Genomic DNA, 111,561 nt, shown 5'->3' on the forward strand with positions numbered 1-111,561 from the left:
CCGCATGTCTTTCTGGAAGGGATGCTGATCGCCGCCTGGGCGGTCGAGGCCGAGACCTGCTTTATCTACATGCGCGACGAATATCCGGCGGTACTGGAGATTCTGGCAAAAGAGATTGCCGCGCTGGAACAGGCCGGGATCGTTGCCAAGGGTTACATCGACCTGCGCCGAGGCGCTGGCGCTTATATCTGCGGCGAAGAATCCGCGATGATCGAGTCGATCGAGGGCAAGAAGGGCCTGCCGCGTCACCGCCCGCCATTCGTGGCGCAGGTCGGGGTCTTTGACCGTCCGACACTGGTTCACAATGTCGAGACGCTTTATTGGGTGTCGAAGATCTGCCGCGAGGGGCCGCAGATCCTGAACTCGGTTGAAAAGAATGGCCGCAAAGGGCTGCGCAGCTATTCGGTCTCGGGCCGGGTGGCGAAGCCGGGTGTATACCTGCTGCCTGCAGGGTCGACCATTCTGGACGTGATTGATGCCGCCGGGGGCATGGCCGAGGGCCATGTGTTCAAGGCGTATCAGCCGGGCGGGCCGTCGTCGGGTCTGTTGCCTGCAAGCATTGACGACGTCCCGCTCGACTTTGACACGCTGCAGCCGCTTGGCACCTTTATCGGGTCTGCCGCCGTGGTGGTTCTGTCCGATCAGGACACCGCGCGGGATGCGGCGCTGAACATGCTGCGGTTCTTCGAGGATGAAAGCTGTGGCCAGTGCACGCCCTGCCGGGCGGGCTGTGAAAAGGCGGTCAAGCTGATGCAGGCCGACAAGTGGGATCAGGATCTGCTGGAGGACCTGTGTCAGGTGATGGCCGATGCCTCGATCTGCGGTCTGGGGCAGGCGGCCCCGAACCCGATCCGTCTGGTCATGAAACATTTTGCCGACGAAATCTGAGGGGAGACAGAGCCATGCTTGACGCAAGCCCAACCAAGACCGTCACCTTCAGCCTGAACGGCGATGACGTCACCGTGCCCGAGGGCACCACGATCTGGGAAGCGGCCAATGGCCGGGGCCTGGTGATTCCGCACCTGTGCCACAAGCCTGCACCGGGATATCGGCCCGATGGCAACTGCCGCGCCTGCATGGTCGAGGTGGAGGGCGAGCGCACGCTGGTCGCCTCGTGCATCCGGCCTGCGGCGGACGGTATGATTGTGAAGACCGACAGTGACCGCGCCGAGAAATCGCGTGCGATGGTGATGGAACTGTTGGTTGCCGACCAGCCCGAGCAGCCGCATGACGTATCCAGCCATTTTTGGGATATGGCCAGGCTGAACGAGGTCTCGGGCAGCCGCTTTCCTGCGAAAGAGGCCGAGAAAATCCCGCTGCTGGATGACAGCCACGTCGCGATGCGTGTCAATCTGGACGCCTGCATCAACTGCAACCTCTGCGTCCGCGCCTGCCGCGAAGTGCAGGTCAACGACGTGATTGGCATGGCCGGTCGCGGCCATACGGCGCAGGTGGTGTTCGACCAGAACGACCCGATGGGTGCTTCGACCTGTGTTGCTTGTGGCGAATGCGTTCAGGCCTGCCCGACCGGCGCGCTGATGCCCGCCACCGTGCTGGATGACCAGCAGCGCGGCGACAGCAAGGATTACGATTCCGAGACCGAAAGCGTCTGCCCGTTCTGCGGTGTGGGCTGCAAGGTGTCGCTGAAGGTCAAGGACGGCAAGGTCAAATATGTCGAGGGCATCAACGGTCCCGCAAACGAGGGCCGCCTGTGCGTCAAGGGTCGCTTTGGCTTTGACTACATCCACCACCCGCACCGTCTGACCAAGCCGCTGATCCGGCGCGAGGATGCGCCCGCCAAGGGGCTGAATGTCGATCCGGGCGACCTGTCGACCCATTTCCGCGAAGCGACGTGGGAAGAGGCGATGGATCTGGCCGCGACCAGGCTGATGGCCCTGCGCGCCGAAGACCCACGTTCGGTTGCCGGTTTCGGCTCGGCCAAATGCACCAACGAAGAGGCGTATCTGTTCCAGAAATTCATCCGTCAGGGTTTCCGCCACAACAACGTCGACCACTGCACCCGTCTGTGCCATGCGTCGTCTGTGGCGGCCCTGATCGAGAATGTGGGTTCGGGCGCGGTGACGGCGACCTTCAACGAGATCGAGAACGCCGATGTGGCGATTATCATCGGCTCGAACCCGATCGAGAACCACCCCGTCGCGGCGACCTATTTCAAGCAGTTCGCCAAGCGTGGCGGCAAGCTGATCGTGATGGACCCGCGCGGCGTCGGCATGCGCAAGTTTGCCACCGAGATGCTGCAGTTCCGCCCCGGTGCCGACGTCTCGATGCTGAACGCGATCATGAACGTGATCGTCGAGGAAGAGCTGTACGACAGCCAGTACATCCACCGCTGGACCGAGAACTGGGAGGCCGAGAAGGAACATCTGCGCGCCTTCACCCCCGAGAAGATGTCCGAGATTTGCGGCATCGAGCCCGATCAGCTGCGCCGCGTCGCGCGCATCTTTGCAGGCGCCAAGGCCGGTCTGATCTTTTGGGGCATGGGCGTCAGCCAGCATATCCACGGCACCGACAACTCGCGTTGCCTGATCAGCCTTGCGCTGATGACCGGCAACGTGGGCAAGCCGGGCGCCGGTCTGCACCCGCTGCGGGGCCAGAACAATGTACAGGGCGCATCCGATGCGGGCCTGATCCCGATGTTCCTGCCGGATTACCAGTCGGTGACCGATGACGGCATCCGCGCCAGGTTCAACAGCGTGTGGAACTCGGAGGACTTCTCGAACGAGAAGGGCCTGACCGTGACCGAGATCATCGATCACGCTTATGCGGGCAAGATCCGGGGCATGTACATTCAGGGTGAAAACCCCGCCATGTCCGACCCCGACGCGGGCCACGCGCGCGAGGCGCTGGCCAAGCTGGACCTGATGATCGTGCAGGATATCTTCCTGACCGAGACGGCGAACTATGCCGACATCATCCTGCCCGCCTCGGCGCTTTACGAAAAGAATGGCACGGTGTCGAACACCAACCGTCAGGTGCAGCGGGTGCGCCCCGCCGTACCGCCGCCGGGCGAGGCGCGCGAGGACTGGAAAATCACCGTCGAACTGGCGCAGCGCATCGGGTTGAACTGGGATTACACCGACGTGTCGCAGGTGTTCGACGAGATGAAGCTGACGATGAAGTCGCTCAACAACATCACTTGGGAGCGACTGAAGACCGAAACCATCACCTATCCGTCGCTCAGCGAGACCGATCCGGGTCAGGCGATCGTGTTCGGCGACGGCTTCCCGCGCCCCGAGGGCCGCGCCCGGTTCACACCCGCCAGTGTGATCCCGCCCGACGAGGCGCCGGACGCGGATTATCCGATGATCGCCACGACGGGGCGCCAGCTGGAACATTGGCACACCGGGTCGATGACCCGCCGGTCGCTGGTGCTGGACGCGGTCGAGCCCGAGGCCAACTGTTCGATGAACCCGCGTACGCTCAAGCTGATGGGGATCGAGCCGGGCGAGATGGTGCGCCTGACCACCCGGCGCGGATCCATCGAGATCATGGTGCGCGCCGACCGGGCCATTGCCGAGGACATGGTGTTCATCCCCTTCGCCTATGTCGAGGCGGCGGCGAACATCCTGACCAACCCGGCCATCGACCCCTATGGCAAGATCCCCGAGTTCAAGTTCTCGGCGATCCGGGTCGAAAAGATCGAGGCTATCGCGGCGGAATAACTCTCCTCCTCCTGCCGCGTGACGGGCGGTCCCTTCGGGGGCCGTCCTTTTTTGTTCGGCCATGTGCCGACTTTCAGGTTTGCGGTTTTCTGGTTCGTCAAACCAACGCGGTTTTCCCCCTTGGCGCTTTATGCGGGCATCGGTCAGGAGCGCGTCGGGAATCCAGCAACGAGTCAGATGCCCACAAAGCACGGCCGAAGCCATCCGCAAACACGTGCGGGGCGTTTGTTCTGAGGCAAAAACAGGAACTCGGCAGGACACCTGTGAGGTCGCCCAACCTTCACTTTGCCCAAAGATGAGGATGATAACGATGGCAATTGCATCCGGAACAAAAACTAAACCGTGACCTGGCAAATTGGCCCGGAACAGCCCCGGGGGTCAGCAACAATTACAGAGACTGCTGTCCCGCAAGACCGGCGCCACAACTGCGCAGATTCAGAACGCCTTTGGCTGGCAGCCACATTCTGCGCGCGCGGCGATTTCGATGATGTGCAGGATGTGACAAACCGTTGAGCGATCAGGATATGACAAAGGAACGGTCTACCAGATCCCTGAACGGGAAGAGTGTATCCCACCTTGTATCTCATCTGTCGGACGACTGAGATACACAGCCGGAGAAAGGGGAGGATTTCCCCTTGTTTTGCGGGTCTTTCAGAGAAAGTGGCTGGGGTGGTAGGATTCGAACCTACGGTACGCGGTACCAAAAACCGTTGCCTTACCACTTGGCTACACCCCAACGGTGAGCGGCTATCTACGACTCTTGTTGGCGGGGTTCAAGGCCCATTTCGCAAAAAATGTGAGCCTTGGCATTCATTTTTTCGGGTGCTCATTCCGCGGTTTTCAAAAGCACCGCACCGGTGCGTTTTCCGGCCTCGACCGCCTCATGCGCAAGCTGGCAATCGGCGAGGCCGTGGATGGATTGGACGGGGCAGCGAAGGGCATTTGCGTTCAGCGCGCCGGTCAGTTTCGCAATGGCCGCGGCGCGTAGGGCTGGCGGCAGAAGATAGATCAGCGTCATCTCAAGCGTGACCGCTTTGAACATCAGTGGATAGAACGGCAGGGTGGGCGACATCTGCGCCGCCGAGCCATAGGCGTTGATGCGGCCGTTCTCGGCAATGACCTCGGTGTCCGTCCGGAGGTTGAGGCCGAATTCGACCTCGACGATCCGGTCCACGGACCGGCCGCCATTGGCGGACAGAATCTGTTGCGGCAGATCGGGGTCCGAATAGTCGACGACGGCATCCGCCCCGGCGTCACGCACGCGGTCGAAACTGGCGGGCGCGGCGGTGGCGATCACCTTGGCGCCGCCCCATTTGGCAAGCTGCACCGCGAGATAGCCAACGGTGCCTGCGCCGCCCTGAACAAGAACGGTCTGCCCCGCCACGTCGCCGCCGGAAAACACCGTGTGACATGCGGTGAGGCCCGGAATGCCCAGAACCGCCCCGGTTTCCAGCGACACTGCATCGGGCAAGCGCACCGCCTGTTCCGTGGGCAGCGCGATCTGCTGGGCAGCGGTGCCGAAAGCGCGTTGCCACTGGCCGTTCCAGATCCACACGCGCTCGCCGATGCGGGCCTGCGGCATGCCGTCACCTACGGCGGAAATCACTCCTGCGCCATCACTGTGCGGAATTATGACGGGAAAGGGCGGCCTGGTGATGCCGGGCCGGGCCCCGGCGCGGGCCTTGACGTCGGACGGGTTCACGCCGGAATACTCCAGATCGACCAGCACCTCGCCGGGGGCGGGTTTGGGCGGCTCCAGTTCGGTGAGTGTCAGGACGTCCTTCGCCGGGCCAAAGCTGCTGTAGGTGATGGCTTTCATGTGGTCTCTCCGCAGGGGCTGAGACCGGCACGATAACGCGATATGCGGCGAAGGCCAGACCCCACGGCGCGGCGATTTCGGCCCTATTCGCGTATCTCGTCAGCCGCCACGCCCCAGAGGTTGGTTTTCGGCGTCCAGCCGCGATAGCCCCCGGCCGAGATCCGGCACCAGTCGATGGTGCAGGTGCCAAGTCGGGCGACGACGCCGGTCTCGAACCGGGCGTTGACCTGCGAAGCGGGATCGGGGCGGGAATGGATCGGAACCATGTCCTGTTCGATCAGCACCGTCCTTGCGCCTGACAACAGTGCGTAATGCACCCAGCCACCGGCGCCGTCACGGTCCTGCACGCGGCGCCAGTTGCCGAATTCGGCGGTGATCTGCAGCGGCATGTCGCGGCGTTTGAACACCCAGTCGATTCGGTGGGTCAGCGACGGGCCACGCCGGACGTTGCCCTCGTTGGCTTTCATCGACACGAAACGGGGCAGCGGCAGGTTGGTGACCTGACCGCGTTTTTCCTCGGCGCTCGCGGCGGAAATGCCGAACGCGATGAGAAGAGTCGAAAACAGCGCCAGATACTGGCGTTTCACCGATACCGAATGCCTCACTGCCTGCCTGCTCTTATGCCTGTTGATCCGGTTTTGAAAAAAGGCTGCGTCAATTCAGCTTGGGGTTCTTGTGCCCCGCCTGATCCTGCGCCACGATGCCATGGCGCGCGCAGGATTGCAAAGCAGTGGGAGGGCCGAAGTGCCAAGAGAACGTCTGAGTGTTGTCGTAACGCGACGGTTGCCCGAAGCCGTCGAAACCCGGCTGAGTGAACTCTTTGATGTGCGTCTGCGCGAAGATGACACGCCGATGACCCGAACCGAGCTTGTCGAGGCGGTGAAAACCGCCGATGTGCTGGTGCCGACCGTGACCGACACGATCGATGCAGGATTGCTGGGACAGGCGGGTGAACAGTTGCGGCTGATCGCGAATTACGGGGCCGGGGTGGATCATATCGACGTATCGACCGCGCGGCAGCGGGGAATACTGGTGTCGAACACGCCCGGTGTTCTGACCGACGATACCGCCGACATGACCATGGCGCTGATCCTCGCCGTCACGCGGCGCATTCCCGAAGGTCTGGCGGTGATGCAGAAAGGCGACTGGACAGGCTGGGCGCCGACCGCTTTGCTGGGTGGCCGCATCGGTGGCCGCCGCCTTGGCATTCTGGGCATGGGGCGGATCGGTCAGGCCGTTGCCCGACGCGCGCGGGCCTTTGGCATGCAGGTGCATTACCACAACCGCCGCCGCCTGCGCCCCGAGGTCGAGGAAGAGCTGGAGGCGACCTATTGGGACAGCCTTGATCAGATGGTGGCGCGGATGGACGTGATCTCGGTCAACTGCCCGTCGACGCCGTCCACCTTTCATCTGATGAACGCGCGCCGTCTTAAACTGATGAAACCGTCTGCCGTGATCGTAAACACCTCGCGCGGAGAGGTGATCGACGAAAATGCCCTGACCCGCCTGATCCGTGCGGATGAAATCGCCGGGGCGGGGCTGGACGTATATGAACACGGCACCAACGTGAACCCGCGCCTGCGGCAATTGCCCAACGTGGTGCTGTTGCCGCATATGGGATCGGCCACCATCGAGGGCCGGATCGAGATGGGCGAGAAGGTCATCATCAACATCAAGACCTTCGAGGACGGCCACCGTCCGCCCGATCAGGTCGTGCCGTCGATGCTTTGAACGACCCCGGCGCCCGGCCATTTGTGCCGGGCGTTTTGGTTTTGTTGTCAGGCCGGGCCGTTCTGCGGCGCGGGTCAAGGGTATTCGCACAGTCTGATTGTCAGGAGGAAAACATGCGCACACACCGTATTTCCAGTTATTTCATGGCCGCCATGCTGTCGGTTTCGCCCGCTTTGGCGCAGCAGACCGCTGATGCCGTGGCCCCGGAACTGGCAACCTCGGGTCAGGTCGAGACGCTGTCGCAGGCCGCAAAGGATGCTCTGGCGGCCAAGGACGCCGGTCAACCGGTCGAGGCAGCGAACTGGATGGTGGCGGCCGCCAATCCACTGGCGGTCGAAGCCGGGGCGCGGGTGCTGCGCGCGGGTGGCACGGCGGCCGATGCGATGGTGGCGGTGCAGGTCGTTCTGGGGCTGGTCGAGCCGCAATCCTCGGGGTTGGGCGGCGGGGCGTTCCTTGTCTGGTATGACGCTGCAAGCGGCGAGCTGACCACGCTGGATGCCCGCGAAACCGCGCCGCGCGCGGCGACGCCGACCTTGTTTCAGGACGAAAATGGTGAACCGCTGGGGTTCTTCGATGCGGTTGTCGGCGGTCTGTCCGTCGGCACCCCCGGCACGCCCGCGCTGCTGGAGGCGGCGCACCGCCGCTGGGGCGGCAAGCCGTGGCCGTCGCTGTTCGATGATGCGATCGGGCTGGCCGAGGGCGGTTTTGCCGTGTCGCCACGCCTCGCCGGTCTGGTTGCCGCCGATGCCGAGCGGCTGGCCCGGTTCCCGGCTACTGCCGACTATTTCCTGCCGGGTGGGCAACCCGTTGCCGAAGGCGGCACGTTGAAAAACCCTGCCTATGCCGAAACGCTCCGAACACTGGCCGCCGAGGGATCGGCGGGGTTTTACGGCGGTGACATCGCTGCGGGCATCGTCAGCGCCGTACGCTCTGCCCCCGGCAATCCCGGTGTCCTGTCCGGTGTCGATCTGGCGCTCTATCAGGTGATCGAGCGTGCGCCGGTCTGCGCTGCCTATCGCGCCTATGAGGTCTGTGGCATGGGGCCGCCTTCGTCGGGGGCGCTGACGGTGGGACAGATCCTGGGGATGCTTGACAGCTATGATCTGGCAGCGCTTGGTCCAACCAGCGCCGAAGCGTGGCGGCTGATCGGCGATGCCTCGCGCCTCGCCTTTGCGGATCGGGGCCGGTACATGGCCGACAGTGATTTCGTGCCGATGCCGACCAAGGGGCTGGTCGATTCCGCCTATCTGAGCGGGCGCGGCGCGCTGCTGGACACCGGCGCGGCCCTGTCCGACGTGGCCCCCGGTACTCCCGAATTCGATCACGCCCTGATCTGGGCCGATGATCAATCGATCGAATTTCCGTCCACCTCGCATATTTCGATCGTGGACGCGCAGGGCAATGTCCTGTCGATGACCACGACGATCGAAAACGGCTTTGGCTCGCGCCTGATGGCGAACGGGTTTCTGCTCAACAACGAACTGACCGATTTTTCGTTCCGCACCCATGCTGACGGTGTACCCATCGCCAACCGGCTGGAACCCGGAAAGCGGCCACGTTCATCGATGAGCCCGACCATCGTGATGAAGGACGGCAAGCCGGTGCTGGCCATCGGCTCTCCGGGCGGCAGCCGGATCATCGGCTATGTGGCCAAATCCATCATCGCGTGGGCGGATTGGGGCATGGATGTGCAACAGGCGTTGGCACTGCCGCATCTGGTCAACCGATTTGGCACCTATGACGTGGAACAGGACACCGCCGCGACCGAACTGACCGAACCGCTGACCGCGCTGGGCTATGAGGTCAACGCGCGCGATCTGACCTCTGGCCTGCACGCCATCGAGATCGGCGAGGTGCTGAAAGGCGGGGCGGACCCGCGTCGCGAAGGCATCGCGCTGGGCGAATGAACCGCTACCGGGTTGTGGGTATTGTCCGCGACGCGCACGTTTCGTAGCAATGCGGGGCGGTCACGCAGACCGCAAAGGGGAGAAACACCATGGTTCAGGCCACGGCGCTGCCACGCAACGAGACCGGCATAGAAACCGTCATCGGCATCCTGAAACAACGATTTGGCGACAGGTTGCAGACCGGTGCATCGATCCGCGAACAACACGGCCACACGACGACCTGGATCAACAACCAGTCCCCCGACGCGGTGGTGTTTCCCGAAACCACGTCGGAAGTTTCGGACATCGTCAAGACCTGCGCCCGACACAGGGTTCCGGTCATTGCCTTCGGCACCGGCACCTCGCTGGAAGGGCATGTAAACGCGCCCGCTGGCGGGATTTCGGTTGATCTGATGCGAATGAACAAGGTTCTTGCGGTTCATGCCGAGGATCTGGATTGCGTGGTTCAACCCGGCGTCACCCGCGAGGACCTGAACACCTACCTTCGCGATCAGGGCCTGTTCTTTCCAATCGATCCCGGCGCCAATGCCTCGCTGGGCGGCATGGCCGCGACGCGCGCCTCGGGCACCAACGCGGTGCGCTACGGGACGATGAAGGACAACATCCTGAGCCTTGAGGCGGTGATGCCCGATGGCCGGATCATCCGCACCGGCACCCGCGCCAGGAAATCCTCGGCAGGTTACGACCTGACCCGCCTGCTGATCGGCTCCGAGGGGACGCTTGGCCTGATCACCGAAATCACCCTGCGCCTGCAGGGCATCCCCGAGGCGATCAGTTCGGCCCGCTGTTCCTTTCCCTCGGTCGATGCCGCCTGCCGGGCGGTGATGATGACGATCCAATACGGCATCCCGGTGGCCCGGATCGAGCTTCTGGACGAGCTTTCGGTTGCCGCCGCCAATGCCTATTCCAGGCTGGACCTGCCGGAAACGCCGCTGCTGCTGCTGGAATTTCACGGCTCTGAGGCCGGGGTGGTCGAACAGGCGGAAACATTCGGGGCCATCGCCGAGGAATTCGGCGGCACCGATTTTGCCGCCACCACCTCGACCGAAGACCGCAACAAGCTCTGGCAGGCGCGCCACGACATGTACTGGGCGTGCCTGCAACTGCGTCCGGGGGCGCAGGGGATTTCCACCGATGTCTGCGTTCCGATCTCGCGGCTGGCCGAAGCGGTGACCATGGCACAGGCCAAGACGGCAGAACTTGGGCTGCTGGCCCCCGTCGTCGGCCATGTCGGTGACGGGAATTTCCATACGCTTGTGCTGTTGGACATGGCCAATCCCGACGAGGTTGCCAAGGCCGAAACCTTTGTCGGCTGGCTGAACGAACTGGCGATCTCGATGGACGGAACCTGCACGGGTGAGCATGGAATCGGGCAGGGCAAAAAGCCCTATCTCGAAAAGGAACTCGGCCCGGCCACGCTTTACATGAAAGCGGTCAAGGCGGCGCTTGATCCCGACAACATCATGAACCCGGGCAAGATTCTCTAACTTTGCAAAGCCGCGAGTTTCGCGCCCTTGCCGGCGCTGCAAGCCGTCAATCGTCGGCTTGTGAGTGGCCTAGGTCGGTTTTGCGCAATTTTAAGTCGGATGGACTTGGCGCTGTGCCCTGCCGTTCGGCATAAACCATCCCAAACAGACTCAATCCGGAGAGCGGGCAAATGAAAACCCAAGTCAAAGCACTGGTCGTCGGCGGTGGTGCCGTCGGGACCTCGATTGCCTATCACCTGGCCAAGGCGGGCTGGGACGACGTCATGCTGATCGAGCGGGACGAACTCACCTCGGGTTCGACATGGCACGCGGCGGGTCTGCTGCCGCTTTTCAACATGTCTTACGCGACCACCCACATTCACAAATACTCGGTCGATTTCTACAAGACGCTGGAAGAGGAAACCGGACTGAACGCCGGTTTCGCCGTCGTTGGCAACCTGCGCATGGCGCAGACGCAAGAGCGTATGGACGAATACATGCTCTATGCCTCGACCGCCGAAACCTGCGACGTGAAATACGAGTGGCTGACCCCGGACCAGATCAAGGAACGCTGGCCACTGATCGAAACGGGCGACCTGAAGGGCGCGATCTATCACACCGAGGATGGCTATATTAACCCCGCCGACGTGACCCAGGCGATGGCCAAGGGCGCCCGCCAGCGCGGTGTCGATATCGTGCGCAAGATGCAGGCCGATGCCTTTCACTGGAACGGCACCCATTGGGAGGTCACCTGCACCAAGATGGTCGAGCAGGGCGGCAACCTGGTGCCTTCGGACGAGCAGGTGGTGATCACCGCCGAGCATGTCGTGACTGCCAGCGGCAACCATGCGCAGCGCACCGCCAAGATGCTGGGCATCAAGATGCCCGCGATCCCGGTCGAACACACCTTTATCGTCATGGACAAGGACCCCGAGCTGGTCAAATGGCGCGAAGCGGGCAACCCGGAGCACCCGGTTGTGCGCGACGCCGACAACGAATCCTACGCCCGCGAAGAGCGCGGCGGCTGGATTTTGGGCATCTATGAACACGGCGCGCCCGCGCGGTTCGAACATGGCGTGCCCGACAGCTTCCGCGCCGATCTGTTCCCGCTGGATCTGGACCGGATTGCCGAACAGTACATGGCGATGGCCGAACGCGTGCCGTCCTGTGCCGAAAGCGGCCTCAAGGACGATTTCAACGGCCCGATCTGCTATACCCCCGACGGCAACCCGCTGGTCGGTCCGGCGCCTGGCCTGCGCAACATGTGGCTGGCCGAGGGTTTCAGCTTTGGCATCACCGCCGCGGGCGGCACCGGCTATTACCTGGCGCAGATGATGGTCGATGGCGAGGCCGAAATCGACATGGCGTCGCTCGACCCCAAGCGGTATTCGTCGAACTGGATGACCACCGAATTCGCGGCCCGCAAGAACGAAGAGTGCTATGAGCACGTCTATATCCTGCACCACCCGGACGAAGAGCGTCAGGCCTGCCGTCCGCTGCGTACCGCGCCCGCCTACGACCGCCAGAAGGCCCGCGGTGCACAGTTCGGCTGGGTCAACGGCTGGGAACGCCCCAACTATTATGGCCCGCTGGACGCACCGGAAAACTTCGACCACGACGCCCGCTCCTTCCGCCGTGGCGGCTGGTGGCAATATGCCGTCGAAGAAGCCAAGGCGATCCGCAACGGTGTTGGCCTGATCGACGCGACCGCGTTCACCAAGCATGTCGTCAAAGGCCCCGGTGCCACTCAGTTCCTGGATTGGTTCACCTGCAACAAGCTGCCCAAGGTCGGCCGCATCAACCTGACCTATGCCCTGACCTCGCACGGCACCACCCGCACCGAATACACCATCGTCCGCAACGGCGAGAACAATTACTATCTGGTCTCTGCCGGGGCCTGGTCCGAGTATGACGCGGACTTCCTGCGCAAGGCCGCCGAAGACAAGATGGAAGAGTTCGGCTATATCGAGATCCAAGACGTGACCACCCAGTGGGGTGTCTTCGCCATCGCCGGGCCGAAATCGCGTGATGTGCTGAAAGAGGTGATCGTCGACGCCGATCCGGCAACCGCGCTGTCGAACAAGCGATTCCCGTGGCTGTCGGCCAAGCAGATCGAACTGGGCATGTGCCCGGTGAACGCGATCCGCGTGGCCTATACCGGCGAGCTGGGCTGGGAGCTGCATCACCCGATCGAGATGCAGAACTACCTGTTCGACCTGCTGGAGAAGGCCGGCGAGAAGCACGGCATGAAGCTGGTGGGGGCACGCGCCCAGAACTGGTTGCGCCAGGAGAAATCCTATCGCGCCTTCGGCAACGAACTGGGCCGCGACGCGACCCCGCTGGAAGCCGACCTGCCGCGCTTTGTTGATCTGGAGAAGGACTTCAACGGCAAAGCCAAACTGGAAGAGACCGGCGTCCGCGTCAAATGCTGCACCCTGCTGATCGACGGCCCTGCCGATGCCGATCCCTGGGGCCGCGAGGCGCTTTATGCCGAAGACGGCACCCGTGTGGGCCGCCTGACCTCCGGCGGCTACTCGGTGGCGTTCGAGAAATCCATCGGCATGGGCTATGTGAAGCCCGACTACGCAGTGGAAGGCACCAGGCTGCAGGTCAAGATTCAGGACAAGTTATGGGATGCGGTCGTCACCTGCGACAGCCCCTATGATCCCAAGAACGAAGTCATCCGCAAGGACGGCTGATCAAACAAGGCCCCGGAGAGATCCGGGGCCTTTGCCTTTTTGGGCAACAGCCAACCGATGGCGACGCAACGGTTGCACTGACCGATTTCGATGAGCGGTCCCAGCCTAAATCTGGCAGATGCTGAAAAGCGAAGAATTGAACGCTCTCAAAGTCCCATCTGGTGAGCAAGGATCGCTAGAGCTCTTCGATCAGTGAAAAAAATGCGCCGTCCGGATCACTAAAGACGACTTTGCGGCGTTTTCCAGCCACGGTTTCGCTGTCACTTACCCGACGCGCCCCATTGTCTTCGGCAAGGTGGCAAGCATCTTCGGTTGACTTGACCCTGATGCTTGGAACCCATGTTGCCGTCGAACCGTCTGGTCGATGCCTTCGATGTTGCGTAGCGACCGGGGTGCCCGACGGTCCGACTATGGTGACATCTTCCTGTTCCCTCTTGGGACAGACTCGCCAGCCAAAGAGCTCGGCGTAGAACAGTTCCGGGAATTCTTTCTCTTCGGTGAAGTAGACCTCGGGGCCGAATTGTCGGCAAGGCACCGGGAAACCATGTCTGGATAGTGAAATCCCCAAAAGCGCTCCGAGTGGATCTCGAATGAGCGCATTACGCCCAACGCCGGGTACCTCGAATGGGGGCCGGACGTTCGTTCCTCCAAGCGTTTTGGCGCGCTCCACCGCCACGTCCACATCCGGGACTTCGGTGTAGGCAATCCAACCATTTGACTGCTTGGACGGGGTCTCGGCAAGTCCGGCGCCTGCTTCGTCATCGGAAAAGGCCAGGACAAAATCTTTCTCACCGCCACCCCAGGCAAAATCCGTTGCCCGCTCGATCTGGTACGTCCAATTGGTGATACGCTGGTAGAATGCCATCGAGCGCTTCCTGTCAGACGTGAAGAGATCATGCCATACGATTTGACCGACTTTCGACTGCGTCATCATCCTATCTCCTGACATCTTTGTGCTTCTTGACGCTTCGGACCATCTTACCGAAGGCCTTGTCGCGTGACCTGCGTTCGGCGAGGCTGGCAGAGTTAAACGCGTCTTCGGCCATGAGTTTGCGCCATCTTTCCAGCCGCGAAGCATCTAGGGCACCTTCTTCGATAGCCTCCAGAACGGCGCACCCCGGTTCGGTTCTGTGCTGACAATCCGTGAAACGGCAGTTTGCGGCCAACTCCTGGATATCGGAGAAAAGGTAACTGATCCCCTGAACCGCGTTGGTGAGCTGCAACTCCCGCATACCAGGGGTGTCCAGAATCAGACAGCTATTGGGCATCGGATGAAGCTCGCGCCTTGTCGTGGTGTGCCGACCTTTTGCGTCATCCTCGCGGATGGCCTTGGTTTCGATGGCTTGGCTGTCGAGCAGCGAATTGGTCAGCGTCGACTTCCCGACTCCGGACGAACCGAGGAAAGCCACCGTCTTGCCCGGCTTGCACCAGTCGGCGAGTTCCGCCCGGGGCGCGCTGCCACGAGCATCGAGTGCAACTATGTCGATCAGGTCCGACACAGCACGGGCCGCGTCGATGTAGCGTTGCGGGTCTGTAGCCAGGTCGGTCTTCGTGAGCACGATAACCGGCGTGATCCTTGCCTCGAACGCCAGTGCGACATAGCGTTCGAGCCGGGCAATGTTGAAGTCCTGATTGCAAGACGTGACGATGAAGGCCGTGTCGATGTTTGCAGCGATCAGTTGTTCCTGGCGGTCGGTGCCAGGTGCGCGTCGTTTGATGAGGCTTTGACGCCCGAGCACCTGACTGGATCTCGGGCGATCCGGGTCCAGCATCAGCCAGTCTCCGACAGTTACATCGTGTCTGGGCGGAAGCATTGTTTCAATGTTCTCGCCAATGACGTGTACCGCGTTGCGATGTATTTCGACCACCCGGACTGGTGGTGTCGCGGCCAATTCGTCGACGCTTATTTGCTGGGCGAAGAAGGGCTTCCAACCCAGTGCCTGAAGAGGGCTGAGTTTTGCCTTGATATCGGTGTCACTTTGGCGCGGTGAAAGGAAATGGGAATAATCCCGTATCATTGCGTGTCAACTTTCATGTCTTGGCCGCAAGTTGGGCTTGGGCGCTGATGGTTTGGAAAAAGATTGCAACCCAACAGTCGCCGTCAAAAACAGAGTGACGGCGTCATCTATCGAGGTTGGATTTGCACCGGGAGGCTCACTGCCTCCCTTCCTTACCGGGACATGAAATCTCCATTTCGGATGGCGGCTGTATAGGTTCAAATGATGCCAGACGCAACCGTATGCATGTGACAAAGACCGTTCCGTACATTCAAGAGAGCGGTTAATCGACCAGAGGAAAGGAATAAGCGTTTCGTTCGCTGACCCGCCACTGATTTGGTTTCGCAATTGCCAAGTCGTTCCGCGTGTGGTGCCGCCGTGTCGGGGTCGTATAGCTTGTGTTCTCAGACCCGGGTTGACCGTTTCTTATCAACGTCCGTTTGAACCAGGCACCCCAATGACCGATTCAGGTAGCAACCTCCAGTTGGTCGACGGCGCCGTATTTAACTAGATGGCGACCGAAACCACGCACCCTCAGTCCGTTGCGTAATGCTTTGACTTAATTCAACAGCTTCAGGCGGGCCAGCACGTCGTCCATGGCGTTCACATAAGGATGGCAGGTCAGCGAGACGACCTGCGTGAACTGTCCGCTGACATAGGTCCGGACAAAGTGGCCCTCCCAGGCGTCGCCCTTGCATCGCTTGATGTTCAGCTGATCGTGGCCCTTGTAGTTCACCGAGTACTTTCCAAGCGACACTTCGCTGAACGCGGTGCGATATTCGGCCTTGTTGGTGATGCTCGACACGCCCTTGAAGCTGCTTGCCGGAAACGGCTCTTCGATCAGGACATTCGCCCTGTCCGGCTCGCCCATATAGATCGACAGGCCGGTGGCCGGGTCATGAGTGTAGTCGACGATGAACGTCGCGCCGGGTGAATACTCCTCGGCCTGACCAACATGTGCGTCCGAGCGGTCACCGTGAGTGGGGACAAAGCGATTGGCCAGCACCTGGCAGATCATGCGCCCCCTGATCGGGTCTTGTTGTGCCAGCACTTGCGAAGACAGCAAGATCAGCAGAATGGCGGCTATGGTCTTCATGGCAGGTACACTCCCAATCAGGAGTGTACCACAAAACCGCCTTCAGATCATCCGAGGGCTTCCAAACCTCAATTTGCCTTGCTGCCCCTTCACCCCCCGAAATCGGCCGATGTGACCTGACCGTCACCATCCTTGTCGACCTTGGCAAACCAGCTTTCGGTGCCGTTCAGGAATTCTTCCTGGCTGACCGATCCGTCGCCATCGATGTCGTTGAATTCGCGGCGCAGGCCGTTCACCGGGCCTTTCAGCCCCTGTGGGGCGTCGTTGGCCGCCATGTCTGCTGCGCGGGTTTCGTCGAACAGGTCGTATTCCGAGGGGTCCAGCACCTGATTTTCGTCCGCGTCGAACATATAGAACACGTCCGCGCGCTTTTCGCGGGCTTCTTCCAATGACACGGCACTGTCCCCGTCGTTGTCCCAGTTCTCGATGAAATGTGCGCCCGGAACCGGCGTTTCGGCCAGTGCAAATCCAACCACCAGAATGAATGCAGGTCCTGCTAGCAATGCGGGTTTCATGGCGTGATCTTCCTTTTCGTTTTCATGCCCTGAATGTGAAACGGATCAGCGCCGGATATCCGGCGCTGTCAGAATGACGCAGGTCATCCGGTCAGTTCATCAAAACATTCCAGGGCCTTGGCCGCATACATCATCGACGGCCCGCCACCCATCTGGATCGACATGGCCAGAACGTCGGCGACCTCTTCCCGCGACGCGCCCGCATTGACCAATGCCTCGACATGCAACGAGATGCAGGGTTCGCACCGAACCGCCACCGAGATGCCAAGCGCTACGTATTCCTTGGTCTTGTAATCCAGAGTGCCGCCTTCCTTGACGGCCTTGCCCAAAGCCCCGAAGGCGCGCGCGGTGTCGGGGATAGCCCCGTTCAGGTTCCGCAGGCCGGACCGGGTTGCGGACAGTTTCTCTTGCCAGTTCATGCAGGGTGCCCCTTTGCAAACATATCATTGTTTGCATGTGTAGGGCGCTGACCGGGCCGTCTCCTTGATCTTGATCAGGTGCGGGGCCTTTCCGCGATCAGGGCGAGGTTGTTTGCGGGCATCTCCACCACTTCGACCATCTCAAGGCCCGAGGCCTGGATCAGGTCGATCATGTCGAAATCGTCCTTGTAGCCGATCTCGGGGTCCTGCGCGGTCAGGGCCGCGTGGAACCTGGCATCGCCCTCGCTGGTCAGCTCTCCGGCGCGCATGAACGGCCCGTACAGAACGAATCGCCCACCGGGGGCGAGGGCCGCTGCAACCTCGCGGATCAGCGCCGTGGTTTCGGGCTGGCTGATGAGGTGCAGCAGGTTGATCAGGATGATCAGGTTCTGCCCGCCGTGGCAGGAGCCCCACCCCTCGGCCGTCGCATTCAGGTTCCGCGCGGGCAGGACATTCGCCAGATCCGTAGCATAGGCGTCGATGCTGGCCCGGCGCTCGGCGTCGACCTCGGTCGGCTGCCATGTGATCTGCGGAAACCGCTCGGCAAAGGCGGCAACATGCTGTCCGGTGCCGCTGGCCAGTTCCAGCGCCTTGCCTTGGCTCGGCGCCACATGGGCCAGCAGGTCGCACAGCGCCTGCGCGTTGCGGCTGGCGGCCGGCGCCACGAGCCTTGCGCCGTCGCCCTGTTCGGCAACGTTGGCATTCGCGGGCAGCTTGCGCCGGGTCATGACCGCAACCTGTCCGGCCGCAGCGCGGCGACCACCTGTGACTCCAGTTCCGGCGCGTTGCCGACGGTCAGATCCGCCACCAGTCGCGACGCGGCAGGGGCGGACTGAAACCCGTACCCGCCCTGACCGGCGCACCAGACAAAGCTTGGCCGGGCCGGGTCGGGGCCCAGCACCAGCGATTTGTCGGGGGCAAAGCTGCGCAACCCGGCCCAGTTGGTTTCGACCCGCGTCACCGGTTCGGTGACCATTTCTTCGTACCGCGCCAGCCCCTCGGCCAGAACCATGTCGTCGGCATAGGCGTCATGCGGTTCAACCGGATCGGCATCGGCGGGCGAGACCAGCAGCTTTCCCGCGTCAGGCTTGGCATACCACGTCTCGCCAACCCCCATCAGCAGGGGCCAGCCGGTCACGTCATGCCCGCCCGGCGCGGGCAGGCGCGCCATCGAGCGGCGGCAGGGTGTGATGCCAATGGGATCGACCCCGGCCAAGCGGGCGATCTGATCCGCCCAGGCTCCGGCAGCATTCACGAGTGTGCGGGCCTCATACCGGCCGTTGGCGTCGACCCGCCAATGACCGTCTCTGACGATACCGGTCACCTGTTTCCGGGTCAGAACCGACCCGCCATTGGCGCGGATTTGCCGCGCGAAATCCTGCAGCATCCGGTCGGTGTCGATATCCTGCGCCCGGCCGCAATAGGCGGCAAATGCGACAGTATCGGGATTCAGGATGGGCACGCGCGCAAAGGCGTCGTCCAGCCCGATCGGCTCCAGCCCGAGATCCAGACAGTCGGCATCGAATTGCGTCCTCTGATCGTGCCCGCCAATCAGCATCAGACCGCGCGGGCTCAGGTAACCGCCGTTTGCCGTGGTGTGGTATTCCGTGCTGGCCATGCTCAGGGCGATCACCGGCGGCAGGCCATAATTCGGCTCGAACAGGGCCGCCGACCGGCCTGACGTGTGATAGCCCAGCGCGTCCTCGGCCTCCAGCACGGTGACCGAGCCATGCTCGGACAGCCGCGCACCCGCGCTCAGCCCGGCAATTCCGCCGCCGATCACCAGAAAATCGATCATGCCTGTTCCTCCGTGCGGTCGGTGGCGGGCGGCGGTGTTTGGCTCAGCGCCGTGATCCGCGTGTAAAGCTCGGGTGACATTTCATCCGAAATCGCCGCCAGCGAGGGCGCAAGCTGTTCCGCGCTGCGCGCCGAGATGATCGGCAGCAGGCCCGCCGGATTGGCCGCGACCCACGCTACCGCAAGGGTCGCCGGGTGGGTTCCCAGTTCTGCCGCCAGATCGGCCAGCGCCCGTGCGGTGTCGTACATCCAGCTTTGCCCATACCGCACGGCATACCCCTTGTCCTCGGTCAGTCGCCCCTGACCCGAATTGGCGTATTTGCCGGTCAACAACCCTCCGCCCAGTGGGGAATAGGGCGCAACCGCGATGCCCTGATCGGCGCAGGCGGGCAGGATCTCGACCTCGGCCTGGCGTTTGACCAGATTGTACATCGGCTGCAACAGGTCGATACGCAGGTCGAACCCGGCGGCGACCCTCGCGGCCTTCATCACCTGCCATGCGGCAAAGTTGGACAGGCCGATATAGCGGATCTGCCCTTTTCGTTTGAACTCGGCAAAACAGGCCAGTGTTTCGGCCAGATCGGTGCCGGGATCGAAGCGGTGCAGGTACAGCGCATCCACCATGTCGAGGTTCAGCCGCCTGCGGCAGGTGTCGAACTGCGCCCGGATATTGTCAGGCTTTGCACTGTCATAGCCCACCTTGGTCGCGATCATCAGCCTGTCGCGATCCTGAAGAATCATCTCACCCAGAAGCGTCTCGGCCTGACCGTCGGTATAGACAAAGGCAGTGTCGAAATGGGTGATGCCCGCGGCGCGGCTGGCCTCATACATCCTGCGGCTTTCGGCGGCGTCCGCACGCCCGCCAAACTGCATCGTGCCAAAGGCGAACCGGCTGATCGGAGTTCCGTCGGGGGTGGTCAGTCTGGTGGTCATGGCCGGACCATTGCATGCCGGTGCTGGGTGGGAAAGAGCTAAGATTTCTCGCGATAACTTGCCTTTGGTCCATGCGACGTCCCATAGTGCGTAAAAGAACATCTCAGGGGGAGAGGACGTGGACAGTCAAGCACTGCACCCGATCGCAACCGCACATATACCAGGTTACATGCCCGGTCCCGATGGCAGCGATCCGCTTTTCATCGGCGTCGCCGTCGTGACCATCGGACTGATCGTGTTCATCGGGGCGATGTATTTCACGCTGCACTCTCTGCCCGAGCGGATGGCGCATCACGGCAATCACACGCAATTCCAGGTCATCGGCATCCTCGCCCTGATCGCACTGTTCACGCATAACAACATCTTCTGGGTCGCGGCGCTGTTGATCGCGGCATTCCGGATGCCCGATTTCCTGACCCCGTTGCAGTCGATGGCGTCATCGCTCAGCGGCATCCTCAACCGGATACCGGGCGGGGCCGCGGCCGCGCCGGAACAGGCGGAGCCGCAGCCCGAGGCAGAGGAGGGTCAGCGCGATGTTTGAGCTTCTGATCTGTTCGCTTGTCACCATCCTGCCCGATTATCTCTATCGCCGCTATCGCCAGGGCAAGCGCTGGGGGCATGAGATCACCTTCTTCTCGATGTGGTACGAGTTGCGGCATGGCATAACGCTCTGTGCGGTTCTGACCATTTCCCTGATCACGCTGGTGTTTTTCTATCATCCGTCGGCCACCTCCGTGCAGTCTTTCTTTCGCACGGTGACGATCCTGCCCGAAACCGGCGGGCGTGTGTCCGAGGTGCATGTCGAGAACAACCAGTTCGTCGAGGCAGGCACGCTGCTGTTCCGGCTGGACGATGCCAGCCAGCAGGCAGCGGTTGAAACGGCCGGGCGCAAGGTCGAAGAGGTCGAGGCCTCCAAGGTAGTGGCGCAGGCCGATCTTGCCGCCGCCATGGGCTCGGTCGCGCGGGCCGAGGCATCGTTGCAGCAGGCCAATGACGATCTGGCACGCGAGCAGGAACTGCTGGATCGCGGATCGAGCGCTGCGCGGGAAAAAGAGGTCGAGCGTTTCACCAATCTGGTGGATATCCGCGAGGGTGAACTTTCTGCGGCCCGGGCGCAGCAACAGGCGGTCGAGGAAAACATTCGCGTGCTGATCCCGGCGCAGCTGGCCAGCGCAAATGCCGCGCTGGAACAGGCAGAGGCCGAGCTTGCCAAGACATCCGTCTATGCGGGCGTCTCGGGGACGATCGAACAGTTCACGCTGCAAGTGGGCGATTACATCAATCCGATCCTGCGCCCCGCCGGAATTCTGGTGCCCAGGGAATTCATCGACCGCCACCGCTATGTCGCCGGGTTCCCGCAGATCAGCGCCAGCGTGATCAAGCCGGGCATGTATGCGGAAATGGCCTGTCTGGCAAAACCCTTCACGGTCATTCCGATGGTCATTGTCGGGATTCAGGATGTGGTGCCGTCGGGCCAGCTGCGGCCAAGCGATCAACTGGTCGATCCGCAGGATTATCCGCGCCCGGGAACCGTGACCGTATTCATGGAGCCGATCTATGAGGGCCAGGCCGACGGCATACCCGCAGGTTCGACCTGCATGGCCAACGCCTATACCAACAACCACGACATCCTGCACCACGAGGATCTGAGCACCGGGCGCTGGGCATACCTGCATGTGGTCGACACGGTGGGTCTGGTCCACGCGATCCTGCTGCGTATCCAGGTGCTGCTTCTGCCCGTCAAGACGCTGGTGCTGAGCGGGCATTGAAAAAGGCCCGCCGGGTATCGGCGGGCCTTGGTTTTGCGGTCGCTTGGAACGTTACTGCGGAATGTCGCCTTCGATGCCTTCGACATAGAAGTTCATGCCGGCCAGCGTGCCGTCATCGGCGGTCTCGCCCTCGGCCAGCCAGTCGGAGCCGTCCTGCTTCTTCAGCGGGCCGGTGAACGGGTGGTAGGAGCCGTCGGCGATCGAGTCCTTCAGCGCCAGCGCCGAGGCCTTGACTTCGGCCGGAACCGCGTCCGTGATCTCACCGATGCCAACCATGCCTGCGCCGATGCCGTCCCAGGTGTTCACGGTTTCCCAGCTGCCGTCCATCACCGCCTTGGTGCGCGCGATATAGTAGGGCGCCCAGTTGTCGATGATCGAGGAGACACGCGGTTTGGGAGCGTATTCGCTCATGTCCGAGGCCTGGCCAAAGGTGATCACGTTGCCCGCGGCCTGCGCTGCGGCCTGCGGTGCGGTCGAATCGGTGTGCTGCAGGATCACGTCGGCGCCCTGTTCGATCAGCACCTTGGCGGCGTCGGCCTCTTTCGCCGGGTCGAACCAGGTATAGGCCCAGACGATCTTGAACTCGACATCCGGGTTCACCTTCTTGGCGTGGATATAGGCCGAGTTGATGCCCCGGATCACTTCGGGGATCGGGTAGGAGCCGATATAGCCGACGATGTTCGATTGCGTCATGTTGCCCGCAATATGGCCCTGCACCGCGCGGCCTTCATAGAAGCGGGCGGAATAGACCGACACGTTCGGCGCGGTCTTGTACCCGGTGGCGTGTTCGAATTTCACGTTCGGGAATTTCTTGGCCACGTTGATTGTCGGGTCCATGTAGCCGAACGAGGTGGTGAAGATCAGGTCGGCCCCTTCCAGTGCCATCTGGGTCATCACCCGCTCGGCGTCCGGGCCTTCGGGTACCGATTCGACAAATACCGTTTCGACCTTGTCGCCGAACTCGGCTTCGACGGCCTGGCGGCCCTTGTCGTGCTCATAGGTCCAGCCGCCGTCGCCCACCGGGCCGACATAGACGAAACCGACCTTGGTCTTGTCCTGCGCAACGGCGCCGGTCGCCAGACCGATCGCCACTGCGGCTGTTGCCAGAAGTGAAGTGATTTTCATGTGGTTACTCCCCAAGTTGGTTCAGTTGGCCACTCTTAATGAGTGGCGTGGAAGGACCGGCCAAGCGAGGCAGGCGCGCTGCTCTTGTCGGCCGAAAGGATCACAAGCACAAGGATCGTGATGAGATAGGGCGACATTGCCAGATACTCGACCGGGATGGCAACGCCCGCCGCCTGCAGGTTCAGCTGCACCACGGTCACGCCGCCAAACAGATAGGCCCCCAGCAGCACGCGCCACGGTTTCCAGCTGGCAAAGACCACCAGCGCCAGTGCGATCCAGCCGACGCCCGCCGTCATGCCCTCGGTCCACTGCGGCACGCGGATGAGGCTGATATAGGCCCCGCCAAGCCCTGCGCAGGCGCCGCCGAACATGATTGCCAGAATGCGGATCTTGATCACCTTGTAACCCAGCGCATGGGCGGCATCGTGGTTTTCGCCCACCGCGCGCAGGATCAGGCCGACGCGGGTGTATTTCAGCACGTACCAGACCGCCGCGATCAACGCGATGCCGAGATAGAGGATAAGGTCGTGGCTGAACAGAATCGGGCCCACGACCGGCAGATCGCTGAGGACGGGAATGTCCAGCCGCCCCATCTGCGGCGGTTTGATGCCGACATAGGATTGCCCCATCAGCGCGCTCAGGCCCAGACCGAACAGGGTCAGCGCCAGACCGCTGGCCACCTGGTTGGCCAGCGCGATCTGGGTCAGGATCACGAACAGCAGCGACAGGATCGCGCCGCCGATGGCCGCCGCGACAAAGCCCAGCCAGGGCGAGCCGGTTTCGACCGAGATGGCAAAGCCGCAGATCGCGCCGACGATCATCATGCCTTCGACGCCAAGGTTCAGAACCCCCGCTTTTTCCACCACCAGTTCGCCAATGGCGGCCAGCAGCAGCGGGGTGGCGGCGACCATCAGCGAGGCCACCAGCAGGACGGGATTGATTGCAGACAGGTCCATGGATCAGGCCACCTCTTTGCGGGCCGCGCGAACGCGGTAGTTGGTCAGAAGATCAAGCGCCAGCAGGAAGAACAACAGCATCCCCTGGAACACCTGGATCGCGGCAGCTGGCAGGCCCAGGCTGCCCTGGGCGATCTCGCCGCCGATATAGGTCAGCGCCATCAGGCCCCCGGCCAGCAGGATGCCCACCGGATGCAGGCGGCCCAGAAAGGCCACGATTATCGCGGTAAAGCCATAGCCGACGTTGAAGTCGATCGAGATCTGCCCCGATGGGCCGGCCACCTCGAACAGTCCGGCAAGCCCAGCCAGCGCCCCCGACATTCCAAGGCAGAACAGGATCAGCCGCGCCGGGTTGACACCCGCGAATTTCGCGGCGCGCGGCGCTTCGCCGGTCAGCCGGATGTGGAACCCGGTCATGTGACGGTTCAGCAGCACATAGGCAAAGATCACCGCGACAAAGGCCGCGACCACACCCCAGTGCATGCCCGATCCGGCAAAGATCTCGGCGTTATGCGCGCTGGCATAGGATTGCAGGTTGCGCGAGCCGGGAAAGCCGAACCCTTCGGGGTTCTTCAACAGACCCAGCGAGACCGAGGCCAGCATCTGTTCGGCCACATAGACCAGCATCAGCGAGACGAGGATCTCGTTGGTGCCGAAACGCACCTTCAGAAAGGCCGGGATCATCGCCCAGAGCCAGCCGCCGAATGCGCCGGCGATCACCATGATCGGAAAGATGTAAAAGGCCTCCATCGGGTAAAAGGCCAGCCCCGCACCGGCGCCGAAAATGGCGCCCATGATGTATTGGCCTTCGGCCCCGATGTTCCAGATGCCGGCGCGAAATCCCAGCGAAAGGCCGATGGCGATCAGCACCAGCGGCGCACCCTTCACCAGCAGTTGCGGGCGATAGAAGAACGCGAACTCGCCAAACAGCGGATCCCAGAAAATGGTCTTGATCGCCTCGACCGGGTTTTTGCCCAACGCGGCGAACAGCAGCCCGCCGAACACCATTGTCGCCAGCACCGCAACCAGCGGCGTCGCCATCGACCAGGCCTGTGACGGCTGCGGCCGTTTCTCCAGCACGATCATCTGCTCATCCCCCCATTGATTTCATCTTTTTGAAAAAACGCCCGCCAGCGGCGGCTGAACCTCTCAGACATGGGCCACCTCCATGCCATGGGCGCCGCCCATCATCAGGCCGATTTCGTCCACCGTCAGGCCCGCGGTGGTGCGCGGCGCGCTCAGGCGGCCCTCGTTCAGGGCGGCAAAGCTGTCCGATATTTCCATCAGCTCATCCAGGTCCTGACTGATGCAGACCACCGCGGCCCCCTTGGCCGCCAGATCCAGGATCGCCTGCCGGATCGCCGCCGCGGCGGCGGCATCGACGCCCCAGGTCGGCTGGTTGACCACCAGCACCTCGGGGTTTTGCAGCACTTCGCGGCCAATCACGAATTTCTGCAGGTTTCCGCCCGACAGCGACCGGGCCGCGTTGTCAGGCCCCGGAGTGCGCACGTCGAACTCCTTGATGATCTTCTCGGCAAAGCTCTGGGTTTCCGCCCATTTCAGAAAACCGTTGCTTTCCAGCCCTTCGCGCACAGATCCGGTGAGCAGGGCATTCTCTGTCAGGCTCATGTTGGGCGCCGCCGCATGGCCAAGACGCTCTTCAGGCGCCGTCAGCAGACCCAGCTTGCGCCTTGCGGTCGGCCCCAGCCTGCCGATCGGCTGACCGGCCATTTTCACCGCATCGGCGGCCGTCAGGATTTCGCCCGACAGAACGGCAAGCAATTCGTCCTGCCCGTTGCCGGCAACCCCGCCGATACCCAGAACCTCGCCCTTGTGCACCGTCATGTGCAGGTTTTTCAGTGCGGTTCCGAATTCGGTGGGCGAGGGCACGCTCAGCCCGCTGATATCCAGCGCCACCTCGCCGAACTCGCGCCCGGACCGTTCCGGCGTCTGCAGGGCCGTGCCGACCATCATTTCCGCCATGTCGCGGGCCGAGGTATCCTTTGGCACGCATTCGCCCACATTCTTGCCCAGCCGCAGAATGGTGGCGTGGTCACACAGCGTGCGGATCTCTTCCAGCTTGTGCGAGATATAGAGGATCGAGGTGCCCTCCGAGCGCAGCTTTTGCAGCGTCTCGAACAGGATATCGACCTCCTGTGGAGTCAGCACCGACGTGGGTTCGTCCATGATCAGCAGCTTGGGGTCCTGCAACAGGCACCGGATGATCTCGACCCGCTGGCGTTCGCCCGCCGACAAGTCACCAACCGTCCGGTACGGGTCCAGCGGCAGGCCATAGGTTTCCGACACCTCGCGGATACGCGAGGCCAGATCGCTCATCTGCGGCGGGTTCTCCATCCCCAGCGCGATGTTTTCCGCCACATTCAGCGCATCGAACAGCGAGAAATGCTGGAATACCATCGCGATCCCGTCGGCGCGCGCCGCGCGCGGTTCGGGCGGGGCATAGGTCTGCCCGCGCAACAGCATGGTGCCGCTGTCGGGCTTCACCAGCCCATAGATCATTTTCACCAGCGTGGATTTCCCCGCGCCGTTTTCCCCCAGCAGCGCGTGCACCTCGCCCTCGCCGATATCGAACGAGACGTTGTCGTTGGCCACGACGCCGGGATAGGCCTTGGTCAGCCCCTGCAATCTCAAAAGTGGTGTGGTCACGCGCTCAGATCCTTCTTCAAGTCGTTCTGCATTGCGGGGCGCAGCATTCGTGCCGCCACACCCACCGCGATCATCTGCGGATGTTTGCCCAAGGCGGGATCGCCAATCGGGCAGGTGATCCGGCCGATCCGCTCGGGCGCATGGCCCAGCGCGGCAAGCCGCGATCTGAACCGCGCCCACTTGGTAGCCGAACCAATCAGCCCGGCAAAGCGGAAATCGTGCAAAAGCAAACGGTTGCACAGCTCCAGGTCCAGATTGTGCGAATAAGTCAACACCAGATGCTCGGCGTCGCGCGGTGCATGGCGCACCAGCTCCGCCGGCTTGGCCACTGGTACCGCCGTCACCCCTGCGGGGATCGCTTCGGGAAACCGCTCCGGCCCGGTATCGACCCAGGTGATTGCCAGATCGGGCAGCGGCGACAATACGTCGACCAGCGCCCGGCCCACATGGCCCGCACCCCAGATCCACAGCTTGCGCGCGCGTTGGTGCACCGGCTCGATCATCCAGCCGTCGACCAGTTGCGGTTCGGGCCGAAGGCCCTGACCGCGTGCCTTTGCCAGCACGCGCTTGACCGCCAGCGGCATGGCGCTGCCACCGGGCGTTCGCGCGATCACCGTCTCCTCCAGCCGGTCCACCGCCGCCAGGTCATAAACCTCGCTCAGCAGGGTGACCGCACCGCCGCAGCATTGCCCGAGGTCTGGGCCCAGCGCATGCTGGCTCAGCCTTGCGGGGCTTTGCTGCCCGCGCGCCGCTTCTGCCGCCTGAAACTCCAGCGTTCCGCCGCCGATGGTGCCCGACTGGCCACCGTCCCAGACCAGCATCGCGGCCCCCACCTCGCGGGGCGATGATCCCCGGATGGCGGCAATGACCACCCGCACCACGCGCCCGTGGATCTTGACCGCCTCCCTCAAAGCCTCCCGATCAAATCCCATCGCGTACCCTCCTGATGCCGCGCCAGATCTCTTCCGCCGTGGCGGGCGCGTCCAGCGCCGGGTAAGCCTTGCCGCAGGCCGCCACCGCGTTCGACAGCGCCAGCCAGGCCGAGATGCCCAGCATGAAGGGCGGTTCGCCCACCGCTTTCGAGCGATAGATCGTGTCCTCGCGGTTTTGTCCGTCCCAAAGCGACACGTTGAAAATGTCGGGCCGGTCCGAACAGGCCGGGATCTTGTAGGTCGAGGGCGCATGCGTGGTCAGCCGCCCCTTGCCGTCCCAGACCAGTTCTTCGGTGGTCAGCCAGCCCGCGCCCTGCACGTAACCGCCTTCGACCTGTCCCTTGTCCAGCGCCGGGTTCAGCGAGGCACCCGCATCATGCAGGATATCGGTGCGCAGAATGCGGTTTTCACCGGTCAGCGTGTCCACCGCCACTTCGGTAATGGCCGCGCCATAGGCGAAGTAATAGAATGGCCGCCCATGGCCCTTGATCCGGTCCCATTCGATCTTGGGGGTCTTGTAGAACCCGGTCGCCGACAGGCTGATCCGGCCCTGATAGGCCAGCGCCGCCGCCTCGGCAAAGGTATAGCGCGCCTCGCCCACCTCGACATGGCCATCGCCAAAGCGCACCGATTGCGGATCGGCCTGATGCCGCTCGGCCAGGAAATCGGCCATCCGGTCGCGGATCGTGTCACAGGCCGCCTTGACCGCCATGCCATTCAGGTCGCTGCCCGACGAGGCCGCCGTTGCCGAAGTATTCGGCACCTTGGCGGTGTCGGTCGCGGTGATCTTGATCGCCTCCAGCGGAATGCCGAACCGGCTGGCCGCCACCTGCGCCACCTTCTGGAACAGGCCCTGTCCCATCTCGGTGCCGCCATGGTTCAGATGCACCGAGCCGTCCTGATAGACATGCACCAGCGCGCCGGCCTGATTCAGGTGCGTCAGCGTGAACGAAATCCCGAATTTAACCGGCGAAAAGGCGATGCCTTTCTTGACCACCCGGTTTTCGGCGTTCCATTTCTCCACCGCCGCCTTGCGCGCGGCATAATCCGACGAGACCAGCAGCGCCTCCGTCATTTCATGCAGCTCGAAATCCTCGACCTCCATCCCGTATGGCGTGGTGTTCTTCATCTTTTCCGAAATGCTCCGGGAGCCAGCGCCCCCCTGCGACGGCGCGGCATAGTAATTCCGCCGCCGCAGCTCGACCGGGTCGATCCCCAGCGCGTGTGCGGCGTGGTCCATCACCCGCTCGATCGCGACCATTCCCTGTGGCCCGCCAAACCCGCGATAGGCGGTGGCGGACTGGGTGTTGGTCTTCAGCCGGTGGCTTTCGATCCGCGCATTCGGCAGCAGATAGGCATTGTCCGAATGCAGCATCGCCCGGTCGGCAACCGGCAGCGACAGGTCCTGCGCCCAGCCACAGATCGCGTATTGCAGGAACGAGACCCCCTGTATGTGACCTTCTGCGTCAAAGCCCGCCCGATACGAAATACGAAAGGCGTGGCGCTTGCCGGTGATGACCATGTCGTCATCACGGTCATAGCGCATCTTGCAGGCGCGGCCGGTGGCGCGCGCCGCGATGGCGCAGGCCACGGCCAGCGCGTTGCCCTGGCTTTCCTTGCCGCCGAAACCGCCGCCCATGCGGCGGGTCTCGACGCGCACGCCATGCATCGGCACGCCCAGGGCCTCGGCCACCTTGTGCTGAATCTCGGTCGGGTGCTGGGTCGAACTGTGCACCAGCATGTCACCGCCCTCGTTCGGCACCGCCAGCGCGGCCTGACCTTCCAGATAGAAATGCTCCTGTCCGCCCATCTCGAACGTGTCTTCGATGACATGGGCCGCGGTGGCGATGGCGGCCTCGGCATCGCCCTTGGCATAGATGCGCGGCCCTTCTTCGAAGCGGCTGTCGGCGGCCAGTGCCTCTTCGACGGTCAGAATCGGGGTGTCCTCGGCATATTCCACCTTGCCCAGCCGCACCGCCTTGCGTGCCGCCAGATGGCTGGTGGCCACCACCAGAAACACCGGCTGGCCGACATAGTTCACGCTGCCGTCCGACAGCAGCGGCTCGTCATGGATCGAGGGCGAGACATCGTTGGCAAAGGGCAGGTCATCCGCCGTCATCACCAGAACAACGCCTGCGGCCGCACGCACCGCCGACAGGTCCATCGACGTGATGCTGCCCTTGGCAATCGGGCTTTGGCCAAAGGCCAGATGCAGCGTGCCTTTGGGCGTCGGGATGTCATCGACATACCGCGCGGTGCCCGCCACATGCAGGGGCGCCGCGTCATGGGGAAGCGGTTTGGTCACGCTCATGCCGTCACCTCCAATACGTTGGTCACTTCGCCCTGATCCTCGGCGAAATAGCGCTCCAGCATCGCGCGCGCGGTTTCCAGCCGGTATTCGGCCGAGGCGCGCATGTCCGTAAGCGGTGTGAAATCGTCGTCAAAGGCGGGCAGGGCGTCCCTGACGGTCGTTTCCGTCCACGGCTTGCCGGTCAGTGCCGCCTCGACGGCGCTGGCGCGTTTCGGGATGCCCGCCATGCCGCCAAAGGCGATGCGCGCGCCGGTTACCACGCCGTCCGAGACGGTGATGTTGAAACAGCCGCACACGGCCGAGATATCCTGATCGAACCGCTTGCTCAGCTTGTAGCATTTCAGCCGGTCCGCCTGACGGGCAAAACTGATGGCCTCGACAAACTCGCCTTTGGCCCGGTCCTGCTTGCCATAGTCGATAAAGAACTCTTCCAGCGGCAGGTCGCGGCGGGTATCGCCCTTGCGCAGATGCAGCGTGGCCCCCAGCGCGATCAGCGCCGGTGGGTTGTCACCGATGGGCGAGCCATTGGCGATATTGCCGCCCACGGTGGCGGCATGGCGCACCTGCACGCTGGCATAGCGGCGGATCATCTCGGCATAAGACGGATGCAGCCCGGCAATCGCCGCGCCCATCCGGTTCATGTCCACCATCGCGCCAAAACGCACCTGCGTATCGGTGATCTCGATTCGTTTCAGGTCGTCGCAGCCCGCCAGAAAGATCACCGGGTCCAGATCGCGCAACTGCTTGGTCACCCACAGGCCCACATCGGTCGCGCCTGCGACCAGAACCGCGTCAGGGTTGGCGGCATAGACCTCGGCCAGTTCGTCCGATGACCGGGGCATCATCGGCGAGGTGGCCTTGGTCGCAACCGGTTTGTCCTTGACCCAGACCGGCACCGGCTGGGCCTCGATCGCTTCCGCGGCGCGGATGATCGGGGCATAGCCGGTGCAGCGGCACAGGTTTCCGGCCAGCTGGGTGTCGTGATCGGTGGCGCCCTCGGCGTGGCTGGCGACCATCGACATCACGAAGCCGGGCGTGCAGAACCCGCATTGCGAGCCGTGATGCTCGACCATGGCCGCCTGCGCCGGGTGCATCTGGCCATCCGGGCCGCAGGCCCCCTCGACCGTGCGCACCGCCTTGCCGTGCAGCTGCGGCAGAAACAGGATGCACGAGTTCAGCGCCTTGGCGCCATCCTCGTCCGTGACCATGACGGTGCAGGCGCCGCAATCGCCTTCGTTGCAGCCCTCCTTGGTGCCGGTCAGCCCGCGTTCCTCGCGCAGCCAGTCCAGCAGAGTTGCGGTTGGCGAAATATCCGCCAACTCCACAGTCTCTCCGTTCAGAAGAAACGTGATCTTCATGAGTGAAACCCGTCGCCTTACCCCGTTGGCCCCAGTTGCCCTCCTTCGATGCGACGTAGAAAGAGGTGCGGGCTTATCGTCTTGTCTCAGGTTAGAAACAGCAGGTGCGATCTGGCAAGAAAAACCAATCGTCGGGACAGGCGACGCACAGGGCCAGCGTCATTTTGTCCTGCCGATTTTTGACATAAGTCAATGAATGTAGAAGAAATTCCTGCAGAATGCCCTGCTCGGCCTCGAAACACCTTCTGGATTTTCCGAATAATCAGGTTTCGTTTTTTGGGCATCGGGTGGTAGTCAGCCGATTGTCTGCGCCCGAGTCAAATCAGCGAAAACAGGCGCTGCACGCCGATGCAGATTGCCAAAACCCCCACCGCAATCGTCAGCGGGCGTTTGGGCGCCACGGCTGCCAGGCGTCCACCGACTAAAGCGGCAGGAACGCCCCCGGCCACCAGCCCGGCAACCGGGAAAAGCACGTCTTGCAGGTCGCGTCCTCCGCCCCATTGGCCCAGCTTGAACGTGGTCATCAGAACCGCAAATACGGTGATGCTGACCGTCAGCTCGGCCACCGCAGACGATCCGATGGCCCGCCGAGGTTCATGCCCCGAACCGATCAGCGCGCTTGTCACGACCGGTCCCCAGCTGCCGCCAATTCCTTCGATCAGCCCGCCGGTCGCTCCGACTGCCGTGACCCGCCCTGACGCCAGAAATCCTGGCGACCGGCCCGAAAGGCCCCGCCACAGGATCAGACTGCCAATCAGCAACAGGTATGACGAGATGAAGATCGTCAGCACCGGCCGTTTCAACTCGCCCAGGATCAGCGCCCCGACAATGCCACCCAGAATGCCGGCCACAGCCAGCCGGACAACCAGTTTGCGATCGATGTTTCCGTTCAGCGTGTGCGACACGCTCGACGCGACACCTGTCGGAATCTTGGCCGCGTTCACGCTCGCCGAAACCAGCGGCGGCGGTACGCCCTGCGCCAGCAGAACCGATGATGAGATGATACCGAAACCCATGCCCAGAGCGCTGTCGGCAAGCTGTGCAAAAAAGCCCACAAATGCGAAAGTCAGGAACAGGTCCACCGCGACTCGCTGGAAAAGAGCCAAATCTCCGAATCGTTATTCCTGCGCGCAGGAAACTGCAATTTGCATTTTGAAGCTCAGGCGCGACTTGAGTGATGGAAGCCGTGACCATGATCGCCTATCGTGACGCCATGAGCAGCACCCCCCGATTCATCCATCTTCGCGTTCACACCGAATATTCCCTTCTGGAAGGGGCAATGCGGCTGAAAAAGCTGCCCGGCCTGTGCGAAAAGATGGACATGCCCGCCGTCGCGGTGACCGATACCAACAGCATGTTTTCGGCGCTGGAGTTCTCCGTCGCCGCCAGCGGCGCGGGCATTCAGCCGATCATCGGCTGTCAGGTGGATCTGACCTATGTGCAGGCGCAGCCGGGCGAAAAGCCGAAATCCCCCGCGCCAGTGGTGCTGCTGGCCCAGTCAGAGGCCGGGTATGAAAACCTGATGAAGCTCAGCTCCTGCCTTTATGTGGACAACGGCGGGCAACTGCCGCAGGTCACCCTGGATGAGCTGGAACGCCACGCGGACGGGCTGATCTGCCTGACCGGCGGGCCGGGCGGCCCGGTTGGGCGGCTGTTGCAACAGGGCCAGCGCCCGGCCGCCGAGGCGCTGGTGGACAGGCTGGCCGCGATGTACCCCGACCGGCTCTATGTCGAGCTGCAACGCCATCCGGGCGAAGACGGACAGCCCGAGGCGGAACGCCTGACCGAACGCGGCCATGTCGAAATGGCCTATTCCAGAAACCTGCCGCTGGTTGCCACCAACGACGTCTTTTTTCCGACCCCCGACATGTACGAGGCGCATGACGCGCTGATCTGTATCGCCGAGGGGGCCTATGTCGACCAGCAGGAAGGCCGCCGCCGCCTGACCGCGCAGCACTATTTCAAATCGCAACAGGAAATGATCACCCTGTTTGCCGATTTGCCCGAGGCGGTCGAGAACACCGTCGAAATCGCGAAACGCTGCGCCTTCATGGCCTATCGCCGCGACCCGATTCTGCCCAAATTCGCAGATGACGAGGTGCAGGAACTGCGGCGTCAGGCCAACGAGGGCCTGCAACAGCGCCTCGCGGTCATTCCCCATGCTGTTACGCCCGAGGAATATCAGGAACGGCTGGATTTCGAACTGGGCATCATCGAGGGCATGGGCTTTCCCGGTTATTTCCTGATCGTTGCCGATTTCATCAAATGGGCCAAGGATCATGACATTCCCGTCGGCCCCGGCCGGGGCTCGGGCGCGGGTTCGCTGGTGGCCTATGCGCTGACCATCACCGACCTCGATCCGCTGCGCTATTCGCTCCTGTTCGAACGCTTCCTGAACCCCGAGCGGGTCAGCATGCCGGACTTCGACATCGACTTCTGCATGGACCGCCGCGAAGAGGTAATCCGCTACGTGCAGGGCAAATACGGGCGCGACAAGGTGGGCCAGATCATCACCTTTGGTGCGTTGCTGTCCAAGGCCGCCGTGCGCGACATCGGGCGGGTGCTGCAGATGCCTTATGGCCAGGTGGACCGGCTGTCCAAGATGATCCCGGTCGAAGGCGTCAAGCCCGTTTCGATCGAAAAGGCGCTGAAAGACGAACCGCGGCTGCGCGAAGAGGCCCGCAACGAAGAGGTGGTGGAGCGCCTGCTCAATTACGGCCAGCAGGTCGAGGGGCTGTTGCGCAACGCCTCGACCCACGCCGCCGGTGTGGTGATCGGCGACCGGCCATTGGACGCGCTGGTGCCACTCTATCAGGACCCGCGCTCGGACATGCCCGCGACCCAGTTCAACATGAAATGGGTGGAACAGGCCGGTCTGGTGAAATTCGACTTTCTGGGTCTCAAGACGCTCACCGTGATCCAGAACGCCGTTGACCTGATCCGAAAGTCGGGCCGCGACCTGCACGTGGCCGCCGACGGCACGCAGCTTTACGACCCGCCCGAAGGCGCGGTGAACGAGATCAACGCCATCCCGCTGGATGACGAGGCGACCTACAAGCTCTATTCGGCGGCAAAGACGGTTGCGGTGTTTCAGGTGGAAAGCTCGGGCATGATGGATGCGCTCAAGCGCATGAAACCCACCTGTATCGAGGATATCGTGGCCCTCGTGGCGCTCTATCGCCCCGGCCCGATGGAGAACATCCCCACCTATTGCGAAGTCAAGAACGGCTTGCGCGAGATCACATCCGTCCACCCCCTGATCGACCACATCCTCGAAGAAACCCAGGGCATCATCGTCTATCAGGAACAGGTGATGCAGATCGCACAGGTGATGGCGGGCTATTCGCTCGGCGGCGCCGACCTGCTGCGCCGCGCCATGGGCAAGAAGATCAAAGAGGCGATGGACGCCGAACGCCCGAAATTCGAAAAGGGCGCGGCAGAAAACGGGGTCGACAAGAAAAAGGCCTCCGAGGTTTTCGACCTGCTGGAAAAATTCGCCAACTACGGCTTCAACAAGTCTCACGCCGCCGCCTATGCGGTGGTCAGCTACCAGACCGGCTGGCTCAAGGCCAATCACCCGGTCGAGTTCATGGCCGGTGTCATGAACTGCGACATCCACCTGACCGACAAGCTGGGCGTCTATTTCGAAGAGGTCCGCAAGGGGCTGGGCCTGCCTTATGTGCCGCCCTGCGTGAACCGGTCGCTGGCAACATTCGACGTGGTGAATGGCGAACTGGTCTATGCGCTGGGCGCGCTCAAGAACGTGGGCGTCGAGGCGATGAACCTTGTGGTACAGGGGCGGGGCGACAAGCCTTTTGTCAACCTCTTCGACGTCGCCCGCCGGGTCGATCTGAAAAAGGTCGGCAAGCGGCCCTTGGAAATGCTCGCCCGCGCCGGGGCCTTTGACCAGCTCGACCCCAACCGCCGCCGCGTCTTCGACAGTCTCGAGGCGCTGGTGCAATACTCGGCCGCGATTCACGAGCAGAAGAACTCGAACCAGGTGTCGCTGTTTGGCGAGGCCGGCGACGACCTGCCCGAACCGCGCCTCAGCCAGACCCCCGACTGGCTGCCCGCCGAGCGGCTGAGCGAGGAATTCAAGGCCATCGGCTTCTACCTTTCCGGACACCCGCTGGACGATTACATGCCGTCGCTCAAGCGCAAGCAGGTGATGACGCTGGACGAGGTGACGGAAAAGGCCCGTTCCGGCCCGCTGATCGCCAAGATGGCCGGTGTCGTGGCCGGTCGGCAGGAGCGCAAATCCGCCCGCGGCAACCGTTTTGCCTTTGCCCAGCTTTCCGACCCCACAGGTGCCTACGAGGTCACGCTGTTCTCGGAAACGCTGGAGAAAAGCCGCGAGTTTCTGGAAACCGGCGCCCATGTGGTGCTGACCGCCGAAGCGACGATGGAGGCGGACCAGCTGAAACTTCTGGGCCGCTCCGTCGGCCCCATCGACGCCGCCGTGGCCGAGGCCGGTGCAACCGGCCTGCGCATCTTCGTGGACGAGGTTCAGGCCCTGCCCGTCGTCGCCCGGGTGTTGGAAGATGCGGCATCAGCGGCGCGCGGGGCCTCAAAGGGGCCGATCCAGCTCTGCCTGCTGGCCCCCGGCCTGCCCGGCGATGTCGAGATGGATCTGGGTCAGGATTTCCCGATCACCCCCCAGATCAAGGGCGCGATCAAATCGCTTGAAGGGGTCATCGACGTCGAGGAACTCTAGCCATCCCACCCCTTTGTGGAAATCCGGTTTGGACAGGGACATCTGTTCAAGCTACCATGGACAAAGAAGGATTTTCGTAGGGGAGGACGGGATGACCGATCTCAGACATTACAGAACCCTGTGCGCGGCCCTTGCCGCCGCACTGTTCCTCGCGCTGCCACACATGGCCGAGGCCGACAAGAAAACGGACAACGCGGTCAAGGGCGCGCTGATTGGTGCCGGTGTCGGCGCTCTGGTCGGTGACAGCAAGGGCGCTGCCGCCGGCGCCGTGGTCGGGGCCATCATCGGCGCCAACAAGGATTGACGAGTTACACGGGCCAAACCACCGGTTCCGAGTTCAGGAGGTTGCCTGCCATGCACGGGAAATGGATTTTCAACGGGGCTGCACTATTGACGATCACCGCCACGCCCCTTCTGGCCGATGCCGAAGCCGAACAGATGGTAGAGGACGCGATGCCGGTCATGTATCACACCTGCGCCAGCGTCATCGAAGAGGCGGACGGCGATGACGAATACGTCGTCGAGGTGGTCCGGAAAATGGCCGCGCTGTCACTTTATAACCGCGAGGTGAATATCGAGGACCACGCCGCCACGGACGCCGAAAAGGCGGCTCTTCGCCAGACCTTCATCGACGCTTTGCGGGCAGGGTGCGAAGGCGATCAAGACGCCCTTCTCGCCGGTGTGGTCGATGACGCGGTGAAATCCTCGTTGGGCCTGTGATCCGGTAATGCCCTGAATTTTCTGGCGTACGGCCCGAGAAATCTCGATTGCGCACAGACAGGTCTCAATCTGGACAACATCCTGAGCGATAGGCAGCTTTGAGGCTGACTACTTATGGGTGCAAAGCATGTTTCGATTGATTTACAGGCAACGTCGCCGGTTGCTGTTTGGGACGTTCTTTCTGATGACCACCGGAGTCATTCAATTCTCAAACGAGTATCCGGGTCAATTTGATGAAATGGCGTCTGTCAGTGGCCCGGCGATAGCGTGGCTGGCAATGGGGTTGACCTTGCTTATAGCAAGCGGGGCCGTTTTTGCAGGGCTTGCACTCTTCATCCTGATATTCCGCCGCATGCGCATGATGGTCGAAATCGTGCCATTTTGGCTTGTTTTCAATGAAACGTTCAATCCGGCGCAATCGATGGTGGATCTTTTTGAACTGCCTGCGGCGATGACCGGGATTATCAGCCTCGTGATATTGCTGACCTTCATTTCCGTCACCTACGGGGTCGTGCTGGATCGATTTCGCTTTGGTCTGGATTGGAAATCCAAACGGCGCGTGCGCGTAAACCGCCCTGTCGAGGAAGTTTGGAGTGCATTTGCAATAGCTGATCATGGAGCTGAGCCAAATTGGAATCCTGTCCTGTACGAGGCCAGACCCGTTCCCGATGACCCGAATAGTTTCGACGTTTATTACACGATGGGTCCGTCCATATTTCAGCACCAGCGGCAGACCGTTCTGAACAGCGAAGCGCCACGGCACTATCGCTATCGATTTTCCGGAAACATCAGCGCGAAAAACCATCGACTGACCGATGGAGAGTTCGACGTGACGCTTGAACCCGATGGCAAGGGTGGAACCTGCGTCACGGCCTTCCAGCACAACAAGGCCATGCTGCCGCGCAATGCCCTGGAACTTTGGTTTGACGATCAGCTTGGGGACGCCCTCGACGGGTTTGCCGCTCGATTACGCGGCAAGCGCGACTGGTCAATGACTGGTTTGTGGCAACGCAAGGTTCTCAGCCTGTCATAGGGGCTGAGTTCCTTGCTTAGTAATGCGGCGGGCGTTCGTCGCCCAGAACGATCCCGCCCGATCCTTCCTGCTCGCGCGCGGCCTCGCGCTGCATCAGCATCTCGACACGGCGGGTCAGCCGGTCGATCTCGGCCTGTTGGCGCGCGACCACGGCGCTCAGGTCATCGACGCTGCGCGTCAGGTGCGCGATCTGTTCCTCGAGATGCTGCATCGGCTGGCCCCCTGATTGTGCTGCCCCCGCTCATACAGGCGCGACGTCACACTTGCCAGCCCCGCCACCCAACGCAAGGCTGAAAAGCAGGAGGGGACCGCCATGACCATTCTGACAGACATCACCGGGCCGATCACCACCATCGCCCTCAACCGCCCCGAGGCGCGCAACGCGGTCGATCCCGCCACGGCGCGGGCGCTTTACGCTGCGTTTCTCGCCTTCGAGGCGGACGAGACGCAACAAGTCGCCATTCTGACCGCCACGGGCGGCTATTTCTGCGCGGGCTTCGATCTCAAGGCGGCCGGATCGGGGCAGGCAGATGGCTGGATTTCCTCGCTGGACATTCCCGCCGGCTGGACCGACCCGATCCATGACCCGCGCCCCGGCCCGATGGGGCCGTCGCGGTTGATGCTCTCGAAACCGGTCATCGCCGCCATCGAAGGCCCGGCGGTGGCGGGCGGCATGGAACTGGCCGCGTGGTGCGATCTGCGGGTGATGGCCACGGGCGCGGTGACCGGCGTGTTCTGCCGCCGATGGGGCGTGCCGCTGATCGACGGCGGCGCCGTCAGGCTGCCCGCGATTCTGGGGCAGGGGCGGGCCAACGACCTGATCCTCACCGGACGCCCCGTCGACGACGCCGAGGCTTTGGCCCTGGGCTTTGCCAACCGGACCTGCCCCAAGGGCGAGGCTCTGGCGGTGGCGCAGGATCTGGCCCGCGATCTCGCCCGCTTTCCGCAGGCCTGTCTGCGCGCCGATCACCTGTCGGCCCGGATGCCGCCCGCCGATCTGGCCGCCGCCCTGCGCCGCGAATGGCGCTCGGCCGCCGCATTCACAGCCGAGGGGCGCGCGGGCGCGGCGCGGTTTGCCTCGGGCAGGGGGCGGTCTGGGGATTTCCGCGAAATCTGACGGAACGGCCAGGGGAATGACCCGACATGCGGGCCTGCGGCAGCGCATTGCCTTGCCCCTGCGTGGACCATCGGCTAGACCGCGCGCGAAACAGGAATATCCGCAAGGACGCCCCACATGGCCAAGCCCAAGAAACAGCCCCGCCCCAAGGCCGTGACGCCGAAAGGGTTCCGCGACTATTTCGGCTCGGAAGTCACGCAGCGCGCCGAGATGCTGCGAACCATCGCAGGCGTCTATCATCGGTACGGCTTTGACGCGCTGGAAAGCAGCGCGGTGGAAACCGTCGAGGCGCTGGGCAAGTTCCTGCCCGACGTGGATCGCCCGAACGAAGGCGTCTTTGCATGGCAGGAGTTTGACGAGGGCGGAAATGGCGACTGGATGGCCCTGCGCTATGACCTGACCGCGCCTCTGGCCCGCGTCTATGCCCAGCACCGCAACGACCTGCCGACGCCTTATCGCCGCTATGCGATGGGTCCGGTCTGGCGGAATGAGAAGCCGGGACCGGGGCGGTATCGTCAATTCTATCAATGCGATGCCGATACGGTCGGCACCGCCTCGATGGCCGCCGACGCCGAGATCTGCGCCATGCTGGCCGACACGCTGGAAGAGGTTGGAATTCCCCGTGGGGATTACCTGATCCGGGTGAATAACCGAAAGGTATTGAATGGTGTGCTGGAGGCGATGGGACTTGGCGATGATCAAGCTGCCCGTGACAATGTCCTCCGCACTATCGACAAGTTCGACAAGGTAGGTGAACAGGGTGTACGCGAGTTGCTGACCAAGGGTCGTCTGGACGCGTCGGGCGCGTTTATCGACGGTGTCGGCCTTAGCGATTATCAGGCCGAGCCGGTTATCGCCTTCCTGACGTCGAAAGCCGCAGACACCGCCGGAACACTGGCCAACCTTCGCATTGCGGTGGGTGACAGCAAGATCGGGGCGGATGGGATTGCTGAACTGGAACAGATCGCTGACCTCCTTGCCGCCCAGGGCTACGGCCCCGACCGCATCGTCATCGACCCCTCCGTCGTCCGTGGCCTCGGCTATTACACCGGCCCGGTCTACGAGGCCGAGCTGACCTTCGAAATCTTCGACGAGAAAGGCCGCAAGCGGCAGTTCGGCTCGGTCGCGGGGGGCGGGCGCTATGACGATCTGGTCAAGCGCTTCACCGGACAGGAAGTGCCTGCGACCGGCGTGTCCATCGGTGTTGACCGGCTGCTGGCGGCCCTGCGCGAAAAGGGCCGGATGCAGGCCGTTGAACATGGCCCCGTCGTGGTGACGGTGATGGATCGCGACCGCATGGCCGACTATCAGGCGATGGTGGCCGAGCTGCGCAACGCCGGCATCCGGGCCGAGGTCTATCTGGGCAACCCCAAGAACTTCGGCAATCAGCTCAAATACGCGGACAAGCGCAACTCTCCGGTCGCGGTGATCGAAGGCGGCGACGAAAAGGCCAAGGGCATCGTGCAGATCAAGGACCTGATCCTTGGCGCCAAGATCGCCGAAAGCGCCACGCTGGAGGAATGGAAAGAACGCCCCAGCCAGTTCGAGGTCCCGCGCGCCGACCTGGTCGCCAAGGTGCGTGAAATCCTCGACGGGCAGGGCTGACGATGCCGAACCGGTCCCAGATACAGGCCCGCGCCGCGATGATGCGCGTGCGTTTCGAGGCCGCCGGCGCGCAGGTGGTCGACCCGCCGCTGCTGCAACCGGCGGATTTGCTGCTTGACCTTTACGGCGAGGATATCCGCGCCCGCGCCTATGTCACCTCAGACGCGCTGCGGGGCGAACAGATGCTGCGCCCCGATTTCACCGTGCCGGTGGTGCAGATGCATATGAACGACGGCGCCGAACCGGCCCGCTACACCTATTCGGGCGAGGTGTTCCGCCGTCAGGAACTCGACCCCGACCGCGCCAATGAATACGTGCAGGTGGGCTATGAGGTGTTCGACCGCGAGGACCCGGCGGCAGCCGATGCCGAGGTGTTCTCGCTCTTTGCCCTGCAACTGCGCGGGCTGCCCCTGCGGGCGGCCACCGGCGATATCGGCATCCTGATCGCCGCCGTTCAGGGGCTGAACACGACCGAACGGCGCAAGGCCGCGCTGATGCGCCACCTGTGGCGGCCCCGGCGGTTCCGGGCGCTGATCGACCGCTTTTCCGGACGGGCAGCGGAACCGGCAAGCCGTACGGCGCTGCTGGCCTCGGCCAATCCGATGGCCTGCGACGCTCCGGCCATCGGCAAGCGCGGCGCGGCCGAGATCGCCGAGCGGATCGAGGCGCTGCGCGCGGACAAGGCGGCGGGTCCGATCTCGGATCATGAGATCGCCGGTCTGGAAACTCTGATGGCGGTGCGCGAAACCATGCCCTTTGCGCTGGAGCGCCTGCGTGACGTGGCGGTGGACCTGCCGCAGATCACCCCGGCGCTCGACCGGCTCGAAGCGCGGATCAAGGCCCTTGCGGCGCGCGGCGTCGATGTCGACCGGCTGGATTTCGAGGCCTCCTATGGCCGGACCTCGATGGAGTATTACGACGGTTTCGTCTTTGGCTTCTATGCCGAGGGCCGTCCCGACCTGCCGCCCGTCGCAACCGGCGGGCGCTATGACGCGCTGACGCGGCATCTGGGCAATGGCAAGGAAATCCCCGCCATCGGCGGCGTGCTGCGCCCCGACCTGATGCTCGAGATCGAGGAGGCCGCGGCATGAGCGTGAAACTGGGTGTCCCCTCCAAGGGCCGGCTCATGGACAAGACCTTTGCATGGTTCGAAAAGCGGGGCGTCTCGCTCAGCCGGGCCGGGGCCGACCGCGAATATGCCGGTCGCGTCGATGGCATCGACGGGGTGTCTCTGGTGCTGCTGTCCGCCGGGGAAATTCCCCGCGAACTGGCGGCGGGACGCATACACATGGGCGTCACCGGAACCGACCTGATCCACGAAAAGCTGCCCCGCTGGGAACAGCAGCTTGAACACGTGGCCGCGCTCGGATTTGGTCAGGCCGATCTGGTGGTCGCGGTTCCGGCCTGCTGGGTCGATGTGGATACGCTCGATGATCTGGACGCGGCGGCCTCGGCCTTTCGCCGCTCGCACGGCCACCGCCTGCGCATCGCCACCAAGTATCACCGTCTGGTGCGCGAGTTCCTGAACGGGGCCGGCGTCGCCGATTACACGCTGGTCGACAGCCAGGGCGCGACCGAAGGCACCGTCAAGAACGAAACCGCCGAGGCGATAGCCGATATCACCTCCAGCGGCGAGACGCTGCGCGCCAACCATCTCAAGATCCTGGCGGACGGTCTGGTTCTCAAATCGCAGGCCACGCTGTGGCGCAGCCGCGTTGCGCATTGCGAAGGCCAGGACAAAAAGACCCTGACCGCCCTGATCGACAAGCTGCGCTGACGGGCGTCTGCCCTACAGCACGCCAATCTCGGCCAGCGCCCGGTTCAACTCGTCCGGCAGCGCATCGTCCTGCACCCGCCCTCTGGGCAGGTCGGGCGGCGTGTCCTCGGGCTTTAGGTAACGCCAGCCCTGAAACGGGCGTTTCTGCGCGCTCTGGGTGCGATGCAGGTCCGGTTCCAGCACGATGGCGCAGCGGCGGATGCCGTCCTGCCCCATCACCTCGTCCAGCCGCAGGATGCGCTGGCGGCACTGCACCAGACCCTTGATCACCCAATAGATCGAACCGCCGTTCAATATCTCGGTCTCGCGCTTGGGCCACATGCGGGTGACATGGCGCGGCAACCCGTCCTCGGTCTGCGCTGCGCGCGTGCGCTGCCACTCGTCCAGCGTGTCAACGCTTTCCGAGCCGACCGAAAGCTTGATCAGGTTGATGTACTTATCCACAACTTCCCCACAGAGTCGTCCCAAGGCCCGACTTCATATTGTAGCCCGGCAACAGAATTCATCAACCTATTGTGACGAGCCTCACAATAGGTTTAATCTGGATACCTCTTCCGGAACAGGGAATCACACATGAGCCGCTTTGCCGCCCCCATCGCCGAGCAGATCTGGGATATGAAATACCGCTTCAAACAGGCGGATGGCACCCCCATCGATCAGACGGTTGAAGACAGCTGGCGGCGCATCGCCCGTGATCTCGCGCGGGTCGAGAATGACCCCGCGCATTGGGAGGATAAATTCTTCGAGGCACTGGAAGATTTCAAATATCTGCCCGCCGGGCGCATCACCGCAGGCGCAGGCACCGCGCGGCAGGTGACGCTGTTCAACTGCTTCGTCATGGGCACCATCCCCGACAGCATGGGCGGTATCTTCGACATGCTGAAAGAGGCCGCGCTGACCATGCAGCAGGGCGGCGGCATCGGTTACGATTTCTCGACCATCCGCCCGCGCGGCGCGGATGTGAAAGGTGTGGCGGCAGATGCCTCGGGCCCGCTCAGCTTTATGGATGTGTGGGACGCCATGTGCCGCACGATCATGTCCGCGGGCTCGCGTCGCGGCGCGATGATGGCGACCATGCGCTGCGATCACCCCGATATCGAACAGTTCATCACCGCCAAATCCGACCCGGCACGCCTGCGCATGTTCAACATGTCGGTGCTGGTGACCGACGCTTTCATGGAGGCGGTCAAGGCCGACGGCCCGTGGGAGCTGGTCTTCGACAACAAGATCTATCACACCGTGCAGGCGCGCGATCTGTGGAACAAGATCATGCAGGCGACCTATGACTATGCCGAACCGGGCGTGATCTTCATCGACCGCATCAATCAGGCCAACAACCTCAGCTATGTCGAAACCATCGCCGCCACCAACCCCTGCGGCGAACAGCCGTTGCCGCCCTATGGGGCCTGCCTGCTGGGCTCGATCAACCTGGCGCGGCTGGTCACCAACCCGTTCGAGGCGAACGCGGAACTGGACCCCGCGGCGCTCGGGGATCTGGTGGCGACAGCCGTGCGGATGATGGACAACGTGGTGGACGTGTCGAAATTCCCGCTGCCCGAACAGGCCGCCGAGGCGCAGGCCAAACGCCGCATCGGCCTTGGCGTCACCGGGCTGGCCGACGCGCTCCTGATGCTGGGCCTGCGCTATGGCTCGGACGAGGCGGCGCACCAGACCGAACGCTGGTTGCACGCCATTGCCCGCGCCGCCTATCTGGCGTCGGTCGATCTGGCCAAGGAGAAAGGCGCGTTCCCCCTGTTCGATGCCGAAAAATTCCTGGCCAGCGGCACCATGCGCGCCATGGACGATGACGTGCGCGACGCGATCCGCGAACACGGCATCCGCAACGCGCTGCTGACCTCGATTGCGCCCACCGGCACGATTTCGCTTTATGCCGGGAACGTGTCGTCGGGGATCGAGCCTGTCTTTGCCTATGCCTACACCCGCAAGGTGCTGCAGAAAGACGGCTCGCGCACCGAGGAAGAGGTGGTGGATTACGCCGTTCAGATGTGGCGCGACAAATTCGGCGACGCGGCGCTGCCGGACTATTTCGTCAATGCCCAGACCCTGACACCCCTTGATCATGTCAGGATGCAGGCGGCGGCGCAGAAATGGATCGACAGCTCGATTTCCAAGACCATCAACTGCCCCGAGGATATCAGCTTTGACGCCTTCAAGGATGTCTACATGCAGGCCTGGGATCAGGGCTGCAAAGGCTGCACGACCTATCGCCCCAATGATGTGACGGGGAGCGTTTTGAGTGTTTCTTCGTCACCCATTAGCCTGGAGGGGGTGACCTTAGCTGAGCGAATTGAAAGCGCAATGTCACTTCGGAGCATGAACGCAAAACAAACCGCGGAAGCAGCCAAACTTAATGCAACAGCCGTGTACGATATCCTCAAGGGGAAATCACGGTCGCCTAAAATAGATACGATCCGGAAAATCGCCGCAGCTTTGAAGGTGCCGGTTGAGGCACTGTTAGGTAAGAACGAGGGGGCGCCTGAAATTGTCGCCTCTTCTGACGCCGAACCTCAGCGCCCCCACGGCGACGTCATCTACATGTCGGAACCGCTGGACCGCCCGCAATCGCTCGAAGGGTCTACCTACAAGCTGAAATGGCCCGACAGCGAGCACGCGATCTATCTGACCATCAACGACATCATCATCTCGGGGCGCCGCCGCCCGTTCGAAGTATTCATCAACTCCAAGAACATGGAACATTACGCCTGGACGCTGGCGCTGACGCGGATGATCTCGGCCGTGTTCCGGCGCGGCGGCGACGTGTCCTTTGTGGTCGAAGAGCTGAAGGCCGTGTTCGACCCGCGCGGCGGGGCGTGGGTCAAGGGTAAATACATCCCCTCGATCCTGGCCGCGATCGGCGGCGTGATCGAACAGCACATGGTCGCCATCGGCTTTCTGGAAGGCGAGGGGATGGGCCTGAAATCCGACCCCCAGGCACAGGTGGTCAACGCGGGTGAATCACGCGGCAAGGCCTGCCCCAGCTGCGGCCAGTACGACATGCAGATGATCGAAGGCTGCATGACCTGCCGCAGCTGCGGCTATTCCAAGTGCCAGTGACTGCGCGCTGACGGGCCGGAAACCCCGGCCCGTGCCATGCCTCAGGACAGGTGGTGCACTTCCTGCAGGCCATAGACCGGCGTGTCGATGCCCTCCATCCGGGCCTTGATCTGCAGCGACAGGAACTGCGAATAGTGCCGTGACTGATGCAGGTTGCCACCGTGGAACCACAGCGCCTCCTGCTGGGTCGGTTTCCACATGTTGCGCTCTTCGCCTTCCCACGGCCCCGGATCCTTGGTGGTGCCCGACCCCAGCCCCCAGACCTTGCCGACCCTGTCGGCCATCTCCTGCCCGGCCAGATCGGCCACCCAGCCGTTCATCGAGTTATAGCCGGTGGCATAGACGATGACATCCGCGTCCAGATGGGTCCCGTCATCCAGGATCACCCCGGTTTCATCAACCTCGACAACCTGCCCGCGCCTGATCTTGATCTCACCGTCAATGATCAGCTGGCTGGCTCCGATATCGATGTAATAGCCCGAACCGCGCCGCAGGTACTTCATGAACAAGCCGGACTCGTCGTCGCCCCAATCCAGCCAGAACCCCGCTTTTTCAAGCCCGTCATAAAACGCCTTGTCCTGCTCCTTCATCGCCGCATAGGCGGGGATCTGGAACTCGTGCAGGATCGCATAAGGCAGCGAGGCAAAGATCAGATCGGCCTTTTCCGTGGTCATGCCGGCCTGAACCGCGCGCTCGGAATAAAGATCGCCCAGACCGATCTCCATCAAAGTGTCCGACCGCACGATATGGGTCGAGGACCGCTGCACCATGGTGACGTCGACATCGTTCTCCCACAGCGCCGCCGCGATATCATGGGCCGAGTTGTTCGAGCCGACGATCACCGCCTTCTTGCCCTTGTACCTGTCCGGGCCGGGATGCCGCGAGGAATGGTGCTGATCGCCCCTGAATTTTTCCATGCCGGGGAAATTCGGCATATTGGCCTTGCCCGACATGCCGGTCGCCATCACCAGTTGCCTGGGCTTCAGCACGACCTCTTCGCCGTCGCGGTCCACGACCACGGTCCATTCCTTGGCCGCCGCATCATAGCTGGCGGATTTGGCCGTGGTCCGGGTCCAATAGTTCAGCTCCATGACCTTGGTATACATTTCCAGCCAGTCGCCGATCTTGTCCTTGGGCGAAAACACCGGCCAGTTCTCGGGGAACTTGATATAGGGCAGGTGGTCATACCAGACCGGGTCATGCAGGCACAAAGACTTGTAGCGGTTGCGCCAGCTGTCGCCGGGACGGTCGTTGCGCTCGACGATGATGGTCGGCACGCCAAGCTGACGCAGCCTTGCGCCCAGGGCGATCCCGCCCTGACCGCCACCGATGATCAGGCAATAAGGCTGGGTCTTGTACCCAAGCTCCGCCTCTTCCGCCTCGCGCTCCTCTTTCCAGGTGGTGCGGTGCTTGCCCGCTCCGTGTTTCGCCCCCAGCGGGCGCTGGAAACCCTTCGGCTCTTCATGCCCCTTGAGTTCCACCATCGTCGTCAGCAGGGTCCAGATCCGCCCGTCCCTAAGGCGCAACAGACCATAGCCGCGCGCCACCTCCGTTTCGAACTCGATCCAGGCGGTGATTACTCCGCCATCTTCGGCGGCAAGCTCGCCGTCGGCAACTTTCCAGTTCCGCGGCTTTGTCGTGGCCAGTTGGTGGCGCAGCATGTCGGCCACCTGCGCCTTGCCCTCGACCGTTTTGATGTTCCACGTGAACGAAACCAGATCCCGCCAATAGCAATCGTCCTGAAACATTCCGGTTGCGGCCTCGATGTCACCCTGCTCAAGGGCCTTGCCAAACGCATCCAGAAATTCCTGCGTCTGGTCCGTCAATGTCGTGTCGAGCATCTTCTCCTCCCTTTTTTGTTTGCCTTGTTCAGGACAGTCTAAGGGAATTTTTCCATTTCGATCCAGCTTTTCGAAAAAGCCGGGCCAAGGCGGGTTTGAATGCGGCTGCGCTCAAGGACCTGACCTAAGTCAAGTTGCCCGATTCAAATCAGGCGTAGGACTCGGGGCGTATACCAATTCCGAGTCGGATTTTACATGTTCGCCCGTCGCCCTAATCCTTTCCTAACCGCCCGCGCGTTCCAAGCGGTGGCTGGGGTTTTGGGCATCCTCCTGTTGCTGTTGCAGCTTGTCGCTCCGTCGCTGGCGAGCGCGGAGCAGGGTGAATGGATGGAAATCTGCTCGGAGGCAGGGGCGGTGTGGGTACAGGTGACTCCTGAAGACAATAACCCCGACACCGGCCCCTGCCAGGACTGCGCGCACTGCGCCCTGTGCGCGGTGACAGCCGCCGCGCCATTGCCGCAGATGCCCCAAATCGACCCGCTTCGTTTTGTACAAAATGAACAATGGGGGGTGCACGACCTGTACATTTCGCACAAGTCACAGCATCTCTGGCCCGCTGGCCGGGGCCCCCCGTGCGCGCCCCAAGACAGAACCGAACGCGCCCCGCGCGCGTCCATGGCGTCAATCCAAGTAACCGGAGGTGCGCCGTGGTCGTAAGTCGCGCAATCCATTTCCTTCTGGCCCTCGTTCTGTCCTGCGTTGTCGCAATCAGCGCGCGCGCCGACAGTCTTGCCAGCTTTCTTCCTGACATTGATCCGGCTGACCTGGCCCCGGGCGCCGACGCGTTTGGCCCGGTACGCAGCGACGTGAAAGTTGCCCCGGTCCTTCGAGGCGGTGAAACCATCGCGTGGGCTTTTCTGACTTCGGACTTTGTAGGCACGACCGGATATTCCGGCAAACCCATTCACGTGGTTGCCGCCATCGACGCGGATGCTGTTTTGACCGGCGTTCAGCTGGTCAAGCATTCCGAACCCATCGTTCTGATAGGCATTCCCAATTCCCGGATGGTCGAACTGACCGAAGGCTATGCGGGCCTTGACCTGAAACGAGAGGCCGAGACCGGGGGTGAGGGGCATGACCTCGACATCATCTCGGGCGCGACCGTGACGATCATGGTGATCGATGACAGCCTTGTGCGCGGCGGGATCAAAGTGGCCCGCGCGCTGGGTCTGGGCGGTTTGTCCCCGGTGCAGGCTGACGGGCCGCAGCGCGAAGTCGACATGGCGCAGGATGCGGTCTACGACTGGACCACTTTGTCGGGAGACGGCTCGGTCCGGCGGATGACGCTGGATGTCGGGCAGGTCAATGCCGCCTTTGAAGCCACCGGGGATCAGCGCGCGATCAAGCGCCCCGAACCGGGCGAGCCGGATGACACCTTCATCGACATGCATATGGCGCTTGTTTCGGTGCCGTCCATCGGCAAGTCGCTGCTGGGTGAGGCTGAATACCAGAACCTGACCAACTGGCTGGATGAGGGCGAACAGGCCATTCTGGTTCTGGGTCGCGGGGCCTATAGTTTCAAGGGATCGGGCTATGTCCGGGGTGGGATCTTTGACCGGATTCAGCTGATCCAGGGCGACAGTTCGGTGCGGTTCTTCGACAAGCAGCAGCGCCGTCTGGGTGAGGTTGCAGCACCGGATGCCCCCAGCTTTACTGAACTGGATATTTTCAAAATCCCGGCTGATGCCGAGTTTGACCCGGCCGAGCCGTTCCGCCTGCAATTGCTGGTGCAGCGTGCCGTCGGGGCTGTGGAAAAGACCTTTCTGACCTTCGATCTGGGATACAAGCTGCCGGAACAGTACCTGTTGCCGGTCACCGCCCCATCGGTCGTGGATGATGCAACCGGCGAAGCGGCTGCCAAGGCGGCATTGTGGAAACGAATCTGGAAGGACCGCACCGTCGAGATTGCCGGGCTTGGTGTCATGCTGCTGGTGCTGACGGCGACGTTCTTCTTCCAGTTCCATGCCACGATGAATGCGCGTGTGTTCTACTGGTTCCGCATCGGCTATCTGACGATGACCCTGTTTTTCATCGGCTGGTATGCCAATGCACAGCTGAGCGTGGTGAACCTGATGGCGCTGGCGGGCAGTTTGCGCACGGGGTTCTCGTGGGACGCGTTCCTGCTGGATCCGCTGGTCTTTATCCAGTGGTTTGCCGTGGCCGCCGCCCTGCTGTTCTGGGGTCGTGGGGCCTATTGTGGCTGGCTGTGCCCGTTTGGCGCGCTTCAGGAGCTGACCAACAAGATCGCGCGGGCGTTTAAAGTCCCGCAATGGACTTTGCCCTGGGGTCTGAACGAGCGCCTGTGGCCTGCGAAATACATGATCTTCCTGGGCCTTTTTGGTCTGAGTTTCGTGTCAATCCCGCTGGCCGAGCAATATGCCGAGATCGAGCCGTTCAAGACCGCAATCATTCTGAAATTCATGCGCGACTGGCCGTTTGTGGTCTTTGCGCTGGTCCTGCTGGGGATCGGGCTGTTCGTTGAGCGGTTCTATTGCCGCTATCTTTGCCCGCTGGGCGGAGCGCTGGCGATCCCTGCCCGTATCCGCATGTTCGACTGGCTGCGCCGCTACAAAGATTGCGGCACACCCTGTCAGACCTGCGCCAATGAATGCCCCGTTCAGGCGATCCACCCCACCGGTGAGATCAATCCGAACGAGTGCGTCACCTGCCTGCATTGTCAGGTGCTCTATCAGTCCGAGACCAAATGTCCCGTCGTCATCCGCCAGATCAAACGGCGGGCCAAGACAGGGTCGGTCGATCTCAAGACCCCGCTCGGACAACCACCGGCGAACCATCCAAACGCCAAACCGCAAGAAGTTTCCTGAAAGGAGGAACGATCATGTCGGAACACGATAAAAAACTGAACGTCACCCGCCGCGGATTGTTGGGAGCATCCGCCACTGGCGCGGTGCTGGCCGGCACCGGTCTGGGCTCGACCCTGATGACCGCCCGCGAGGCATCTGCCGCGGCCAATGCAAGCCTGGAGCCAGGTGAGCTGGACGAATATTACGGCTTCTGGTCCTCGGGCCAGTCCGGCGAGTTGCGCATTCTGGGCGTGCCGTCCATGCGCGAACTGATGCGGGTGCCGGTGTTCAACCGCTGCTCGGCCACGGGCTGGGGCCAGACCAACGAGTCGCTGAAGGTTCTGACCGAAGGCCTGCTGCCTGAAACCAAGGAATACCTGGCTGCGAACGGCAAGGTCACCTATGACAACGGCGACCTGCACCACCCGCATATGTCGTTCACCGACGGCACCTATGATGGCCGTTATCTGTTCATGAACGACAAAGCCAACACCCGCGTGGCCCGTGTGCGTTGTGACGTGATGAAATGCGACAAGATCATCGAGATCCCGAACGCGCATGACATCCACGGCCTGCGCCCACAGAAATACCCGCGCACCGGCTATATTTTCGCCAATGGTGAACACGAGGCACCGCTGGTCAATGATGGCTCGATCCTTGATGATCCGTCGCAATACGTGAACATCTTTACCGCCATCGACGGTGATACGATGGAAATCGCGTGGCAGGTGATGGTGTCGGGCAACCTCGACAACACCGACTGCGACTATCAGGGCAAATACGCCTTCTCGACCTCGTACAACTCGGAAATGGGTATGAACCTGGCCGAGATGACCGAGAACGAGCTGGACCATGTGGTCGTGTTCAACCTCAAAGGTATCGAAGAGGCCGTAGCGGCCGGGAACTATCAGGAACTGAACGGCGTCAAGGTCGTGGACGGACGTAAAGAGGCGGGTGGAAACCTGACCCGGTACATCCCGATCCCGAACTCGCCGCACGGTGTGAACGCAGCACCCGACAAGAAACACATCATGATCAACGGCAAGCTGTCGCCGACCGTATCCGTGATCGATGTGGAAAAGGTCGATGCGCTGTTCAGCGAAAACGCCGATCCGCGTTCTGCTGTTGTCGCCGAGCCGCAGCTGGGTCTTGGCCCGCTTCACACGGCGTTCGACGGCAAGGGCAACGCCTATACCACCCTGTTCCTGGACAGCCAGGTGGTGAAGTGGAACATCGCCAAGGCGATCGAGGCCTATGCAGGTGCCGATGTTGACCCGATCGTCGACAAGGTCGACGTGCATTACCAGCCGGGTCACAACTCGACCTCGATGGGTGAAACTGCCGAAGCGGATGGCAAGTGGCTGATTTCGATGAACAAGTTCTCGAAAGACCGCTTCCTGAACGTAGGCCCGCTGAAGCCCGAGAATGAGCAGCTGATCGATATCTCCGGTGACAAGATGAAGGTGGTCCATGACGGCCCGACCTTTGCCGAACCGCATGACTCGATCATTGTTCACCGGTCCAAGGTGAACCCGGTCAACGTCTGGGACCGCAACGACCCGATGTGGGAAGAGGCGCGCGCGCAGGCTGCCGCTGACGGTGTCGATCTGGACGAAGGTGCCGAGGAACCGATCCGGGATGGCAACAAAGTGCGGGTCTACATGACCTCGACCGCGCCCGTGTTCAGCATGGAGAAGTTCACCGTCAAACAAGGTGATGAAGTGACGGTCTATGTCACCAACCTGGATGACGTGGATGATGTGACCCACGGCTTCTGCCTGTCGAACTTCGGTATCGCGATGGAAGTTGCGCCGCAGGCCACCGCCTCGGTCACGTTCATTGCCGACCGTCCGGGCGTGCACTGGTTCTACTGCCAGTGGTTCTGCCACGCGCTTCACATGGAGATGCGCGGCCGGATGTTCGTCGAGCCGCGGGGAGCATAACCCATGCGCTGGTCCCTGCTGATACCGCTCCTGCTCGGCTCGCCCCTCTGGGCGGCGGAATGGGATGTACCCAATCGGGCAGGGGCCATTGCTGAGACATTGGCGCAGGCGGAGGAGGGAGACACCCTTCGCCTGTCGCCAGGCGTTTACACAGAGCAGTTGGTTCTGGACCGGCCCGTCACCATCGACGGGCTGGGGCAGGCCACTATCGACGGACAGGGCGCAGGCAGCGTCATCACCATCACCGGGCCGGGTGTAACCGTGCGCGGTCTGACAGTGATCGGCTCGGGCTCGGATCATGAAGGGATCGACAGCGGCATCAAGCTGACCAAGACGGCCAAAGCACCGGTGGTCGAGGATAACGTTCTGATCGGCAACCTCTATGGCGTCGACATTCACGGGGCCAGAGACAGCCTTGTGAAGGGCAACCGGATCGAAGGTCGCCAGGACCGCCACATGAATTCGCGTGGCAATGGCGTCTATGTCTGGAACGCTCCGGGCGCGGTGGTCGATGGCAATGACATCCAATTTGGCCGCGACGGGATCTTCGTGAATTCGTCCAAGAAAAACACGTTCACAAACAACCTGTTTCGCGACCTTCGCTTTGCCGTACACTACATGTACGCCGACAATTCCGAGGTCTCGGGCAATGTTTCAATCGGCAACGATCTTGGCTATGCCGTGATGTTCACCAAACGGGTGAAGATTACCGACAACGTCTCGATCGGCGATCGGGAACACGGAGTCATGCTGAACTATGCCAACCAGAGCGTGATCTCGGGCAATGTGGTGAAGGGGGCCAAGGAAAAGTGCACCTTCCTCTACAATGCCAACAAGAACGAATTCTCGGACAACTGGTTCGAAGGGTGCGGCATCGGCATCCATTTCACCGCCGGGTCCGAGGGCAACAGGATTGTCGGCAATGCGTTTGTCGGCAACCGCACACAGGTTAAATACGTATCGACCCGCTGGGTCGAATGGTCCGAGGACGGTCGCGGCAACTATTGGTCCGATTTTGCGGCCTATGACGTGAACGGCGACGGTGTCGCCGACGCCCCCTATCGCCCCAACGATAGCATGGATCATGTGCTGTGGACTCAACCCGCAGCCAAACTGTTGCTCGGCTCCCCGGCCGTGCAACTGGTGCGCTGGTCGCAATCGGCCTTTCCGGCATTGTTGCCGGGTGGCGTGATCGACAGCAATCCCCTGATGCAAGCCCCGAAACCCCTAGCAATGCAAAAGGTGCCTCATGACGGATAAGGCCCTGACTATTCAGAAAGTACGCAAGGATCGCGGCCCCAACCGCGTTCTGAGCGACGTTGACCTGACCCTTGCCCCCGGCGAGCGCGTGGCGCTGTTGGGTCACAACGGCGCGGGCAAGTCGACGCTGATCAAATCCATTCTTGGGCTGATCCCCATCGACGGCGGATCGATCCGTGTCGGCGATGCCCATCCCGGCAGCGCGACCGCGCGGCGCGATACGGCCTACTTGCCCGAGGCGGTATCGTTCCATCCTGCCCTGACCGGGCGTGAGCAACTGAGCCTGTTCGCCAGCTTGTCTGGAGAGAAAGCCGACATTGCCAGTCTGCTTGATCGTGTCGGACTGAGTGAAGCCCTGGATCGTCGCATCGGCACCTATTCCAAGGGAATGCGGCAGCGTCTCGGGCTGGCGCAGGTTCTGTTGGGCCGCCCCAAAGTGGCCCTGCTGGACGAACCTACCAGCGGGCTTGATCCGATCTCGCGCCAGGATCTTTACGCTATCATCGACGAGTTGGCGGGGCATGGCACAGCGGTGCTGATCGCCAGCCACGCCCTGACCGAGGTCGAGGCCCGTACCGACCGCATCGCCATATTGCGCAGGGGCGTGAAGGTGGCAGATGATACACTGTCGAACCTGTCGGAACTGGCGGGGCTGCCGATCCGGCTGCGCGTGCGCGCGTCGCAGAATGCCGAGGCTCTGGCTGCAGAACTGGGCGGCAGCCGCGTCAATGGAGCATCGGTCGAATTGCTTTGTTCGCCTGCGGACAAGATGCAGGCCCTGCGTCGGATTGCAGGGCTGGGCGATGCAGTGGCAGATGTCGAGATGACACCGCCCAAGTTGGAAGATCTCTATCGTCACTATGCACGGGAGGGCCTGCAATGACTCGGTTTCTTGCCATAACCCGCGCCGAAATGCTGATATTGCGCCGAAACCGCTGGCTGCTGGTGGCGACGCTGATCATGGTGCTGTTTGCGCTGGCGCTGACATTTGCCGGCAGCGCGCCGACTGGTACGCTGGGTGTCGACATGCTGACAGTATCTGTGGCCTCGATGACCACGCTGTCGGTCTACCTCGCGCCGCTGCTGGCCCTGATGATTTCATTCGACGCCATCGCCGGCGACGTGGATCGGGGCAGCCTGGCGTTGCTGCTGTCCTATCCTGCAGGGCGTGGTGAAATCCTGTTGGGCAAGTTCACCGCGCATCTTGCGGCACTGGCCTTTGCCATGGCCGTCGGCTTTGGCACTGCCGGGGCGGTGGCGGCATGGTTCGGCGGTGCGGGGTCGGAAAGCCTGTTGGCGCTGGCGCGTCTTATCGTGACTTCGATCCTGTTGGGCGCCGTGTTTCTGGCGCTGGGATACCTGCTGTCGGCCCTGGCACGGGGCGCCACGGCGGCGGCAGGTCTGTCGGCCGGGCTCTGGCTCATCTTTGTCGTTCTCTATGATCTGGGGCTTTTGGGGGCCGTGGTCATGGACAAAAGCGGCAACTTCACCCAATCCGTCTTTCCATGGGTGATGGTAGCTAACCCGGCCGACGCATTCCGTCTCTGGAACATCGCCGCGACCGAAAGCGTGGCAATGGCTTCGGGCATGACCGGCGCGGCGCAGGCGCTGCCTGTGTGGGCCGCTCCGGCTTCGCTGTTGATCTGGCCGGTGCTGGGCTTTGCCCTGGCCCGTCTTGCTTTCCGGAGGGTCGAACCATGAGACGCCTCGCCCTGATTGCTCTGGTCGCTCTTTCTGCCTGCAAGGAGGAACAGGCTGCCGCGCCCCCTGCGCCGGTTGACCTGACCGAGGTCGCACTCAGCTACTTCTGCCAGATGAATGTCGCCGAACATGGTGGCCCCAAGGGCCAGATCCATCTGGAAGGCCATCCAGCGCCGCTGTTCTTTGCGCAGGTGCGGGACATGCTGGCCTACCTCAAAGGACCGGAGCGGGATGCCGAAATAACGGCCGTCTATGTCAGCGACATGGGGGCCGCGCAAAACTGGGCGAACCCCGGTATATCCAATTGGATCGATGCCGGTGCCGCGACCTTTGTCGTTGGCGCCAATGTGGCAGGCGGAATGGGCGCGCCCGAGGTCGTTCCCTTTGCCGATCCTGCCGCCGCGATGACATTTATCGACCAATACGGCGGCAAGGTCCTGCCGCTGTCTGACATTCCCGAGGCCGAGGTTCTTGGCCCCGTCGATCTGGACCTGACGCTGGAGACACCGGCATGACACTTGTTTCACGCCGCCGCTTTCTGACCGTTTCCGCCGCCTGCGCGGCGCTGCCCACGGGTGCATTCGCTGCACCGGTTGCCCGGTGGCGTGGCATTGCGCTGGGCGCGGGGGCCAGCCTGCGCCTTGAAGGACTTGATGAGGTGCAGGCTGCGCCCATCTTCGCCGCAATCGAGGCGGAATTGGAGCGGCTGGAACGGATTTTCAGCCTATACCGCCCGGACTCTCAGCTCAGCCAGTTGAACGCGCTAGGGTACCTTCAAGACCCCGCGCCGGAATTGCTGGATATCCTCAGCCTGTGTTCTTCTTTGAACGAGGCGACCGATGGGGCATTCGATCCCAGTGTACAGCCGTTGTGGATGGCGCTGGCTTTGGGCAAAAGGCAGGCCGAAATCGACGCGGCCCGCGCCGCGGTCGGATGGGAAAGAGTTCGTGTCACGTCGCGCGACGTACGGCTGGCTCAGCCCGGACTGTCAGGTCTGACCCTCAACGGGATTGCGCAGGGCGCAATAACAGACCGCATTGCCGATTTGTTGAAATCGTTCGGGTTGCGAGACGTACTCGTGGACATGGGCGAGATCGCGGCGCTGGGCGCGCATGCCGACGGTTCGGCCTGGAGCGTCGGGCTGGTCGGTCCTGACGAAACCGTCCGTCAGCGGATAACGTTGCGCGACCGGGCCGTGGCCACATCGACCCCAAGCGGCACCATGCTGAGCGCGCAACAGGGTCATATCCTGGACCCGCGCGGTGGGTATTCTGTGCATCAAACCGTATCGGTGTCGGCGCCGCGCGCGGCCGTGGCGGATGGGCTTTCGACGGCCTTGTGCCTGCTTTCGGTAGAGAAGGCCGCAAACGTCCTTTCCAGGTTCCCGCAGGCAAAGTTGGAGATGCTTCTGTAGGGTCCGGAACGCTGTGCCAGCCTTCACGCCTGGCGCAGTGTATTGAGACAGGTTAGGATTTCGCTTAACTGACGGCGCTGTGGAACGTCCGGGCGGGTGACAAGGTACATGGGCAACAACAGGTCTCGCGCCTCTGGAACTTCTGTCAGCTGGCCGGTGCGAAGATATGCGCCAATGACGTAATCCGGGAAATATCCGCGACCACCGCGGTTCAGCACATAGCGAAGCGCCATCATGCAATTGCCCAGAAAAATCGTTTGCCCCGATGCCTGACGCGCGACCGTGCGAACATGATGCTGATAAAGGTCGCCAAGCTCGAGATTGACGAAAATAGTGTCGTCGTCCGACCCAAGGCCGGGCGTTTCCACCAACAACAACCGTTCAGGCGGCAGTTCTTCGAACACAATCTGCTTGTTGCGCGGTTTTTCGTGCGTGAGCGCTGCGTCCAGCACATTCGTCGACACCGCCTCGACCATGTTCAGATCGTGGTCATAATTCAGGGTCAGCAGCAGCTTGCCGAAGTTCCGCTCCAGACTGATGGCCAGATCGACCAGAAGAGGGTCCCAGATGCTGAGTTGCGCACCCAGCCGGATCGACAGGCGATTGGGAGCCTGAGTGGCGAGGTCCTGCGTTGCAAAACTCCACAGCCCGACCATCTGTTCGGCATAGGGGCGGAACTGATGGCCGAACTCTGTTAGTGCCGTGCCGCCTGCGCCTCGCGTGAACAAGTCTTGTCCCAAAGCCTGTTCAAGCGCGCGTATTCTGGCGCTCACTGCCGTCTGCGTGACGTTCATCTTGCGCGCGGCCGCATGAAACCCTCCGGTTTCGGCCACTGATAGAAAGGTTTTCAGCGCATTGATCTGCATTTGAAAACATTTTCGTTTCAAATTGATAAAATCAATTCATTTTTTTGCTTTTAGGTGCGCTGATAAAGTGTCCGAGCGACATTAGCAGCAGGAAACCGCAATGCTGGACAAAAACCACAAACCCACCTGGACCAGTTTCGAGAACGCCACCAAGGAAGATTTCCTGGCGGTCATGGATTACGAAGATGGCTATAACGCGGCCTTGCCGGATCGCATCCTCGACGCCATCCGGTCGCTCGATGAGGAATGGACGCCCTATCCGGTGAACCGCTATCAGCACTGCCTTCAGGCGGCTACGCGCGCATACGAGGATGGGGCAGACGATGAAATTGTGATTGCCGCGCTGGTGCATGACGTGGGTGATATCCTGTCCCCCTACAACCACGGTGAATTGTCGGCAGCGATGATGAAGCCCTATGTCAGCGAAAGAACCTATTGGATTCTGAAGCATCACTGCGTGTTTCAGGGTTACTACTACAATCATTTCCTGGGTGGCGACAGGAACGCGCGCGACAAGTATCGCGACAGCCCCTATTGGGAGGATTGCCGCCAGTTTTGCCACGACTATGACCAGTGCGCCTTTGATCCGGATTATCCCACCAAGCCTCTGGAATTCTTTGAGCCGATGCTGCGCAAGCTTTTGTCAAAGAGTGGCGGGCATATGGAACTGAACGAGACCGCCGAGGACGGCAAACTCGACTGACGACCACGCCGGGCGGGACAGCTCCACCCGTCCGGCAATTCTGGCTGGCGTTTAGCAGGCGGCCATCAACCGGTAAACGATCTGGGCGGCGGTGAAATTCCACGCGGCATTGCCGTCGGGCGCCAGTTCAACAACGTCGAAGCCCACGCATCTGCGCCCCTCGAGCGCGTGTTCCACAAGGTGCAGCGCCTGATAATAGCCAAGGCCGCCGGGCACCGGCGTACCTGTGGCCGGCATTTGCGAAGGGTCCAACCCGTCGACGTCAAAACTGACATAGACCAGTTCGGGGAAATCCTCGGGCAGATCGACGCTGTGGATATTGCCGGTCACCAGCTCTTCGGCGTCCACATGGAAGACGGAGTTGCGTTCGCGGCTTTCCGCCTCTTGCGAGCACAGCGCGCGGACACCGAATTGCGCCAGAGAGATGCCTTCTTCGGCCAGCAGATGCATAACCGAGGCATGGCTATGCTTTTCGCCCTGATAGGCGATGCGCAAATCCGCGTGGGCGTCGATTTGGACGATGCCGACCGGTTGACCCAGCGCGCGCGCCACGCCCATGACCGCACCATAGCTGAGAGAATGTTCGCCCCCCAGCGTGACAGGAACCTTGCCAGCGCGCACCGCCGCCTCGGTGCGGGTCGCGAGACGCTCCATCACCTCTGGCAGGGGGGCGTCACAATCCAGCGGTGGTTCCGTTATGATACCGTCGGCGCAAGGCTCAGCGGTACCGACGATCCGCTCAAGCTCGTTCGAGGCCTCGATGATCGCGGAGGGGCCATTTGCTGTGCCGGATCCATAGGAAACGGTGCGTTCCAACGGTACAGGGATCACGCGGAAACGTGCGGTTTCTGTGCGCTCGGCGTCGGTCAGTTCGCTGTCGAGAAAGATGCTCATGAAAGGCGGTCCTTGAAGTCCTGGTATCCGAACTGTCTGACGATCTTCAGTTCGTCGGTTTCGCTGTTCCATTGCGCGATCGTGGGCAAGGGCACACCGTTGAAGGTGTTGGTCTTGACCATCGAGTAATGCGCCTGATCGAGAAAGGCAAAGCGCTGCCCGATCCGCAGCGGTTCGGCCCATGTATAATCCCCGATCACGTCGCCGGCCAGGCAGGACGGACCGCCGAGGCGATAGATGTGGCCTGCGTGTGCCTCGTCCATCAGCGCGGGGCGATAGGGAGCCTCGATCACGTCGGGCATGTGGCAGGTGGCAGAGATATCGGTGATGGCAAGGTTCATACCATTCTGCGGCAGGTCGAGGATTTCGCCGACCAGAATGCCCGCGTCCAGAGCCACAGCCTCGCCGGGTTCGAGATAGACGTCGATGCCGTGTTTACTGCGAATGCCCTTGATGAGGGCAACCAGCCCGTCGCGGTCATAGTCGTCGCGGGTGATGTGATGACCGCCGCCGAAGTTGAGCCATTTGAGGCCACCGATGAAAGGTGCGAGCTTTGGTTCGACCGAGGCCCATGTGCGCTGGAGCGGTTCGAATCCTTGCTCGCAAAGCGTGTGCATGTGCAGGCCGTCGACGCCGTTCAGGGCTTCTTTAGTCAACTGGCTGACAGGGGTACCCAGCCGCGAGCAGGGGGCACAGGGGTCGTATTTTGGAATCTCGCCTTCGGAGTGTTCCGGGTTGATGCGCAAGCCTACCTGTTTGCCAGCCGCGCGGCATTTACCGAGGAATCGGTCCTTTTGAGCGGGGCTGTTAAAGATGATGTGGTCGCTGAGCGCAATGATCTCGTCGATGTCGCTGTCCTTATAGCCGGCACAGAAGGTTGCGACCTCGCCGCCATATTCCTCGCGGCCCAGACGTGCCTCGTAGATGCCGCTGGCGCAGGTGCCGCCGAGGTACTGGCGCACCAGCGGGGCCAGTGAGAACATTGAAAACGCCTTGAGTGCGCTTAGGACATGCGCCCCGGAGCGGGCGCCAATATCCGCAAGCGTCTCAAGGTTTCGCTGAACCGCTTTTTCATCGACCACGAAACAGGGGGTTGGGACTCGATTGAGATCGAAGGCGCGGAAAGCTCCGGCATCGCCTGCCTGAGTGGTCATCATGTCGGACATGTCCGGCGTCTCCTTGAAGTGGAGAGGCCGGGGGCGCTGCCCCCGGACCCCCGGGATATTTAGGGCCAGATGAAGCTGACGCGGATCAGAAGGTGACCGGGCCGTCGAGTTCATGAACCTGCCATGGCAGGCCATGGTCGTTCAGCATGTCCATGAAATCGTCGGGGTCGAGTTGCTCCATGTTCCAGACGCCTGGTTGCACCCAGTTGCCTTTCAGCACCTGCGCCGCGCCGATCATGGCGGGGACACCCGTGGTGTAGCTGACGGCCTGGCTGCCGACTTCCGCGTAGCACTCCTGATGATCGCAGATATTGTAGATGTAATAGGTTTTCTCGCCCGAGCCATCCTTGGCCTGACCCGTGGCGATGTCGCCGATGCAGGCCTTGCCTTTGGTTTCCGCGCCCAGATCGCCGGGATCGGGCAGAAGGGTTTTGAGAAACTGGATCGGGATGATCTCGTGTCCGTCATGCATGACCGGGTCGATGCGGGTCATGCCGACGTTTTCCAGAACCTTGGCATGGGTGATGTAGGCGTCGCCGAAGGTCATCCAGAAACGGGCGCGTTCGATTTCGGGGAAGTGGGTCGAAAGCGATTCCAGTTCCTCGTGATACATCAGGTACATGTTCTTGGGACCGATGGCGGGGAAGTCGAACTCGACCTTGGTGGTCATGGCAGGGCTGGTTTTCCATTCGCCGTCTTCCCAGTGGCGCACTTCGGCCAGAACTTCGCGCAGGTTGATTTCCGGGTTGAAGTTGGTGGCGAATTCCTGGTCGTTCGAGCCGCCATTGGCATCCAGAACGTCGATCTGGCGGATGGTGTCGAGCTTGTGTTTCTTGAGCCATGTGGCGAAGACCGAGGTGACGCCCGGATCGAAGCCCGAACCGAGAATGGCGGTCAGGCCCGCCTCCTTGAACTTGTCCTGGTACGCCCACTGCCAGTGGTATTCGAATTTGGCCACGTCCTCGGGTTCGTAATTTGCAGTGTCGAGGTAGTGGCAGCCGGCCTCGAGGCATGCATCCATCAGCACGAGGTCTTGGTAGGGCAGGGCGAGGTTCACAAGGATTTCGGCGCCGGTCTGCTTGATCAGGGCGACGGTGTCGGCGACCCTGTAGGCGTCGAGTGCGGCGGTTTTGATCTCTACCCCGGTGCGCTCCTTGACCGATTTCGCGATGGCGTCGCATTTCGACTTGGTGCGGCTGGCCAGCGTGATTTCGGTAAAAATATCCGAATTCATTGCCATCTTGTGCACGGCAGCGTGACTGACGCCACCTGCGCCGACAACCAGTGTTTTGCCCATGGGGTAGTCTCCTCTCACAGGGGGTTATTCGTAATAGGTGTAGCCGTTGATCGAGTCGCGGTAGGCGCTCATCAGTGTCTTGCGATCCTTGGCTTTCAACGTGCCGGTCGAGATCGCCTCGTCCACCATCTTGCGGAAGGCGGCGACACAATCGGCCGGGTCAAATTCGACATAGGCCAGAACCTCGGAGATGGTGTCGCCTTCCTGCTCGTGCAGCAGGTCGAACCCGCCATCGGCGCGCAGATCGATGGTGACCACATTGGTGTCGCCAAAGAGGTTGTGCAGATCGCCAAGGGTTTCCTGGTAGGCCCCGACAAAGAACACGCCCATGTAATAATCGTCTTCTTCGGGCAGCGTGTGGACCGGCAGGCTGGGCGAAACGCCCTCCGCCAATATGAAACGGCCGATCTTGCCGTCGCTGTCGCAGGTGATGTCGCTAAGCACGGCACGACGGTCAGGGACCTGGTTCAACATCTGCAGCGGCACGATCGGGTGCAACTGGTCGATGGCCCAGACATCGGGCAGCGACTGGAACAGCGAGAAATTGCAGTGATAGATATCGGCCAGCTTTTCAAGTTGGGCATCGACATCTGTTTCCCCCTCTTCCGTGGCGACGAGTGCTTTGATACGGGCCATCAGAGACAGGTAGATGCGCTCGGCCCGTGCCATCTGGCGCAGGTCGACATAGCCGCGCCGGAACAGCGCTCGCAACTCGTTGCGGTAAAAGGTGGCGTCGTTCCAGCATTCTTGCAGCCGGTCATGGCTGAGATAGCCGTGCACGGCGGCCAGATCCGACACCAGATGGTGGTCGTCGGGATGTACGTCAGGCCCGTTCGGCGCGTCATAAAGCGTGCATTCAAGGACGTTGAAGACCAGCATCGAAGAGGTCGCTACGACGGCGCGGCCGCTTTCGGTGACCAGCGTGGGATGGTCCACCTCGGCCTCATCCATCGCGTAGGCCACGGTTTCGACAACATTGGCACAGTATTCCTCGACCGTGTAGTTGATCGAGTTCTCGGTGGCCTTTTTTTCGCCAGTGTAATCCACGCCCATACCGCCACCGAGATCAAGATGACCGAGCGGCACGCCTTCGCGCGTGAGTTCGGTATAATACCGGCAGGCTTCGCCAACGGCGCGGCGCACGTCGTTGACGTCGGGCACCTGGCTGCCCAGATGTGAATGCTGAAGCTTCAGGCAATGCAGCAAACCGGCTGCTTTCAGCTTGTCCACCACCGACACCAGCTGATCAGTGTTCATGCCAAAAGCCGAGCGGTCGCCCGAGCTTTCTTCCCATTTGCCGCTGATCTGGTTGGTGAGCTTCACCCGCACGCCCAGCAAGGGTTCGATGCCCAGCTCGTTATAGACCTCGATCACGGTGTCGGCTTCTTTCGGGCTTTCCAGCACGACTACGGTGTTAAAGCCGATCTTGCGGCTGAGGATGGCAAGCTGGATGAACTCGGCATCCTTGACGCCGTTGCAGACGATCAGCGCCTCGCGCGCCAGACGGTGCGCCAGCGCGATGACGAGTTCAGGTTTCGAACCCGCTTCGAGCCCGTAATTGTATTTCTGTCCGAACTCGACGATCCGGTCGATCACCTGTGCCTGCTGGTTCACCTTGATCGGGAATACGCCGCGATACTGGCCGCGATATCCGGTGCGCGCGATGGCCTCGGCAAAGCTTTCGTTGATATGGGCAATCTCGTTTTCCAGATATGAACTGATCCGAAGCAGCATCGGTGCCCGGATGCCACGTTGATCAAGATCGTGCAGAATGCCCGGCAGGCTGATGGCGGCCGCATCGGGGGCAAGGGGATTTCGAAGGCCGATCTCGCCGTCCTCAGTCACCTCTATGAGACCTTTGCCCCATTTTTCCACGCCATAAACGGAATGCGGTGCGTCAGACGTCTGTTTCAATCAACCATGTCCCCTGTGGTTTGAAGCCTGTGGATGTGCGCCGCCCTTTACGGGAGGTGTTCGATTCGTCCAAGCGTAAACTCTTACAGTATCGGATTTAAACTGCGGTCTAACGTCTTTTTCCACCTATCTCGCCGCAGCACATATATCTGCACAATCTGGCCGCCGCTGAAGGAACCTTGATTGAAACCCTGCGAGACGGGAATGTCAAATTGCCCTGTTGCCCCTTGAAGTCGTGCTGCAGGGGCCTGTCGCGACCGGGATTTGTGTTCTGGCGGATGGGGTCAGGAAGGCGGTCATATCGGTAATGTGAAGAAAACTTAATTGTAAGGACAGGTCCCGATCAGCCGTGGGCGCCATATATCCGTTGTGCTGGGAAAATCGTCGTAGAAGGCAGAACGGGCATGAAAGCAAACACCAAATTCATTGCGGCCATCGTTGCCACCGCCGTATGCGTAACAGCGGTCACGCAATCGGCCGGTGCTGCGCTGCATCAGAAGGATCAGGAGAACCCGGCACTCGAAATCAAAACCAGCGCCGCCATTCTGCCCGAAGTCCAGAAAGCAGTCTGGGTCGCAAGCTTTCAAGAGTGATACGGACAAGCCGGCTGGCGTGGGTTTGATAACGTTCTTGATGCCGTTACGCGATCTGACAAGTGCTCAGGGCAGAGCGACCAAATGTCGGTAACAGGCTCCGGTTCCTCTTCGACTGAACCTAGACTTGCGGAGGGAGGCGCCTTGCGTGTTTCAGGGAGGGCGCGCAGGGCGCTTTGCCGGTCGGATAGAATCCGGCAAAGATGATCATTTATGCGGTTCGAGATCCCGCAAAAGGTTCTGGAGAGATCGGAAAAGACCTATTCCCGCCCCGTCCGGAGCAGCATCAAGAGCGCTTTCGACGTCTTTTACAAGAATGCCGATCGTGTTGTCGTCTTGATATCCGTCCTGTGCGAATTCGATCTTTTGGAACCCGGAAGCGAACCAGTTCTGGCCCGAGCTTGTATGGATGAGGTTCAACAATTTGTGCTGGTCCAGCCCGGCTTGGTGTGCCCAGTCCAGAACCAGCCGTGTGATCGCCGTGTTTGAGGCCGCCAGAAGGTTGTTGAGAACCTTGGCCTGCATCCCCATGCCGTATGGCCCCATACGGTGATAATGCCTACCCATGGCGTCAAACAACGGCTGCGCTGCGTCCAGATCCCCAGCGTTACCACCCAGCATAAAAGACAACCGCGCCTCTTGCGCGGCGATCTGCGCCCCCGACATCGGGGCGTCGATCAGGCTGATCCTGTCGGGAACCCGCTCGCGCAATTCACGCACGTATCGAGGAGAGAGCGTCGAGCACAGGATGATCCGGCGCAGACCGGGTGCATCGACAAAACCCTGAGACTCAAACAGAACATCCTCAGTTTGCGGTACGTCCCGAACAACAGTCAGCAAGGTGTGCAAACCCTGCCCAAACGCGGTCGCGTCATTGGTAACAAAAGGCTGCAACACCCCGAACTCGGCCGGATCACGGATATCGAATCCCCGGGCGTCAAAGCCAGCGCGGCGCAGGGCGGCGAGCATCGGAGCGCCCATGCGGCCGCAACCGGCCAGACCGATCATTTGACGATCTCTTCGTCCCTCACGAACATGTTGGCCCAGGCCCGGTCGATCAGTTCTGGCGACATTTGATAGGGAATACCCTCGAACTCGCAGATGGCAATCATCTGGTCGATCAAAAAGATCGGTTGATAGTTCGCATAGATGTTGTTGATCGTCGGATACTTGACCTTGAGCAGATGAACCAGCGCCGACTCATCCAGTGGCATGCCGCGCTTGCGGGCAACCATGGCAAAGATCTTCAGGAAATTCTCCTGGTTCGGGCCATCGATCTTGATCTTGAAGAAGATCCGGCGCAAGGCCGCCATGTCGAAGATTTCATTCGGGTGAAAGTTGGTTGAAAAGATCACCAGCGTGTCGAAGGGAACTTCGAATTTTTCACCGGATTGCAGGCCGAGAATATCTTTGTTTTCTTCAAGCGGTACGATCCAGCGGTTGACCAACGCCTGCGGCGGTTCGGTTTGGCGGCCAAGGTCGTCGACGATAAAGATACCCCCGGTCGATTTCAGCTGAAGCGGCGCCTGATAGGTGCGCGCAGTTGGGTTATAGACCAGATCCAGCATGCTGAGCGACAGTTCACCGCCGGTAATCACCGTCGGTCTTTCGCACATCACATAACGGGTGTCGAAACGCTTGCGGCGGCGCAGGCTGTTAGGATCGTCCGTTTCCTGTTCGATCAGGTTGTGCACGATCGGGTCATAGACCGTGATCACCTGACCGGCATATTCTATGGCGCGGGGAACATAGACATGATCGCCTAAGGCATCGCGAATACCGTTTGAGATGGAGGACTTACCGTTGCCCGGGGGGCCATACATCAGGATCGACCTGCCGGCGCTGACCGCAGGGCCAAGGTGATCCAGCAAACTGTCTGGCAAAACCAGATGCCCCATCGCGTTGACGAGCTGTTCCCGGGTCACTTGAATATTGCGAATCGACTGGCGCTTGACCTGTTCGCGATAAACGTCCAGCGGCACCGGCATCGCACCGAAATACTCCGACTGGCTGAGTGCATCCAGCGCCCGTGCCTTGCCGGCGTCGGTCAACTGGTACCCCATCTCGTTGCCGGCATTGGCGACGAGGGTGCCGGTTGCTTCCAGCAATTTCTGCTCTCGTGCAATATCCACCAGTTCCTGGGTCACGGACCCCGGCAGGCAAATGGCCTCGGCAATCTCGGTGACCATGTTGACGTTTTTGCGGAAGATGGTCTTGAGAAGAATGTCCCGCATCATGACCAGTGGAAGTTTCATTTCCGCCAGCCCCTTGGGGGGCGGTGGGGCCATAACGGTGGTGGTCTGCATGTTCATGAGCGGTGCTCGTTCGTTCAGATTCGCCGGTATTGTTTCGCGGGTGGAACCGCACGGGGTAAAACTGGCCCAGCAATGTGGCAGCACAAAGGCAGAGCCGGGGCGTGTCGATGATCACTCACGCCCCATAAATCGTTCCCAGAATCAAGTAAATGGACAGGCTTCCGGCCAGAGTCAGCCCCATGGGAAAGAGCTTGCCCGCCTCCCAGCTTTTCCATTCTGGCGCGATACGCCTCAGGGCTGTGTATTTGGCCAGTCGGTGGGTAAAGAATGCCCCCAGCAAACCTGCCGCCAGAATGGCCAAAACCAGCCTGATATCTGAGGTCCAGACAAACGGGGCTGCGACAGCGGCGAACTTGGCGTCACCAGCCCCGACCGCTCCGCCCGCGTTCAGAAGGAACCCGATCAGCAACACGACCGGCAGATGGAGAAGTTGCCAGACATAGACGGGTAGCGAGAATGTAAAAGGACCAACTGTGCCGGTCGGCCAATCACCAGACCACATGGGGAGGGCGATGAGGCCAACGACGATAAAGATCCCGCATAGCGCCGTATTCGCCTGGTTCTTGATCTTCATCTCGCGCAGATCGGTAAAGGCAACGTACAGGCAAACCGGCAGCACAAATGGCAAGAACCAAATTGCTGCCGTCGAAGGAATTTCCATTGCTCAGGCGCTCTCCAACGCGTCCAGCGATCTTACGGCTTCTTCAAAGTGTTGCGGATGGGTTGAGATTGCGTCGCGTAGCAGGGTTTTGCCGGTTTCCACGTCACCCTGCTTGATTGCCGACAGGGCCATCGTGTGCAGCAGGGTTGCCCGCTCGACCTGATCCATCGGAACAACGGGGAGGGCGTAGTTGCGTTGTGCTCCACGCGCCAGAACCAGATTGTTCTTGGCGGTGAACAGGGATTTATCGTGCTTGATCGCCTCGTTGAACAGGCGTTCTGCTTCGGCATATTGGCCGCGCGTCAACTTGGAGTATCCCCAGTTGTTCATCACTCCGGCTGGACGTGTCGTCAGCCCGATAGCGGTTTCATAAAACGAGTCCGCGCGTTTCCAGTCCTTGTTCGCGTCGGCCACCATCGCCTCAAGACGGTAGCGGCTGAAAGTTTCATGCGTCGGCGGGATCGTGTCCAGAGTGCTTTCCGCTTTGGCCCAGTCGCCAGAACGGATCAAAGCGTCGGCGTAGCTGACCTTGTCTTCGGTGGTCGACCCGTTCATCTTCACCAACTTGGACCAGGCGGCAGCGGCTTCGGTGCTGCGTTTTGCACGACCCAAGGAATAGGCGAGACCGCGTTGTAGGTCAGCGCGGTCGGGATTGGCCGCCGATGCCCGCTGAAAATATGCGACCGCCTCATTCGGGTCTGCGACGCTCAACATGACGTCGTTGAGGTTGGTTTCGTCGATGACATTGATGTCCTGCAGGGTCTTGTCGACGGTTTCCTCGCCTTTATCTGCGCAGGCTGCCAGCGTCAGCCCGCATGCAAGCATGCTTGGAATCAGGATGGAGTGGCGCATTTTTGCGTCCCTTACTGCTCTTGCCTCGATCATGGTGTTCTGCGCAGGACAAAATCGCCCTGTCCCCGCTGCACCAGTTTGAATTCTTCTTTTTCGGAGATGGTAACAGGATTTTCCATTTTTGCGAGAGCTAACTGTAAATTGTCGCGTATTGCGTCACTTTCGCCATTGTCCAGCGCATAAGCCTTCTTGAACACCAATGCGGCCTCGGGATACTGTCGGGTTTCCACCAGAACTACACCAAGGTTGTTCCAGGCCTCAGGCCAGTCCGGGGCCTCTTCGACCGCTCGCCTGAGCAGTTTCTCGGATTGTCCGAGACGCCCCAACCCCAGATTGGCCGTACCCATGCCGGTTACGATCTCGGTTGTCATCCCTTCCTTCAGGGCCGCACGGGAAAAGGCGTTCAGGGCCAATTCGTATTCACCGGATTCCATAAGACGATGCGCCACGATCAGAGGTTCTACCTCTTCGCCCCATGGATCAAAACCGGGTGGGTAAGGTGTGTCGGGCAGGCTATTGGACGCGCAAGCGGTCATCGCTGTCAAAATGGCGATGACCGCTAACTTTCTGCATAGAGATCTGGGCCCGCCCACGCCCGGTTTGAACATTATCAGTTGCCTGCGCCGATGTTTTTCAGATTCGCGATGCCTTGAGCCGAGGGGCCGACCAGAATGACCAACAGCGGCGGAACCGTCAGCATCATTGTGGCAAGGGTCATTTTCGTTGGCAACTTGTTTGCGGCCTCTTCGGCGCGCATGACGCGTTTGTCGCGCATTTCATCGGCATAAACGCGCAGGGCTTCCGCGATCGAAGTGCCAAAGGTCGCCGATTGGATCATCACCGTAACGAAGGACGATACGTCTTGAACCCCGCAACGTGTGCCCATGTCCCTGAGAACCCTGTCCTTTTCCTTTCCCGCCTTCAATTCGTGGGCGACAATCTCGAACTCTTCGGCAATCTCAGGGTAGGAGACGTGCATCTCTGCTGCGACACGGACAATCGCCTGATCAAGCGACTGACCCGCTTCGACGCAGACCAGCATCATGTCCAGCGCGTCCGGAAATCCGGAGGTTATATTCTCTTTGCGGGTCGCGACCCGGCGGGTGATCCAGTATTTCGGCAAGAAGTAACCGATGAACCCAGGGGTGAGAAGGCGGATGGCTATCTGTTGTCCGCTGAATTCCTGCCCGCTTGCCAAAACGGTGACAAACAGTGTTCCGATTAGTAACCCAAGAATCCCTAACGCAAATTGTGCGAAATGGAAGAATCGTACAGAGTCCTTCGAACGATAACCAGCCTGACGCAGCTTGAGTTGGATCGCGGATAACTCTTCGGCGTCTTTCGGCTCCAGGAATCCCGCGAATTTTTCAAGCTGTTCGTTGCGGCCAGCTTGGCGCAGTTGATCTTTTTTACCTTTTGGAGGCGCTTTCGGTGCGGTGTCGCGCTTGAGTTTGTTGAGGGGGTCTTCTTTCTGGTTCAAAAGAACCGGAACCGTCAGAAGGATCATGAACAACCCAAGCACGCCAACTGCGATCAGAGGGCCGAACTCACCAAGGTGCTCGGTCAGCAGGTCATTGATCTTGGTCAGGAATTCCATGTCGGCCCCCTTACACTTTGATGTTCGTCAGCGCGCGCATAACGAACAGGTTGAGCGTCAGCATGATACCGACGAAGAAACATGCCGGAATGAACCAAGGGTGATCGAGAACCACGTCATAGTAGTGCGGGTCCTTTACCATGATGAACATCAGGCAGAACAACGGAAACGCCGACAAGAACTTGCCGGACCATTGCGCTTCGGCTGTGATCGCCTTGACCCGCCGAAACAGGCGGAACCGCGCGCGGATTACTTTTGCCAGACCAGCAAGAATTTCGGCTAGGTTACCGCCGGATTGCTGCTGAATTGAGACAGCGACGGCAAGAAAGCGGAGATCCTGCATGTCGAGGCGCTGTGCCATTTCCTTGAGGGCTTCGCCAACGTCGCGGCCATATGCGCTTTCATCCGCGATGATGCCGAACTCGGTGGCGATCGGGTCGCCGACCTCTTTTGCGACGATCTGGATGGCCGATACAAAGGGGTGGCCCACGCGCAGCGACCGAACCATCAGCTCAACCGCGTCGGGCAGTTGCTCTTCGATGAGGTTCATACGTTTCTTGGCCTTGTGGTTGACCCACAAGTAGACCCCACCCACTCCGAAGACGACCGATATGGCGGCGCGAACCGGTGTTTCAGTGTTGGTCCCGACGCTGAGTGCTACAAAAGCGAATGCCGACACAAAGACCATGATCATGATCAGCTGCGTGGGCGTGAACGCGATTGCAGCTTTCTGCGCCTTCTCGGACAAAAGGGAATAGAGCGGAATGGACTTGGTCTTCATGTGCTGCTGCATTTCCTTGCGCAGCTGCTCAAGTACCTGTTCGCGCCCTTGCCCCTTGTCGAGCATCTCCAACCGGCGGTTCACGCGGCTGTTCTGACTGATCGACTTGCCAAAGGCCACCAAGTACAGACCTTCAACCAAAAACAGGACGCCTATGAATATGGCGCCATAAATGAACGGCTCCAGGCTGAGTTGCATGGCGTGATCCTCACATCGTGGTTGGGTCGTAGATGGACGGCGGCAGATCAAAGCCCCAAAGGCGGAACCGCTCGGAAAAGTGACTGCGCACGCCCGTTGCCGTGAAATGTCCGATAATCTTGTTCTCGGGCGTTAACCCGACACGCTGAAAGCGGAAAATCTCCTGCATCGAGATCACATCGCCTTCCATACCGGTAATTTCTGTGATCGACGTCATCCGGCGCGAGCCGTCCTGCAAACGGCTGGCCTGTACGATCAGGTTCACGGCTGAGGCGATTTGGCTGCGAACCGCCTTGATCGGCATCTCGATTCCTGCCATGGCGATCATGTTTTCCAAACGCGAAACCGCATCACGGGCAGAGTTGGCATGGATTGTCGTCATCGAACCGTCGTGACCGGTGTTCATGGCCTGCAACATGTCGATCACCTCGGCGCCGCGCGTTTCACCGACGATAATTCGGTCGGGACGCATACGCAGGGCGTTTTTCAGGCAGTCCCGCGGGCTGACCTCACCTTTGCCTTCGACGTTGGGCGGGCGGCTTTCCATTCGGCCCACATGGGTCTGCTGCAGCTGAAGTTCCGCCGTGTCCTCGATAGTCAGGATACGTTCAGAATTGTCGATGAAGCTGGAGAGCGCATTGAGGGTGGTGGTTTTACCCGAACCTGTACCACCCGATACGATCACGTTCAGACGGGTGGCGACCGCTGCCTGCAGATAGGCCGCCATTTCTTCGGTAAAAGCACCGAAAGTCACTAGATCGTCGATGTTCAGCTTGTCTTTCTTGAATTTCCGGATGGAAACCAGCGACCCGTCAACCGCAATTGGCGGGACCATCGCATTGAAACGCGAACCATCGGCAAGACGGGCGTCAACATAAGGGTTAGATTCATCGACGCGACGACCCACGGCGGACACGATTTTGTCGATAATCCGCATCAGGTGTTTTTCGTCTTTGAACGAGATGTCGCTCAACTCAAGCTTGCCGAACCGTTCGACAAAAACTTGCTGTGGGCCGTTCACCAGAATATCGCTGATTGAATCATCCTGCAAAAGCGTCTCGAGTGGGCCAAGCCCTTTGACTTCGTCATACAGTTCCTTGTTCAGTTGCGCCCGGTCCTCGCGATTGAGAACGACGCTCTGTTGTTCCAGGATTTCGCTGGCAATCGAGCTGATTTCGGTTCGCAGTTCTGCTTCCGAGGCGCGTTCAAGCGCGGCAAGGTTCAGGTTTTCCAGCAACTCGCGGTGAAGCTCAATCTTGAGCTCACCCAACCGTTCCTTGCGCTTTCGATCCCGATCAGAGCTCCCGGCGACCGCCGGGCGCAATTGAACGGGTTTCCGCATCGATGCCTTTGGCGCAGCCTCGGACTTTTGGGTTTCGGTTGATGTATTGGGGTTTTGCTCTTTCGCACTGACCGGCACAGCTCCCGGTTGCTTTTTGTACCTGGAAAACACAGCGGATCCCCCTCAGGTTGCTATCAGGCGGCTTCTGCGTCGTTGCTGCCCAGGGCATGCAACGATTCGGCCAGTTTCGAGATTTCCTTGCGCAGCGGATTCTTCGCCGCTGATGAGGCGAGCGGCAGCCCATGATCGCCGCCCTGCATGACCGGCTTGCCACCGTCAGGCAATTGCAGGTCGATGGAGATGCCCAGGCTTTCGCCCATACGTTTGACACGGCTTTTGCCGGTCAGATCCGTGAATTTCGGGGCGCGGTTCAAGGCAAATCGCAGTTTGTTGAATGGCAGATCCTCGGATTGCAGGGCGCGTTTCAGGCGCAAAGCGTTCTGCGCCGACCGCATGTCCAGCTCGATCAATGCAAAATAGACGTGCGCGGCCTGCAAGACAGTTTCCGACCAGTGGACCAGGGTGGTCGGCATATCCACGACCACATAGTCAAAATGTGCGCGCGCAATGTTGATGACACGCTGAACGTCTTCCTGCGTGATGATGTCGAGCGGAACCAGATCAGCAGGAGCGGTCAGGACCTGTAGCTTGTCTTCATAGGTCTGAAGCGCCTGACCAAAGGCGTCTTCATCCATTGACGCAGTGTCGGAAAGCATCTCGAACACCGCTTCACGACGGGGAAGGTCGAGATAGGTCGAGACAGTGCCAAATTGCAGATCGAGATCCAGAAGACATACGCTCGGCGCATCTTTTTTGGATACGTTGGCCAACTCCCAGGCCAGATTAACTGCCAGCGTAGTCGCACCGACACCGCCCGCCAGACCGTGAACAACCAGAAGAGCGCCTTCTTTCGAGTCTTGAGCGTCCAGTTGCGGCGATGAACCTTGCGCCACGAGCTTGGGCTCGGGCTTTCTGATTCTGGTTATCGCCTCCTGGAGTTCGTTTTCGGGCAGGGGGTAGGGGACAAACTCGTCGGCGCCTTGCCGCAAAAGCTTGTGAAGAGCAGCCGGTGTTACATCTTCGGCGATCAGGATGACCTTGATGCTGCGCGACTTGGCCAGAACGATGATCTCGCTCAACCGGTCAAGGTCGTTTTCGTCGTCGCCGTCAATTGCGAGCGCAATGAATTCAAGCGTTTCGGCCTCGGGTTGTTCGAGAAAGGCAAAGGCTTCGGAAAAGCCAAGATCGCCCCAGCTTTCGCCCATTACCACTTCCATGTCTTCGATAAGCAGATCGAAATTCTGAACATCGCGGCTGACGGTGCAGGCCCGGAGCGTGTTTTCCTCGGAATGCGGCGAATCGCTGCTCATCAATAAGATCCTTTGTTGCGTGAGCGCAGGTCAGAGGATCAGCATTGCGCCTAGTCTGGCCTGAGATCGCCCGATTGCGGTCGAATCCGCCCGCAGATCACATATTGATGACAAGATTGCTGTGAAGTTGGGCGAGATTGGGGCCGAAACGAATTAATTGTAGGGAATTGGGCGACTATGTCGCCCAATGCCAATTATTGTCCCGCCTCAATGGCACCGGTATAGCTACCAGTGCGCAGCGGGGACGGCGGTACAGCGCTGCTGATGTATTCACGGTACACGATCCTGGCGTATTTGCCGTCCAGAACGTTTGCGTGCCGACTGACGAACCCGGATACTTCAGTTACCGTGCGACGGTTGCGGCGGTCACGATCCGTTGTCTGCACGAGCGGCTGAGTTTCGCCATAAGAAACAACGGCCTCAAGACGTGAGCGCGAGATGCCCTGCCGCGCAAAGAAATTGACGGCAGCTTGCGCACGACGCAGGCCCAGGCTGTTGTTGTAAGAGGGCGATCCAACCAGATCAGTGTGACCGTAGACCCGGAAGCGAACTTCGGGGAACTGTTTGATCCAATCTGCCTGTTGCAGCAGGATTTGCTGCGCTGTTGCGTCCAGTTGGGCGCTGTCAAAGGCAAAGTTGATCTGATTCGGCACTTCTTGCGCAAACCGCTCGGCCAGGATCTGACCATAGCTGCGTTCGCCGTTCATGACCTGAACGTTGTTAAGTGTCGCGTTTCCGAATGTGCCGGTGTCGACATCATACCCCGCTTCGCGTCCGCAGGCTGCGACGGCCAGCATCAGACCCAGGGTGAGTACCTTGTTTTGCATTGGTCCCATCCTTCCAATCAATCCAGAACGTAGCCGTAAGAGCCGGTGAAATCCTGCTTGGCGACCTCCGAAGCCGCGCCACTACCGGGGCGCTCGGTGCGCGTGGTAAGACCGTTCAGGAACAGGTCGGCCTCGCTCGGCGGTTTGACACGGTCGGTTGGCAGGGTCAGCGCCTCACCAATCGTCGGCGACACCAGATGTGCGGTCACGATGATGACCAGCTCGGTCTGGTTCCGCTGATAACTGGTGCTGCGGAACAGTGCGCCAAGCACAGGCACATCGCCAAGCCAGGGCAATTGCGTGTTGCTGTCCTGGAAATCATCAGAAATCAGGCCGGCAATTGCAAAGCTTTCACCGTCACGCAGCTCCACAGTGGTTGCGGTTTCGCGCTTGATGAAAGACTGGATGTTGAAGCCGCTGATCGTGATCGAGTTGTTCGGATCCAGTGCCGAGACACCGGCCACCATCTCGAGGTTGATCAGGTCGCCATCCACGACGCGCGGAACAAACTTCATCTCGACGCCAAACGGTCTGTATTCGATCGTTGTCACGCCCTCTTCCTGCTGAACCGGGATCGGATACTCGCCACCCGCAAGGAAGTTGGCCTCTTGCCCCGACAGCGCCGAAAGATTCGGTTCTGCCAGCGTGCGCACGGCACCTTTCTGTTCCAGTGCTTCGATCAGCAGGCGGACCTGGGTCGATCCCGCGCCAAAGCCGAAAAGGAAGGCTCCGCTGTTAGTCTGCGATATGGGAATTTGGTTTACCCCACCGGTCAGATTACCCAGAGCGAGGTTCAAAGCACCAGCCGTGTTAAGTGTGCCGGTACCTGCAGTGACGTCGGTTCCGCCAACACCCCAGGAAGCTCCCAGTGCCTTTGACACCGAACGTTGCATCTCGGCAAAGCGGACTTTCAGCATCACCTGCTGTACGCCACCCACGCTCATCAGGTTGGAAACCCGTTCCGGGGCGTAACGTTCCGCCAACTCAAGCGCACGGGCCAGCTTGGCCGAGCTTGAAATCGTGCCGGACAGGACTATACCGTCATTGGCCGTGCGCACCTCGATCCGCTCTCCGGGCAGGATCTGCTGCAGACGCTCTTTGAACTCGGTGACATCCGGTGCAACCCGAACCTTGACGTTCGTGATCAGGTTACCACCGCCATCGAACAGCGACAGGGTTGTCAAGCCGGGCGATTTGCCGAGCACATATATAGTGCGGTCCGACAGTGACGAAATATCCGCAATGCCAGCATTCGCGATGCTGAGCTCGGCGAATGGCTCTTCGCTTTCAACTACGATTGCGCGGTTCATCGGAACGTCCAGCGTTTCCGCTGTGCCGTTCTTGACTACGCGTAGGTCTTGCGCCCACGCGGATGTACCGACGGGGGCCAAAACTATTGCCAGCCCCAGCAGGGCCGGTTTGATCCAGGAACTAATTTTCATGTGACCTGCCTTTCCGATCACGCCTCGTTTCGGGTCTTATGCCCATGCTTTTCAGTTACTGTGCGTGAGTTCCGGTTTTATTGCAATAATCAATGGTTTCCGGAGTTTTCTTTATGTGGGGAATCGGCAACAACCAAAACGCGAAGGCCGCGCAACTGCGCGGCCTCCATCTGTTAACTTTTTGAAATTCTGTCAGTTTGTGCAGGGAATCTCTATGACGACAATCTCGGCGCCGCGCCGGTTTCGAACCGTGCAGACTTCTTCTTGAACGACTTCCGGTGCTGCCTCGATTTCACCAAGTCCCAGAAGAGTTCGCTGATTGACCTCGACCGACGCCGTTACCGTCTCGTCGCCAGCGCCAACCAGTGCCAGGGACATGCTGCCGGTATTCTGGGCCTGTGCAAGCGAAGCGATCTGTTCAGGTGTCGCGGCGACCGTGACGGTACGTGCAATCGTCGCCCCGGTCAGATCCTTCCCGGCGGTTTGGTCGACGGCGATGACCTGGATGTTGGCTTGGATCAGTCGGGTTATTTCACCGCGCCCGCCTTCTACCGAATCGACGTTTCGTCCGGTCCAGTAAACGTCCACGTTGTCACCCGGTCGCAGAAACCCCGACACGCCCGAAGCCACGTCCACGCGAATCGCAAAAGCGCGCATTCCCCTGGAAAGTTGCGATGTCAGCCCTGCATCCTCGCCGGGATTGGTCACTTTTACGGCCATGATGGCCTCGTCCTTTTCCATCGCGCGCAAAACATAGCGATTGTCGGATTCGTCAGTTGGGAACAGAGAGGCGGGATCAGTAAAGGTGCCCTCGGGAATGGCATTTTCCGGCCACTTGACGATACGAACGTCGTCTTTGTTCAATTGCTGTCCATACTTCAGCGCCTTGTTTGCAACGATGACATCCACAGTGGGAACAATCAGTGCGCGCGCCTGCCGTTCTTTAGCCAATTCAGCCTGGTATGCTGTGATATAATTCTTGGCCAACATGACTGCGCCACCGGCCAGCGCCACACCAACGATAAGGACAAGCCCGAAGACGACCCTCATATCTGCACCTCTTATTCGCTTATTCGGGAATGCAGTGTCAGCACACCCCTGCTGCTATTGAAGAACGGTAAATGGTAATTGTGTCGAAAACAGGGACAAAATCTGTGGGATTGCAATTTGTCCCGAATTCGGAATTAGCCGGTCTGACGTGCAGATCGCTTGTTTTTATTGGATCGGATTTAGGCCGGTGCTGACTTGTTCGTCAGAAAGCGCCTGGCCAATTTTTTCACCCACTGTACCCGTCGGTCCGGTGACTGCGGAAAAGGCGATGGCCGCCAGCGCGACAACGGCAGCAGTCAAAACGACCCAGTCGACTGTCACGGCTCCGTCTTCGCCGGAAACGAATTCAGTAAGCTTTGTGAACACGATGCCCTCTCGCTACGCTAATAGTAATTGTCTTCGTATCCGGGACGCAGTCTCGCGACATGGGAATTTGAAAGTTTCGGCTTATGGATTTGTGGCGCCACCACCGCTGATACCGCCCGTGGTTACGCTGATAGATGAGAGCGCACCGCCAATTCTTTCACCAACGGTTCCGGTGGGTCCGGTCACCGCGGAATAGGCAATGGCGGCCAGGCCTACAACTGCGGCTGTTAGGACAACCCAGTCGACAGTTACGGCTCCATCTTCGGAGGATTTGAATTTCTCGAGAACGGCAAACATGATGCCACCTCTTGCTTGACTGAAAAAGGCCGCACCTTGGCTGACGAGGCGCGGCCTTGAATTTCTAAGTCAGACTGAATTCAGCTTACGGCGTGGTGCCGCCACCGCTGATACCACCGGTATTGACCGAAACGCTGGACAGCGCGGTGCTGATGTTGCCGGCGATGGTGCTGGTGCCTGCGGAGATCTGGTTGTATGCGATTGCGGCCAAAGCAACCACGGCTGCGGTCAGCACAACCCAGTCAACGGTTACGGCGCCGTCTTCGTCTTTGCGGAAGTTCTTGATGAACTTGATCATGTCATGTCCCTCCTAAGGATCAAACTAAAACTACCTCGGCGTCGTCTTAGAACCACCTCTCATCGGTTCATGTCCGTCGCGGTATGGGAATAGTTTTGCCCTTGGCCCGTGGCAGGAATTGGGCCAAATCGCGAAATTTTCGCCCAGAGGTTAACTTTTCGATCATTTTTCTCATAAGGCATTGAAAGTAAATATAAAAAATATGTCGCCAACTGGTTGAGTCCCTGAGGTGCGATGCAATTTGGTATCAATTTGGGCAAAACCGCCCCAATTCGTTGCGAAATTCTGGCTTTGACGGCAGGATTCGGCGACAAAACTCAGAAAAACAATACATGAGGCAGGCAGATGAACCTCCGGAAAGCAAGAGTATGCGCCGGCGCGTTAGCGATTCTGGCCTTTGGCGCTGTTACGGGGCATGCAAACGAGCCCGCCGCAGGTGGCGCGCTGAAAAGAATAAAGGCGCCGCTCCCCGGATCGCGGCCCAAGGTGACCGTGCAGATCACACCCGAAGAACATGCCGCGCGTCCCTTTGCCAAAAGCACAGGCGGGACATTGGATATTCCCACCGTCATCGCACGGGCCGAACCAGCACCCGACGTGAAACCGCCCAGCAAGGCGGGGCGCTACAACCGGTTTTGGGAAAAGGTTTCTCCGGACCTCGCCAAGGCGGGGGCAGGGCGGTTGGACGAGGCGTTTCGCGCGCTCACCAGCATTGGCGTCGGCGGGCCGCGCCTGCAGGCGCTGCAGGACATAGCAAGAGAGCGCGGCATCGATATCCTGCGCTCGACCGTCGGTACCAATGTCTCACCCGCACTTGTTCTGGCGGTGATATCGGTCGAATCCGCCGGTCGCGCCGATGCGGTCAGTTCAGCGGGGGCGCAGGGGCTGATGCAGCTTATGCCCGCGACGGCCAAGCGGTTCGGGGTCAGCGACAGTCTTGTGCCGGGTCAGAACATCGCCGGCGGGGTGAAATATTTGAACTGGCTGATGAACGAGTTCGGCAACGACCCGATTCTGGTGCTGGCCGGGTATAACGCGGGCGAAGGCGCGGTGCGCAAACACCAGGGCGTGCCGCCTTACGCCGAAACACGAGACTATGTTCCCAAGGTGCTGGCGGCATTCCAGATCGCGCGCGGTCTTTGTTCGACGCCGCCCGAACTTATCTCGGACGGCTGCGTCTTTGCCGCCATGCAATGAAAAAGGCCCGCCGAAACCTGGCGGGCCTTTTCGATTTTCCTATCCGGTCAGTTGACGATTGTCGCCTCGGTGGCGGCGCGCATCTCTTCATCCGAGACACCATCGGCCAGCTCGACGATCTTCAACCCGCCTTCGACCACGTCCAGAACGCCGAGGTTGGTTATGATCCGGTCCACCACGCCCTTACCGGTCAGTGGCAGGGTGCATTCCTTGAGCACTTTGCTGTCGCCATGCTTGTTGGTGTGATCCATCACCACGATGACCCGACCGACGCCCGCGACCAGATCCATGGCGCCGCCCATGCCCTTGACCAGCTTGCCGGGGATCATCCAGTTCGCAAGATCGCCTTTCTCATCGACTTCCATTGCGCCCAGAATCGCGGCAGCAATCTTGCCGCCCCGGATCATCGCGAACGAGGTGGCGCTGTCGAAATAGGCGGTGCGGGCCAGTTCGGTGATCGTCTGCTTGCCCGCGTTGATTAGGTCGGGGTCCTCTTCGCCCTCGTAAGGGAAGGGGCCCATGCCCAGCATGCCGTTTTCCGATTGCAGGGTGATATCCTTGTCTCCCACATAGTTCGCCACCAGCGTCGGAATCCCGATGCCGAGGTTCACATACATGCCGTCTTCCAGCTCTTCCGCCGCGCGGGCGGCCATCTGATTGCGGTCCCAGGGCATTATGCGTCCTCCTTCTTGCGGGTGGTGCGTTGTTCGATGCGCTTTTCGTGCTGCCCCTGAATGATGCGGTGCACATAGATGCCGGGCAGATGGATGCAATCGGGGTCCAGCTCGCCGCGTGGGACGATTTCCTCGACCTCGGCCACGCAGATCTTTCCACAGGTCGCGGCAGGCACATTGAAGTTGCGCGCCGTCTTGCGAAAGATCAGGTTGCCGGTGTCGTCGGCCTTCCACGCCTTGACAATGGCGAGATCGGCAAAGATGCCGTTTTCCAGAATATAGGTCTCGCCATTGAAATCCTTGTGCTCCTTGCCGTCGGCAATCACCGTGCCGACGCCGGTCTTTGTGTAAAAGCCTGGGATGCCCGCGCCGCCGGCGCGCATGCGTTCCGCCAAGGTGCCTTGGGGATTGAATTCAAGCTCCAGCTCACCGCTCAGGTACTGACGCATGAATTCGGCGTTTTCGCCTACATACGAGCTGATCATCTTTTTCACCTGTCGGGTCTGCAGCAGGATGCCGATACCGAAATCGTCAACGCCTGCGTTGTTCGAAGCAAAGGTCAGATCCTTGACGCCGGATTCTTTGATCGCGTCCAGCAGCAGCTCGGGAATGCCGCATAGGCCGAAACCGCCCGCCGCGATGAACATCCCGTCATGCAGCAAACCGTCCAGCGCCTCGGCGGCATTGGCATAGACTTTTTTCATGGAAAACTCCCCCAATGACTTGGTGATGCCGCAGGTTGTGCCGTCGCGTCACGGGGAAGTCAATGAATGCATGGGGGAAAGGTATTTATACGTAATGACGCGGCCCGGCATGAAAACCGGGCCTGCGACTTTCACTTGGAACTGGGATTCTTTGCCACCTTTTTCTTGGTCGGCGCTTTCTTTTTGCCACTCTTCTTGGCCGCTTTTTCGGCCACCAGTTTCACGGCCATCTCCAGCGTCACATCGGCAGGTTCCGTACCCTTCGGCAGGGTTGCGTTCACCTTCTCCCATTTCACGTAGGGGCCATAGCGGCCTTCCATCACGTTGATCGGGCCACCGTCAGGATGTTCGCCCAACTCCTTCAGCGGCTTGGCGGCGGTCCTGCCGCGCCCTGCGGGATTGGCGCGCTTTTCGGCCAGCAACTCCACCGCGCGGTTCATCCCGATCTCGAACACGTCGTTGGGGTCTTTCAGGTTGGCATAGACTGGCTTGGCTTCATCGGCCAGTTGATGCATCAGATAGGGGCCGAAACGCCCGAAGTTCGAGGTGATCATGCCGCCTTCGGGGTGCTCACCGATCTGGCGGGGCAGGGACAGAAGCGTCAGCGCCTTGTCCAGATCCATGTCATCCTTGCTCCAGCCGCGTGGAAGCGATGCGCGCGGAGGCTTCTTGTTCTCGGGCGTGGGTTCGCCTCGCTGAACATACGGCCCAAAGCGACCGGATTTCAGCCAGATTTCATCCCCGGCGTCTTCGCCCAGCAATTGTTCGTCGCCTTCCGCGCCTTCACCGGCGATGGGCCGTGTATAGGTACACTCCGGATAGTTTCCGCAGCCCACGAACCCGCCGGTGCGCGAGGTTTTAAGGTGCAATTGCCCCAATCCGCATTTCGGGCAGATACGCGGGTCGGACCCATCCTCACGCGGGGGGTAAAGCTGTGGCGCCAATGCCTCGTCCAGCTTGTCCAGCACTTCCGAGATGCGCAATTCGGATGTTTCGCCAATCGCTGCCGAGAAATCGCGCCAGAACTTGCCCAGCAGATCCTTGTAGTCACGATCACCGGCGCTGACATCATCCAGTTGCTCTTCCAGATTCGCGGTGAACTCGTAGCCAACATACTGGCGGAAGAAGTTCAGCAGGAAGATGGTGACGATCCGCCCCTTTTCCTCGGGGATCAGTCGGTTCTTGTCCTTGCGCACATATTCACGGTCCTGAATCGTGGTCACGATCGAGGCATAGGTCGACGGACGCCCGATGCCCAGCTCTTCCATCCTCTTGACCAAGGTCGCCTCGGTATAGCGCGGCGGAGGTTGGGTGTGGTGTTGCAGCGCCAGAACCGCTTCGTTTTCGGACAGGATCGCCTCTTTGGCGACCTTTGCGCCTTCGGTCACCTGCGTCTCGCCGGTCGCCTTGACGAACTGATCGGACAGAGACTCGCGGGCAAAGACGGCCTTGTCGCCCCGCATGATCTGGGGCAGGCGTTTGTCATCCTCGTCAGCCACATCGTCGCGGCCCTCTTCATAAACGCGCATGAATCCGTCGAACAGAACGACCTGGCCGGTGGCCCGCAACCCGACCTGACCGTCGTCCGAGCCGATCTCGACTGTCGTCCGCTCCAGTCGCGCCGCTGCCATCTGGCAGGCAATGGTGCGTTTCCAGATCAGGTCATACAGCTTGCGCTGATCCTCATCCGTGACCTTCAGCGCCTTGGCGTCGCGGTTCATATCCGTCGGGCGGATACATTCGTGTGCTTCCTGGGCGTTCTTGGCTTTGTTCTTGTAGATGCGCGGGTTGTCCGACACATATTCAGCACCGTACCGGTCCGCGATGGTGTCGCGTGTTGCCGCCACCGCTTCGGGCGCCATGTCGATGCCGTCGGTCCGCATATAGGTAATGTAGCCGGCCTCATACAACCGCTGCGCCACCTGCATCGCGTGACGCGCGCCCATGCCAAATTTGCGGCTGGCCTCCTGCTGCAGCGTCGAGGTCATGAAAGGTGCGCTGGGGGTACGTGCGGTAGGTTTGGCCTCGACCGCATTCACAGTCAGGGCGCGGCTGGTGACGGCCTGCACCGCCAGTTCCGCCTGCGTGGCATTGGCAATGTCGTGCTTGTCCAGCTTCTTGCCTGCCAGCGTGACCAAACGCGCCTCGTAAATCTGACCGCGCGGCGTTTCGAACAGCGCCTTGACCGACCAGTATTCGACCGGCTTGAACGCTTCGATCTCCATCTCGCGCTCGACGATCAGGCGCAGGCAGACTGATTGCACCCGGCCCGCCGACTTTGCACCAGGCAGTTTGCGCCAAAGAACCGGTGACAGGTTGAACCCAACCAGATAATCCAGCGCGCGCCGCGCCAGATAGGCTTCGACCAGGGGCATGTCGACTTGGCGCGGGTTTTGCATCGCCTGGGTTACCGCGTCCTTGGTGATGGCGTTGAAGGTAACCCGGCTGACCGCCGTATCCTTTTTGATCGAGCGCCGCTTGGTCAGCGCCTCTTGCAGATGCCAACTGATAGCCTCGCCCTCGCGATCGGGGTCAGTGGCAAGGATCAGTGCATTGTCATCCTTGAGCGCGTCTGCGATCGCCTTGACATGCTTGCGGCTGTCGACGCCAACTTCCCAGGTCATGGAAAAATCATGGTCCGGATCTACCGATCCATCCTTGGGTGGAAGGTCGCGAACGTGCCCGTAAGAGGCCAAAACCGTGTAGTTGGGGCCAAGATACTTATTGATTGTTTTGGCCTTGGCTGGGGATTCTACAACAACTACAGGCATTTAAATGAAAACCTCGTATATCGGATGCGGCGCTTTCTATGGCGGTGCAAGATGTGGAGTGCAAGGGCCGAATGTCAATCCGTTCCTTTGAAGCCTGATTTCCTGCCGGTTTGAAACGCGAAAGCAAGCCCGCAAACGGGCTGCGAAACAACAAAAGTAGGGCACTGCGCCTTCAGCCGATACGAGACAACAATCCGCCGGGTTGTCGTTGTATCCGGCCATCCAGTTCCAGATCAACCAGTGCCGGGCCGACATCGCCCGCACTGGCGGATAGGTCGCGGATCAACTGGTCTTCGGCAAGGGGCGAAGGGCCAAGCCGGTCAAGAATCTGAAGATGCAATTTTGCGGTTTCCCGAAGGCTGCGTTTTTGGGGCGGTGCAGGGGGCAGAGCATCCAGAAGGTCTCTGGCCGGTGATTCCGGCAGGTTGTCTTTCTCTCTGGGCAGCGCCTCGATCACGTCTTGTGCGTTGCGTACAAGTTGCGCGCCATCCCGGATCAACAAATTGCAGCCGGCTGCACGGGCATCCAGCGGATGGCCGGGAACTGCAAGCACCTCGCGACCCTGATCCAGCGCGTCGCGCGCGGTGATCAGGCTGCCCGACTTGGCGGCCGCCTCGACCACCACAACGGCCTGAGCCAGACCCGAAATGATCCGGTTGCGCCGCGGGAAATGCCGCGCTTGTGGCGTAGTGCGCAAGGGTTGCTCCGACAGTCGCAGGCCCTTTTGGGCAATATCCATCGCAAGATGCGCATTCTCTGCCGGATAGACGACATCGACACCGCCAGCCAGAACCGCGACCGTGCCTGTCTCCAAAGTCGCCAGATGGGCGGCCGCATCGATGCCACGTGCTAGGCCAGACACAACTACGTACCCTTCGGCACCCAGATCGTGTGCAAGTGCGCGCGCCATGCGCGTGCCAAGCGAAGAACAGTTGCGGGCCCCGACCAGTGCGATCATGGGTCGACGCAACAAATCCGCATTGCCCAACGTCCACAGAACCGGGGGCGCATCCTGAATATCCGTCAAGGATGCGGGATAGGCGGCATCGCCCAGGCACAAAAGCCGTGCGCGCACGGCTTTTGCGGCCTTGAGTTCGGCCTCGATCACGCCGGGAGGGCAGATTTCATAGCCCTCGACCCCGGCTGCGCGCGCCACTTCAGGCAGCGCAGCCAGCGCGTTCTGCGCTGATCCATGTTCGTTCAACAGGCGCCGAAATGTTGTCGGCCCGACCCGGCGCGAGCGCAAAAGACGGAGCCACGAAAACCGGTCTTCTTCCGTGGTGGGTGGGAGTGGGGGGTGATTGGAAGAATGCTGCTTCTCGGTCATCCGTCGCTCCGCCTGTTTGCAAAACTGGTTTACGCAACGGGGTCTTAACAGGCGGTGAATCGCGTAGAATTTATTCCAATTCACACGATTTCTTATCCTCAGCGGGCCGCAATGCGTTGAAATATAGCGATTTGGCAAATTGCCACAGCGTTCAGAAACCTGCGGGGCGACGCTGGTGCGCTCCGAATCAAGCCCGCCCGCCATTAACCCTGAACCCGGTCCGATTCTGCCTCAGGCAGCCGAACCGCCCACTGTCAACCCGTCCATCAACACCGTCGGCTGGCCGACGCCAACTGGCACCCACTGGCCATCCTTGCCGCAATTTCCCATTCCGGGGTCCAGTTCCATGTCGTTGCCCAGGCCGCGTATCTTCTTCAGCGCCGAAGGCCCGTCGCCAATCAATGTGGCGCCCTTGACCGGCGCACCGATCTTGCCGTTCTGCACCCGGTATGCCTCGGTGCAGGAGAACACGAACTTGCCGTTGGTGATGTCTACCTGTCCACCGCCGAAACCGACGGCCCAGATACCGTCCTTGATCTCGGCCACAAGTTCTGCCGGATCGGCGTCGCCGCCCAGCATGATGGTGTTGGTCATGCGCGGCATCGGGCTGTGGGCATAGCTTTGTCGCCGACCATTACCCGTTGATACGGTGCCCATCAGACGCGCATTCTGACGATCCTGCATATAGCCTGTCAGGATGCCATCCTCGATCAGAACCGTGCGTGAACTCGGGGTTCCCTCGTCATCCACGGTGATCGAGCCGCGCCGATCGGGGATCGTGCCGTCATCCAGAACCGTCACTCCTTTCGAGGCGATCCGCTGTCCCATCAGCCCGGCAAAGGCGGAACTTCCCTTGCGGTTGAAATCACCCTCCAGCCCGTGCCCGATGGCTTCGTGCAACAGGATGCCCGGCCAACCATGCCCCAGCGCCACTTCCATCACGCCCGCAGGGGCGGGCACAGCTTCAAGATTGACCAGCGCGATGCGCAGCGCCTCGCGCACCTTTTCCTGCCAGTCCGCCGGGTCGATCAGCCCGCCCAAACCTACACGCCCGCCGCCCCCGGCAGAGCCGCTTTCGCGTCGCCCGTCCTTTTCCACGATTACCGATACGTTCAAGCGCGTCATCGGTCGCACGTCTCGCACATGCACGCCATCGGGGCGCAAGATCTCCACTTCCTGTATCGAGGCCGCCAGCGCCGCACTGACCTGAACCACGCGCGAATCCAGATCGCGGGCAAAAGCGTCGATGTCCCGAAGAGTTTCGATCTTGACCGGAAAACTTGCCGATTCGATCGGGTCGGTATCGCTATAAAGCCGCTTGTTCGTCGCGATCGGTGGCTGGGCCAGCACACCGCCACCCGCACCCACCGCCAGACGCGCGGTTTCGGCCGCTCGTTTCAGTGCCGGGATCGAGACATCGGTCGAATGGGCGTATCCCGCGACCTCACCCTTGACCGCCCTCAGCCCGAAGCCTTCCGAGGCGTCATAGGACGCGCTCCGCAATCGACCGTCGTCAAACACCAGCGCCTCGGATTTCCGCCGTTCCACGAAGAGCTCTCCATCATCCGCCCCAAGGGCCGCAGATTGCAAAATCGCCAGTGCTTCATCCAGCGGAATCGCGGTCTCGAAGGGGCGAAACGGGTCATTGGGCATGGGCCGGAACCTTTCCGATTTGATCCAGATCAAAAATAGCGTCCGTTTGACGCAAGCATTTTGCTTTATCTAGTCTCCGGAATATGGTTTTTAACGCGGTCAAAGACAACGGGAGAGGTGCGACCTGATTCATACCTCCCTGTCAGGGACGCAAAGATCAAACGATCAGGACAGAAAATGAAGAATGCTTTGACGCTTTCGGGGCTTATCGCCGCCCTTTCCAGCCTGCCCGCCATGGCTCAGGAGCTTGAAACCATCGGTAAACCGACCCCCGGCGGACTGGGCTTTCAGCCGGCCGCGACGGAACTCGCCCGCGATCTGCAATCGCTCGACGGCCTGATTCTGGTCATCATCACATTGATCTGTATTCTGGTCGGCTTTCTGATGCTGTACAGCTTTGTACGCTTCAACAAACGCGCCAACCCGACACCGGCAAAGTTTTCGCACTATACCCCGGTCGAGATCGCCTGGACGGTCGGCCCGATCATGATCCTGGTTCTGATCGGATCGTTCTCGCTGCCGGTGCTGTTCAAACAGCAGGAAATCCCGCAGGGCGAAATCAATATCAAGGTCACCGGCTACCAGTGGTACTGGGGCTATGAATACACCGACGAAGGCTTCGGCTTTGAAAGCTTCCTTCTGGGCAAGGAAGCATTGGCCGAGAATGGATACAATCAGGATGAATACCTGCTGGCCACCGACAATGCCGTCGTCGTGCCGGTCGGCAAGGTTGTCGTGATGGACGTCACCGGTGCTGACGTGATCCACTCGTGGACCATCCCTTCTTTTGGCGTGAAGCAGGACGCGGTACCGGGCCGTCTGGCGCAGCTGTGGTTCAAGGCGGACAAGGAAGGCGTCTATTTCGGCCAGTGCTCCGAACTTTGCGGCAAGGACCACGCCTATATGCCGATCACGGTCAAGGTCGTGAGCGAAGAGGAATATGACCGCTGGCTGACCGAAGCCAAGGAAGAATTCGCGGGTATTCCGCAATCCTATCAGGTTGCCTCGAACTGACGTAAGGTGTGGCGGGGACACCCGCCCGATTTAGGATGATGCAGGGTGCGTGGTCTCCGCGCACCTTTCGCCCCCAAAGGACCGGAAATGAGCGACGCAAGCATCAATGCCAGCACAGTCCGCGAGGACGAGGCCAGCTTTGGCGATTATTTCGCCCTGTTGAAGCCGCGCGTAATGTCTCTTGTCGTGTTCACGGCTCTGGTCGGCTTGCTGGCTGCGCCCGTGCCGGTGCATCCGTTTGTGGGATTCTGCGCCATCCTGTTCATCGCCATCGGCGGCGGCGCGTCCGGAGCGCTGAACATGTGGTGGGACGCCGATATTGACCGCGTGATGAAGCGCACCAAGAAACGTCCGATCCCCGCCGGCAAGATTCAGGAGGGCGAAGCGCTCGCCTTTGGCCTGACGCTGTCGGGATTCGCCGTTGTAATGCTGGGTCTGGCAACCAACATCCTGGCAGGGGCCTTTCTGGCGTTCACCATCTTTTTCTACGTCGTCATCTACACGATGTGGCTCAAGCGTTCGACGCCGCAGAACATTGTGATTGGCGGCGCTGCGGGTGCATTCCCGCCCGTCATCGGCTGGATCGCGGCTACCGGCACTATGTCGGTCGAACCCTGGCTGATGTTCGCTTTGACCTTCATGTGGACACCGCCGCATTTCTGGGCGCTGGCCCTGTTCATGCGTTCGGATTATGACGACGCCGGGGTGCCGATGCTGACCGTGACTCACGGCCGTCGCGCCACCCGAGTTCACATTCTGGTTTACACTGCCCTGCTGGCGCTGCTGGCCGTCGGCACGGCCTTTTCTGACATTGGCGGCCCCGTCTATCTGGCGGTGGCGTTGGTCATGAATGCCCTGTTCCTGCGCGGTGCCTGGAAAATCTCGCGCCGGGACGAACACGCGTCAGAGGCCGATAATTTCAAGGCCGAACGGGGTTTCTTCAAGCTATCGTTGCTCTATCTCTTCCTGCATTTCGGCGCGATTCTGGCCGAGGCGCTGCTGAAGCCCTATGGGTTGGGGGGCTGGGGATGAGCCTGCGTAAGACACACGAACTGCACAATCGCCGCTTTGGCCGCAATCTGGGCGTGGCCCTGACGCTGGCGGCTTTGATCGTCATCATCTTTGGCCTGACCGTGGTAAAGGTCAGCCGGGGCGACTATGAACCGCCGCGCGCAGAGGTGCAGAACTGATGGCGATTCGGGGACCCCAGAAAACGGTTCTGCAACTGGTCGGCGTCGTCGTCGTCATGGGCGCACTCGCCTGGGCGTCGGTGCCGTTTTACAACTGGTTCTGCCGGGTCACCGGCTTTGGCGGAACCACTGGCGTGGCCGAGCAAAGCTCGGACACAGTGATCGACAAAACTGTCACCGTGCGCTTCGATGCCTCGAAGGAACGCGGCATGCCGTGGGAATTCAAACCGGTCGAACGCGAGATGACGCTTCGTATCGGCGAAACCGGGCTAGTCTTTTACGAGGCCTACAACCCGACCGACAAACCTGTCGCCGGGCAGGCCTCATATAACGTGGCCCCCTATTCGGCAGGTGGCTACTTCCAGAAAATCGCCTGTTTCTGCTTTGACGAACAGGTGCTGCAACCGGGGGAACGGGTGGAGATGCCCGTGACCTTCTATGTCGATCCGGAAATCGTCAACGATCCGGAAGGGCAATACGTGCATACGATCACTCTGTCGTATACATTCTACGAAATCGACCTGCCCGAGGGGTACGCAGCCCTCGACGCGCAGGCGGAAACAACAACGAACTAATGCCTGTAGGTGAGGGACGCTGATGGCACACGCTAAAAATCACGACTACCACATTCTGAGCCCGTCGATCTGGCCGCTGATCGGCGCAGCGGGCGGTTTCGTCATGCTGGTCGGGGCCGTATTGTGGATGCACGGCATCACCGCCTATATGTTCTGGGCCGGTCTTCTGGCCGTTCTCTACACCATGTTCGGCTGGTGGTCGGATGTGGTGGCCGAAAGCCGCGCCGGCGATCATACGCCCGTGGTGCGGATCGGCCTACGCTATGGCTTCATCCTGTTCATCACTTCCGAGGTGATGTTCTTCTTTGCCTGGTTCTGGTCTTTCTTCAAACACCGTATGTACCCGATGCAGGATTATGTGGGCACCGAATATGTCGCGCCAAGCATCCATGCGGTCGACCCGTTCCACCTGCCGCTGATCAACACGCTTGTTCTGCTGCTTTCGGGCTGTGCGGTAACCTGGGCGCACCACGCGCTGGTGCATAACAATGATCGCAAGGCGTTGGTGCAGGGTCTGGCGATCGGCATCGTGTTTGGTATCGCCTTTACCTTCCTGCAGGGTTACGAATACGCCGAACTGCTCAAGCATGAAGGCTGGGAATTCGGCGGCGACCAGTTCTATTCGAACTTCTTCATGGCCACCGGTTTCCACGGCGCGCACGTGATCATCGGCACCATTTTCCTGACTGTCTGCCTGCTGCGTGCGATGCGCGGGGATTTCACGCCCGAAAAACACATCGGATTCGAGGCGGCGGCCTGGTACTGGCACTTCGTTGATGTCGTCTGGTTGTTCCTGTTCTTTGCCGTCTACATCTGGGGTCAGGCCCCGCTGATGTAAGGCCGGTCAGGCTGATCAATTGCAAAAGCCGCCCCAAGGGGCGGCTTTTTCTCTATGTGGGTCGCAAGATTGCTCTCCATACAATTGCGTGGTTGCAATTCAGCCCGCGCGCCCCTTAACAAGACGCCGGTTCCTGAAATGAAGTTTGGTCCTGACATGCGCCGTATTCTGTTCCTGCTGATCTTCGGCCTCGCCGGTTTGGGCGTGCTGCTGTCGCTGGGCTTCTGGCAGGTACAGCGCCTGGCGTGGAAGCAGGTCGTTCTGGCAGAGATCGAAGATCGGATCTCGGCCACGCCGGTTTCCCTGCCACCGCAGATTTCGGCGGATCAGGACAAATACCTGCCGGTGACGGTGTCGGGCGAGATGGAGCCTGCGGAAATCCACGTTCTTGTGTCGCTCAAACAGGTTGGTGCGGGGTATCGCATCATTCAGCCGTTCAGCTCCAGCGGCCGGACCATTTTGATTGACCGGGGGTTCATCCCGACCACGGCCAAACAGGCCGGGCGTCGGAACGGCCAGATGCAGGTGACAGGCAATTTGCACTGGCCGGACGAAATTGACAGTTACACGCCCGCACCTGATATCGACGCCAATATCTGGTTCGCCCGCGATGTGCCCGCGCTTGCGGCTGCACTGGGTGCGGAGCCGGTTCTGCTGATCGCCCGTTCGCAAACCGATCCGAATGTGACTCCGTTGCCGGTGGACACGGCGGGAATACCAAACGATCACCTGCAATATGCAATAACCTGGTTTGGCCTGGCTCTGGTCTGGGCCGCGATGACCGGATACTTCCTATGGCGCAGCCGTGCCAATTCTGAAAGTGACGCGACATGAAATACATCTCGACCCGCGGGCAGGCGCCCGAACTCTCGTTTGAAGAGGCCATGCTGACCGGCCTTGCCCGCGACGGCGGCTTGTACGTGCCTGCCGAAATCCCGGTGATGACCTATGCCGAAATCGCGTCGCTGGCGGGGCTGCCCTATGAGGAAATCGCATTCCGCGTCATGTGGCCCTATGTCAGCGGCTCATTTGCCGAGGACGAGTTTAAGGGGATCATCGCGCGCGCTTACCAGGATTTCGGCCACGCCGCCCGCGCGCCGCTGAAACAGCTGAACGAGAACCATTTCCTGCTCGAGCTGTTTCACGGCCCCACCTTGGCATTCAAGGATTTCGCCATGCAGCTCATTGGTCAGCTGTTTCAGGTTGCCCTCAAGAAGCGCGGCGAGCGGGTGACCATCGTCGGCGCGACCAGTGGGGATACCGGTTCAGCCGCGATCGAGGCGTTCCGCGGGCTGGACGCGGTGGACGTTTTCATCCTGTTCCCGCATGGCCGTGTTTCCGAGGTACAGCGCCGCCAGATGACCACGCCCGCCGACAGCAACGTGCATGCGCTGGCGGTGGATGGCGATTTCGACGATTGCCAAGCCTCCGTGAAGGACATGTTCAACGATTTCGACTTCCGCGACGGGGTCAGGCTGGCTGGCGTAAACTCGATCAACTTTGCCCGCGTATTGGCACAGGTGGTCTATTACTTTTCTGCCGCCACCAACCTCGGTGCGCCGCATCGCAAGATCAGCTTCACGGTGCCAACCGGCAACTTTGGCGACATCTTCGCTGGCTATCTGGCCAAGCGTATGGGGCTGCCGATTGACCGCCTTGTGGTGGCGACCAACCAGAACGACATTCTGCATCGCTGCCTCTCGGGTGAGGGGTATTTCAAGGGCGAGACTATCCCTTCGATCAGCCCGTCGATGGACATTCAGGTCAGCTCGAATTTCGAACGCGCGCTCTATTATGCCTATGGCGAAGATGGCGGGGCCATCGCACAATTGATGGATGAGCTGAAACAGGGTGGCTTCAATATCAGCCAGGGCGCGATGGAAGCGCTGCGTGAGAATTTCGATTCGGGCCGTGTGTCCGAAGAGGAAACGCTGGCCACGATCAAATCCACGCTTACCCGTAGCGCCGAACTGGTCTGCCCCCATTCCGCCGTCGGCGTGAAGGTGGCCGAAGAGGCGCGCGCGGCAGATGTTCCAATGATCACCCTTTCCACCGCACATCCGGCGAAATTCCCCGCTGCTGTGGAACAGGCAAGCGGCGTGCATCCGCCTCTTCCCCCGCGCATGTCTGACCTGTATGAACGGTCGGAACGGGTGACCCGCATCGCCAACGATCTGGGCGCCATCCAGGACTATATCAAAGGGCAGATTACTGCGTGACTGTTAGACAAGACCAACTGGCCAACGGCTTTCGTATCGTCAGTGAACACATGCCGGGGCTGCAATCTGCGGCCATTGGCATCTGGGTAACCGCAGGAGGCCGCCACGAGCGGATCGAGCAGAACGGCATCGCTCATTTCCTCGAACACATGGCATTCAAAGGGACAGAGCGGCGCTCGGCGCTGGAAATTGCTGAGGCTATCGAGGATGTGGGTGGCTACATCAACGCCTACACCTCGCGCGAGGTGACGGCATACTACGCCCGCGTGCTCAAGGACGACGTGGCGCTGGCCATGGACGTGATCGGGGACATCGTGATGAACCCGGTCTTCGACCCGCGCGAGATCGAGGTCGAGCGCGGTGTGATCCTGCAGGAAATCGGTCAGGCCCATGATACGCCCGATGACGTGATCTTTGACTGGTTGCAGGAAGAAAGTTATCGCGACCAGCCTTTGGGTCGCACCATCCTTGGGCCCACGGAACGGGTCAGCGCCTTTTCGCGCGAGGATCTGTCGGCCTTCGTGGCGGAACATTACGGGCCGGAACAGATGATCCTGTCCGCTGCAGGCGCCGTCGACCACGATCAGCTGATGAAATTGGCCGAAAAGATGTTCGGGCATTTGCAGCCCCGCAAGGGGCTGATCGCCGAGCCTGCCCGGTTCATCGGCGGCGAGGCACGCCACGAAAAGGTTCTGGAACAGGCCCATTTCGCGCTGGCGTTCGAAAGCCCGGGCTATCGTGACGACGCCATCTATACCGCGCAGATATACTCGTCGGCACTGGGCGGTGGCATGTCCTCGCGGCTGTTTCAGGAAATCCGCGAGGTGCGCGGCCTCTGTTATACGATCTTTGCGCAGGCCGGAGCTTACGCCGATACCGGCACTACCACGATCTATGCCGGTACCTCCGCCACTCAGGTTGCGGAACTGGCGGGTATCACCATCGACGAGATGAAGCGCGCAGCCGAAGACATGAGTCCCGAAGAGGTCGCCCGTGCCCGCGCCCAGATGAAGGCCGGGATGCTGATGGGGCTGGAAAGCCCCTCGAACCGGGCCGAGCGTTTAGCCCGGCTGGTGCAGATCTGGGATCGGGTGCCGTCGCTGGAGGAAACGGTCGAGAAAATCGATGCCGTCACCACCGCTGACGTGCGCCAGTTCGCCGAGGATATGGCGGTCACGGCCCCTGCGGCGCTGGCGCTTTATGGGCCGGTGTCGACGGCGCCGTCCCTCGTGGACCTGCAGGAGAGGCGCGCGGCGTGATGCTGCTGGGCAAGCGTAAGCTGAAACTCGAAACCGAGCGGCTCAGCCTGCGCCCGCCCGCGCATTCCGACTATCAAGACTGGACAGCGCTGCGGCGCGCCTCGGAGGATTACCTGACCCCGTGGGAACCGGTCTGGGCCAACGATCACCTCAGCCGTAAATCCTTTACCAACAGGGTCTACTGGGCGCAGCGCTCGATCTCGAACGGCTCGGCCATCCCTTTGTTTCTGTTCCGGCGCGCCGATGACGTCCTGCTGGGCGCGGTCACGCTGGACAACATCCGGCGCGGCCCGGCGCAGGCGGGAACGCTGGGCTACTGGACTGGGCAGGCCTTTGCCCGGCAAGGCTATATGCGCGAGGCCATCGGTGCGGTTGTGCATTACGCTTTCACCCGCCTGGATCTGAGCCGGATCGAGGCGGCCTGCCTGCCGGAAAACGCGGCCTCTCGCGGGTTGCTGGAAAGCTCGGGCTTCAAATACGAGGGCGTGGCGCAATCCTATCTGCAGATCAACGGGCGGTGGCGGACGCATGTGCTTTATGCCAGCCTCAGATCCGACCGGCGCGGCAAGACGGATACGGGCTAGGTGACCTCTTTCCGGGTCATTGGGGCGCTACCCAAACCCCGGAGTATTTTTGAAAAGATGAAAGACTATGCGTGACTTGGGACCAAGTCGCGCTACACTTGCGCTCATGTGGCGGGTTCTTCTGGCATTGATCGTAGTCGCGGGGGGCGCGGCGGCACAGGAACGGCGGCCGAGCCATTGCATCGCCATTGCCGATGCCGCGCCGGGGATCGATTATCTGCACAAGGCGGCTTGGCAGGACCCGGTGCCGAAGTATTCGGTACGGGTCAGCTATATCGCGCATGCCTCGTTTCTGATCCAGACACGCGGCGGGCTGAATGCGGTCACCGATTTCACCGGGTTCATCGGCGGCGCCGATATGATTCCGGATATCGTGACCATGAACCACGCGCACGAGACCCATTGGACACAATTCCCCGATCCCGCGATCCCGTATGTTCTGCCGGGTTGGGGGCGTTTTGGCGAAGGGATCGAACACCACCTGGATCTTGGCGAAATCCTGATCCGGAATGTTTCGACCGATATCCGATCGGTCTATGGCGGGGTCGAGGAACGCGGTAACTCGATCTTCGTGTTCGAGGTCGAGGGGCTGTGTATCGGCCACCTGGGACACTTGCACCACGTTCCCAGCGACGCGCAGTTCGCCGCTCTTGGCCGACTGGACGTGGTCATGGCTGCCGTCGATGGCGGTACGACCATGCCCTTGCCCGAAATGATTTCGGTTCTGAAGCGCTTGAAAAGCTCGGTCATAATCCCGATGCACTGGTTCTCGGGCTATTCACTGGAGCGTTTTCTTTCGGGCGTTCGAGACGAGTTCGCCATACGGCGCGACGGCGTGTCCGAGATCGAGGTGTCGCTTCGCTCCTTGCCCGACCGGCCCACGGTGGTTGTGCTGGAACCGCGATACCTGATCGAGCCCGATTAGGGCTTGCCCGGCGCACGTGCCTTGGGCATGGATTGGGCATGACCCTGAATCCCGCCGATGACAGTTTTGCCGCTCGCCTCACCAAAGAGGTTCCGCAGGATATCCTGAACCCGGTCGAGCCGCGTTTCCTGGAAGAGCCGCGAGGGCGTTATGCTGGGCAGGCGGGCCTTGTGGCCCTGCCGCGAACCGTGACTGAGGTCGCGGCGCTGATCCGCTGTGCCGCTGCGGCGCGGGTGCCGGTTGTCCCTTATGGGGGCGGCACCGGCCTGGTAGGCGGGCAGGTGACGCCCGAAGGGCCGGCGCCGCTGGTGATCTCGATGGAGCGGATGGCGGCGATCCGGGCGGTGCACCCGGCCGAAAACGTGCTGGTGGTCGAAGCTGGCGCCATTCTGGCCGATGTTCAGGCGGCGGCCTGCAACGCCAACCGCCTGTTTCCCTTGTCACTCGCCTCGGAGGGAACCTGCAGGATCGGCGGCAATCTTGCTGCAAACGCTGGTGGGGTGAATGTGTTGCGCTATGGCAATGCCCGCGACCTGTGCCTTGGGTTGGAGGCGGTCCTGCCTAACGGCGAGATCTGGAACGGGCTGACCCGGCTGCGCAAGGACAACACCGGATACGATCTGCGCAACCTGCTGATCGGGTCCGAGGGGACGCTGGGTATCATCACGGCGGCGGCGCTGAAGCTCTATCCCATCCCGGCGGGCACCAGCACCGCGATGATCGTGGTTCCGTCGCCCGAAGCGGCGTTGGAACTGCTGGCCTGCGCCCGCGATCGCGTCGGCGAGGCGGTCAGTGCCTTTGAACTGATCCACAGACAGGGGCTGGAGTTTCTGGCCGAGGTTCTGCCCGGCATTCGCCAGCCGTTCGATGTCAAACCCGAATGGTGCGTCCTGGTCGAGCTTGGCCTGCCACAGGGACTTGATCCCGCCCGTACCATGGAGGCGCTTTTCAAGACGGCCTTGCAACACGGGATCGCCCGGGATGGTGTCGTGGCGCATTCCGATGCGCAGCGTCGGGCGCTCTGGTCGGTGCGTGAACATATCCCCGAGGCCAACCGGCTGATCGGTTCGGTGTCGAGCCATGATATCTCTTTGCCGCTGTCGGTCATCCCCGATTTCATTCGCGGCGCGGCCGGGGTCGTTTCGGGGTTGGGTGCGTTTCGTATCAACTGTTTCGGGCATCTGGGCGACGGCAACCTGCACTACAACGTCTATCCGATGGCGGGCATCGACCGCGCGACGCTTGAAGGCAAAAAGGAAGCTGTCATGCAGGCGGTGCATGATCTGGTACGCGACTATGGCGGCTCGTTCAGCGCCGAGCACGGGGTCGGGCGGATGAAGGTCAAGGATCTGGAGCGTTACGGCGATCCGGTGAAACTTGCCGCCATGCGGGAGATCAAGGCGACACTGGACCCTGCCGGGATCATGAACCCCGGCGCGGTTCTGCGTCGCGCATAGCCGCTCAGAGGCCTTCGAATTCGCATAGGGCGTGCACATCCATGCCCATGCCTTCCAGCACCTTGCGCCCGCCCAGTTCCGGCAAATCGATGATGAACGCGCAGGACACGATGTCGCCGCCCAGGCGCTGGATCAGCTTGATGCCGGCCGCTGCGGTGCCACCGGTGGCCAGCAGGTCATCGACCACCAAAACCTTCTCGCCCTCTTTGATGGCGTCGTCATGGATTTCGACGATGGCCTCGCCATATTCCAGCTTGTAATCCTGACTGATGGTGGTGCCCGGAAGCTTGCCCTTTTTCCGGATCGGCACAAAGCCGACGCTCAGTTGGTGTGCAATCGCGCCGCCAAGGATGAACCCGCGCGCTTCCAGCCCCACGACCTTGTCGATGCGCTCGCCCGCGTAGGGGTGCAGCATCTGGTCGATGGCCATGCGGAACCCGCGCGCATCGGCAAACAGCGTGGTCACGTCGCGAAACATGATCCCTTCATGCGGAAAATCGACGATGGTGCGGATATAGTCCTTGACCGAGGTGCTTTTGGGCATGCGGCCTCCCTTGCTGACATGGTTCACGCAAGCGGGTTTGACGCATCGGGACGCGCCGTTCAAGAGGCAGGATGCGGGCTGCGGCGTCCCGCCCTTGGATTTGGTTCAACGCAGCGAAAATGCCGCTCGATGTATCCGGAAAAACCGGGTCAGGCCGGGCGGCGCAGCAATGCGGTGGCCACGCCCATGCCCATCAACGTCACGCCGCCGACTCGGGTAATCCCCGTGATTACCTTGGGGCGCGCGATCAGGCGCCGCAGGCGGTCGGCCAACAAGGCATATGTCAGCGCATTCAGCCAGGCGAGTCCAACGAAGGTGGCGATCAGGATGGTGAACTGCGGCATCAAGGCCTCGCCAGGTTTGATGAATTGCGGCACGAAAGCAATGAAGAACGCGATGGATTTCGGGTTCAGGGCCGTTACCGCCGCTGCGTGACCGAAAACGTTACCTGCGGTCACATCACGCTCGGTGCGCACGGTCCCCAGACCATCGGACGGCGCGCTGCGCAACAGTTTCCAACCCAGCCAGATCAGATAGGCGGCACCGACCCATTTCAGCACCATGAACATCTCGGCCGATGCCAACACGAGCGCCCCCAATCCCAGAAGCGACGCGGTCATCGCCACCAGATCGCCCAGGGCCACCCCCGTGGCCGAGGCCACCGCAACGCTGCGCCCCTTGGACAGGGCATAGCTCAGCACCAACAATACGGTCGGACCGGGGATCAGCAGCAGTGCGGTCGAGGCGGCGACAAAGGCAAGCCAGAGGTCGAGAGGCATGAAAACACCTGTGATTGACATATCGGTGCATCAAACAACGCCCGCACGCGAACGTCCATACCCCGCGTTTTGCTATGGAATCTTGATGGCCTGTACGTGCATCCAGTCAAAGTTCTTCTCGCGGCCCAGCGATACCCAGCCCTCTTCCTCCCAGAAGCGCCAGAAATCCAGGCAGTCGGCGCGGGCCAACCGGGCCTTTTTCCACCCCCAGTCCAGCTTGTTGCGCGACGGATCCCAGTCGATGGCGGCGGCGAAAGAGTGCGTGGACCATGTCGAGCCATTGCGCTTGCGCCGCACATTCTTGCACCCGCCATAGATGTCCAATCCCATGTCGACCCGGGCATCGTGGTCGTAACGGGCAGCGATTTTGGTCAGAACCCTTTCAAGGCTCTGGGCGACTTTCGGATGGCAACCGATCTTGCTGGTCTTGACCGACCGGTCCCAGTCCAGCTTCATCGTCCAGGGCACAGCAACGATCGTGGTTGCGGGCTGCCCACCCGAATTCGGATTGAAGCCGAAAAAACTGAACAGATCGGCCTGCCCGGTTTTATCTGCAGGCCAGCCATTGGGATTGACGTCCAACGGCACGATATCCCGGAAATCCATCGGCAACTCGCCGGTCTCCCGGAAAAAGCGGAAATCACTATAGCCCGCCTCAGTAAGGCTTCCCCACAAACCGTCGATGTCCCCGGGATCAATACCGGCGTCCTTGCTGACTAGCTGAAATGCGGCGACGCGTTTTCGGGCGGCACTCCAGGCACTTGGGTCACCGGATAACTCGCTGGCGCGCGGTTGGACCAGAGCCGCAGCCGCCGTATCCATTGCGGCGTTGATCTGTCCATCAATCGGGCCGGAATACGTCCCGGTCGCGCTCAACTCTTCCTGCAAAATGCGGATGGCACCTTGTTTCATGAAAAATCCCCCACGAATTTCTGAAAACAATGGGGGGATTGTATCACATCACGGGCGACTTCTCAGCCTTTTGTAGCTAAAGCACCCGCCCCGCCACCGCGTCCAGTTTCGTCAGCAACTCCGGGTTGCGCTTCTCTGGTGCGGTCAGAATGGCAAAATCCAGCGCCCGGTCGCAGCCATGCGGGCAGGGCGCGCGGTCCGCTCCCAGCAACGCAGGCAACCCCTTGACCAACGTGCGGCCCTTGTCGGCGTTTCCGGTCAGCGTGGCGATAATGGCACTGATATCCACCTCGCCGTGATGCGGGTGCCAGCTGTCATAGTCGGTGACCATGGCGATCGAGGCGTAACACAGCTCGGCTTCGCGGGCGAGCTTGGCCTCGGGCATGTTTGTCATGCCGATCACATCACAACCCCAGACCTCGCGGTACATCTTCGATTCCGCCAGGGTCGAGAACTGCGGCCCTTCCATCGCCAGATAGGTGCCGCCGCGGTGAATGTTGATCCCTGCCGCCTTTCCAGACGCCTCGCAGGCGTCGCTCAGGCGCGGGCAGGTTGGATGCGCTGCGCTGACATGGGCAACACAGCCGGTCCCGAAAAAGCTTTTCTCGCGCGCGAACGTCCGGTCGATAAATTGATCGACAATCACGAAATCCCCCGGCGCCATCTCTTCGCGAAACGACCCGCAAGCCGATACCGAGATGACGTCTGTCACCCCCAGCCGCTTCAGCGCGTCGATATTGGCGCGGTATGGCACCTCTGTCGGCGAATGCACGTGCCCCCGCCCGTGGCGCGGCAGAAAAGCCATGTCGACCCCTTCCAGCGACCCTGTCAGAACCTCGTCCGACGGTGTTCCCCAAGGGGTCTCAACCGCAACCCACTTGGCGTTTTCAAGCCCGTCGATCTCATAGATGCCCGATCCGCCGATCACCGCGATTTTCGTCTGGCTCACCTGTGCTCTCCCTGCCTTGGTCGTTGCCTGCTCAAGGTTTTTGGAGGGCCGCGACCGGAATGACAAGAGCGCTGTGCCGTGTCCCAAGGTGCCCTCTGGTCACAATGCCCTGAAGACGACCAGTGGCTGCGTCAAGTGGCCCCACCTGCCCGGCGCGCCGGAGCCAACACCGCGACAAGGTTCGACACCAAAAGCGCGCCGATCACCACTGCGCCTCCCGCGATCGCCCAAGGCCCCGGATCTTCACCGACTACCGCCCAGACCAGAATGGGCGCCAGAACAGATTCCAGCAGGACCAGTAACGACACCTCGGCCGAGCTGATGTAGCGCGGGCCAAGCGCCAGCAGGCACGAGGCCGCCCCGATAAAGGCTCCATGACCCAGAAACAGCGGCCATTGCTGCTCAAACGCCGCAGCCGGCGATACGAACATCCCAATTATGAGCGCCGCACCGATATAGGCAATCGGAATGGCCGGGATCATTGACGTGTCCCTGACCTTGCGCACCGCGGTCAGCGCGGCCGCAAAGGCGGCAGACACGTAAACGGCCCAGATGTCACCCCTCCAGGACGAAATCTGCGTCTCGCCCGACCCATAGGCAATCATCGCCAGCCCCGCCAAGACCACCGCCATCGTCAGCACCATGCGCCGCCGAATGGGCTCGCCCAGGAAAATCCGGCTGAAAATCGCGGCAAATATCGGCATCGAGGCAAAGATGAACACCACGTTTGCGACGCTGGTATTGCTGACGGCCAGAACAAAGGCCGGCGCGGTAGAGCCGATCAGGATCGTATAGATCACGCCCGGCCAACCGGTGTTCAGCAAGGCCCGAAACCCGCTCACCCCCTGAACCGCCAGCAGGACGATCAGCACAACAGTTCCGGCGGTCAGGCCGCGCCAGAATGCAGTCACCATCGGATCGGCCCCGATCAGCCGCACAAACAGTGAATCCGGCACGACCAGCAGCACGCCCAGCGTTGTAATGATCAGACCTTTCAAGTGATCGCTCATGCCGATGAGTTAGGGGCAAGACTGCGACCAAGTAAAGACCGGCCGGATCTTCGCCATGCGCGCGACGCATGGCCGCATCCCGCTCAGTGCGGTGGCTTGATGGGGCACAACCGTCTAGAAGGCGCCTTTGCGCGAACAATCCGACCAACAGGATCGACCCATGCCCCGAGCCATGCTGGCAAGTTTTGCCAATCGCCTAGCCATACCCGATCTGCGCTGGATGCCGGACGAGGGTCTAACCCCGTCGCGCCTGCGGATCGAGCTGTTGTCGGGCCTCACCGTGGCGCTGGCGCTGGTGCCCGAGGCGGTCGCTTTTGCTTTTGTTGCGGGCGTACACCCGCTGGTTGGCCTGTATGCGGCCTTTCTGGTCGGGCTGATTACCGCCCTGATCGGCGGGCGTCCCGGCATGATCTCGGGTGCAACCGGCGCGCTGGCCGTCGTCATGGTGGCCCTGGTGGCCGAGCATGGGGTTGAATACCTGTTTGCAACGGTGGTTCTGATGGGCATCCTTCAGATCATCGCGGGTGTGATGCAATGGGGCAAGTTCATCCGCCTCGTGCCGCATCCGGTGATGCTGGGCTTCGTCAACGGCCTCGCCATCGTGATCTTTCTCGCGCAGATGGGTCAGTTCAAGGTGCCGGGATCGATGGAAAACACCGGCCACGGCATGGGCGGCGGTGAATGGCTGTCGGGCCTGCAGCTCTATACGATGCTGGGCCTTGTTGCTCTGACCATGGCGGTGATCTGGGTGATGCCACGGATCACCCGTATCATTCCGGCCCCGCTGGCTGGCATCTTCGTGGTCGCGGCGCTTGTCATCGGCTTTGGCCTGGACGTCCCGCGCGTCGGCGATCTGGCCTCGATCGAAGGCGACCTGCCGCAATTCCACATCCCGATGGTACCGCTCAACCGCGAAACGCTGCAGGTCATCCTGCCTTATGCGGTGATCCTCGCCGCCATCGGCCTGATTGAATCCCTGCTGACCCTGAACCTAGTTGGCGAGATCACCGGAAAACGCGGTGGCGCGTCGCAGGAGTGTATCGCACAAGGCACCGCCAACGTCGTCACCGGTTTCTTCGGCGGTATGGGGGGCTGTGCCATGATCGGACAGTCGATGATCAACGTGAAATCCGGCGGCCGCACCCGCGTCGCAGGCATCGCGGCCGCATTGTTCCTGCTGATTTTCATCCTTTTTGCCGCGCCCCTGATCGAACAGATCCCGCTGGCTGCGCTGGTTGGCGTGATGTTCATGGTGGTGATCGGCACCTTCGCGTGGAACTCGTTCAACATCCTGCGCAAGGTGCCGCTGATGGATGCCTTCGTGATCGTGCTGGTCACCGTCGTCACCGTGATGGAAGACCTCGCCGTTGCCGTGGTCGTCGGCGTGATCGTCTCGGCGCTGGCTTATGCCTGGAACAACGCCAAACGCATCCACGCGGTCACCCGCGAGTCGGCGACCGAAAAGGGGGCAAAGGTCTATGAAATCCAGGGACCGCTGTTCTTTGGTTCAACCGACGGGTTCACGGAATTGTTCGATGTCGAAAACGACCCCGCAACCGTGATCGTCGATTTCGCTGAAAGCCGCGTGGTGGATCAGTCCGCCCTGCAGGCGATCGAAGCGGTGGCCGCGAAATACGAGGCCGAAGGCAAGCGGGTCATGCTGCGCCACCTCAGCCGCGATTGTCACAAGTTGCTGAACAAGGCGGGCCACCTGATGGTCGACAGTGATGATGACCCGGATTACGAGTTGGCGGTTGATTACTCTGTCCGCACCGGCATTCTAGGCGGGCACTGATCCTTTTGCGAGGCTCCGCCTCGCGCTCCGGGATATTTGAAGCCAGATGAATGAAGAATCCCTGCTTCATCTGGCCAAAAAATATCCCGGGGGAGCCGCCCGGAACGGGCGGTGGGGGCAGAGCCCCCGACAACCTCAATCATCCGGGCGATTGAGCGAGAACAGCTCGGACACGACCGAATAGTCCCGGTACCCAAGCCGCGCCAGAGGTTTGAATGAGGTTACGTCGAACTTGCCCTCCCGGATATGGTCGTCGAGCAGGTGCACACCTGTCACTTCTCCAAACACGACGCGGTTGGCCGCGCCGGGCAGGGTGACGATCTGGGTGAGCTTGCATTCCAACGCCGCCGGGGCACCTTGTACGCGGGCACAGGGGATGGTTTCACATTCGACCGGGGTTAATCCGGCATGGGCAAACTCGTCCACCTCTTTTGGAAGGCTGCCCGAGCTGGCGTTCATCGCATCCTGGTGCGCATGGGCCACAACATTCACGCAGAATACGCCTGTCGCCTCGATATTGGCGATACTGTCCTTGCCGCCGATCTGATCGTGTTTCGTGCCGGTTGAGGCAAACATCACCTGCGGCGGCGTGTAAGCAACCCCGTTGAAAAAGGAATAGGGTGCCAAATTGTTGATCCCATCCGAATCGCGGGTCGATATCCAGCCGATCGGGCGCGGAGTGATAATGGCGTTGAACGGGTTGTGCGGAAGGCCGTGGCCGTCTTCGGGTCGATAGAACATCATATCTCCAAGCGTTTGCCCAAGGCGTAGCGAAGTGCTAGGGCGATTTCCACAGCTGAAAAGAGGGCCAGGGTGCAGCAATTCGGAATCAGCCCGGAACGACCGGACGACTGGTGGGAGGTTGAAGCCCTCTACGACCTGTGCTTCGCGCCCGGGCGCGAGGCGCTGTCCTCCTATCGTCTGCGCGACGATGTTCCGCCCGTGGCGGGCCTGTCGATGGTCGTGCGCGACAACACCGGCGTCGTGGCTGGTGCCATCCGGTTCTGGCCCGTTCACGTCGCTGATCATGACGCGCTGTTACTGGGGCCGGTTGCGGTTCACCCCACGCACCAGGGCGAAGGTCTGGGCGGGTTCCTGATCCGCGAAGGGGTCGAGGCCGGGCGCAACCAGGGCTGGCATCGTGTCATGCTTGTGGGCGATGCGCCCTATTACTCGCGCTTTGGCTTCACTCGGCTGGAAGGCGTGGAAATGCCGCCGCCTACAAACCCTGACCGGGTTCTTGGCATGGAACTGGTGCCCGGCGGCTGGGTGGATATTTGCGGCCCTGTTACCCGCTGGACGAAATAACCCATTGAAACCCGGCACGCGCGCACCGATCTTTTCCTGATGAAGGAGGCGTTGCGAATGCAGGACATCGTGATCGTCGAACCCGTCGACGCCGAGGCGGAACTCGACCGGCTTGCCGCCGAGTACCGTGCAGCGGGAGGCATGGGTATCCGCATGCTTAACCGGTTGGGCGGCAAGGCGGAAAACCTGCTTGACCAGCTTCCTCCCAACATCCGCGACGGCCTGAGCGAAGCAACCGAGCGCGCGCTGTGGGTTGCGATGCGCGCCGCCCATGGCTCGCGCCGCGCCGTTCCGGATCAAAAGGCGTGGGTGAACACAGCGATCGCCACGGCAATGGGCGCTGCGGGTGGGTTTGGCGGGCTGCCCACCGCTCTGGTCGAATTGCCGGTCACCACCACCATGCTGTTGCGTGCCATTCAGGGCGAGGCCGCGCGCCAAGGCTTCGATCCGGCCTCCGAAGGTGTGATGTTCGATTGCGTGCGCGTTCTGGCCTCGGCGGGGCCGCTGGCGCAGGATGATGGCGCGGATCTGGGCTTTTTCTCGATCCGGCTGACGCTGACCGGCGCCACCATGCAGAAACTGATCGCCAGTGTCGCACCGCGCCTTGCCACCGCGCTGGGGCAGAAACTTGCGGCGCAATCGATTCCGGTTCTGGGCGCGGTCGCGGGCGGTGGCACCAACTATGTCTATACCCGTTACTACCAGCAGGTCGCAGGCGTGCATTTCGGTCTCAGACGCCTCGCGATCGACGCGGATATCCCACAGGACGAATTGTTGACCAGATTGACTGCAAAAATGCTGAAATAGGCGGAATTGATCCCGAAAGAGTGAAGATTTCGCGGGTAGCCGTGGCGTTCCTACAATATGTGGGAGCATTTAGTGTGTGCGACCTGACATGAAACAGATTCCCTGCTATCCTGTGAGGCAGGAGGATTGATGAACGTAAAAATTTCCAGTGACTTATTGAGCGCTCCGGAAGAAAACCGGATTGGTATCCAATACGGCGCATTGTGCTATCGGATCAAAGAAAACAAGCCTGAAATCCTGTTGGTGACCTCCCGAGGAACCGGGCGGTGGCTGATCCCCAAGGGCTGGCCGATCTTTTCGCGCGACGCCGCCGGAACCGCGACGGTCGAAGCCTGGGAAGAGGCTGGCGTGATCGGCTTGTGCCAATCCGAAAGCATCGGCAGCTTCACCTATACAAAAACGCGGGGCAGCAAGGGAAATCTGCCATGCATGGTCGAGGTGTTTCCGATCCGTGTCTGCCGTCTTGCCGCCAGTTTCCCCGAGCGCGACCAGCGCCGCCGTAAATGGTTTCGCCCACACAAGGCGGCGGCATGTGTGAACGAACCCGAGCTCGCCCGGATGCTGTTGGAATTTCATCCACATCTTATACACAAGGAAAAGATCAAGTCTTGATCTTGCCGGGCGGCTGGATATCTATTCATGGACCTGAGAATATGAGTGCAAGATGATTCAATACGCTCTGAAGTGCAGTGAAGGCCACAGCTTCGACAGCTGGTTTCAGTCGGCGGATGCTTTTGACAAGCTCGCCGGGGCCGGGATGGTGACCTGCGCGATCTGCGGCGGCAGCGAGGTAGAGAAGGCGATCATGACGCCACGTGTGCGTCCCGGCCGAACCACAACGGACGATACCCGACACGGATCCGAAAAACCGCTGTCGAAACCGGCCTCAGTAGCAGAGCAGGCCTTGGCGGAACTGCGCCGCAACATCGAAAAAAATTCAGATTACGTCGGCAAGAATTTCGCGGCGGAGGCCCGCAAGATCCACCTGGGCGAAGCGCCCGAGCGGTCGATCTATGGCGAAGCCAAAATGGAAGACGCCAAAGCGCTGATGGAAGAGGGCGTGCCGGTCGCGCCGCTGCCCTTCATGCCGAACCGCAAGACAAACTGACCCATGCACGTGGTCATCACCGGCGCAAACCGGGGCATCGGCAAGGCATTGGCTGATCATTACCGGCAGGCAGGGCATGACGTTTCAGGCACTGCCCGTGACGGCAGCCACTTTATCCTGTTGGATGTGACCGACCCGGGCCATCACCGCGCGATGGCCGAGACATTGCAGGACAAGCCAGTCGATCTTCTCATCTGCAACGCGGGCGTCTATCTGGACAAGGGACAGACCATCGACGGCTATCCGCGCGAGATGTGGGACCAGACCTTTGCCGCCAATGTCACTGGCGCGTTCCTGACAATTCAGACCCTTCTGCCCAACCTGCGTGCGGCGCGCGGCAAAATCGCGATCATTTCGTCACAGATGGCTTCGCATGAACATGCGCCCGGCGGCAGCTATATCTATCGCGCCTCCAAGGCGGCGGCGCTCAATCTCGGGCGCAATCTGGCCACGGATCTGAAAGACGACGGCATCGCCGTGGGAATCTACCACCCCGGCTGGGTTCAGACCGACATGGGCGGAGCTGCGGCCACCGTCACCACAGACGAGGCCGTCAATGGCCTCATCCAAAGGTTCGAGGCGCTGTCGCTGGCCTCAACCGGCTGTTTCGAGACATGGGACGGCCGCACGCACCCTTACTGAGAGGTCAGCGCCCTGAGTGGCAGTTCGTAAACCTCGCCCGGCTCGATATAGATGATCAGCATGTCTCCGCGCGTTTCCGTGGACAGGGCCGAAGTGGAACTGGACGCCACCGCCTTCGTCCCCTCGAAATAGATCCGCCGGACCTCTCCGGTCTTCAACTGAACCGCCAGTGTCGAGGCTCCATCGTCCTTGCGGCGAAATTCGGCGGGACAGCTTTCGATCTGTTGGCCAGGTACGGCGGCACAGGGAACAGTACCCAAGGCGTTCTGACCGTCGGTTCCGGATACCGTCGCCTCCTGCGCTGTGGCCTGGGTGGACAACACGGCAAAAGCCAAAAGAACTGATCGCATCGAAAACCCTTGTGCGTATGGAACCGCTCCAAGCTGGCACCCGGCCCCGGCAATGTAAAGCGGTGCCTTGCCGCAGGCATTCCGCCTTTGTCCACTTGCTCTTGGCTGCCCCCTCGCATAAGAGGCTCGGGACCGGAATTCCTTGGCGCGGAGACTTTTGGCCCCATGCCCTTACTCGTGATGAAATTTGGTGGCACCTCGGTTGCCAATCTCGACCGCATCCGCCGCGCCGCCAAGCGCGTCGGCGTCGAGGTGGCCAAGGGCCATGATGTGATCGTCATCGTTTCGGCCATGTCGGGCAAGACCAACGAACTGGTCGGCTGGGTTGACGAAATCTCGCCCCTTTACGACGCGCGCGAATACGACGCCGTCGTCTCCTCGGGTGAAAACGTGACTGCCGGCCTGATGGCGCTGACCTTGCAGGAAATGGATATCCCGGCGCGCAGCTGGCAGGGCTGGCAGGTGCCGCTGATCACCACCTCGGCCCACTCCGCCGCCCGGATCGAGGAAATTCCGACCGACAACCTGAACCAGAAATTCGGCGAGGGCATGAAGGTTGCCGTGATCGCAGGCTTTCAGGGCATCAGCCCCGAGGGCCGCATAACCACGTTGGGCCGTGGGGGCTCCGACACGACTGCCGTGGCCTTCGCCGCCGCCTTCGGTGCCGAACGCTGCGATATCTACACTGATGTGGACGGCGTCTATACCACCGACCCGAGAATCTGCTCCAAGGCGCGCAAGCTCAACAAGATCTCGTTCGAGGAAATGCTCGAACTGGCCTCGCTTGGGGCCAAGGTGCTGCAGACGCGCTCGGTCGAGCTGGCAATGCGCTACAAGGTAAAACTGCGCGTCCTTTCGAGTTTCGAGGAACAAACCGACGAGGCGGGCACGCTCGTCTGCGATGAGGAGGAAATCATGGAATCCAATGTTGTCTCCGGCGTCGCCTATTCGCGCGACGAAGCCCAGATGACCCTGCTGTCGGTTGCTGACCGCCCGGGCATCGCCGCCACCATCTTCGGGGCCCTGTCGGATGCGGGTGTGAACGTCGACATGATCGTGCAGGACATCTCCGAGGAGGGTCGCACCAACATGACCTTCAGCCTGCCGACCGATCAGGTCAAACGCGCCGAAAAGGCCATGAACGACATCAAGGGCGTTGCGCTGAACTTTGACATTCTGCAGATCGAACCTGACGTCGCCAAGGTCTCGGTGGTGGGAATCGGCATGCGTTCGCAATCCGGCGTTGCGGCCAAAATGTTCAAGGTGCTCTCGGATGAGGGGATCAACATCAAGGTCATTACAACCTCCGAGATAAAAATTTCCGTGCTTGTAGACAGGAAATACATGGAACTTGCCGTTCAGGCGCTGCATGATGCGTTTGGACTGGACAAGGCCGCCTGAGTTTTCTCGACTGGGGCGCCTGACACAAAAACGTGATGGGGCCCATGGCTGACGGCACTGAAACAGAATCCCGCAAGCTGCTGGGGCGGCTGCGCGAAGCGATGGCCAGCGAAGCCGCCGGCCAGGAGCGTCTCGATCAGATCACCCATCTGATCGCCGACAGCATGCGCAGCGAAGTGTGCTCGGTCTATCTTTTCCGCGACGAAGAGACACTGGAGCTGTGTGCGACCCAGGGCCTCGCGCCGGAATCGGTGCACCAGACCCGCATGCGGATGGGTGAAGGGCTGGTGGGCCGCGTCGCCAAGACCGGCAAGGTCGTCAACACACCCAACGCTCCGGCGGAAAAAGGGTTCCGCTACATGCCGGAAACCGGCGAAGAACGGTTCTCGTCCTTCCTCGGCGTGCCGGTTCAGCGTCTGGGCGAAAAACTGGGCGTTCTGGTGGTGCAGTCGCGCGAGGCACGCCAGTTTTCCGCCGACGAGGTCTATGCGCTGGAAGTGGTCGCCATGGTTCTGGCCGAAATGGCCGAGCTTGGCGCCTTCATCGGCGAGGGCGCGGCCTTGTCGCCCTTGCACCAGCAATCCGTCGTGCTCAAGGGCGGCCCGGCCCAGGAAGGTTCCGCCGAGGGGCACGTTTGGCTGCACGAACCGCGCGTGGTGGTCACCAATCCGATCGCTGATGACCCGCAGCGCGAGCTCGAGCGCCTGAACGAAGCGGTCGAGGAATTGCGCGTCGGCGTCGACAAGATGCTCGAATTCTCGCAGGACGGCGACAAGGAACAGCTGCAGGTGCTCGAAGCCTACCGGATGTTTGCCAATTCCAAGGGCTGGATGCGCCGCATGGAAGAGGACATTGCCCGTGGTCTCAGCGCCGAGGCAGCGGTCGAAAAGGAACAGTCGCAGGCGCGCGCCCGGATGAGCCAGGTCACTGACCCCTATCTGCGCGAACGCCTTGCAGACCTTGATGATCTCAGCAACCGCCTGTTGAGAAACCTGACAGGGCAGGGCAGGGATACCGGGCTTGAACTGCCGCCCGATCCCATCCTGGTGGCCCGCAACATCGGCCCCGGCGATCTGCTGGAATATGGCCGCTCTCTCAAGGGCATCGTGCTCGAGGAAGGGTCTGTCGGCAGCCACGCGACCATCGTCGCCCGCGCCCTGGCGATCCCGCTGGTGGTGCATGTAGGCCGCATTACGACCGAGGCGCTGAACGGCGACCATATTCTGGTCGATGGCGATCAGGGCGTGGTACACTTGCGCCCCGAAGATACCGTTGTCGGCGCTTTCCGCGACAAGATCGCAATGCAGGCCAAGGCACAGGAACGCTACGTTTCGATCCGCGACAAACCTGCGGTCACACTGGACGGGCACAAGATCGATATGGTGATGAATGCCGGGCTGATGGCCGACCTGCCATCGCTGCCCACTTCGGGGGCCGAGGGCGTCGGCCTGTTCCGCACCGAATTGCAATTTCTGATCCGTAACCAGATGCCGAAACGTTCGGAACTGGTGGCGCAATACGCCCGCGTTCTCGATGCCGCGCAGGGCAAGCGCGTGGTGTTCCGGACGCTCGATATCGGTTCCGACAAGGTGCTGCCCTACATGAAACACGTGGCCGAACCGAACCCGGCGCTGGGCTGGCGCGCGATCCGCGTCGGTCTCGACAAGCGCGGCGTCATGCGGATGCAGCTTCAGGCTCTGATCCGGGCCGCCAATGGCCGCCCGCTGACCATCATGTTTCCCTTCGTCGCTCAGGCCGAAGAGTTCTACGCCGCTCGCTGGGAGATCGAAAAAACCATCGCCCGGGAAAAGCGACTGGGCCACCCGTTACCGGAAAGCCTGGAAATCGGCGCGATGCTGGAAACACCGTCACTGGCCTTTGCGCCTCAGAAATTCTTTGACGAGGTGGATTTCATCTCCATCGGCGGCAACGACCTGAAGCAGTTCTTCTTCGCCGCCGACCGCGAAAACGAACTGGTGCGCCGCCGCTATGACACGCTCAATGTCAGTTTCCTGACTTTCATCGAACGCATCGTCGAGCGCTGCAATCTCTCCAACACCCCGCTCAGCTTTTGCGGCGAGGACGCGGGCCGCCCGGTCGAGGCCATTTGCCTCGCCGCCATGGGCATCCGCAGCCTGTCCATGCGTCCCGCCTCGATTGGCCCGGTCAAAAGCCTGCTTCTGCGCGCCAACCTTCAGGATCTGCGCAAGATCATTTCCGACGCCAGCCACCGCGGCGACCAGACCGCGCGCCCGGCGGTGATGGAATGGCTGCGAAATCAGGTCTGACACTCCTCGCCGCCCCTGCTTCTTTCTGGTCTCAAATACCCAGGGTGAATTGCCCGCAGGTCAAGAGAGGCAGCGCCCCTCTTGTTCTTAGGTAAGGCGGCCCGCAAACACAGTCCGCTCGACCTGCAACCATCTTGATATTCGGCACGAATGACCTGACCCTGTCGTAGGCGCCAAACCCGGTTTGTCTACTGATGAACCCAGAAAATGCGCAAGCAGCTTGCAATCATCGGACTGAACACAAATTGCGTGCGCTCGGCAGGCCAGTTTGAGAACACAGCTTGCAATGACTGGTCGGATACAAACGCATCGATCACCGTTTGCTGTATGGCTCTTGAACTGGTAAGAAAGGACCACAGCTGACTTTCATCGCTCGGAACATGAATGGGCAAAATGCGCAACTTTGCCGCCATTTGCCCATGCCGCTGTTGCTGACGCAGCATCCGCTCGCAAGTGCGGAACACTCATCGCTGCATTGCAACCGATGTCGCCAGACCGGTCATTCAACTCTGCCAAATCTGGTGGAACTCAAACCGCCTTTTCACCACGCTCGGCTTCGGCAATCGAGACGCGGGACGGTGCTGCCGCTCGCCTGTTTGGTTTCGATGACTGCTCCAGCCTGAGAGCGGACACGCCTGTTCCGCGGGTAGGACGGGAAGCGCCCATGGCTGGCGCGTTAAACACTAACATTTCAAATGCTACGAAGTCGGCTTTTGTGCGCGGCCACTTTAATAGTTGTACCTGTGCGGTCGATTCTAACCTTTTGCAATCAAGTTGCCTTATGCGACGATTTAACACCTCAACAGAACCAGAGGCGTAGCATTTCAAATCCCGCTAACGCGTTTTATGAGCCAATACATCGATATCGATCCGATGCAATAGGCCGTGACCACTGTTGTTGTTTGACTAACGGGAAACGCAATCATTCGCCAGATTGGCAGAAGCAGCGCCAAAGCTCCGACAAAACTCAATTGGCCTGCCTCGACGCCCAGGTTGAAGGCAAGCAAGGCCGCAGGGATATCGTTTGTAGGTAGTCCGATATCGGCCAAAGCACCTGCAAAACCAAGCCCATGCAAAAGCCCAAACCAGAAACAAACGATCCAGGGCTTCTGTTTCGAAAGTCGAAAACGCCCGTCGCCGCCCTTAACAATTTCCATCGCCAGAAAAACTATAGAAAGCGCAATGATGGCCTCGACCGGCGGCCGGGGACATTCAAAAATCCCAGTGTTGCCAGTGCCAGTGTTATTGAATGCACTAGGGTGAACGCTGTGACTGCTCCCACCAGTCTCTACGGATCACGAACCAGAATAAACAGCGCGAAGACAAACAGCAGATGATCCCAACCTTCCAGTATGTGTTTAAAACCCAACTGGAAATACGCGGTGAAAACAAACCATGTGGTCTGTTCAGAAGGTATGTTCTGAACGGCTGTCTCTGGTGTGAACCGAAGCGTCGTGGGTTCAGACTGCAGGGGCTGTAGATGGACCAAAACGTCGTTCTTTTGAACTTCCAGATCTTCAATCTAGATGGGTTGACCCGCAATATCCCTGAACTACTCCCCAATGTTTGGACAGGTTTTGGCGTAGTTTAAGCTACTCTTTGCTCCTGCTGATCGGTTTGGGTTTCTTCTTTTCTCAGCCAATAGACCACGGCTGGGGGTTTACCGCCAAGGGCGGAGTGTGGGCGTTTGCGGTCGTAAAATCGATCCATTTCCCAACGCCCGCCTTCGCCTCTGATCCGGTCTCCCAGGCGTGCAGGTAGACGCATTCGTATTTCAAGCTCCGCCAGAGCCGCTCGACGAAGATGTTATCTAGGAACCGGCCCTTGCCATCCATCGAGATGCGCACGCCGGATCGGCGCAGGCGGTCTGTCCAGACAAATGATGTGAACTGGCTGCCCTGATCCGTGTTCATGATCTCAGGCGGGCCGAAGCGGTGTATGGCCTCATTCAGCGCGTCGACGCAAAAGCTGGCCTCCAGCGTATTCGATATCCGCCAAGCCAGAACCTTTCGGGTGTGCCAGTCGATGATCGCCACCAGATACAGGAACCCGCGTCGCATGGGCAGATAGGGGATGTCTGCGGCCCAGACCTGATTGGGTCGATCCACCGGCAAACCGCGCAGCAGATAGGGATAGGTCTTGTGCCCTTTCGCCGCCTTGCTGGTGTTGGGCTTTTGATAGATCGGCATCAAGCCCATCAGCCGCATCAGGCGACGGATGCGCTTCTCGTTCACCAGATAGCCTTCGTTGCGAAGATGCCAGGTCATC

The 111,561-nt window shown here is 60.9% G+C and carries 102 protein-coding genes, 1 tRNA gene and 2 pseudogenes (1 of these 105 only partly in view); 48 read left to right on the top strand and 57 right to left on the bottom strand.

Annotated features, from left to right (window positions below; all coding sequences use genetic code 11):
* The 3 genes from AC2FMY_RS04060 to AC2FMY_RS04070 all read left to right on the top strand — a co-directional run.
* Positions 1-888, top strand: the 3' portion of a protein-coding gene (locus AC2FMY_RS04060; RefSeq protein ID WP_496807011.1) for an NAD(P)H-dependent oxidoreductase subunit E. 816 nt of this gene lie to the left of the window's left edge; only the last 888 of its 1,704 coding nucleotides appear in the window; its start codon lies off the left edge, out of view; its stop codon occupies positions 886-888.
* A gap of 14 nt (positions 889-902) precedes the next feature.
* Entirely contained in the window at positions 903-3,683 is a 2,781-nt protein-coding gene (gene fdhF, locus AC2FMY_RS04065; RefSeq protein ID WP_480747862.1) for a formate dehydrogenase subunit alpha, read from the top strand.
* A 355-nt stretch (positions 3,684-4,038) separates the two neighbouring features.
* Positions 4,039-4,185: a DUF3489 domain-containing protein gene (locus AC2FMY_RS04070; RefSeq protein WP_480747861.1), complete on the top strand. Its 147-nt coding sequence runs from the start codon at positions 4,039-4,041 to the stop codon at positions 4,183-4,185.
* A 159-nt stretch (positions 4,186-4,344) separates the two neighbouring features.
* Here AC2FMY_RS04070 and AC2FMY_RS04075 read toward each other — a convergent pair.
* From AC2FMY_RS04075 to AC2FMY_RS04085, 3 genes are all read right to left on the bottom strand, one after another.
* Positions 4,345-4,419: transfer RNA gene (locus AC2FMY_RS04075), tRNA-Gln, on the bottom strand.
* 90 nt (positions 4,420-4,509) lie between these two features.
* The gene (locus tag AC2FMY_RS04080) at positions 4,510-5,502 is read right to left on the bottom strand and encodes an NADPH:quinone reductase (RefSeq protein ID WP_496807012.1); all 993 of its coding nucleotides are present in this window, start codon (positions 5,500-5,502) and stop codon (positions 4,510-4,512) included.
* Positions 5,503-5,585: 83 nt separating this feature from the next.
* Positions 5,586-6,074, bottom strand: a complete 489-nt coding sequence (locus tag AC2FMY_RS04085) for an SH3 domain-containing protein (RefSeq protein WP_480748083.1) — start codon at positions 6,072-6,074, stop codon at positions 5,586-5,588.
* A gap of 172 nt (positions 6,075-6,246) precedes the next feature.
* On the opposite strand from AC2FMY_RS04085, the gene AC2FMY_RS04090 reads away from it, so the two are divergent.
* From AC2FMY_RS04090 to AC2FMY_RS04105, 4 genes are all read left to right on the top strand, one after another.
* Positions 6,247-7,233 carry a 2-hydroxyacid dehydrogenase gene (locus AC2FMY_RS04090; RefSeq protein WP_480748082.1) on the top strand — a complete coding sequence of 329 codons (987 nt, stop codon included), beginning with the start codon at positions 6,247-6,249 and terminating at the stop codon, positions 7,231-7,233.
* A gap of 113 nt (positions 7,234-7,346) precedes the next feature.
* Entirely contained in the window at positions 7,347-9,140 is a 1,794-nt protein-coding gene (ggt, locus tag AC2FMY_RS04095; protein WP_496807013.1) for a gamma-glutamyltransferase, read from the top strand.
* 89 nt (positions 9,141-9,229) lie between these two features.
* The gene (locus AC2FMY_RS04100) at positions 9,230-10,627 is read left to right on the top strand and encodes an FAD-binding oxidoreductase (RefSeq protein WP_496807014.1); all 1,398 of its coding nucleotides are present in this window, start codon (positions 9,230-9,232) and stop codon (positions 10,625-10,627) included.
* 170 nt (positions 10,628-10,797) lie between these two features.
* Positions 10,798-13,305 (top strand): GcvT family protein, encoded by a 2,508-nt coding sequence (locus AC2FMY_RS04105; RefSeq protein WP_496807015.1) that lies wholly within the window; start codon positions 10,798-10,800, stop codon positions 13,303-13,305.
* Between the two features lie 175 nt (positions 13,306-13,480).
* On the opposite strand, the gene AC2FMY_RS04110 is transcribed toward AC2FMY_RS04105, so the two are convergent.
* The 8 genes from AC2FMY_RS04110 to AC2FMY_RS04145 all read right to left on the bottom strand — a co-directional run bounded on the left by AC2FMY_RS04110 (position 13,481) and on the right by AC2FMY_RS04145 (position 20,062).
* The gene (locus AC2FMY_RS04110) at positions 13,481-14,236 is read right to left on the bottom strand and encodes a VOC family protein (protein ID WP_496807016.1); all 756 of its coding nucleotides are present in this window, start codon (positions 14,234-14,236) and stop codon (positions 13,481-13,483) included.
* A gap of 4 nt (positions 14,237-14,240) precedes the next feature.
* Positions 14,241-15,077, bottom strand: a complete 837-nt coding sequence (gene rsgA, locus AC2FMY_RS04115) for a ribosome small subunit-dependent GTPase A (protein ID WP_496807017.1) — start codon at positions 15,075-15,077, stop codon at positions 14,241-14,243.
* A gap of 784 nt (positions 15,078-15,861) precedes the next feature.
* Complete coding sequence (locus AC2FMY_RS04120; RefSeq protein ID WP_496748046.1) at positions 15,862-16,398, bottom strand: hypothetical protein; 537 nt, start codon at positions 16,396-16,398, stop codon at positions 15,862-15,864.
* Between the two features lie 89 nt (positions 16,399-16,487).
* The gene (locus AC2FMY_RS04125) at positions 16,488-16,913 is read right to left on the bottom strand and encodes an EF-hand domain-containing protein (RefSeq protein ID WP_496807018.1); all 426 of its coding nucleotides are present in this window, start codon (positions 16,911-16,913) and stop codon (positions 16,488-16,490) included.
* A gap of 83 nt (positions 16,914-16,996) precedes the next feature.
* Positions 16,997-17,332: a carboxymuconolactone decarboxylase family protein gene (locus AC2FMY_RS04130; protein WP_496748050.1), complete on the bottom strand. Its 336-nt coding sequence runs from the start codon at positions 17,330-17,332 to the stop codon at positions 16,997-16,999.
* 74 nt (positions 17,333-17,406) lie between these two features.
* Complete coding sequence (locus tag AC2FMY_RS04135; RefSeq protein WP_496807019.1) at positions 17,407-18,060, bottom strand: DUF938 domain-containing protein; 654 nt, start codon at positions 18,058-18,060, stop codon at positions 17,407-17,409.
* Positions 18,057-19,130 (bottom strand): NAD(P)/FAD-dependent oxidoreductase, encoded by a 1,074-nt coding sequence (locus AC2FMY_RS04140; protein ID WP_496807020.1) that lies wholly within the window; start codon positions 19,128-19,130, stop codon positions 18,057-18,059. Before AC2FMY_RS04140 ends, AC2FMY_RS04135 begins: the two co-directional genes overlap by 4 nt.
* Positions 19,127-20,062, bottom strand: coding sequence for an aldo/keto reductase (locus AC2FMY_RS04145; RefSeq protein WP_496807021.1), 936 nt, complete (start codon positions 20,060-20,062; stop codon positions 19,127-19,129). Before AC2FMY_RS04145 ends, AC2FMY_RS04140 begins: the two co-directional genes overlap by 4 nt.
* Before the next feature lie 118 nt (positions 20,063-20,180).
* Between AC2FMY_RS04145 and AC2FMY_RS04150 the strand changes: the two genes are divergently transcribed.
* Together AC2FMY_RS04150 and AC2FMY_RS04155 are read left to right on the top strand one after the other, a co-directional pair.
* Positions 20,181-20,603, top strand: coding sequence for a hypothetical protein (locus AC2FMY_RS04150; RefSeq protein WP_496748163.1), 423 nt, complete (start codon positions 20,181-20,183; stop codon positions 20,601-20,603).
* Positions 20,596-21,831 (top strand): HlyD family secretion protein, encoded by a 1,236-nt coding sequence (locus tag AC2FMY_RS04155; RefSeq protein ID WP_496748161.1) that lies wholly within the window; start codon positions 20,596-20,598, stop codon positions 21,829-21,831. The genes AC2FMY_RS04150 and AC2FMY_RS04155 overlap by 8 nt, the downstream gene beginning before the upstream one ends.
* Positions 21,832-21,882: 51 nt before the next feature.
* Here the strand turns inward: AC2FMY_RS04155 and AC2FMY_RS04160 are convergent, their stop codons facing one another.
* From AC2FMY_RS04160 to AC2FMY_RS04195, 8 genes are all read right to left on the bottom strand, one after another.
* A complete protein-coding gene (locus tag AC2FMY_RS04160; RefSeq protein ID WP_480747798.1) occupies positions 21,883-22,956 on the bottom strand; it encodes a BMP family ABC transporter substrate-binding protein in 1,074 nt (357 codons plus the stop codon).
* A 35-nt stretch (positions 22,957-22,991) separates the two neighbouring features.
* On the bottom strand, positions 22,992-23,912 hold the full coding sequence (locus AC2FMY_RS04165) for an ABC transporter permease (RefSeq protein ID WP_480747797.1): 921 nt from the start codon (positions 23,910-23,912) through the stop codon (positions 22,992-22,994).
* 3 nt (positions 23,913-23,915) lie between these two features.
* Positions 23,916-24,998, bottom strand: a complete 1,083-nt coding sequence (locus AC2FMY_RS04170; protein WP_496748158.1) for an ABC transporter permease — start codon at positions 24,996-24,998, stop codon at positions 23,916-23,918.
* Between the two features lie 63 nt (positions 24,999-25,061).
* Positions 25,062-26,579: an ABC transporter ATP-binding protein gene (locus tag AC2FMY_RS04175; protein ID WP_480747795.1), complete on the bottom strand. Its 1,518-nt coding sequence runs from the start codon at positions 26,577-26,579 to the stop codon at positions 25,062-25,064.
* Complete coding sequence (xdhC, locus tag AC2FMY_RS04180) at positions 26,576-27,511, bottom strand: xanthine dehydrogenase accessory protein XdhC (protein WP_496807022.1); 936 nt, start codon at positions 27,509-27,511, stop codon at positions 26,576-26,578. The genes AC2FMY_RS04175 and xdhC overlap by 4 nt, the downstream gene beginning before the upstream one ends.
* Positions 27,501-29,822, bottom strand: coding sequence for a xanthine dehydrogenase molybdopterin binding subunit (xdhB, locus tag AC2FMY_RS04185; RefSeq protein ID WP_496807023.1), 2,322 nt, complete (start codon positions 29,820-29,822; stop codon positions 27,501-27,503). Before xdhB ends, xdhC begins: the two co-directional genes overlap by 11 nt.
* Positions 29,819-31,180, bottom strand: a complete 1,362-nt coding sequence (xdhA, locus tag AC2FMY_RS04190; protein WP_496807024.1) for a xanthine dehydrogenase small subunit — start codon at positions 31,178-31,180, stop codon at positions 29,819-29,821. The genes xdhB and xdhA overlap by 4 nt, the downstream gene beginning before the upstream one ends.
* Positions 31,181-31,497: 317 nt before the next feature.
* On the bottom strand, positions 31,498-32,286 hold the full coding sequence (locus AC2FMY_RS04195; protein WP_496807025.1) for a sulfite exporter TauE/SafE family protein: 789 nt from the start codon (positions 32,284-32,286) through the stop codon (positions 31,498-31,500).
* 107 nt (positions 32,287-32,393) lie between these two features.
* Between AC2FMY_RS04195 and dnaE the strand changes: the two genes are divergently transcribed.
* From dnaE to AC2FMY_RS04215, 4 genes are all read left to right on the top strand, one after another.
* Positions 32,394-35,894: a DNA polymerase III subunit alpha gene (dnaE, locus tag AC2FMY_RS04200; protein WP_496748169.1), complete on the top strand. Its 3,501-nt coding sequence runs from the start codon at positions 32,394-32,396 to the stop codon at positions 35,892-35,894.
* 91 nt (positions 35,895-35,985) lie between these two features.
* Positions 35,986-36,198 (top strand): YMGG-like glycine zipper-containing protein, encoded by a 213-nt coding sequence (locus tag AC2FMY_RS04205; RefSeq protein WP_480747790.1) that lies wholly within the window; start codon positions 35,986-35,988, stop codon positions 36,196-36,198.
* A 50-nt stretch (positions 36,199-36,248) separates the two neighbouring features.
* Positions 36,249-36,614, top strand: a complete 366-nt coding sequence (locus tag AC2FMY_RS04210; protein ID WP_480747789.1) for a hypothetical protein — start codon at positions 36,249-36,251, stop codon at positions 36,612-36,614.
* Between the two features lie 127 nt (positions 36,615-36,741).
* Positions 36,742-37,647 (top strand): SRPBCC family protein, encoded by a 906-nt coding sequence (locus AC2FMY_RS04215; RefSeq protein ID WP_496807026.1) that lies wholly within the window; start codon positions 36,742-36,744, stop codon positions 37,645-37,647.
* A 16-nt stretch (positions 37,648-37,663) separates the two neighbouring features.
* On the opposite strand, the gene AC2FMY_RS04220 is transcribed toward AC2FMY_RS04215, so the two are convergent.
* Positions 37,664-37,858, bottom strand: coding sequence for a SlyX family protein (locus tag AC2FMY_RS04220; RefSeq protein ID WP_480747787.1), 195 nt, complete (start codon positions 37,856-37,858; stop codon positions 37,664-37,666).
* 102 nt (positions 37,859-37,960) lie between these two features.
* Here AC2FMY_RS04220 and AC2FMY_RS04225 point away from each other — a divergent pair, with 102 nt between their 5' ends.
* From AC2FMY_RS04225 to hisG, 4 genes are all read left to right on the top strand, one after another.
* Positions 37,961-38,764, top strand: coding sequence for a crotonase/enoyl-CoA hydratase family protein (locus AC2FMY_RS04225; protein WP_496807027.1), 804 nt, complete (start codon positions 37,961-37,963; stop codon positions 38,762-38,764).
* A gap of 117 nt (positions 38,765-38,881) precedes the next feature.
* On the top strand, positions 38,882-40,369 hold the full coding sequence (gene hisS / locus AC2FMY_RS04230; RefSeq protein ID WP_496807028.1) for a histidine--tRNA ligase: 1,488 nt from the start codon (positions 38,882-38,884) through the stop codon (positions 40,367-40,369).
* Between the two features lie 2 nt (positions 40,370-40,371).
* A complete protein-coding gene (locus AC2FMY_RS04235; RefSeq protein WP_496744830.1) occupies positions 40,372-41,460 on the top strand; it encodes an ATP phosphoribosyltransferase regulatory subunit in 1,089 nt (362 codons plus the stop codon).
* Entirely contained in the window at positions 41,457-42,146 is a 690-nt protein-coding gene (gene hisG / locus AC2FMY_RS04240) for an ATP phosphoribosyltransferase (RefSeq protein WP_480747783.1), read from the top strand. The genes AC2FMY_RS04235 and hisG overlap by 4 nt, the downstream gene beginning before the upstream one ends.
* A gap of 12 nt (positions 42,147-42,158) precedes the next feature.
* Here the strand turns inward: hisG and AC2FMY_RS04245 are convergent, their stop codons facing one another.
* Entirely contained in the window at positions 42,159-42,590 is a 432-nt protein-coding gene (locus tag AC2FMY_RS04245) for a DUF1489 family protein (RefSeq protein WP_480747782.1), read from the bottom strand.
* A 129-nt stretch (positions 42,591-42,719) separates the two neighbouring features.
* Between AC2FMY_RS04245 and AC2FMY_RS04250 the strand changes: the two genes are divergently transcribed.
* A complete protein-coding gene (locus AC2FMY_RS04250) occupies positions 42,720-45,221 on the top strand; it encodes an adenosylcobalamin-dependent ribonucleoside-diphosphate reductase (RefSeq protein ID WP_496807029.1) in 2,502 nt (833 codons plus the stop codon).
* A gap of 41 nt (positions 45,222-45,262) precedes the next feature.
* On the opposite strand, the gene AC2FMY_RS04255 is transcribed toward AC2FMY_RS04250, so the two are convergent.
* A complete protein-coding gene (locus tag AC2FMY_RS04255; RefSeq protein ID WP_496807030.1) occupies positions 45,263-47,062 on the bottom strand; it encodes an NAD(P)-binding domain-containing protein in 1,800 nt (599 codons plus the stop codon).
* A gap of 195 nt (positions 47,063-47,257) precedes the next feature.
* On the opposite strand from AC2FMY_RS04255, the gene AC2FMY_RS04260 reads away from it, so the two are divergent.
* Genes AC2FMY_RS04260 through AC2FMY_RS04295 form a run of 8 tightly spaced genes read left to right on the top strand, consistent with a single transcriptional unit; the run spans position 47,258 to position 56,184 of the window.
* Positions 47,258-47,719: a DUF2946 family protein gene (locus tag AC2FMY_RS04260; RefSeq protein ID WP_480747779.1), complete on the top strand. Its 462-nt coding sequence runs from the start codon at positions 47,258-47,260 to the stop codon at positions 47,717-47,719.
* Entirely contained in the window at positions 47,710-49,887 is a 2,178-nt protein-coding gene (locus AC2FMY_RS04265) for a 4Fe-4S binding protein (protein WP_496744823.1), read from the top strand. Before AC2FMY_RS04260 ends, AC2FMY_RS04265 begins: the two co-directional genes overlap by 10 nt.
* A gap of 14 nt (positions 49,888-49,901) precedes the next feature.
* The gene (nosZ, locus tag AC2FMY_RS04270) at positions 49,902-51,809 is read left to right on the top strand and encodes a TAT-dependent nitrous-oxide reductase (RefSeq protein WP_480747777.1); all 1,908 of its coding nucleotides are present in this window, start codon (positions 49,902-49,904) and stop codon (positions 51,807-51,809) included.
* A 3-nt stretch (positions 51,810-51,812) separates the two neighbouring features.
* A complete protein-coding gene (locus AC2FMY_RS04275; protein WP_496744821.1) occupies positions 51,813-53,069 on the top strand; it encodes a nitrous oxide reductase family maturation protein NosD in 1,257 nt (418 codons plus the stop codon).
* On the top strand, positions 53,059-53,952 hold the full coding sequence (locus tag AC2FMY_RS04280) for an ABC transporter ATP-binding protein (RefSeq protein WP_496744820.1): 894 nt from the start codon (positions 53,059-53,061) through the stop codon (positions 53,950-53,952). The genes AC2FMY_RS04275 and AC2FMY_RS04280 overlap by 11 nt, the downstream gene beginning before the upstream one ends.
* A complete protein-coding gene (locus tag AC2FMY_RS04285) occupies positions 53,949-54,770 on the top strand; it encodes an ABC transporter permease (protein WP_496744818.1) in 822 nt (273 codons plus the stop codon). Before AC2FMY_RS04280 ends, AC2FMY_RS04285 begins: the two co-directional genes overlap by 4 nt.
* On the top strand, positions 54,767-55,285 hold the full coding sequence (locus tag AC2FMY_RS04290; RefSeq protein WP_496744816.1) for a nitrous oxide reductase accessory protein NosL: 519 nt from the start codon (positions 54,767-54,769) through the stop codon (positions 55,283-55,285). Before AC2FMY_RS04285 ends, AC2FMY_RS04290 begins: the two co-directional genes overlap by 4 nt.
* The gene (locus tag AC2FMY_RS04295) at positions 55,282-56,184 is read left to right on the top strand and encodes an FAD:protein FMN transferase (protein WP_496807031.1); all 903 of its coding nucleotides are present in this window, start codon (positions 55,282-55,284) and stop codon (positions 56,182-56,184) included. The genes AC2FMY_RS04290 and AC2FMY_RS04295 overlap by 4 nt, the downstream gene beginning before the upstream one ends.
* A gap of 23 nt (positions 56,185-56,207) precedes the next feature.
* On the opposite strand, the gene AC2FMY_RS04300 is transcribed toward AC2FMY_RS04295, so the two are convergent.
* Positions 56,208-57,050, bottom strand: coding sequence for a LysR family transcriptional regulator (locus tag AC2FMY_RS04300; RefSeq protein ID WP_496744813.1), 843 nt, complete (start codon positions 57,048-57,050; stop codon positions 56,208-56,210).
* A gap of 100 nt (positions 57,051-57,150) precedes the next feature.
* Here AC2FMY_RS04300 and AC2FMY_RS04305 point away from each other — a divergent pair, with 100 nt between their 5' ends.
* Positions 57,151-57,753, top strand: coding sequence for an HD domain-containing protein (locus AC2FMY_RS04305; RefSeq protein ID WP_496744811.1), 603 nt, complete (start codon positions 57,151-57,153; stop codon positions 57,751-57,753).
* Between the two features lie 51 nt (positions 57,754-57,804).
* Here AC2FMY_RS04305 and speB read toward each other — a convergent pair whose 3' ends face one another.
* From speB to speA, 4 genes are all read right to left on the bottom strand, one after another.
* On the bottom strand, positions 57,805-58,647 hold the full coding sequence (gene speB / locus AC2FMY_RS04310) for an agmatinase (RefSeq protein ID WP_480747769.1): 843 nt from the start codon (positions 58,645-58,647) through the stop codon (positions 57,805-57,807).
* Positions 58,644-59,813, bottom strand: coding sequence for a carboxynorspermidine decarboxylase (nspC, locus tag AC2FMY_RS04315; protein ID WP_496744809.1), 1,170 nt, complete (start codon positions 59,811-59,813; stop codon positions 58,644-58,646). The genes speB and nspC overlap by 4 nt, the downstream gene beginning before the upstream one ends.
* A gap of 85 nt (positions 59,814-59,898) precedes the next feature.
* The gene (locus tag AC2FMY_RS04320; RefSeq protein ID WP_480747767.1) at positions 59,899-61,110 is read right to left on the bottom strand and encodes a saccharopine dehydrogenase family protein; all 1,212 of its coding nucleotides are present in this window, start codon (positions 61,108-61,110) and stop codon (positions 59,899-59,901) included.
* Positions 61,111-61,134: 24 nt separating this feature from the next.
* Positions 61,135-63,024 carry a biosynthetic arginine decarboxylase gene (speA, locus tag AC2FMY_RS04325; RefSeq protein ID WP_496744807.1) on the bottom strand — a complete coding sequence of 630 codons (1,890 nt, stop codon included), beginning with the start codon at positions 63,022-63,024 and terminating at the stop codon, positions 61,135-61,137.
* 404 nt (positions 63,025-63,428) lie between these two features.
* Between speA and AC2FMY_RS04330 the strand changes: the two genes are divergently transcribed.
* On the top strand, positions 63,429-63,617 hold the full coding sequence (locus AC2FMY_RS04330; protein ID WP_496744806.1) for a hypothetical protein: 189 nt from the start codon (positions 63,429-63,431) through the stop codon (positions 63,615-63,617).
* Between the two features lie 207 nt (positions 63,618-63,824).
* On the opposite strand, the gene AC2FMY_RS04335 is transcribed toward AC2FMY_RS04330, so the two are convergent.
* From AC2FMY_RS04335 to AC2FMY_RS04405, 15 genes are all read right to left on the bottom strand, one after another.
* Positions 63,825-64,625 carry an NAD(P)-dependent oxidoreductase gene (locus tag AC2FMY_RS04335; protein WP_496744805.1) on the bottom strand — a complete coding sequence of 267 codons (801 nt, stop codon included), beginning with the start codon at positions 64,623-64,625 and terminating at the stop codon, positions 63,825-63,827.
* A complete protein-coding gene (locus AC2FMY_RS04340) occupies positions 64,622-65,929 on the bottom strand; it encodes a DUF8689 domain-containing protein (protein ID WP_496744803.1) in 1,308 nt (435 codons plus the stop codon). Before AC2FMY_RS04340 ends, AC2FMY_RS04335 begins: the two co-directional genes overlap by 4 nt.
* 118 nt (positions 65,930-66,047) lie before the next feature.
* Positions 66,048-66,593, bottom strand: coding sequence for a prepilin peptidase (locus tag AC2FMY_RS04345; RefSeq protein ID WP_496744802.1), 546 nt, complete (start codon positions 66,591-66,593; stop codon positions 66,048-66,050).
* A 3-nt stretch (positions 66,594-66,596) separates the two neighbouring features.
* A complete protein-coding gene (locus AC2FMY_RS04350; protein ID WP_480747761.1) occupies positions 66,597-67,445 on the bottom strand; it encodes a tetratricopeptide repeat protein in 849 nt (282 codons plus the stop codon).
* Between the two features lie 29 nt (positions 67,446-67,474).
* Positions 67,475-67,981, bottom strand: a complete 507-nt coding sequence (locus tag AC2FMY_RS04355) for a tetratricopeptide repeat protein (RefSeq protein ID WP_496744800.1) — start codon at positions 67,979-67,981, stop codon at positions 67,475-67,477.
* Between the two features lie 74 nt (positions 67,982-68,055).
* Entirely contained in the window at positions 68,056-69,042 is a 987-nt protein-coding gene (locus AC2FMY_RS04360; protein ID WP_496744798.1) for a type II secretion system F family protein, read from the bottom strand.
* Between the two features lie 10 nt (positions 69,043-69,052).
* Positions 69,053-70,021, bottom strand: coding sequence for a type II secretion system F family protein (locus AC2FMY_RS04365; protein ID WP_480747758.1), 969 nt, complete (start codon positions 70,019-70,021; stop codon positions 69,053-69,055).
* Positions 70,022-70,031: 10 nt separating this feature from the next.
* Positions 70,032-71,474, bottom strand: a complete 1,443-nt coding sequence (locus AC2FMY_RS04370; RefSeq protein ID WP_480747757.1) for a TadA family conjugal transfer-associated ATPase — start codon at positions 71,472-71,474, stop codon at positions 70,032-70,034.
* Between the two features lie 23 nt (positions 71,475-71,497).
* A complete protein-coding gene (locus AC2FMY_RS04375) occupies positions 71,498-72,733 on the bottom strand; it encodes a CpaE/TadZ family protein (RefSeq protein WP_480747756.1) in 1,236 nt (411 codons plus the stop codon).
* Positions 72,734-72,927: 194 nt separating this feature from the next.
* Positions 72,928-73,560 (bottom strand): OmpA family protein, encoded by a 633-nt coding sequence (locus AC2FMY_RS04380; protein ID WP_480747755.1) that lies wholly within the window; start codon positions 73,558-73,560, stop codon positions 72,928-72,930.
* Positions 73,561-73,577: 17 nt separating this feature from the next.
* Positions 73,578-75,002, bottom strand: a complete 1,425-nt coding sequence (locus tag AC2FMY_RS04385) for a type II and III secretion system protein family protein (protein ID WP_496744795.1) — start codon at positions 75,000-75,002, stop codon at positions 73,578-73,580.
* Positions 75,003-75,194: 192 nt separating this feature from the next.
* Positions 75,195-76,052, bottom strand: a complete 858-nt coding sequence (cpaB, locus tag AC2FMY_RS04390) for a Flp pilus assembly protein CpaB (protein ID WP_496744794.1) — start codon at positions 76,050-76,052, stop codon at positions 75,195-75,197.
* Positions 76,053-76,217: 165 nt separating this feature from the next.
* The gene (locus tag AC2FMY_RS04395; RefSeq protein ID WP_496744792.1) at positions 76,218-76,418 is read right to left on the bottom strand and encodes a hypothetical protein; all 201 of its coding nucleotides are present in this window, start codon (positions 76,416-76,418) and stop codon (positions 76,218-76,220) included.
* Between the two features lie 81 nt (positions 76,419-76,499).
* Positions 76,500-76,715: a hypothetical protein gene (locus AC2FMY_RS04400; RefSeq protein ID WP_496744790.1), complete on the bottom strand. Its 216-nt coding sequence runs from the start codon at positions 76,713-76,715 to the stop codon at positions 76,500-76,502.
* An 85-nt stretch (positions 76,716-76,800) separates the two neighbouring features.
* Positions 76,801-77,013: a hypothetical protein gene (locus AC2FMY_RS04405; RefSeq protein WP_496744789.1), complete on the bottom strand. Its 213-nt coding sequence runs from the start codon at positions 77,011-77,013 to the stop codon at positions 76,801-76,803.
* A 345-nt stretch (positions 77,014-77,358) separates the two neighbouring features.
* Between AC2FMY_RS04405 and AC2FMY_RS04410 the strand changes: the two genes are divergently transcribed.
* Positions 77,359-78,210, top strand: a complete 852-nt coding sequence (locus tag AC2FMY_RS04410; protein ID WP_496744787.1) for a lytic transglycosylase domain-containing protein — start codon at positions 77,359-77,361, stop codon at positions 78,208-78,210.
* Between the two features lie 47 nt (positions 78,211-78,257).
* Here the strand turns inward: AC2FMY_RS04410 and AC2FMY_RS04415 are convergent, their stop codons facing one another.
* From AC2FMY_RS04415 to tldD, 5 genes are all read right to left on the bottom strand, one after another.
* A complete protein-coding gene (locus tag AC2FMY_RS04415; RefSeq protein WP_496744785.1) occupies positions 78,258-78,884 on the bottom strand; it encodes a CoA transferase subunit B in 627 nt (208 codons plus the stop codon).
* Positions 78,884-79,588 carry a CoA transferase subunit A gene (locus tag AC2FMY_RS04420; protein ID WP_480747747.1) on the bottom strand — a complete coding sequence of 235 codons (705 nt, stop codon included), beginning with the start codon at positions 79,586-79,588 and terminating at the stop codon, positions 78,884-78,886. The genes AC2FMY_RS04415 and AC2FMY_RS04420 overlap by 1 nt, the downstream gene beginning before the upstream one ends.
* A gap of 131 nt (positions 79,589-79,719) precedes the next feature.
* Entirely contained in the window at positions 79,720-82,359 is a 2,640-nt protein-coding gene (gene topA / locus AC2FMY_RS04425) for a type I DNA topoisomerase (protein ID WP_496807032.1), read from the bottom strand.
* A 172-nt stretch (positions 82,360-82,531) separates the two neighbouring features.
* Positions 82,532-83,686 (bottom strand): DNA-processing protein DprA, encoded by a 1,155-nt coding sequence (gene dprA, locus AC2FMY_RS04430; RefSeq protein WP_496744781.1) that lies wholly within the window; start codon positions 83,684-83,686, stop codon positions 82,532-82,534.
* A gap of 231 nt (positions 83,687-83,917) precedes the next feature.
* Entirely contained in the window at positions 83,918-85,339 is a 1,422-nt protein-coding gene (gene tldD / locus AC2FMY_RS04435) for a metalloprotease TldD (protein ID WP_496744779.1), read from the bottom strand.
* Positions 85,340-85,516: 177 nt separating this feature from the next.
* Here tldD and coxB point away from each other — a divergent pair, with 177 nt between their 5' ends.
* The 11 genes from coxB (at position 85,517) to AC2FMY_RS04490 (ending at position 95,400) form a co-directional block, all read left to right on the top strand.
* On the top strand, positions 85,517-86,353 hold the full coding sequence (coxB, locus tag AC2FMY_RS04440) for a cytochrome c oxidase subunit II (RefSeq protein ID WP_480747743.1): 837 nt from the start codon (positions 85,517-85,519) through the stop codon (positions 86,351-86,353).
* Positions 86,354-86,440: 87 nt separating this feature from the next.
* Positions 86,441-87,385 carry a heme o synthase gene (gene cyoE / locus AC2FMY_RS04445; protein WP_496744777.1) on the top strand — a complete coding sequence of 315 codons (945 nt, stop codon included), beginning with the start codon at positions 86,441-86,443 and terminating at the stop codon, positions 87,383-87,385.
* Positions 87,382-87,543, top strand: coding sequence for a cytochrome c oxidase system small membrane protein (locus AC2FMY_RS04450; RefSeq protein ID WP_480747741.1), 162 nt, complete (start codon positions 87,382-87,384; stop codon positions 87,541-87,543). Before cyoE ends, AC2FMY_RS04450 begins: the two co-directional genes overlap by 4 nt.
* The gene (locus AC2FMY_RS04455; RefSeq protein WP_496744775.1) at positions 87,543-88,118 is read left to right on the top strand and encodes a cytochrome c oxidase assembly protein; all 576 of its coding nucleotides are present in this window, start codon (positions 87,543-87,545) and stop codon (positions 88,116-88,118) included. Before AC2FMY_RS04450 ends, AC2FMY_RS04455 begins: the two co-directional genes overlap by 1 nt.
* A 22-nt stretch (positions 88,119-88,140) precedes the next feature.
* On the top strand, positions 88,141-88,956 hold the full coding sequence (locus AC2FMY_RS04460) for a cytochrome c oxidase subunit 3 (protein WP_480747739.1): 816 nt from the start codon (positions 88,141-88,143) through the stop codon (positions 88,954-88,956).
* Between the two features lie 156 nt (positions 88,957-89,112).
* Entirely contained in the window at positions 89,113-89,790 is a 678-nt protein-coding gene (locus AC2FMY_RS04465; protein ID WP_496744840.1) for an SURF1 family protein, read from the top strand.
* Entirely contained in the window at positions 89,787-91,175 is a 1,389-nt protein-coding gene (gene thrC, locus AC2FMY_RS04470) for a threonine synthase (protein ID WP_496744772.1), read from the top strand. The genes AC2FMY_RS04465 and thrC overlap by 4 nt, the downstream gene beginning before the upstream one ends.
* Positions 91,172-92,434: a M16 family metallopeptidase gene (locus AC2FMY_RS04475; protein WP_496744770.1), complete on the top strand. Its 1,263-nt coding sequence runs from the start codon at positions 91,172-91,174 to the stop codon at positions 92,432-92,434. The genes thrC and AC2FMY_RS04475 overlap by 4 nt, the downstream gene beginning before the upstream one ends.
* The gene (locus tag AC2FMY_RS04480; RefSeq protein WP_496744768.1) at positions 92,434-93,018 is read left to right on the top strand and encodes a GNAT family N-acetyltransferase; all 585 of its coding nucleotides are present in this window, start codon (positions 92,434-92,436) and stop codon (positions 93,016-93,018) included. Before AC2FMY_RS04475 ends, AC2FMY_RS04480 begins: the two co-directional genes overlap by 1 nt.
* A gap of 106 nt (positions 93,019-93,124) precedes the next feature.
* Complete coding sequence (locus tag AC2FMY_RS04485; RefSeq protein WP_496744838.1) at positions 93,125-93,943, top strand: MBL fold metallo-hydrolase; 819 nt, start codon at positions 93,125-93,127, stop codon at positions 93,941-93,943.
* A gap of 38 nt (positions 93,944-93,981) precedes the next feature.
* Positions 93,982-95,400 (top strand): FAD-binding oxidoreductase, encoded by a 1,419-nt coding sequence (locus AC2FMY_RS04490; RefSeq protein ID WP_496744766.1) that lies wholly within the window; start codon positions 93,982-93,984, stop codon positions 95,398-95,400.
* Positions 95,401-95,404: 4 nt separating this feature from the next.
* On the opposite strand, the gene AC2FMY_RS04495 is transcribed toward AC2FMY_RS04490, so the two are convergent.
* From AC2FMY_RS04495 to AC2FMY_RS04515, 5 genes are all read right to left on the bottom strand, one after another.
* Positions 95,405-95,944 carry an adenine phosphoribosyltransferase gene (locus tag AC2FMY_RS04495; protein WP_480747733.1) on the bottom strand — a complete coding sequence of 180 codons (540 nt, stop codon included), beginning with the start codon at positions 95,942-95,944 and terminating at the stop codon, positions 95,405-95,407.
* A gap of 149 nt (positions 95,945-96,093) precedes the next feature.
* Positions 96,094-96,723: a LysE family translocator gene (locus tag AC2FMY_RS04500; protein ID WP_496744764.1), complete on the bottom strand. Its 630-nt coding sequence runs from the start codon at positions 96,721-96,723 to the stop codon at positions 96,094-96,096.
* A 72-nt stretch (positions 96,724-96,795) separates the two neighbouring features.
* Positions 96,796-97,635, bottom strand: coding sequence for a hypothetical protein (locus tag AC2FMY_RS04505; RefSeq protein WP_496744762.1), 840 nt, complete (start codon positions 97,633-97,635; stop codon positions 96,796-96,798).
* 76 nt (positions 97,636-97,711) lie between these two features.
* Entirely contained in the window at positions 97,712-98,584 is an 873-nt protein-coding gene (locus AC2FMY_RS04510; RefSeq protein WP_496744760.1) for an S-methyl-5'-thioadenosine phosphorylase, read from the bottom strand.
* Positions 98,585-98,715: 131 nt separating this feature from the next.
* Positions 98,716-99,594: a DMT family transporter gene (locus AC2FMY_RS04515; protein ID WP_480747729.1), complete on the bottom strand. Its 879-nt coding sequence runs from the start codon at positions 99,592-99,594 to the stop codon at positions 98,716-98,718.
* A gap of 160 nt (positions 99,595-99,754) precedes the next feature.
* Here AC2FMY_RS04515 and AC2FMY_RS04520 point away from each other — a divergent pair, with 160 nt between their 5' ends.
* Positions 99,755-101,389, top strand: a complete 1,635-nt coding sequence (locus AC2FMY_RS04520) for a SulP family inorganic anion transporter (RefSeq protein WP_496744758.1) — start codon at positions 99,755-99,757, stop codon at positions 101,387-101,389.
* A 135-nt stretch (positions 101,390-101,524) separates the two neighbouring features.
* Here AC2FMY_RS04520 and AC2FMY_RS04525 read toward each other — a convergent pair whose 3' ends face one another.
* Positions 101,525-102,130 carry a flavin reductase family protein gene (locus tag AC2FMY_RS04525; protein WP_480747727.1) on the bottom strand — a complete coding sequence of 202 codons (606 nt, stop codon included), beginning with the start codon at positions 102,128-102,130 and terminating at the stop codon, positions 101,525-101,527.
* 72 nt (positions 102,131-102,202) lie between these two features.
* Between AC2FMY_RS04525 and AC2FMY_RS04530 the strand changes: the two genes are divergently transcribed.
* From AC2FMY_RS04530 to AC2FMY_RS04550, 5 genes are all read left to right on the top strand, one after another.
* A complete protein-coding gene (locus AC2FMY_RS04530) occupies positions 102,203-102,697 on the top strand; it encodes a GNAT family N-acetyltransferase (protein ID WP_496744756.1) in 495 nt (164 codons plus the stop codon).
* 57 nt (positions 102,698-102,754) lie between these two features.
* Positions 102,755-103,504 (top strand): EcsC family protein, encoded by a 750-nt coding sequence (locus tag AC2FMY_RS04535; RefSeq protein ID WP_496744754.1) that lies wholly within the window; start codon positions 102,755-102,757, stop codon positions 103,502-103,504.
* A 129-nt stretch (positions 103,505-103,633) separates the two neighbouring features.
* On the top strand, positions 103,634-104,116 hold the full coding sequence (locus tag AC2FMY_RS04540) for an NUDIX hydrolase (protein WP_496744752.1): 483 nt from the start codon (positions 103,634-103,636) through the stop codon (positions 104,114-104,116).
* A 52-nt stretch (positions 104,117-104,168) separates the two neighbouring features.
* Positions 104,169-104,612, top strand: a complete 444-nt coding sequence (locus AC2FMY_RS04545; protein WP_480747723.1) for a DUF1178 family protein — start codon at positions 104,169-104,171, stop codon at positions 104,610-104,612.
* Positions 104,613-104,615: 3 nt separating this feature from the next.
* Positions 104,616-105,254 carry an SDR family oxidoreductase gene (locus tag AC2FMY_RS04550; RefSeq protein ID WP_496807033.1) on the top strand — a complete coding sequence of 213 codons (639 nt, stop codon included), beginning with the start codon at positions 104,616-104,618 and terminating at the stop codon, positions 105,252-105,254.
* Here AC2FMY_RS04550 and AC2FMY_RS04555 read toward each other — a convergent pair.
* On the bottom strand, positions 105,248-105,604 hold the full coding sequence (locus AC2FMY_RS04555) for a hypothetical protein (RefSeq protein ID WP_480747721.1): 357 nt from the start codon (positions 105,602-105,604) through the stop codon (positions 105,248-105,250). The genes AC2FMY_RS04550 and AC2FMY_RS04555 overlap by 7 nt on opposite strands.
* A 165-nt stretch (positions 105,605-105,769) precedes the next feature.
* On the opposite strand from AC2FMY_RS04555, the gene AC2FMY_RS04560 reads away from it, so the two are divergent.
* Both AC2FMY_RS04560 and ptsP read left to right on the top strand, forming a co-directional pair.
* Positions 105,770-107,005, top strand: coding sequence for an aspartate kinase (locus AC2FMY_RS04560; RefSeq protein ID WP_496744747.1), 1,236 nt, complete (start codon positions 105,770-105,772; stop codon positions 107,003-107,005).
* Between the two features lie 44 nt (positions 107,006-107,049).
* On the top strand, positions 107,050-109,293 hold the full coding sequence (ptsP, locus tag AC2FMY_RS04565; protein ID WP_480747719.1) for a phosphoenolpyruvate--protein phosphotransferase: 2,244 nt from the start codon (positions 107,050-107,052) through the stop codon (positions 109,291-109,293).
* A gap of 188 nt (positions 109,294-109,481) precedes the next feature.
* On the opposite strand, the gene AC2FMY_RS04570 is transcribed toward ptsP, so the two are convergent.
* The 3 genes and pseudogenes from AC2FMY_RS04570 to AC2FMY_RS04580 all read right to left on the bottom strand — a co-directional run.
* Positions 109,482-109,736, bottom strand: a complete 255-nt coding sequence (locus AC2FMY_RS04570; protein WP_496807034.1) for a hypothetical protein — start codon at positions 109,734-109,736, stop codon at positions 109,482-109,484.
* 381 nt (positions 109,737-110,117) lie between these two features.
* Positions 110,118-110,782, bottom strand: a pseudogene (locus tag AC2FMY_RS04575) (HupE/UreJ family protein).
* A 98-nt stretch (positions 110,783-110,880) separates the two neighbouring features.
* Positions 110,881-111,561: pseudogene (locus AC2FMY_RS04580) on the bottom strand (IS3 family transposase); the annotation flags it as partial.

Source organism: Ruegeria sp. YKSE079 (assembly GCF_059612845.1).

What these genes read in the sequence shown, in the direction of transcription:
- fdhF (WP_480747862.1), top strand. Translation starts at nt 903, where the DNA reads ATGCTTGACGCAAGCCCAACCAAGACCGTCACCTTCAGCCTGAACGGC.
- AC2FMY_RS04080 (WP_496807012.1), bottom strand. Translation starts at nt 5,502, where the DNA reads ATGAAAGCCATCACCTACAGCAGCTTTGGCCCGGCGAAGGACGTCCTG.
- ggt (WP_496807013.1), top strand. Translation starts at nt 7,347, where the DNA reads ATGCGCACACACCGTATTTCCAGTTATTTCATGGCCGCCATGCTGTCG.
- AC2FMY_RS04100 (WP_496807014.1), top strand. Translation starts at nt 9,230, where the DNA reads ATGGTTCAGGCCACGGCGCTGCCACGCAACGAGACCGGCATAGAAACC.
- AC2FMY_RS04105 (WP_496807015.1), top strand. Translation starts at nt 10,798, where the DNA reads ATGAAAACCCAAGTCAAAGCACTGGTCGTCGGCGGTGGTGCCGTCGGG.
- AC2FMY_RS04110 (WP_496807016.1), bottom strand. Translation starts at nt 14,236, where the DNA reads ATGACGCAGTCGAAAGTCGGTCAAATCGTATGGCATGATCTCTTCACG.
- rsgA (WP_496807017.1), bottom strand. Translation starts at nt 15,077, where the DNA reads ATGCTGGACCCGGATCGCCCGAGATCCAGTCAGGTGCTCGGGCGTCAA.
- AC2FMY_RS04120 (WP_496748046.1), bottom strand. Translation starts at nt 16,398, where the DNA reads ATGAAGACCATAGCCGCCATTCTGCTGATCTTGCTGTCTTCGCAAGTG.
- AC2FMY_RS04125 (WP_496807018.1), bottom strand. Translation starts at nt 16,913, where the DNA reads ATGAAACCCGCATTGCTAGCAGGACCTGCATTCATTCTGGTGGTTGGA.
- AC2FMY_RS04130 (WP_496748050.1), bottom strand. Translation starts at nt 17,332, where the DNA reads ATGAACTGGCAAGAGAAACTGTCCGCAACCCGGTCCGGCCTGCGGAAC.
- AC2FMY_RS04135 (WP_496807019.1), bottom strand. Translation starts at nt 18,060, where the DNA reads ATGACCCGGCGCAAGCTGCCCGCGAATGCCAACGTTGCCGAACAGGGC.
- AC2FMY_RS04140 (WP_496807020.1), bottom strand. Translation starts at nt 19,130, where the DNA reads ATGATCGATTTTCTGGTGATCGGCGGCGGAATTGCCGGGCTGAGCGCG.
- AC2FMY_RS04145 (WP_496807021.1), bottom strand. Translation starts at nt 20,062, where the DNA reads ATGACCACCAGACTGACCACCCCCGACGGAACTCCGATCAGCCGGTTC.
- AC2FMY_RS04155 (WP_496748161.1), top strand. Translation starts at nt 20,596, where the DNA reads ATGTTTGAGCTTCTGATCTGTTCGCTTGTCACCATCCTGCCCGATTAT.
- AC2FMY_RS04160 (WP_480747798.1), bottom strand. Translation starts at nt 22,956, where the DNA reads ATGAAAATCACTTCACTTCTGGCAACAGCCGCAGTGGCGATCGGTCTG.
- AC2FMY_RS04165 (WP_480747797.1), bottom strand. Translation starts at nt 23,912, where the DNA reads ATGGACCTGTCTGCAATCAATCCCGTCCTGCTGGTGGCCTCGCTGATG.
- AC2FMY_RS04170 (WP_496748158.1), bottom strand. Translation starts at nt 24,998, where the DNA reads ATGATCGTGCTGGAGAAACGGCCGCAGCCGTCACAGGCCTGGTCGATG.
- xdhC (WP_496807022.1), bottom strand. Translation starts at nt 27,511, where the DNA reads ATGGGATTTGATCGGGAGGCTTTGAGGGAGGCGGTCAAGATCCACGGG.
- xdhB (WP_496807023.1), bottom strand. Translation starts at nt 29,822, where the DNA reads ATGAGCGTGACCAAACCGCTTCCCCATGACGCGGCGCCCCTGCATGTG.
- xdhA (WP_496807024.1), bottom strand. Translation starts at nt 31,180, where the DNA reads ATGAAGATCACGTTTCTTCTGAACGGAGAGACTGTGGAGTTGGCGGAT.
- dnaE (WP_496748169.1), top strand. Translation starts at nt 32,394, where the DNA reads ATGAGCAGCACCCCCCGATTCATCCATCTTCGCGTTCACACCGAATAT.
- AC2FMY_RS04205 (WP_480747790.1), top strand. Translation starts at nt 35,986, where the DNA reads ATGACCGATCTCAGACATTACAGAACCCTGTGCGCGGCCCTTGCCGCC.
- AC2FMY_RS04210 (WP_480747789.1), top strand. Translation starts at nt 36,249, where the DNA reads ATGCACGGGAAATGGATTTTCAACGGGGCTGCACTATTGACGATCACC.
- AC2FMY_RS04215 (WP_496807026.1), top strand. Translation starts at nt 36,742, where the DNA reads ATGTTTCGATTGATTTACAGGCAACGTCGCCGGTTGCTGTTTGGGACG.
- AC2FMY_RS04220 (WP_480747787.1), bottom strand. Translation starts at nt 37,858, where the DNA reads ATGCAGCATCTCGAGGAACAGATCGCGCACCTGACGCGCAGCGTCGAT.
- AC2FMY_RS04225 (WP_496807027.1), top strand. Translation starts at nt 37,961, where the DNA reads ATGACCATTCTGACAGACATCACCGGGCCGATCACCACCATCGCCCTC.
- hisS (WP_496807028.1), top strand. Translation starts at nt 38,882, where the DNA reads ATGGCCAAGCCCAAGAAACAGCCCCGCCCCAAGGCCGTGACGCCGAAA.
- AC2FMY_RS04235 (WP_496744830.1), top strand. Translation starts at nt 40,372, where the DNA reads ATGCCGAACCGGTCCCAGATACAGGCCCGCGCCGCGATGATGCGCGTG.
- hisG (WP_480747783.1), top strand. Translation starts at nt 41,457, where the DNA reads ATGAGCGTGAAACTGGGTGTCCCCTCCAAGGGCCGGCTCATGGACAAG.
- AC2FMY_RS04250 (WP_496807029.1), top strand. Translation starts at nt 42,720, where the DNA reads ATGAGCCGCTTTGCCGCCCCCATCGCCGAGCAGATCTGGGATATGAAA.
- AC2FMY_RS04255 (WP_496807030.1), bottom strand. Translation starts at nt 47,062, where the DNA reads ATGCTCGACACGACATTGACGGACCAGACGCAGGAATTTCTGGATGCG.
- AC2FMY_RS04260 (WP_480747779.1), top strand. Translation starts at nt 47,258, where the DNA reads ATGTTCGCCCGTCGCCCTAATCCTTTCCTAACCGCCCGCGCGTTCCAA.
- nosZ (WP_480747777.1), top strand. Translation starts at nt 49,902, where the DNA reads ATGTCGGAACACGATAAAAAACTGAACGTCACCCGCCGCGGATTGTTG.
- AC2FMY_RS04275 (WP_496744821.1), top strand. Translation starts at nt 51,813, where the DNA reads ATGCGCTGGTCCCTGCTGATACCGCTCCTGCTCGGCTCGCCCCTCTGG.
- AC2FMY_RS04280 (WP_496744820.1), top strand. Translation starts at nt 53,059, where the DNA reads ATGACGGATAAGGCCCTGACTATTCAGAAAGTACGCAAGGATCGCGGC.
- AC2FMY_RS04285 (WP_496744818.1), top strand. Translation starts at nt 53,949, where the DNA reads ATGACTCGGTTTCTTGCCATAACCCGCGCCGAAATGCTGATATTGCGC.
- AC2FMY_RS04290 (WP_496744816.1), top strand. Translation starts at nt 54,767, where the DNA reads ATGAGACGCCTCGCCCTGATTGCTCTGGTCGCTCTTTCTGCCTGCAAG.
- AC2FMY_RS04295 (WP_496807031.1), top strand. Translation starts at nt 55,282, where the DNA reads ATGACACTTGTTTCACGCCGCCGCTTTCTGACCGTTTCCGCCGCCTGC.
- AC2FMY_RS04300 (WP_496744813.1), bottom strand. Translation starts at nt 57,050, where the DNA reads ATGCAGATCAATGCGCTGAAAACCTTTCTATCAGTGGCCGAAACCGGA.
- AC2FMY_RS04305 (WP_496744811.1), top strand. Translation starts at nt 57,151, where the DNA reads ATGCTGGACAAAAACCACAAACCCACCTGGACCAGTTTCGAGAACGCC.
- speB (WP_480747769.1), bottom strand. Translation starts at nt 58,647, where the DNA reads ATGAGCATCTTTCTCGACAGCGAACTGACCGACGCCGAGCGCACAGAA.
- nspC (WP_496744809.1), bottom strand. Translation starts at nt 59,813, where the DNA reads ATGTCCGACATGATGACCACTCAGGCAGGCGATGCCGGAGCTTTCCGC.
- AC2FMY_RS04320 (WP_480747767.1), bottom strand. Translation starts at nt 61,110, where the DNA reads ATGGGCAAAACACTGGTTGTCGGCGCAGGTGGCGTCAGTCACGCTGCC.
- AC2FMY_RS04330 (WP_496744806.1), top strand. Translation starts at nt 63,429, where the DNA reads ATGAAAGCAAACACCAAATTCATTGCGGCCATCGTTGCCACCGCCGTA.
- AC2FMY_RS04335 (WP_496744805.1), bottom strand. Translation starts at nt 64,625, where the DNA reads ATGATCGGTCTGGCCGGTTGCGGCCGCATGGGCGCTCCGATGCTCGCC.
- AC2FMY_RS04340 (WP_496744803.1), bottom strand. Translation starts at nt 65,929, where the DNA reads ATGAACATGCAGACCACCACCGTTATGGCCCCACCGCCCCCCAAGGGG.
- AC2FMY_RS04345 (WP_496744802.1), bottom strand. Translation starts at nt 66,593, where the DNA reads ATGGAAATTCCTTCGACGGCAGCAATTTGGTTCTTGCCATTTGTGCTG.
- AC2FMY_RS04350 (WP_480747761.1), bottom strand. Translation starts at nt 67,445, where the DNA reads ATGCGCCACTCCATCCTGATTCCAAGCATGCTTGCATGCGGGCTGACG.
- AC2FMY_RS04355 (WP_496744800.1), bottom strand. Translation starts at nt 67,981, where the DNA reads ATGACCGCTTGCGCGTCCAATAGCCTGCCCGACACACCTTACCCACCC.
- AC2FMY_RS04360 (WP_496744798.1), bottom strand. Translation starts at nt 69,042, where the DNA reads ATGGAATTCCTGACCAAGATCAATGACCTGCTGACCGAGCACCTTGGT.
- AC2FMY_RS04365 (WP_480747758.1), bottom strand. Translation starts at nt 70,021, where the DNA reads ATGCAACTCAGCCTGGAGCCGTTCATTTATGGCGCCATATTCATAGGC.
- AC2FMY_RS04375 (WP_480747756.1), bottom strand. Translation starts at nt 72,733, where the DNA reads ATGAGCAGCGATTCGCCGCATTCCGAGGAAAACACGCTCCGGGCCTGC.
- AC2FMY_RS04380 (WP_480747755.1), bottom strand. Translation starts at nt 73,560, where the DNA reads ATGCAAAACAAGGTACTCACCCTGGGTCTGATGCTGGCCGTCGCAGCC.
- AC2FMY_RS04385 (WP_496744795.1), bottom strand. Translation starts at nt 75,002, where the DNA reads ATGAAAATTAGTTCCTGGATCAAACCGGCCCTGCTGGGGCTGGCAATA.
- cpaB (WP_496744794.1), bottom strand. Translation starts at nt 76,052, where the DNA reads ATGAGGGTCGTCTTCGGGCTTGTCCTTATCGTTGGTGTGGCGCTGGCC.
- AC2FMY_RS04400 (WP_496744790.1), bottom strand. Translation starts at nt 76,715, where the DNA reads ATGTTTGCCGTTCTCGAGAAATTCAAATCCTCCGAAGATGGAGCCGTA.
- AC2FMY_RS04405 (WP_496744789.1), bottom strand. Translation starts at nt 77,013, where the DNA reads ATGATCAAGTTCATCAAGAACTTCCGCAAAGACGAAGACGGCGCCGTA.
- AC2FMY_RS04410 (WP_496744787.1), top strand. Translation starts at nt 77,359, where the DNA reads ATGAACCTCCGGAAAGCAAGAGTATGCGCCGGCGCGTTAGCGATTCTG.
- AC2FMY_RS04415 (WP_496744785.1), bottom strand. Translation starts at nt 78,884, where the DNA reads ATGCCCTGGGACCGCAATCAGATGGCCGCCCGCGCGGCGGAAGAGCTG.
- AC2FMY_RS04420 (WP_480747747.1), bottom strand. Translation starts at nt 79,588, where the DNA reads ATGAAAAAAGTCTATGCCAATGCCGCCGAGGCGCTGGACGGTTTGCTG.
- topA (WP_496807032.1), bottom strand. Translation starts at nt 82,359, where the DNA reads ATGCCTGTAGTTGTTGTAGAATCCCCAGCCAAGGCCAAAACAATCAAT.
- dprA (WP_496744781.1), bottom strand. Translation starts at nt 83,686, where the DNA reads ATGACCGAGAAGCAGCATTCTTCCAATCACCCCCCACTCCCACCCACC.
- tldD (WP_496744779.1), bottom strand. Translation starts at nt 85,339, where the DNA reads ATGCCCAATGACCCGTTTCGCCCCTTCGAGACCGCGATTCCGCTGGAT.
- coxB (WP_480747743.1), top strand. Translation starts at nt 85,517, where the DNA reads ATGAAGAATGCTTTGACGCTTTCGGGGCTTATCGCCGCCCTTTCCAGC.
- cyoE (WP_496744777.1), top strand. Translation starts at nt 86,441, where the DNA reads ATGAGCGACGCAAGCATCAATGCCAGCACAGTCCGCGAGGACGAGGCC.
- AC2FMY_RS04450 (WP_480747741.1), top strand. Translation starts at nt 87,382, where the DNA reads ATGAGCCTGCGTAAGACACACGAACTGCACAATCGCCGCTTTGGCCGC.
- AC2FMY_RS04455 (WP_496744775.1), top strand. Translation starts at nt 87,543, where the DNA reads ATGGCGATTCGGGGACCCCAGAAAACGGTTCTGCAACTGGTCGGCGTC.
- AC2FMY_RS04460 (WP_480747739.1), top strand. Translation starts at nt 88,141, where the DNA reads ATGGCACACGCTAAAAATCACGACTACCACATTCTGAGCCCGTCGATC.
- AC2FMY_RS04465 (WP_496744840.1), top strand. Translation starts at nt 89,113, where the DNA reads ATGCGCCGTATTCTGTTCCTGCTGATCTTCGGCCTCGCCGGTTTGGGC.
- thrC (WP_496744772.1), top strand. Translation starts at nt 89,787, where the DNA reads ATGAAATACATCTCGACCCGCGGGCAGGCGCCCGAACTCTCGTTTGAA.
- AC2FMY_RS04480 (WP_496744768.1), top strand. Translation starts at nt 92,434, where the DNA reads ATGCTGCTGGGCAAGCGTAAGCTGAAACTCGAAACCGAGCGGCTCAGC.
- AC2FMY_RS04485 (WP_496744838.1), top strand. Translation starts at nt 93,125, where the DNA reads ATGTGGCGGGTTCTTCTGGCATTGATCGTAGTCGCGGGGGGCGCGGCG.
- AC2FMY_RS04490 (WP_496744766.1), top strand. Translation starts at nt 93,982, where the DNA reads ATGACCCTGAATCCCGCCGATGACAGTTTTGCCGCTCGCCTCACCAAA.
- AC2FMY_RS04495 (WP_480747733.1), bottom strand. Translation starts at nt 95,944, where the DNA reads ATGCCCAAAAGCACCTCGGTCAAGGACTATATCCGCACCATCGTCGAT.
- AC2FMY_RS04500 (WP_496744764.1), bottom strand. Translation starts at nt 96,723, where the DNA reads ATGCCTCTCGACCTCTGGCTTGCCTTTGTCGCCGCCTCGACCGCACTG.
- AC2FMY_RS04505 (WP_496744762.1), bottom strand. Translation starts at nt 97,635, where the DNA reads ATGAAACAAGGTGCCATCCGCATTTTGCAGGAAGAGTTGAGCGCGACC.
- AC2FMY_RS04515 (WP_480747729.1), bottom strand. Translation starts at nt 99,594, where the DNA reads ATGAGCGATCACTTGAAAGGTCTGATCATTACAACGCTGGGCGTGCTG.
- AC2FMY_RS04520 (WP_496744758.1), top strand. Translation starts at nt 99,755, where the DNA reads ATGCCCCGAGCCATGCTGGCAAGTTTTGCCAATCGCCTAGCCATACCC.
- AC2FMY_RS04525 (WP_480747727.1), bottom strand. Translation starts at nt 102,130, where the DNA reads ATGTTCTATCGACCCGAAGACGGCCACGGCCTTCCGCACAACCCGTTC.
- AC2FMY_RS04535 (WP_496744754.1), top strand. Translation starts at nt 102,755, where the DNA reads ATGCAGGACATCGTGATCGTCGAACCCGTCGACGCCGAGGCGGAACTC.
- AC2FMY_RS04540 (WP_496744752.1), top strand. Translation starts at nt 103,634, where the DNA reads ATGAACGTAAAAATTTCCAGTGACTTATTGAGCGCTCCGGAAGAAAAC.
- AC2FMY_RS04545 (WP_480747723.1), top strand. Translation starts at nt 104,169, where the DNA reads ATGATTCAATACGCTCTGAAGTGCAGTGAAGGCCACAGCTTCGACAGC.
- AC2FMY_RS04550 (WP_496807033.1), top strand. Translation starts at nt 104,616, where the DNA reads ATGCACGTGGTCATCACCGGCGCAAACCGGGGCATCGGCAAGGCATTG.
- AC2FMY_RS04555 (WP_480747721.1), bottom strand. Translation starts at nt 105,604, where the DNA reads ATGCGATCAGTTCTTTTGGCTTTTGCCGTGTTGTCCACCCAGGCCACA.
- AC2FMY_RS04560 (WP_496744747.1), top strand. Translation starts at nt 105,770, where the DNA reads ATGCCCTTACTCGTGATGAAATTTGGTGGCACCTCGGTTGCCAATCTC.
- ptsP (WP_480747719.1), top strand. Translation starts at nt 107,050, where the DNA reads ATGGCTGACGGCACTGAAACAGAATCCCGCAAGCTGCTGGGGCGGCTG.
- AC2FMY_RS04570 (WP_496807034.1), bottom strand. Translation starts at nt 109,736, where the DNA reads ATGCTGCGTCAGCAACAGCGGCATGGGCAAATGGCGGCAAAGTTGCGC.